The organism is Mesorhizobium sp. M0909 (assembly GCF_040319515.1).
Classification (GTDB): domain Bacteria; phylum Pseudomonadota; class Alphaproteobacteria; order Rhizobiales; family Rhizobiaceae; genus Mesorhizobium.
Map to the genome: position 1 here is coordinate 57,672 of NZ_JAMYOA010000002.1, position 115,343 is coordinate 173,014.

96 protein-coding genes, 1 tRNA gene and 1 pseudogene (1 of these 98 only partly in view) are annotated in these 115,343 nt (G+C 63.2%); 43 read left to right on the top strand and 55 right to left on the bottom strand.

The annotated features are described in order from the left end of the window. From apnL to NKH83_RS02915, 7 genes are all read right to left on the bottom strand, one after another. Nucleotides 1–117: the 5' end (the start) of a D-apionate lactonase gene (gene apnL / locus NKH83_RS02885; RefSeq protein ID WP_352802028.1), read on the bottom strand. It extends 1,791 nt beyond the left edge of the window; 117 of the gene's 1,908 nt are visible here — the first part of the coding sequence; it begins with the start codon at nucleotides 115–117; its stop codon lies beyond the left edge, outside the window. Next, nucleotides 114–1,148, bottom strand: coding sequence for a Gfo/Idh/MocA family protein (locus NKH83_RS02890; protein WP_352802029.1), 1,035 nt, complete (start codon nucleotides 1,146–1,148; stop codon nucleotides 114–116). Before NKH83_RS02890 ends, apnL begins: the two co-directional genes overlap by 4 nt. 1 nt (nucleotide 1,149) lies before the next feature. Then, entirely contained in the window at nucleotides 1,150–2,214 is a 1,065-nt protein-coding gene (locus NKH83_RS02895) for an ABC transporter permease (protein ID WP_352802032.1), read from the bottom strand. Continuing rightward, nucleotides 2,211–3,755 (bottom strand): sugar ABC transporter ATP-binding protein, encoded by a 1,545-nt coding sequence (locus NKH83_RS02900; protein ID WP_352802034.1) that lies wholly within the window; start codon nucleotides 3,753–3,755, stop codon nucleotides 2,211–2,213. Before NKH83_RS02900 ends, NKH83_RS02895 begins: the two co-directional genes overlap by 4 nt. Continuing rightward, nucleotides 3,752–4,402 carry a DUF2291 family protein gene (locus NKH83_RS02905; protein WP_352802036.1) on the bottom strand — a complete coding sequence of 217 codons (651 nt, stop codon included), beginning with the start codon at nucleotides 4,400–4,402 and terminating at the stop codon, nucleotides 3,752–3,754. The genes NKH83_RS02900 and NKH83_RS02905 overlap by 4 nt, the downstream gene beginning before the upstream one ends. A gap of 111 nt (nucleotides 4,403–4,513) precedes the next feature. Next, entirely contained in the window at nucleotides 4,514–5,455 is a 942-nt protein-coding gene (locus NKH83_RS02910) for a D-ribose ABC transporter substrate-binding protein (protein ID WP_023675475.1), read from the bottom strand. A gap of 264 nt (nucleotides 5,456–5,719) precedes the next feature. Next, a complete protein-coding gene (locus NKH83_RS02915; protein WP_352736957.1) occupies nucleotides 5,720–6,547 on the bottom strand; it encodes a phosphogluconate dehydrogenase C-terminal domain-containing protein in 828 nt (275 codons plus the stop codon). A 335-nt stretch (nucleotides 6,548–6,882) separates the two neighbouring features. Here NKH83_RS02915 and NKH83_RS02920 point away from each other — a divergent pair, with 335 nt between their 5' ends. The 3 genes from NKH83_RS02920 to NKH83_RS02930 all read left to right on the top strand — a co-directional run bounded on the left by NKH83_RS02920 (nucleotide 6,883) and on the right by NKH83_RS02930 (nucleotide 9,405). Continuing rightward, nucleotides 6,883–7,557, top strand: a complete 675-nt coding sequence (locus tag NKH83_RS02920) for a DUF2161 domain-containing phosphodiesterase (protein ID WP_352478434.1) — start codon at nucleotides 6,883–6,885, stop codon at nucleotides 7,555–7,557. A 165-nt stretch (nucleotides 7,558–7,722) separates the two neighbouring features. After that, nucleotides 7,723–8,148, top strand: a complete 426-nt coding sequence (locus NKH83_RS02925) for a hypothetical protein (RefSeq protein ID WP_254817016.1) — start codon at nucleotides 7,723–7,725, stop codon at nucleotides 8,146–8,148. A gap of 66 nt (nucleotides 8,149–8,214) precedes the next feature. Beyond that, on the top strand, nucleotides 8,215–9,405 hold the full coding sequence (locus NKH83_RS02930) for an NADH-quinone oxidoreductase subunit D (RefSeq protein ID WP_352800050.1): 1,191 nt from the start codon (nucleotides 8,215–8,217) through the stop codon (nucleotides 9,403–9,405). Between the two features lie 263 nt (nucleotides 9,406–9,668). Here NKH83_RS02930 and NKH83_RS02935 read toward each other — a convergent pair whose 3' ends face one another. Beyond that, nucleotides 9,669–10,100 (bottom strand): hypothetical protein, encoded by a 432-nt coding sequence (locus NKH83_RS02935; protein ID WP_254817079.1) that lies wholly within the window; start codon nucleotides 10,098–10,100, stop codon nucleotides 9,669–9,671. Nucleotides 10,101–10,450: 350 nt separating this feature from the next. On the opposite strand from NKH83_RS02935, the gene NKH83_RS02940 reads away from it, so the two are divergent. The 3 genes from NKH83_RS02940 to NKH83_RS02950 all read left to right on the top strand — a co-directional run bounded on the left by NKH83_RS02940 (nucleotide 10,451) and on the right by NKH83_RS02950 (nucleotide 13,437). Continuing rightward, nucleotides 10,451–11,554: an HlyD family secretion protein gene (locus tag NKH83_RS02940; protein ID WP_352802039.1), complete on the top strand. Its 1,104-nt coding sequence runs from the start codon at nucleotides 10,451–10,453 to the stop codon at nucleotides 11,552–11,554. Continuing rightward, a complete protein-coding gene (locus NKH83_RS02945; protein WP_352802041.1) occupies nucleotides 11,551–13,164 on the top strand; it encodes a DHA2 family efflux MFS transporter permease subunit in 1,614 nt (537 codons plus the stop codon). Before NKH83_RS02940 ends, NKH83_RS02945 begins: the two co-directional genes overlap by 4 nt. Before the next feature lie 93 nt (nucleotides 13,165–13,257). Continuing rightward, nucleotides 13,258–13,437, top strand: coding sequence for a hypothetical protein (locus tag NKH83_RS02950; RefSeq protein WP_352802043.1), 180 nt, complete (start codon nucleotides 13,258–13,260; stop codon nucleotides 13,435–13,437). 46 nt (nucleotides 13,438–13,483) lie between these two features. On the opposite strand, the gene NKH83_RS02955 is transcribed toward NKH83_RS02950, so the two are convergent. Beyond that, nucleotides 13,484–14,236, bottom strand: coding sequence for a metallophosphoesterase family protein (locus tag NKH83_RS02955; protein WP_352478321.1), 753 nt, complete (start codon nucleotides 14,234–14,236; stop codon nucleotides 13,484–13,486). Then, a complete protein-coding gene (locus NKH83_RS02960; RefSeq protein ID WP_254817010.1) occupies nucleotides 14,229–15,041 on the bottom strand; it encodes a nucleotidyltransferase family protein in 813 nt (270 codons plus the stop codon). The genes NKH83_RS02955 and NKH83_RS02960 overlap by 8 nt, the downstream gene beginning before the upstream one ends. Before the next feature lie 55 nt (nucleotides 15,042–15,096). Here NKH83_RS02960 and NKH83_RS02965 point away from each other — a divergent pair, with 55 nt between their 5' ends. Both NKH83_RS02965 and NKH83_RS02970 read left to right on the top strand, forming a co-directional pair. Next, on the top strand, nucleotides 15,097–15,459 hold the full coding sequence (locus NKH83_RS02965; RefSeq protein WP_352802045.1) for a hypothetical protein: 363 nt from the start codon (nucleotides 15,097–15,099) through the stop codon (nucleotides 15,457–15,459). A gap of 296 nt (nucleotides 15,460–15,755) precedes the next feature. Then, nucleotides 15,756–16,619 carry a hypothetical protein gene (locus NKH83_RS02970; RefSeq protein WP_352802047.1) on the top strand — a complete coding sequence of 288 codons (864 nt, stop codon included), beginning with the start codon at nucleotides 15,756–15,758 and terminating at the stop codon, nucleotides 16,617–16,619. A gap of 59 nt (nucleotides 16,620–16,678) precedes the next feature. Here the strand turns inward: NKH83_RS02970 and amaB are convergent, their stop codons facing one another. From amaB to NKH83_RS03050, 16 genes are all read right to left on the bottom strand, one after another. Beyond that, nucleotides 16,679–18,190: an L-piperidine-6-carboxylate dehydrogenase gene (gene amaB / locus NKH83_RS02975; protein WP_352800179.1), complete on the bottom strand. Its 1,512-nt coding sequence runs from the start codon at nucleotides 18,188–18,190 to the stop codon at nucleotides 16,679–16,681. Between the two features lie 182 nt (nucleotides 18,191–18,372). Continuing rightward, nucleotides 18,373–19,635 carry an RNA polymerase sigma factor gene (locus NKH83_RS02980; RefSeq protein ID WP_352800041.1) on the bottom strand — a complete coding sequence of 421 codons (1,263 nt, stop codon included), beginning with the start codon at nucleotides 19,633–19,635 and terminating at the stop codon, nucleotides 18,373–18,375. Continuing rightward, nucleotides 19,632–20,006, bottom strand: coding sequence for a YciI family protein (locus NKH83_RS02985; RefSeq protein ID WP_254817007.1), 375 nt, complete (start codon nucleotides 20,004–20,006; stop codon nucleotides 19,632–19,634). Before NKH83_RS02985 ends, NKH83_RS02980 begins: the two co-directional genes overlap by 4 nt. Nucleotides 20,007–20,091: 85 nt before the next feature. Further along, nucleotides 20,092–21,213: a DNA topoisomerase IB gene (locus NKH83_RS02990; protein WP_254817006.1), complete on the bottom strand. Its 1,122-nt coding sequence runs from the start codon at nucleotides 21,211–21,213 to the stop codon at nucleotides 20,092–20,094. A 113-nt stretch (nucleotides 21,214–21,326) separates the two neighbouring features. Then, nucleotides 21,327–22,211, bottom strand: a complete 885-nt coding sequence (locus tag NKH83_RS02995) for a transglutaminase family protein (RefSeq protein ID WP_352802049.1) — start codon at nucleotides 22,209–22,211, stop codon at nucleotides 21,327–21,329. Between the two features lie 7 nt (nucleotides 22,212–22,218). Then, nucleotides 22,219–24,630: a circularly permuted type 2 ATP-grasp protein gene (locus NKH83_RS03000; protein WP_352802051.1), complete on the bottom strand. Its 2,412-nt coding sequence runs from the start codon at nucleotides 24,628–24,630 to the stop codon at nucleotides 22,219–22,221. Nucleotides 24,631–24,636: 6 nt separating this feature from the next. Continuing rightward, nucleotides 24,637–28,008, bottom strand: coding sequence for a transglutaminase family protein (locus NKH83_RS03005; protein ID WP_352802053.1), 3,372 nt, complete (start codon nucleotides 28,006–28,008; stop codon nucleotides 24,637–24,639). A 448-nt stretch (nucleotides 28,009–28,456) separates the two neighbouring features. Beyond that, on the bottom strand, nucleotides 28,457–29,662 hold the full coding sequence (locus NKH83_RS03010) for an acyl-CoA dehydrogenase (protein WP_352802054.1): 1,206 nt from the start codon (nucleotides 29,660–29,662) through the stop codon (nucleotides 28,457–28,459). 239 nt (nucleotides 29,663–29,901) lie between these two features. Then, the gene (locus NKH83_RS03015; protein WP_352802056.1) at nucleotides 29,902–32,214 is read right to left on the bottom strand and encodes a Tex family protein; all 2,313 of its coding nucleotides are present in this window, start codon (nucleotides 32,212–32,214) and stop codon (nucleotides 29,902–29,904) included. 123 nt (nucleotides 32,215–32,337) lie between these two features. Then, nucleotides 32,338–33,519 carry a serine hydrolase domain-containing protein gene (locus NKH83_RS03020; RefSeq protein WP_352802058.1) on the bottom strand — a complete coding sequence of 394 codons (1,182 nt, stop codon included), beginning with the start codon at nucleotides 33,517–33,519 and terminating at the stop codon, nucleotides 32,338–32,340. 31 nt (nucleotides 33,520–33,550) lie between these two features. After that, complete coding sequence (locus tag NKH83_RS03025; protein WP_352800031.1) at nucleotides 33,551–34,747, bottom strand: serine hydrolase domain-containing protein; 1,197 nt, start codon at nucleotides 34,745–34,747, stop codon at nucleotides 33,551–33,553. Nucleotides 34,748–34,811: 64 nt separating this feature from the next. Then, nucleotides 34,812–35,846, bottom strand: a complete 1,035-nt coding sequence (locus tag NKH83_RS03030; RefSeq protein ID WP_352802262.1) for an ABC transporter substrate-binding protein — start codon at nucleotides 35,844–35,846, stop codon at nucleotides 34,812–34,814. A 23-nt stretch (nucleotides 35,847–35,869) separates the two neighbouring features. Beyond that, nucleotides 35,870–36,670 carry an ABC transporter permease gene (locus NKH83_RS03035; protein WP_352478301.1) on the bottom strand — a complete coding sequence of 267 codons (801 nt, stop codon included), beginning with the start codon at nucleotides 36,668–36,670 and terminating at the stop codon, nucleotides 35,870–35,872. After that, complete coding sequence (locus NKH83_RS03040; RefSeq protein WP_352802061.1) at nucleotides 36,663–37,583, bottom strand: ABC transporter permease; 921 nt, start codon at nucleotides 37,581–37,583, stop codon at nucleotides 36,663–36,665. The genes NKH83_RS03035 and NKH83_RS03040 overlap by 8 nt, the downstream gene beginning before the upstream one ends. Next, nucleotides 37,583–38,677, bottom strand: coding sequence for an ABC transporter ATP-binding protein (locus tag NKH83_RS03045; protein WP_352802063.1), 1,095 nt, complete (start codon nucleotides 38,675–38,677; stop codon nucleotides 37,583–37,585). Before NKH83_RS03045 ends, NKH83_RS03040 begins: the two co-directional genes overlap by 1 nt. Before the next feature lie 139 nt (nucleotides 38,678–38,816). Then, nucleotides 38,817–40,484, bottom strand: coding sequence for an amidohydrolase (locus tag NKH83_RS03050; RefSeq protein WP_352802065.1), 1,668 nt, complete (start codon nucleotides 40,482–40,484; stop codon nucleotides 38,817–38,819). Between the two features lie 141 nt (nucleotides 40,485–40,625). On the opposite strand from NKH83_RS03050, the gene NKH83_RS03055 reads away from it, so the two are divergent. The 6 genes from NKH83_RS03055 (at nucleotide 40,626) to NKH83_RS03080 (ending at nucleotide 47,505) form a co-directional block, all read left to right on the top strand. Then, nucleotides 40,626–41,657: a histone deacetylase family protein gene (locus tag NKH83_RS03055; protein ID WP_254816993.1), complete on the top strand. Its 1,032-nt coding sequence runs from the start codon at nucleotides 40,626–40,628 to the stop codon at nucleotides 41,655–41,657. A gap of 204 nt (nucleotides 41,658–41,861) precedes the next feature. Then, nucleotides 41,862–43,505 carry an MFS transporter gene (locus tag NKH83_RS03060; RefSeq protein ID WP_352802067.1) on the top strand — a complete coding sequence of 548 codons (1,644 nt, stop codon included), beginning with the start codon at nucleotides 41,862–41,864 and terminating at the stop codon, nucleotides 43,503–43,505. A 137-nt stretch (nucleotides 43,506–43,642) separates the two neighbouring features. Then, nucleotides 43,643–44,503 (top strand): FAD binding domain-containing protein, encoded by an 861-nt coding sequence (locus NKH83_RS03065; protein ID WP_352689977.1) that lies wholly within the window; start codon nucleotides 43,643–43,645, stop codon nucleotides 44,501–44,503. Further along, nucleotides 44,503–44,979, top strand: coding sequence for a (2Fe-2S)-binding protein (locus tag NKH83_RS03070; RefSeq protein ID WP_352802070.1), 477 nt, complete (start codon nucleotides 44,503–44,505; stop codon nucleotides 44,977–44,979). Before NKH83_RS03065 ends, NKH83_RS03070 begins: the two co-directional genes overlap by 1 nt. Nucleotides 44,980–44,995: 16 nt before the next feature. Next, nucleotides 44,996–47,260 (top strand): xanthine dehydrogenase family protein molybdopterin-binding subunit, encoded by a 2,265-nt coding sequence (locus NKH83_RS03075; RefSeq protein WP_352802263.1) that lies wholly within the window; start codon nucleotides 44,996–44,998, stop codon nucleotides 47,258–47,260. Then, nucleotides 47,260–47,505, top strand: coding sequence for a MoaD/ThiS family protein (locus tag NKH83_RS03080; RefSeq protein WP_023675441.1), 246 nt, complete (start codon nucleotides 47,260–47,262; stop codon nucleotides 47,503–47,505). Before NKH83_RS03075 ends, NKH83_RS03080 begins: the two co-directional genes overlap by 1 nt. 193 nt (nucleotides 47,506–47,698) lie before the next feature. Here the strand turns inward: NKH83_RS03080 and NKH83_RS03085 are convergent, their stop codons facing one another. The 7 genes from NKH83_RS03085 to NKH83_RS03115 all read right to left on the bottom strand — a co-directional run bounded on the left by NKH83_RS03085 (nucleotide 47,699) and on the right by NKH83_RS03115 (nucleotide 54,283). Then, nucleotides 47,699–48,118, bottom strand: coding sequence for an Ohr family peroxiredoxin (locus tag NKH83_RS03085; protein WP_352478285.1), 420 nt, complete (start codon nucleotides 48,116–48,118; stop codon nucleotides 47,699–47,701). A 56-nt stretch (nucleotides 48,119–48,174) separates the two neighbouring features. Next, nucleotides 48,175–49,194, bottom strand: coding sequence for an alpha/beta fold hydrolase (locus NKH83_RS03090; RefSeq protein ID WP_352802265.1), 1,020 nt, complete (start codon nucleotides 49,192–49,194; stop codon nucleotides 48,175–48,177). 43 nt (nucleotides 49,195–49,237) lie between these two features. Further along, complete coding sequence (locus tag NKH83_RS03095; protein ID WP_352802072.1) at nucleotides 49,238–50,356, bottom strand: redoxin domain-containing protein; 1,119 nt, start codon at nucleotides 50,354–50,356, stop codon at nucleotides 49,238–49,240. A 72-nt stretch (nucleotides 50,357–50,428) separates the two neighbouring features. After that, complete coding sequence (locus tag NKH83_RS03100; RefSeq protein WP_352478279.1) at nucleotides 50,429–51,025, bottom strand: VOC family protein; 597 nt, start codon at nucleotides 51,023–51,025, stop codon at nucleotides 50,429–50,431. A gap of 49 nt (nucleotides 51,026–51,074) precedes the next feature. Then, nucleotides 51,075–52,409 (bottom strand): epoxide hydrolase family protein, encoded by a 1,335-nt coding sequence (locus tag NKH83_RS03105; RefSeq protein WP_352802074.1) that lies wholly within the window; start codon nucleotides 52,407–52,409, stop codon nucleotides 51,075–51,077. After that, a complete protein-coding gene (locus NKH83_RS03110; RefSeq protein WP_352478276.1) occupies nucleotides 52,406–52,834 on the bottom strand; it encodes a DUF6130 family protein in 429 nt (142 codons plus the stop codon). Before NKH83_RS03110 ends, NKH83_RS03105 begins: the two co-directional genes overlap by 4 nt. A gap of 87 nt (nucleotides 52,835–52,921) precedes the next feature. Beyond that, on the bottom strand, nucleotides 52,922–54,283 hold the full coding sequence (locus NKH83_RS03115; RefSeq protein WP_352478274.1) for an epoxide hydrolase family protein: 1,362 nt from the start codon (nucleotides 54,281–54,283) through the stop codon (nucleotides 52,922–52,924). 224 nt (nucleotides 54,284–54,507) lie between these two features. On the opposite strand from NKH83_RS03115, the gene NKH83_RS03120 reads away from it, so the two are divergent. After that, nucleotides 54,508–57,360, top strand: coding sequence for an ATP-binding protein (locus tag NKH83_RS03120; protein ID WP_352478272.1), 2,853 nt, complete (start codon nucleotides 54,508–54,510; stop codon nucleotides 57,358–57,360). A 395-nt stretch (nucleotides 57,361–57,755) separates the two neighbouring features. Here NKH83_RS03120 and NKH83_RS03125 read toward each other — a convergent pair whose 3' ends face one another. The 3 genes from NKH83_RS03125 to NKH83_RS03135 all read right to left on the bottom strand — a co-directional run bounded on the left by NKH83_RS03125 (nucleotide 57,756) and on the right by NKH83_RS03135 (nucleotide 61,441). Then, a complete protein-coding gene (locus NKH83_RS03125; protein WP_502895535.1) occupies nucleotides 57,756–58,772 on the bottom strand; it encodes an aminopeptidase in 1,017 nt (338 codons plus the stop codon). Nucleotides 58,773–59,156: 384 nt separating this feature from the next. Continuing rightward, nucleotides 59,157–59,558: a DOPA 4,5-dioxygenase family protein gene (locus NKH83_RS03130; RefSeq protein WP_352478271.1), complete on the bottom strand. Its 402-nt coding sequence runs from the start codon at nucleotides 59,556–59,558 to the stop codon at nucleotides 59,157–59,159. Nucleotides 59,559–59,707: 149 nt separating this feature from the next. Continuing rightward, nucleotides 59,708–61,441 (bottom strand): chloride channel protein, encoded by a 1,734-nt coding sequence (locus NKH83_RS03135; protein WP_502895536.1) that lies wholly within the window; start codon nucleotides 61,439–61,441, stop codon nucleotides 59,708–59,710. Between the two features lie 342 nt (nucleotides 61,442–61,783). Between NKH83_RS03135 and NKH83_RS03140 the strand changes: the two genes are divergently transcribed. Further along, the gene (locus tag NKH83_RS03140; RefSeq protein ID WP_352478267.1) at nucleotides 61,784–62,068 is read left to right on the top strand and encodes an SCP2 sterol-binding domain-containing protein; all 285 of its coding nucleotides are present in this window, start codon (nucleotides 61,784–61,786) and stop codon (nucleotides 62,066–62,068) included. A 60-nt stretch (nucleotides 62,069–62,128) separates the two neighbouring features. Here NKH83_RS03140 and NKH83_RS03145 read toward each other — a convergent pair whose 3' ends face one another. Both NKH83_RS03145 and odc2 read right to left on the bottom strand, forming a co-directional pair. Beyond that, nucleotides 62,129–62,692 carry a GNAT family N-acetyltransferase gene (locus tag NKH83_RS03145; RefSeq protein ID WP_352478428.1) on the bottom strand — a complete coding sequence of 188 codons (564 nt, stop codon included), beginning with the start codon at nucleotides 62,690–62,692 and terminating at the stop codon, nucleotides 62,129–62,131. A gap of 264 nt (nucleotides 62,693–62,956) precedes the next feature. Then, a complete protein-coding gene (odc2, locus tag NKH83_RS03150) occupies nucleotides 62,957–64,090 on the bottom strand; it encodes an ornithine/lysine decarboxylase (protein WP_352478266.1) in 1,134 nt (377 codons plus the stop codon). 563 nt (nucleotides 64,091–64,653) lie between these two features. On the opposite strand from odc2, the gene NKH83_RS03155 reads away from it, so the two are divergent. The 4 genes from NKH83_RS03155 (at nucleotide 64,654) to NKH83_RS03170 (ending at nucleotide 68,660) form a co-directional block, all read left to right on the top strand. Continuing rightward, nucleotides 64,654–65,853 carry an amidase gene (locus NKH83_RS03155; RefSeq protein WP_352478265.1) on the top strand — a complete coding sequence of 400 codons (1,200 nt, stop codon included), beginning with the start codon at nucleotides 64,654–64,656 and terminating at the stop codon, nucleotides 65,851–65,853. A gap of 1 nt (nucleotide 65,854) precedes the next feature. Further along, nucleotides 65,855–66,754 (top strand): LysR family transcriptional regulator, encoded by a 900-nt coding sequence (locus NKH83_RS03160; RefSeq protein ID WP_352478264.1) that lies wholly within the window; start codon nucleotides 65,855–65,857, stop codon nucleotides 66,752–66,754. Between the two features lie 86 nt (nucleotides 66,755–66,840). Then, the gene (locus NKH83_RS03165; RefSeq protein WP_352478263.1) at nucleotides 66,841–67,509 is read left to right on the top strand and encodes a DUF1007 family protein; all 669 of its coding nucleotides are present in this window, start codon (nucleotides 66,841–66,843) and stop codon (nucleotides 67,507–67,509) included. Continuing rightward, nucleotides 67,506–68,660, top strand: a complete 1,155-nt coding sequence (locus NKH83_RS03170; protein ID WP_352478427.1) for a nickel/cobalt transporter — start codon at nucleotides 67,506–67,508, stop codon at nucleotides 68,658–68,660. The genes NKH83_RS03165 and NKH83_RS03170 overlap by 4 nt, the downstream gene beginning before the upstream one ends. A gap of 25 nt (nucleotides 68,661–68,685) precedes the next feature. On the opposite strand, the gene denD is transcribed toward NKH83_RS03170, so the two are convergent. The 4 genes from denD to NKH83_RS03190 form a co-directional block, all read right to left on the bottom strand. Continuing rightward, entirely contained in the window at nucleotides 68,686–69,663 is a 978-nt protein-coding gene (gene denD, locus NKH83_RS03175; RefSeq protein ID WP_352478262.1) for a D-erythronate dehydrogenase, read from the bottom strand. A gap of 1 nt (nucleotide 69,664) precedes the next feature. Next, nucleotides 69,665–69,871: a hypothetical protein gene (locus NKH83_RS03180; RefSeq protein ID WP_352478261.1), complete on the bottom strand. Its 207-nt coding sequence runs from the start codon at nucleotides 69,869–69,871 to the stop codon at nucleotides 69,665–69,667. A 62-nt stretch (nucleotides 69,872–69,933) separates the two neighbouring features. Next, nucleotides 69,934–70,917 (bottom strand): cation diffusion facilitator family transporter, encoded by a 984-nt coding sequence (locus NKH83_RS03185; protein WP_352802083.1) that lies wholly within the window; start codon nucleotides 70,915–70,917, stop codon nucleotides 69,934–69,936. Between the two features lie 115 nt (nucleotides 70,918–71,032). Further along, nucleotides 71,033–71,719, bottom strand: a complete 687-nt coding sequence (locus tag NKH83_RS03190; protein WP_352478258.1) for a GNAT family N-acetyltransferase — start codon at nucleotides 71,717–71,719, stop codon at nucleotides 71,033–71,035. An 82-nt stretch (nucleotides 71,720–71,801) separates the two neighbouring features. Between NKH83_RS03190 and NKH83_RS03195 the strand changes: the two genes are divergently transcribed. Next, nucleotides 71,802–72,986, top strand: coding sequence for a pyridoxal phosphate-dependent aminotransferase (locus tag NKH83_RS03195; protein ID WP_352802086.1), 1,185 nt, complete (start codon nucleotides 71,802–71,804; stop codon nucleotides 72,984–72,986). A gap of 22 nt (nucleotides 72,987–73,008) precedes the next feature. Next, nucleotides 73,009–73,389 carry a YciI family protein gene (locus NKH83_RS03200; RefSeq protein ID WP_254816974.1) on the top strand — a complete coding sequence of 127 codons (381 nt, stop codon included), beginning with the start codon at nucleotides 73,009–73,011 and terminating at the stop codon, nucleotides 73,387–73,389. 23 nt (nucleotides 73,390–73,412) lie between these two features. Here the strand turns inward: NKH83_RS03200 and NKH83_RS03205 are convergent, their stop codons facing one another. Both NKH83_RS03205 and NKH83_RS03210 read right to left on the bottom strand, forming a co-directional pair. Further along, nucleotides 73,413–74,168, bottom strand: coding sequence for an SDR family oxidoreductase (locus NKH83_RS03205; RefSeq protein WP_352478254.1), 756 nt, complete (start codon nucleotides 74,166–74,168; stop codon nucleotides 73,413–73,415). A 222-nt stretch (nucleotides 74,169–74,390) separates the two neighbouring features. Further along, a complete protein-coding gene (locus NKH83_RS03210) occupies nucleotides 74,391–75,137 on the bottom strand; it encodes a tellurite resistance TerB family protein (RefSeq protein WP_352478252.1) in 747 nt (248 codons plus the stop codon). 276 nt (nucleotides 75,138–75,413) lie between these two features. On the opposite strand from NKH83_RS03210, the gene NKH83_RS03215 reads away from it, so the two are divergent. Beyond that, nucleotides 75,414–75,773 carry a YybH family protein gene (locus NKH83_RS03215; RefSeq protein ID WP_352478251.1) on the top strand — a complete coding sequence of 120 codons (360 nt, stop codon included), beginning with the start codon at nucleotides 75,414–75,416 and terminating at the stop codon, nucleotides 75,771–75,773. A gap of 21 nt (nucleotides 75,774–75,794) precedes the next feature. Here NKH83_RS03215 and trhO read toward each other — a convergent pair whose 3' ends face one another. Then, the gene (gene trhO, locus NKH83_RS03220) at nucleotides 75,795–76,712 is read right to left on the bottom strand and encodes an oxygen-dependent tRNA uridine(34) hydroxylase TrhO (protein ID WP_502895524.1); all 918 of its coding nucleotides are present in this window, start codon (nucleotides 76,710–76,712) and stop codon (nucleotides 75,795–75,797) included. Nucleotides 76,713–76,882: 170 nt separating this feature from the next. Here trhO and NKH83_RS03225 point away from each other — a divergent pair, with 170 nt between their 5' ends. Further along, nucleotides 76,883–77,521 carry a 2-dehydro-3-deoxy-phosphogluconate aldolase gene (locus NKH83_RS03225; protein WP_352469543.1) on the top strand — a complete coding sequence of 213 codons (639 nt, stop codon included), beginning with the start codon at nucleotides 76,883–76,885 and terminating at the stop codon, nucleotides 77,519–77,521. Between the two features lie 52 nt (nucleotides 77,522–77,573). On the opposite strand, the gene NKH83_RS03230 is transcribed toward NKH83_RS03225, so the two are convergent. From NKH83_RS03230 to NKH83_RS03240, 3 genes are all read right to left on the bottom strand, one after another. Further along, a tRNA-Gln gene (locus NKH83_RS03230) sits at nucleotides 77,574–77,647 on the bottom strand. Between the two features lie 81 nt (nucleotides 77,648–77,728). After that, nucleotides 77,729–79,573: a peptidoglycan L,D-endopeptidase MepK gene (gene mepK, locus NKH83_RS03235; RefSeq protein WP_352802091.1), complete on the bottom strand. Its 1,845-nt coding sequence runs from the start codon at nucleotides 79,571–79,573 to the stop codon at nucleotides 77,729–77,731. 359 nt (nucleotides 79,574–79,932) lie between these two features. Then, nucleotides 79,933–81,495, bottom strand: coding sequence for a sigma-54-dependent transcriptional regulator (locus tag NKH83_RS03240; protein ID WP_352802093.1), 1,563 nt, complete (start codon nucleotides 81,493–81,495; stop codon nucleotides 79,933–79,935). Between the two features lie 152 nt (nucleotides 81,496–81,647). Here NKH83_RS03240 and NKH83_RS03245 point away from each other — a divergent pair, with 152 nt between their 5' ends. The 6 genes and pseudogenes from NKH83_RS03245 (at nucleotide 81,648) to NKH83_RS03270 (ending at nucleotide 87,819) form a co-directional block, all read left to right on the top strand. Then, on the top strand, nucleotides 81,648–83,483 hold the full coding sequence (locus NKH83_RS03245; protein WP_352802095.1) for a M3 family oligoendopeptidase: 1,836 nt from the start codon (nucleotides 81,648–81,650) through the stop codon (nucleotides 83,481–83,483). Nucleotides 83,484–83,873: 390 nt separating this feature from the next. Beyond that, a complete protein-coding gene (locus NKH83_RS03250) occupies nucleotides 83,874–84,668 on the top strand; it encodes a helix-hairpin-helix domain-containing protein (RefSeq protein WP_352802097.1) in 795 nt (264 codons plus the stop codon). 156 nt (nucleotides 84,669–84,824) lie between these two features. Further along, nucleotides 84,825–85,970: an aminodeoxychorismate synthase component I gene (locus tag NKH83_RS03255; protein WP_352647591.1), complete on the top strand. Its 1,146-nt coding sequence runs from the start codon at nucleotides 84,825–84,827 to the stop codon at nucleotides 85,968–85,970. After that, the gene (locus tag NKH83_RS03260) at nucleotides 85,919–86,581 is read left to right on the top strand and encodes an aminotransferase class IV family protein (RefSeq protein ID WP_352802099.1); all 663 of its coding nucleotides are present in this window, start codon (nucleotides 85,919–85,921) and stop codon (nucleotides 86,579–86,581) included. The genes NKH83_RS03255 and NKH83_RS03260 overlap by 52 nt, the downstream gene beginning before the upstream one ends. 17 nt (nucleotides 86,582–86,598) lie before the next feature. After that, entirely contained in the window at nucleotides 86,599–86,886 is a 288-nt protein-coding gene (locus NKH83_RS03265) for a YciI family protein (RefSeq protein WP_352448216.1), read from the top strand. After that, a pseudogene (locus NKH83_RS03270) lies at nucleotides 86,883–87,819 on the top strand (heme-dependent oxidative N-demethylase family protein). Before NKH83_RS03265 ends, NKH83_RS03270 begins: the two are co-directional and overlap by 4 nt. Nucleotides 87,820–87,931: 112 nt before the next feature. Here the strand turns inward: NKH83_RS03270 and NKH83_RS03275 are convergent. Both NKH83_RS03275 and NKH83_RS03280 read right to left on the bottom strand, forming a co-directional pair. Further along, complete coding sequence (locus tag NKH83_RS03275; RefSeq protein WP_352802101.1) at nucleotides 87,932–88,375, bottom strand: DUF6640 family protein; 444 nt, start codon at nucleotides 88,373–88,375, stop codon at nucleotides 87,932–87,934. A 14-nt stretch (nucleotides 88,376–88,389) separates the two neighbouring features. Next, nucleotides 88,390–88,716, bottom strand: a complete 327-nt coding sequence (locus NKH83_RS03280) for a MoaF-related domain-containing protein (RefSeq protein WP_352802103.1) — start codon at nucleotides 88,714–88,716, stop codon at nucleotides 88,390–88,392. Nucleotides 88,717–88,909: 193 nt separating this feature from the next. On the opposite strand from NKH83_RS03280, the gene NKH83_RS03285 reads away from it, so the two are divergent. The 8 genes from NKH83_RS03285 (at nucleotide 88,910) to NKH83_RS03320 (ending at nucleotide 98,669) form a co-directional block, all read left to right on the top strand. Continuing rightward, complete coding sequence (locus NKH83_RS03285; protein ID WP_352802105.1) at nucleotides 88,910–89,959, top strand: LacI family DNA-binding transcriptional regulator; 1,050 nt, start codon at nucleotides 88,910–88,912, stop codon at nucleotides 89,957–89,959. Nucleotides 89,960–90,117: 158 nt separating this feature from the next. Then, entirely contained in the window at nucleotides 90,118–91,356 is a 1,239-nt protein-coding gene (locus NKH83_RS03290; protein ID WP_352802107.1) for a hypothetical protein, read from the top strand. 122 nt (nucleotides 91,357–91,478) lie between these two features. Next, nucleotides 91,479–92,924, top strand: a complete 1,446-nt coding sequence (locus NKH83_RS03295) for a homospermidine synthase (protein WP_352802109.1) — start codon at nucleotides 91,479–91,481, stop codon at nucleotides 92,922–92,924. A gap of 187 nt (nucleotides 92,925–93,111) precedes the next feature. Continuing rightward, nucleotides 93,112–93,486: an outer membrane lipoprotein Omp10 gene (gene omp10 / locus NKH83_RS03300; RefSeq protein ID WP_254817073.1), complete on the top strand. Its 375-nt coding sequence runs from the start codon at nucleotides 93,112–93,114 to the stop codon at nucleotides 93,484–93,486. Nucleotides 93,487–93,778: 292 nt separating this feature from the next. Continuing rightward, nucleotides 93,779–95,905: a 5'-nucleotidase C-terminal domain-containing protein gene (locus tag NKH83_RS03305; RefSeq protein WP_352802111.1), complete on the top strand. Its 2,127-nt coding sequence runs from the start codon at nucleotides 93,779–93,781 to the stop codon at nucleotides 95,903–95,905. A 151-nt stretch (nucleotides 95,906–96,056) separates the two neighbouring features. Beyond that, the gene (gene hemH, locus NKH83_RS03310; protein WP_352802113.1) at nucleotides 96,057–97,121 is read left to right on the top strand and encodes a ferrochelatase; all 1,065 of its coding nucleotides are present in this window, start codon (nucleotides 96,057–96,059) and stop codon (nucleotides 97,119–97,121) included. 131 nt (nucleotides 97,122–97,252) lie between these two features. Next, complete coding sequence (locus NKH83_RS03315) at nucleotides 97,253–98,200, top strand: SPFH domain-containing protein (RefSeq protein WP_254816928.1); 948 nt, start codon at nucleotides 97,253–97,255, stop codon at nucleotides 98,198–98,200. A 4-nt stretch (nucleotides 98,201–98,204) separates the two neighbouring features. Then, nucleotides 98,205–98,669 carry an NfeD family protein gene (locus tag NKH83_RS03320; RefSeq protein ID WP_254816927.1) on the top strand — a complete coding sequence of 155 codons (465 nt, stop codon included), beginning with the start codon at nucleotides 98,205–98,207 and terminating at the stop codon, nucleotides 98,667–98,669. A gap of 13 nt (nucleotides 98,670–98,682) precedes the next feature. On the opposite strand, the gene NKH83_RS03325 is transcribed toward NKH83_RS03320, so the two are convergent. Next, a complete protein-coding gene (locus NKH83_RS03325) occupies nucleotides 98,683–99,684 on the bottom strand; it encodes a KpsF/GutQ family sugar-phosphate isomerase (protein WP_254817072.1) in 1,002 nt (333 codons plus the stop codon). Between the two features lie 150 nt (nucleotides 99,685–99,834). On the opposite strand from NKH83_RS03325, the gene NKH83_RS03330 reads away from it, so the two are divergent. Next, nucleotides 99,835–101,592 carry an outer membrane beta-barrel protein gene (locus tag NKH83_RS03330; RefSeq protein WP_352802114.1) on the top strand — a complete coding sequence of 586 codons (1,758 nt, stop codon included), beginning with the start codon at nucleotides 99,835–99,837 and terminating at the stop codon, nucleotides 101,590–101,592. A 157-nt stretch (nucleotides 101,593–101,749) separates the two neighbouring features. Here NKH83_RS03330 and galU read toward each other — a convergent pair whose 3' ends face one another. After that, nucleotides 101,750–102,655: a UTP--glucose-1-phosphate uridylyltransferase GalU gene (gene galU, locus NKH83_RS03335; protein WP_352802116.1), complete on the bottom strand. Its 906-nt coding sequence runs from the start codon at nucleotides 102,653–102,655 to the stop codon at nucleotides 101,750–101,752. Nucleotides 102,656–102,862: 207 nt separating this feature from the next. On the opposite strand from galU, the gene NKH83_RS03340 reads away from it, so the two are divergent. Both NKH83_RS03340 and NKH83_RS03345 read left to right on the top strand, forming a co-directional pair. After that, a complete protein-coding gene (locus tag NKH83_RS03340) occupies nucleotides 102,863–104,089 on the top strand; it encodes a lytic murein transglycosylase (protein WP_352478215.1) in 1,227 nt (408 codons plus the stop codon). Between the two features lie 26 nt (nucleotides 104,090–104,115). Further along, nucleotides 104,116–105,360 carry an SGNH/GDSL hydrolase family protein gene (locus tag NKH83_RS03345; protein ID WP_352802118.1) on the top strand — a complete coding sequence of 415 codons (1,245 nt, stop codon included), beginning with the start codon at nucleotides 104,116–104,118 and terminating at the stop codon, nucleotides 105,358–105,360. Nucleotides 105,361–105,397: 37 nt separating this feature from the next. On the opposite strand, the gene NKH83_RS03350 is transcribed toward NKH83_RS03345, so the two are convergent. Both NKH83_RS03350 and gltB read right to left on the bottom strand, forming a co-directional pair. Then, on the bottom strand, nucleotides 105,398–106,852 hold the full coding sequence (locus NKH83_RS03350) for a glutamate synthase subunit beta (protein ID WP_254816922.1): 1,455 nt from the start codon (nucleotides 106,850–106,852) through the stop codon (nucleotides 105,398–105,400). A gap of 143 nt (nucleotides 106,853–106,995) precedes the next feature. Then, the gene (gene gltB / locus NKH83_RS03355; RefSeq protein ID WP_352802120.1) at nucleotides 106,996–111,726 is read right to left on the bottom strand and encodes a glutamate synthase large subunit; all 4,731 of its coding nucleotides are present in this window, start codon (nucleotides 111,724–111,726) and stop codon (nucleotides 106,996–106,998) included. 427 nt (nucleotides 111,727–112,153) lie between these two features. Here gltB and NKH83_RS03360 point away from each other — a divergent pair, with 427 nt between their 5' ends. Continuing rightward, nucleotides 112,154–113,254: a threonine aldolase family protein gene (locus NKH83_RS03360; RefSeq protein ID WP_352802122.1), complete on the top strand. Its 1,101-nt coding sequence runs from the start codon at nucleotides 112,154–112,156 to the stop codon at nucleotides 113,252–113,254. Nucleotides 113,255–113,349: 95 nt separating this feature from the next. Here NKH83_RS03360 and NKH83_RS03365 read toward each other — a convergent pair whose 3' ends face one another. Continuing rightward, the gene (locus NKH83_RS03365) at nucleotides 113,350–113,814 is read right to left on the bottom strand and encodes an Hsp20 family protein (protein WP_352478207.1); all 465 of its coding nucleotides are present in this window, start codon (nucleotides 113,812–113,814) and stop codon (nucleotides 113,350–113,352) included. 470 nt (nucleotides 113,815–114,284) lie between these two features. Here NKH83_RS03365 and NKH83_RS03370 point away from each other — a divergent pair, with 470 nt between their 5' ends. Then, entirely contained in the window at nucleotides 114,285–115,259 is a 975-nt protein-coding gene (locus NKH83_RS03370) for an alpha/beta fold hydrolase (protein ID WP_352478206.1), read from the top strand. The last annotated feature ends 84 nt before the right edge of the window (nucleotides 115,260–115,343 follow it).

Consider the following 115,343-nt stretch of genomic DNA (forward strand, 5'->3'; position numbering starts at 1 on the left):
CCGAATGGTGCGCAGATTGCCGTTGACGAAGTCCGCCGTCAGCGCGCCGGCTTGCAGCCTGACCGGTTCGGCTTCAACGGCACGTGTGCCGTAGAGGAGGAAGGCGTCGGCTGTCATTTCAGCAAGGCGTCGAGTTGCACCGGCTCCCGGCTTGCGGCGCCGGCGTACGCTGCCTCGACCAGCGCTAATGTCTTGAGGTTGTCCGCGCCCGAGGTCGCGGGCTCGGTTCCGTTGGTCAGGCAATCGACCCAATGTTTTTGAATGGCGACGACGCTTTCCTGGATGTTGTGCCACGGCCGCGATGCCCAGGCCAGCAGCGGCGGCGAGACGTCGCTAACGACCGTCCCGCTCCTGCCGGTGACGGTGAGGCGGTAGCCCTGCGCCAGCCGGATCGTGCCATCCTTGCCGTCGATCTCGATCAGCGTCTCGGGGAACGGCTCTGTCGCGAGCTTGCTGGCGTAGCTGCAGTCGACCACGGAAGTGGCGCCGCCCGTGTGGTCCATCAGCATCGTCGCAACGTCCTCGCCGGTTATGCCGGGATTGACGCGCGCCGTTCGCGCGGTGACCGTCGAGACGTCGCCCAGCAGAAAGCGGGCGATGTCGAGGATATGAATGCCTAGATCCTCGATAATGAAGCGCCTTCCGGTCGCCAGATAGGGCTGGCCGGAAAACACGTCATAAGCCGATCGGAACGAGATCCGTCCGAAGAAGGGGGTGCCGATTTCGCCGCTGTCGAGCACCGCACGCACCGCCTGGATCGGCGACTGCCAGCGAAAATTCTCATGCACCATCAACGCCACGCCGGCGTCGGCGCAGGCTTTCACCATGGCCTTGGCGTCGGCAAGCGACGGCGCGAACGGCTTTTGGCAGATTACCGGAACGCCATACTGCGCCGCCATCTCCACCAGCGTTCTGTGGCTTGGTACGGTGGTAGCGATGTCGACGAAATCCAACCTTTCGCCGGCAAACAGCGCAGCAGCGTCGGTATAGCGCCGCGCGATGCCGAACTGGTCGCCGACCACCCTTAACCGGTCCGGATCGCGGTCGCAGATGACGGCAATCGAAGCGCTCTCTATGTCGCGCCAGGCATGCATCTGGTTGACGGCAAAGAAGCCGCAGCCGATCAGCGCGCCACGCAGCTCCGCCATGTCAGCCGGCCTTTGCCATCTGCATCAGCGTGACACGGCTCTGCAGCCGGCGCTGGGCTTGGTCGACGACAACGGCTACGATGATGACGAGGCCCTTGATTACCATTTGCCAGAACGAGCTCACCCCCATCATCACCAGCCCGTCCGAAAGGATGCCGATTACGAAGGCGCCGACAATGGTGCCGCCGATGGTGCCGCGTCCGCCCGACATCGAGGTGCCGCCGAGCACTGCCGCGGCAATGGCGTTGAGTTCGAAGCTCTCTCCGGTCGCCGGATGCGAGGCCATCAGTTCGGACGAGATGATCAGCCCGACGATCGCCGCGCAGAACCCGGAAAACATGTAGACGAACATCTTCACCATGTTGACGCGGACGCCCGAAATGCGCGCCGCCCGCTCATTGCCGCCAACCGCGAAGATATGGCGGCCGAGCGGAGTGTATCTGGCGAGATAGGCCGCCCCCAGTGCCACGACGACCAAGATCCATATCGAAACCGGCAAGCCGAGCAGCCGGCCGGCGCCGAGGAAGCCGAACCCGGTGGTGCCGAGCTCCGGCTTGCCGACGAGATTGGGGAAGGTGCGCCCGTCGGACGACAGCAGTGCCAGGCCGCGTGCGACATAGAGCACGCCGAGCGTGGCTATGAACGGCGCAACGTTAAGCCTGGTGATCAGCAAGCCGTTGACGGCGCCGATCAATATGCCGACGGCAAGCGTGATCAGCGCGACCTCGAAGACGTTGAAATAGATGGTGTAGCCGACCTGAAGGTCGACGCCGTTCAGCACGAGATAGCCGGCCACCATGCCGCACAGGCCGACGATCGAGCCGACCGACAGGTCGATGCCGCCGGTGATGATGACGAAGGTCATGCCCATTGCGAGGAATGCGTTCAACGCCACGTGCTTCGACATCAGGATAAGATTGGCGGCCGATAGGAAATTGGGCGCAGCTATCGAGAAGAATAACAGCACGGCGATCAGCGCGATGAACGTCCTCGCCTTCATCAGCGTCAGCAGGACCGAGCCGCTCGAAATGGAGTTGACCAACGCCTTGGCTGGAATGTCAGTCATGCGCCTTGCTCTCCGTGCGGGACCGGGCCGTGGCCGAGGGCCGAGGCAGCGACGAGCGCGGCCTCAGTCGCCTCCGCGCGATCGAAGATACCGGTCAATTTTCCATTGCTCATCACTGCGATACGGTCGGACAACGCCATCACTTCGTCGAGATCGGAGGTGGCAAACAGGATCCCCAGACCGTCGCGCGACAGCTTGCGCATGGTGCGGAAAACGTCGGCCTTGGCGCCGACGTCGATGCCGCGGCTCGGCTCGTCCATCAGCAGCACCTTCGGTCCGGTGAGCAGCGCCTTGCCGATCACCACCTTCTGCTGGTTGCCGCCCGACAGCGACGAGACTTCCTGCGTCGGATCAGCGACCTTGATGGCCAGTTCGCGCACCGTCTGGGTCACCGCCTGTCGTTCGGCGGCATCACGAATGTGGAACAGGCGCACGAACCGCGACAGGCTGGCCAGAGTCAGATTGCTGGCGACGGAGAGGATCGACACCAGCCCTTCGCGTTGGCGGTCTTCGGGGATCAGCGCCAGCCCGCGCCGGATTCGCCGCGTCGTGTCGCGCTCGTGCACCTTTTTGCCGGCAATGAATATCGCGCCGGTCGAATGGCCGTGGCGGCCCATGATGCAATCGAACAGCTCACTGCGTCCGGCGCCCATCAGGCCGTAGATTCCGAGGATCTCGCCGGCGCGCAGCGACAGCGAGACGTGGTCGACCGCAAGCCCGCCGGTGACGCGCGGTAGGCAAATGTCTTCGGCGCGGAATATCTCTTCGCCCGGCACATGGCCGTCGGCCTTGGCGAAGTCCTTGGCGTCCGAGCCGATCATCTGCCGCACGATCCACTGGGTGTCGACGTCTTTCATCTCCGCCTGGCCGGTGATGCGCCCGTCGCGCAGCACCGTGATGGTGTCGCCGATGCGGATCAATTCCTCGAGCCGATGCGAGATGTAGACGATTGCCACGCCGCCCGCCTTGAGGTCGGCAATCACCTTGAACAGGATCTCGACTTCCGCCGCGCTGAGCGCCGAGGTCGGCTCGTCCATGATCAGGATGCGCGCATCGAGCGAAACCGCCTTGGCGATCTCGACCAGCTGCTGCTGGCCGATGCGCAGATCCTCGACCAGCATGTCCGGCCGGATGCCAGCCTCCAGGCGTTCAAGAAATTCCGCCGCGCGGCGCTCCTGCTCTTTGCGGTCGATTTTGCGGAAGCGGTTGGTGATCTCGCGGGTGGCAAAAATATTTTCGGCGACGGTCAGGTTGCCGAACAGGTTGAGCTCCTGGAACACCATGCCGATGCCGCGATTTACCGCGTCCCCGGATGACGAGAAGGAGACCTCCTCGCCGTCCAGCAGAATGCGCCCGAGGGTCGGCTGCTCGACGCCGGCAATGATCTTCATCAGCGTCGATTTGCCGGCCCCGTTTTCGCCGACCAGCACGGTGACCGCACCCTTGCGCACCTCGAAATTCGCACGTTTGACGGCGACGGTGCCGGAATAGACTTTCGAGACATCCTCCAGCTTCAGGATGACGTCTTGATCGCCGGTCATGGCTTCGGCCCGATCTCTGCCTCCGCCGGCGTCACCAGCGGCAGGTCCTGGCCACTGCCTGGCGTATAGGCGCCGAGGATCTTGACGCTTCGGCCCTCGAGTGCCTCGCGCGGCAGCTTGGAAAGCACGGTCTTGTCGGCGTAGGCGTTGAAGGCCTTGCCGAACTGGGCGAAGTCGATCTGATTGGTGAAATCGTTGAATTGAATGAAGTCAAGGCTGTCGCGCAGCGCTGTACCGCGCAGGGCGGGTCCGATCTGCACCCGCGCATCCGCCTTGCCGTCGCCGTCGGCATCGACGTCCATTGTCGCCGCGCGTGACTGTGTATTGGCTGCAACGACCTTGCCCCCGAGCCGGACGGCGAAGGTCCATGGCGAATTCGCCTGCTTTTTCGGATTGCCATATTTGGCGCCGGCAGCGGCGGGATCGGTCTTCGCCAAAGCATGAACCTCGGGAAACGGGCCGGCCTTCTGCTGCAGGTAGGGTATCGCTTTCGCCGCCCAGATGTCCTCGACCTTCTTGTCGGGATTGAAGGCCGAGCCAGTGCCGCCATTTTCCGCTGACGGCGTCGGCAGGATCTTGCAGGCGGTCAGGCTGACTATAGCTGCAAGGAACGACACGAGGATCGGCCGGGTCAGCGTGTTGAACATGTCGGCTCGTTCGGCATGGCGGTCAGGAGCACCCAGAGAAATGGAAGCAAGGGCGAAATGGAAGCAAGGGACGAACCGGAGCTCGTCCCTTGCGCTTGATATTACGCCGGCTCAGTTGGTCAGCGCGAACGTCTCCAGCTTGGCGGCATTGTCGCCATTGACCAGGACGCAATCCATCAATTGCTTTTCCTCGGCCGGAGACTTCTTGTTCTTGATGAAGTCGTTGGCCTGCTCGACCGCCATCTGTGCCTGCGCGAAGGCCGGCTGCAGGACCGTCGCCTTGATGCCGCCGGAGGTTATCGAGTCGCGCACGTCGTTCGACCCGTCGAAGCCGACGACGATCACGTCCTTGCGGCCGGCAGCGGCAAGTGCCGCGTAGGCGCCCATCGCCATCGTGTCGTTGCCGGAGATCACGCCCTTGATGTCCGGATTGGCCTGGAGGATCGATTCCATCTTGGAGTAGGCCTCGGTCTGGCTCCAGTTGGCCGACTGCTGCGCCACCATCTTCAGGTCCGGATAGTCGTCGATGACGTCGTGGTAACCCTTGGAGCGGATGCCGGCATTGGTGTCGGATTCCTTGCCGACGAGCTCGACGAAATTACCCTTCTCGCCCATCAGCTTGACGAATTCCTGCGCGCCGAGCTGGGCGCCCTGATAATTGTTGGAGACGATCTGCGCGACGGCAACGCCGGTGGCATTGATCTCGCGATCGATCAGGAAGGAAGGAACGCCTGCGTCCTTGGCCTTCTGCACCGCAGCGACTGTGGCGTCGGCGCCGGCATTGTCGAGGATGATCGCCTTGGCGCCGCGGCCGATCGCCGTATCGATCAATTCGGACTGCTTGTTGGCGTCGTCGTCATGGACGAGCACCAACGCCTCGTAGCCGAGTTCCTTGGCCTTGGCCTCCGCGCCGACAGCTTCCGCCTTGAAGAACGGATTGTCATGCGAGGGCGTAATGATGGCGATCAAATCCGCCGCATAGGCGGGTGCGGCGGTGCCAAGCGCCAGCATGCCGGCGAAAGCCGCAAGCGTCATTCTGCGTGTCAGTTTCATGTATACCTCCCGTTGAAAATCCGCGCCTTGTCCCAAGGCTATATGCATTCGATTTCGCTAGCCGGCCGTAGGTGGCGGGTCGCGTCAGATTCACAAGCCTTTGCCGGCTTCACTTCGACGGATCGCTTCCCACTACCCTCCACTCATCCAACCCTGAGCCTGCTGCGAAGCTTGACGGTTCGATCTATCGAACAGCTAAGGCAACTGGTATAATGAGTCAATGACAATTTCAGGTAACATGTTCCGAAAGACGCGTCGCTGCCCTCAAGTGATGCGCTGGATGCTCGCGGCAATCTCCTCCGGCTCGAACACCCGTTTCCAGTCGTCGCGCATCAGAACCGGCTTGCCGAACTCTATCGCCTTGTTGCATGCGTCGGAGAACACGCCTTTGGTCTCGCCGAAGATGACGGCGCCAAGCACGTTCATATGACCAAGCAGGAAGTCGAGCGCCGCCTGCTTGTCGACCCCGCGCGCCACCACCTCGTCGACCGCCTCTTTCATGACGACGAGCAGCGAAGCGCATACCGTTTCCGAAAGGCCGGGCTCGAGCAGGGCCATCTGATCGACAGTGACGCGATGGGAGCGCATGACCGGCGCCCAGATGATCTTTGCGATCGCCTCACCCTTGGCGAAATCCTCCTCCGGTCCCTGCATCAAGGCGCTGACCATATGCTGCTTGGCCTTGACGCCGCCGAAATAGTCCTTCTTGGCCGCCATGTCGGTCTCGTCGTTGAAGATCGGCGGATGGCAGGGGTGGGTGACGAAATAGGTCAGATCCGGCCGGTTCGGCAAATGCCCGGCGAAAGGTGCCGCGGCGTCGAGCACGACGACCATCGTGCCTGACGCAAGCTTGCTCTCGATACTCGCCGCAACCTTGCCGATGTGCGTGTCCGGCACAGCCAGGATCACCACATCGGCGCCATCAAGCGCCTCATCGGCGCTGACGGCATCGATGCCGAGGCCCGACTTCAGCCGCTCGCGGCCGGCGTCGCTGACCTCGACATGGCGTATCGTATACGAAGATCCGCGAAAATTGGTTGCCAGACGGTAACCCATTTTGCCGCCTGCACCAAACAGCGCAATCGTTGTCATATGTCCGTTACTCCTGAATTCCAACGACGGCCCTACCGATCGTCATCTCATTGACTTGTATGCACATTGCCGCCGGCTGGCGGATTAAAAAACGCGGGGAAGCCGCCGCTCAAATGACGATGCCTGGACGATGTCTCGGGCGCCCGGATGTCCAGCGCAGCCACGCGGAGCATGCTACCTCAGGTACACATTATACCAGCATACCAAATTCGCAAGCGGCCGCGGCACTGCTCTGACCATTTGTTTGGCCGTCGTTTACCTCCTGTTCAACGGCAAAGAGCGATCATCGCGCTGAACCGCCGATCGGCGGGATGATTCGCAGCCAACAAAGGCCCATGCTCGAAACTTCACTCTACAGCCCGGTCAAGGCCTTCCTCGAAGGCCTGGGATTTATGGTCAAGGGCGAGATCGGCGGCTGCGATCTGCTGGCGCTGAGTGCCGACTCTCCACCGATCGTCGTCATCTGCGAGCTGAAGCTGAAGTTCAATCTCGAGCTCATCCTCCAGGGCGTCGACCGTATGGCGGCGAGCGACGAGGTCTGGCTCGCGGCATGCATGTCGGCCCGCGGCAAGGGCCGCGAGAGTGACGTGAGATACCGCAATCTCTGCCGTCGGCTCGGCTTTGGCCTGCTTGGCGTGCGACCGAACGGCGAGGTTCAGGTGCTGCTCAGCCCGACGGCATTGGCCCCGCGTCGGGATCCCCGGCGCCGCTCGAAACTAATCGACGAACATCGGCGTCGGCAGGGCGATCCTGTCGCCGGCGGCGGCTCACGTGCGCCGATCATGACCGCTTATCGCCAGCAGGCACTGGCATGCGCCGCAGCACTCGCCGACGGCCCAAAACGGCCGCGTGACTTGAAGCCCAACCTGCCGAACGCACCTAAGATTCTGCTGCACAACGTGTATCGCTGGTTCGCGCGCACCGATCGCGGGATCTACGAACTGACCGCCCAGGGCCGTGAAGCCTTGCAGCGCTGGCCGCAGCCCGATCGCAGCCACGCCGCTGCCTGAGACAGGCAACGCCGGATTTCGCGCCCTGCTCTCCGCGACAATCACGGCTTTCGGCCAGACAGCACTCAGTACAAGACAGCACCTCAGTCACGGAACCATATTTCGACACGATGGTTTTGTCGTCACCGAATTGATCGTCCGCTGAGCAAACGGAAGGAAACGGCCATGCGCCTATCGACGACAATTGCCACACTTTCGGCACTGGCCCTTGCCTCGCCGGTCTATGCGCAATCCGTGGGACCAGAGCTTGCCCCTGTGCCGCCGACGGCGCCGCAAACCTTGCCGGAGCAAGCCACGCCCCAAGGGACCACTCCCGACCAGGCTACACCGGACGATGCCTTCTCCGCCCAGAATTTCACCGCAGTGACAATCGTGGCGATGGAGGATCTGCCTCCTGACATCAAGGCACAGGCGGAGGCCGTCGTCACCCAGACCAGCGCCGAGGATTTGCGCATCCTGCAAAGTTCGATCGACGCATCGCCGCAGGCGGCATCGGCACTGGCGGCGAACGGGCTCAATTCCACGCAGGTCGTGGCGGCCAATATCGACGGCGACGGCACGCTGACGCTGATCATCCAGACGACGACGTGAGCGGCTGAAAGCGGACAAGCCGGCTCCGGCACGGAACCAAAGCCCGCCTGATCGCGGAGGACTGTCATGGTCGAGGCTGCAGTTCGCAACTTCACCATCAATTTCGGGCCACAACATCCCTCCGCTCACGGCGTCCTGCGGCTGGTGCTCGAACTCGACGGCGAGATCGTGGAACGCGCCGATCCCCATATCGGCCTGCTGCATCGCGGCACCGAAAAGCTCATCGAATACAAGAACTACCTGCAGGCCTTGCCCTATTTCGACCGGCTCGACTACGTCGCGCCGATGAACCAGGAGCATGCATTCTGTCTCGCCGCCGAGAAGCTCCTCGAAATATCGGTTCCGAAACGCGGACAGCTCATTCGCGTGCTTTTCTGCGAAATTGGCCGGCTGCTATCGCACCTCCTCAACGTCACCACGCAAGCCATGGACATCGGCGCGCTGACGCCGCCGCTCTGGGGTTTCGCCGAGCGCGAGAAGCTGATGGTCTTTTATGAGCGCGCGTCCGGCGCCCGCATGCACGCGAATTATTTCAGGGTCGGCGGCGTGCATCAGGATCTGCCGCCGGAACTCCTCGACGACATCTGGAAGTTCTGCGATCCGTTCCTCAAGGTCTGCGACAATCTCGACGAGCTGTTGACCGAGAACCGCATCTTCAAGCAGCGCAATGTCGATGTCGGCGTGATCGGCCTCGATGATGCCTGGGCCTGGGGCTTTTCCGGCGTGATGGTGCGCGGATCGGGGGCATCCTGGGATTTGCGCAAGGCGCAGCCATACGAATGCTATTCGGAGATGGATTTCGATATTCCGGTCGGCAAGCATGGCGACTGCTACGACCGCTATCTCGTACGCATGGAGGAAATGCGCCAGTCGGTGCGGATCATGCGGCAATGCCTGGAAAAGTTGCGCTCACCCGAAGGCCAGGGACCGGTCGCGATCCCGAACCACAAGATCACGCCGCCGCCGCGTGCCACGATGAAGCGCTCGATGGAAGCGACGATCCACCATTTCAAACTCTACACCGAAGGCATTCGCGTGCCGAGCGGTGAAGTCTATGCCGCCGTCGAGGCGCCGAAGGGCGAGTTCGGCGTCTACCTCGTGTCGGACGGAGGCAATGTTCCCTACCGATGCAAGATCCGCGCACCTTCGTTCGCTCACCTGCAGGCGATGGATTTCCTGTCCCGAGGCCATATGATCGCCGATGTTGCCGCGATCATCGGCTCGCTCGACATCGTGTTCGGAGAAATCGATCGTTAGCCACGTCGAAGGGTCGCGGGTCCATCCTAGCCAGATCGCACCTGCCTCGACTGCGCTCGAACGCCGGTCGGACGACGGCTCTCACTTGCGGCGGGCCAACTCAAATTCTCGCATCAAAACGGACGCATGGCCGCGACTAGGCGCAGCCAAGCGTCGAGGACTTTCACAATCTGCGCGGCCCGACGTGGCACGTGCCCTTCCAAGTTCGGAAGCGCTCTCCACGGCGCGGAAAGAACGCGTGTTCCGCCGTCCCTCGTACCGCGTCAATGCGCGATCAATCCCTTCAACCAGGCAACAAATCTGTTGCCGCGGACTATCCCGCGCACCCTGGCAGCGGCCCATCGCGCTTGCATCGTAGCACCGACATGGCAATGGCAAACGATTTGGTGCAACTGCCGATCGCTCAGTTCGAAGAAGCGCTTTGCCTCACCGTAGGTATCGTCCTTCAGCCCCATGGCACGCAGAACCGGATCCTCGAAGGCGACGGTGAGCGGCGTTCCAGCACCACGCGATCTGTCGCGCGCTTCCCTGTTCATATATTCGGTGCCTGGAAGCGCCCCAAGGCATCGCGTCGGATTTTGTTCGAGAAGTTCCGCCCAACGTTCAATCCGCTGGTTTCGAGTCATCGCCGGATACGCCGCGAAGGACTCAACTTCCGCGACGGCTTGCAGTTGGTCGAGTGTTTGATGTTTCATGGTCGGCTCCTGTCGACAGGTGAATTTGCCCACGCCTTTATGAGCAATTATCGCGCCGTGGAGCGCTGACAAGGCCGGACCGCCGCAACATGAAGCATATGAATCACCTACCCGGGTGAAACGGCGCTCTAGTTCGAACGCGCCGGCACCGCTCGGTGGGTTCGATGTCGACCCGTTAACCCGACTACCGCATTCCGGACAGGAACTTTTGCGGAAGCTTGCCGTTTGGCTTTGCGTTCGCTTCGGCGGCTGCAATATCAGTCTTGAAAGCAATTCCGTTGGACACGAAGCCTCAAAGCGTCGAACGAGACGTCGAGCCTGTAAATGAAACTCGGGAGCAACCGGCCCGGGTGCGAGAATCTCGTGGGCGATCGGCACAGCCCCGGCAGGAAAAGCCCGACGGGAATGCCTCGCAGCGAAAGGCCGGTCTGCTCGGCTTTCCCAGGCGCCATCCCTATGCGGCCGCAGCGATAGCACTTGCGCTGTTGCTGGGCGCGGCAGGCATCGCGATCTGGTGGCTGAACGCTCGCCAGTACGAATCGACCGACGACGCCTTCATAGACGCGCGCACGGTGACGATCGGCGCGCAAATAGCCGGTCGCGTTACCGAGCTGGCGGTTACCGACAATCAGCATGTGCAGGCCGGCGATGTCCTCCTGCGTATCGATGACAGCGACTATCAGGCAAACCTGAAGCAGGCCAATGCCGGCGTCGCTGCGGCCGAGGCCGCAATCGTCAATGTCACCGCCCAGATCGAGGCTCAAAACGCAAAGGTGAACGCTGCCCAGAGGCAGGTTGCCCAGGCCAAGGCAGCGCTGGATTTCGCCAAGGCCGAGGATCAACGCAACCGCGAACTCCTGGCAAGGGGCACGGCAACGCAGCAGCAGGCGCAGCAGGCGGCATCGACGTTGCGTCAGGACCAGGCCGCGCTGGACAGCGCCGAGGCCAATGTCGCCTCGGCAAAAAGCCAGGTTTCGGTCTTGCAGGCACAGGCCAGGAGCGCCGAGGCGCAGCTCAAGCAGGCCAAGGCCAGCCAGGAGCAAGCCCGCACGACGCTGTCGCGCACGACTATCACAGCACCCGCAGCCGGGCGCGCAACGAGCATTTCCGCCGCGAACGGCACCTACGCCCAACCCGGCCAGGTATTGATGATGTTCGTTCCCGACGAGGTCTGGGTGAAGGCCAACTTCAAGGAGACGCAGCTCGATCTGATGCGGCAGGGACAGCCGGTCGACATCGACATCGACGCTTACCCGGACAAGTCCTTCCATGGCCGCGTCGACAGCATCCAGGCCGGCAGCGGCACCGCCTTCAGCCTCCTGCCGGCTGAAAATGCCACCGGCAATTACGTCAAGGTGGTGCAGCGCGTGCCGGTCAAGATCGTCTTCGACAAGCCGCCGGATGTGCTTCTCGGTCCAGGTCTGTCGGTGGTGCCGACGGTCAAGGTGCGATGAACGGCGAAACCGCCAGAAATCAGGGCGAAAGCCGATCCGCCGCCGGGACGCACAATCCCTGGCTTATCGCCGTCGTTGTCTCCATCGCCACTTTCATGCTGGTGCTGGACACCTCGATCGCCAATGTCGCCCTGCGCAATATCGCCGGCAGCCTGGCGGCCGGAATGGACGAAAGCACCTGGGTGATTACCACCTATCTCGTTGCCAACTCGGTGATCATCCCGGTCAGCGGCTGGCTGGCAAACGTCATCGGCCGCAAGCGCTACTACATGCTCTGCGTTGCGACCTTCACCGTCGCGTCGCTGCTGTGCGGACTGGCGCCCAACCTGGAACTGCTCATCCTGTTCAGGGTCCTTCAGGGACTCGGCGGCGGCGGCATGGCGCCAAGCGAGCAATCGATCCTTGCCGATACCTTCCCGCCAGAAAAGCGCTCGCAGGCCTTCGCGCTTTACGGCATTGCGGTCATCGTCGCGCCGACGGTCGGGCCGACGATCGGCGGCTGGCTGACGGACCATTTCTCCTGGCACTGGATCTTCTTCATCAACGTGCCGTTCGGCATCCTGTCGCTGGCGCTGGTGCAGTGGTTGTTGGTCGAACCGGAGGTACTCGAACGCGAACGCAAGGAACGGCTGAAAGGCGGCCTTAAGATCGATGGGGTCGGTTTCGTCCTGGTGGTGATAGCCTTGGGGTGCATGGAGATCTTTCTCGACCGGGGCCAGCGCTACGATTGGTTCGCCTCGAATTTCATCACCACTTTCGCAGTGATTTCCGCGATCGCGTTCCTGCTGCTTATTCCATGGGAAATCAGTCGCAGCGATCCGGTCGTCGACATGCGCCTATTGTTCACGCGCCAGTTCGGCACGGCGTTCCTGGTCATGATGGCAGTCGGTGCTATCCTGTTCAGCACCACCCAGATCGTGCCGCAGCTGCAGCAGACGACATTTGCCTACACCGCGACGCTCTCGGGCCTTTCGATGATGCCGGGCGGCATCGCCATGCTGATCTTGATGCCGGTGTCCGGATTTGTAGGCAGCATCGTGCAGCCCAAATATCTGATCATGATGGGCATGTCGGTGGTCGCAGTGGCACTTTGGCATATGACCTCGCTTACTCCGGACGCCAGCTTCCGCTTCTTTGCCTTTGCCCGTGTTTTCCTGATGGTCGGGCTGCCGTTCCTGTTCATTCCCATTTCGACCGCAGCCTATGTCGGTCTGCCCCCGCAGAAGACCAACCAGGCATCGGCGCTGATCAACGTTGCACGCAATATCGGCGGCAGCATCGGCGTCTCGCTGTCCAACACCGTCATTGCGCAAAGCTCCCAGATCCATCAATCGAATCTGGTCGGCCACACCGTGCAATCGTCGCCCGCCTATCAGCAGGCGCTTCGGCAGGCGACTGAGCATTTCGTCGCCCAGGGTTCGCCGATGGTCGAGGCGAAGCAGCAGGCGATCGGCTGGCTTGGTCAGTTGATCGCCCGCCAGGCCACGCTGCTCGCCTATATCGATGTCTTCCGCTACTGCGCGGTGGCAACCGCCCTGCTGGTTCCGCTGGCGCTGCTGCTGCGGTCAAGCAAGTCGGGTGGCAGCCAGCCGAATCCCGAAATGGGCTGACCGGCAAGTGCGACGGTGTGGTTTTCCAAAAACGGGCAAGCCGGGAACCTGCCGACCTGTTGCGTTGTTCTGCGCCAAGAGGAGATGATTACGATGGCCACTATTCCCACACCCGAGCCGACACCGACGCCGGTGCCACCGCCTCCCATTCCCGATCCCAAGCCCGTGCGTGAGCCGGACCCCGACAGGCTCCCCGACGAGGACCCCGTTCCCAACCCGGATGAAAACGACATTCCACCGAAGCGGACGGCTTTTAACCGGCAATTGCCGTGATCGTTCTGCAGTGTACTGCGATTGCCTGCGCCAGTGGCGCCGCCTGTCAGATTTCGAGCATGGCGTAGGGGCGGCCGGTCGGCTTGGCGACATGCATGGCAACGTTATAGACCGACGCCCCGCCCGGCGTGCGGCCCTCGTAAGCGCCGCGATGCGCATGACCATGCACAACCGCGCTGACCTGGAACCGGTCTATCGTCTCGGCCAGACGTGACGAACCGAGAAACGGGAAGATCTCCAGCGGCTCGCCTTCGACCGTCTCGACGACAGGCGCGTAGTGCAGAACGACAAGCGTGCGTTTGGCGCGGACCTGCCGCATCGCGTTTTCAAGCCGCATCGCTTCGTTCACGCTTTCCGCCACCATCGACTTGATGGCCGGTTCGCCGAAGGAGCCGAGCATGCGCGACCCGAAACCGCCAACGAAACCCTTGACCCCCACGAACCCGACCTCGTGAATCTCCGTCGCCTCGCCATCGAGGAGGTGAACGCCCGCCTGGCGCAGAATATCGGTAACCTGCTCGACGGCGCCCGACTCATAGTCGTGGTTGCCAAGCACGGCGACGACCGGGATCGTGCAGGCACGCAGTTCCTCGGCAAGGATTTCGGCCTCCCTAGGCTTGCCGAGATTGGTAAGGTCGCCCGTCAGCACGAGAACCTGGGCTTCACGCGACATCTCGCCGAAAAGGTCGCGGTACGAGGCCTGGTCCTCCTTGCCGACATGCAGATCGCCGATGGCGGCGACCTTGAGAGTGCCGCCATTTTCCGCCTTTGCCGAAGCAGATTCGAGCCCGTCAGCCATCGCTATATTCTCCTTCACCGCCAACGTCGGCAAAGCCCCATTGCTTGACGTCGATCTCATAGTCGGTTCGTGAAAGCATGCGCCCGCGGCAGATCCGCATCCGGGAAGGCGGCAATTCGCGCTGCTTGGCCAGCCGGTCAAGCAGTTCGTCGAGCAGCCACGCGGGCACCCGGTCGCGCTCCGTCGGATAGATCCATCGGAAGTTCAAGAGATGCATCAGCAGAACTTCCCAATGGACTTCCATGTAGGAAAGCAGCCTTTGCCAGTCGATCTGGTCGTGCGCCTTGAGGATGGTATGCGCGACGTCGGCCCCATCGTGGCGGCCGCGGTCCTGGATGAAGCATTTGGACCAGATAAGCTCGGTTGGGCCGATGATCCGCACCTGGCTGCCCAGCAATTCGGCCTGGCGAGCATGCTCCAGCCACTGGTCGTCGACTGGCATTGTGCCGTTCATCGAGGTGAAGATGACGTCGAAAAAATGCGTGCCCTTGAACACTTTGCCCAGCCACCGGTCGTCCTCGACCACGACGGCGTAGCCGATCTGCTTGAAATGGGCGAGGATGCGCGCGCAGTCGCCGGCCTTGCAGAAAATGTCCAGATCCTTGGTCGGGCGGGTGATCCCGGTATAGGCGCTTACGGCATAGGTGCCGGCGACGAGAAAGGGGATGCCGGTCGCGACAAGCTCGCGGATCGCTTCGATATAAAAGACCTCCGCTTCGGCATTGCGAGGCGTCGGGGCGGCTTTTGGATCGACCGACGGAACTGATGCCGGGATGGCGCTTTTCGGTGGGGGATCGATGATCATAAGCAATGGCTCCTGGCTCGGCAGACCAGCAGCCGCCTGTATCTAATAGCCAAGCATGCCCGATGGTTCCCGCCTGCTGCATCAGGCCGACACGCCGCCGTGGCCGGCCTTCGAAGCGGCTATGGGCGTCGGTTGCGGCGGCGGCCATAAAAAGAAAAAATATGTGAGCGGCTATTTTTGGAGTCAAAATCGCAGCGCGGTCGGCTCAAACGCGTCGGGATCGGCTCAAACGCGTCGAGGCGGAGTGGACCCGCCATCATCCTCCGGTCCAGCAAGGATTGGCTTCAACATGGTTCCGGAGCTGTCGGAGGCGCTGCGCACCCGGCTTAACAGCCACTTGAGCGCCCGTAGCCAAACCGACTCTGTTTTTCGGAACGCTGCAGGCGGCGTGGCGAAAAGCCCATTCTCCATTTTGTAGTTCCTCACTGTCTCAGTCCAATCGGCGTTCTTCAACGAGCAAAACCGGTGTTGGTTCCGCCTCGCCGTCGGGGAATGCGGGCTGGCCAGGCGAAGCCACCATTATGGGTTCAAGCAGGTTAGTCTCGCGCGGCAAGATCAGCGCCTCGCGAGATCGCATCCTCGGCGACCAACTCGCGTAATTGCTAGCCGGCGAGATTCAGCTCGTATCCTGGTGAGCCGGCTCTGGACACGGTCCGCGAAGGCTGAAATTGTGACCGGTATTTCCAGTTGCAAATTTGGTTGGGCTCGGCGGGGATGGCGCTGGTTTCTGAAGACATTGCCAGCCATCCGGCATTGCGTCGGCACGTCCAGGCTCAGTCGCGGACGCTGCTCCAGACCTATGAAGCAACCCCGCGGCTGGCTTCGGTGTTCGCCACGCAGCAACGCTGGCTGATGGCCCATATCGGCCTTGCCTTGTATTTCGATCGAGAGCCGGACGACCATCGCAAGGGACTTACGTCCGCACGGTTCATGGACGGCATCCGCCGGCATTCGGTGGCCAGCCGCAACACCGCCGATGCCTTCCTGAAGGAGATGCTGCATTACGGTTTCATCCGGCATCTGCCGATTAAATACGGGCGCATCCGTCCCTTTGAGCCGATCGCGGGCACTCTGGAGACGGTTGCCGGCTGGGTCATGGCTCATCTGAAAACGCTGGACAGCCTGGACGGTGGATCTCGACTGGCAGCATTCGTCGCACAACCGGACGTGCTCGCCAAACTGCAGCCGCTGGTGGCTGACGGCCTGCTTTCGTCGCATGCCGTGCGGGAGCCGAGACAGACCTTTTCCTTGTTCACCTGGCTCGACAATGGCGGCATTGTCATGGATTGGCTGATGTCCGGCATCGATCCCGATCATGCCGACCTGGACCGAATTCCGACTGGTGTCGTCTCAATCGGGGATTTCGCGAACTGGCTCAAGCTTTCCCGGACCCACCTGTCACGCAAATTGCGCGCTGCCGAGGAACTTGGCAGCATTGGCTGGCTGGGCCAGCGCGGTCATTCGGTCATGTGGGTGTCGAGCGAGTTCTATCAGGAATACATGACCGCCCAGGCGGTCAAGCTCGCCATCATCGATGCAGCCTTCGACAGTTGTGTTGTAACTCCCGACGCCAGCTGAACCGCGAGCCGAACGCCGTCGTGGCGGCGTTGGAGCCGCCGCGACGAAGGTCTGGCATTTCAATCGATATCGAACGACACGCCCTGCGCAAGCGGCAGCGCCTTGGAATAATTCACCGTATTGGTAGCGCGCCGCATATAGGCCTTCCAGGCATCGGAGCCGCTCTCGCGGCCGCCGCCGGTTTCCTTCTCGCCACCGAAGGCGCCGCCGATCTCGGCCCCTGACGTGCCTATATTGACGTTGGCGATGCCGCAGTCCGATCCGTCGACGCCAAGAAAGCGCTCGGATTCCTGCAGGTCGCGGGTAAAGATCGACGATGACAGCCCCGCTCCCACCGCATTGTGTTCTTCTAGCACGGCGTCGAAGTCCGAATATTTCATCACGTAGAGGATGGGCGCGAAGGTCTCGTCCGTTACTGGCGAAACCTGCCGCGGCATTTCGACCAGCGCCGGACGCACATAGTAGGCCTCGGGATGGCCGTTCTCGACCCGCATTCCGCCGGTTATCTTACCGCCATGCGAAGCCGCCTCCTCCAGCGCCTTCTGCATATTCTCGTAGGCAGCCTTGTCGATCAGCGGGCCGACCAGAGCGCTTGTCTCCAGCGGATTGCCGACCGAGACGCTTTCATAAGCCTTCTTCAGGCGAGGAACGAGCTGGTCGTAGACGCTCTCATGCACGAACAGGCGCCTGAGCGTCGTGCACCGCTGACCGGCCGTGCCCATGGCGCCGAAGGCGATGGCGCGGAGCGCCATGTCGAGATCGGCCGTCGGGCAGACGATGCCGGCATTGTTGCCGCCGAGCTCCAGCACGGCACGGGCAAAGCGCTTCGCCAGCCGTGGTCCGACGTCCCTGCCCATGCGCGTCGAGCCGGTGGCCGAGACCAGCGGCACCTTGGGATGATCGACCAGGATCTCGCCGACGGCGCGGTCGCCGATCAGAACCGGCGCCAGTCCCTTCGGCGCATCGCCGAAACGTTCTGCTGCACGCTTGAAGATCGCTTCGCAGGCGAGCGCCGTCAGCGGTGTCTTCTCGGACGGCTTCCACACCACCGCGTCGCCGCAGACCAGCGCAAGTGCTGCGTTCCACGACCATACCGCCACCGGAAAGTTGAAGGCCGAGATGACCCCGACGACGCCGAGCGGATGCCAGGTTTCCATCATGCGATGGCCGGGACGCTCGGTGGCGATGGTCAGGCCGTACAGTTGCCGGGAAAGACCGACGGCGAAATCGCAGATATCGATCATCTCCTGCACTTCGCCAAGACCCTCGGATGGGATCTTGCCGACTTCGATCGATACCAACCGGCCAAGCTCGGTCTTGTGTGTGCGCAATTCCTCGCCGAGCAGCCGCACCAGTTCTCCACGCTTGGGAGCTGGTACCTGCCGCCACGCCAGGAAAGCTTTGTAGGCATTGTCGATGGTCGTCGTCGCATCGGCCGGCGAGATGGTCTTCAGCGCGGCGATCTGCTCGCCGGTCACCGGGCTGCGGACGATGAGGTCGCCGCCCGTGAGCGCGCCTTCGGCAACGCCCAGTTTCGCCAGAAGCCCGGCCGTTTCCTTCGCAATCGTCATTTTCATCCCTTTCAGATCCCGTCGCTCATATGGCGTCGGGCCAAGCCTTGCGCCATACCCGCCCCTGCCGGTCGGCACACCAGGCGCTGTCATGGCGTGGCATTACTCGCTTCAAGGAAAAATCGCCACCCCGGCATGGTCTAAGCAAAGGTCAGACCGTTGAACCAGGCGAAGGCGTCGGATCAATGCGCCGTTTGCTTGGCGCCTTCTTTCATCAGCCGGTCGATATGCATGCGGATATGCGCGGCCTCGGCGGCCGTATTGGCAAGCGCGATGGCGCGGTCGAAAGCGACGCGCGCCTCCTCGCCGCGGTCAAGCTGCATCAGCAGTCCGCCCTTGAGGCCGAAGAAATGGAAATAGCCGGAAAGCCTTCCCTCCAGCGGCTCGATCATGGCGAGTGCGGCTTCCGGTCCACGCACCTTGGAGACCGCGACGGCGCGGTTGAGCGTCACCACCGGCGACGGCTGCATCTGCTCGAGCAGACCGTAGAGCAGGTCGATCTCGTTCCAGTCCGTATCCTCGGGTTTTTCCGCCCGCGCATGCAGTGCGGCGATCGCCGCTTGCACCTGGTAGGGACCGGGCTTGCGATGGCGCAACGCCTTGTCGACCAGCGCCAGCCCTTCATCGATCATCTTGCGGCTCCACAGGCTGCGGTCCTGGTCTTCGAGCAGCACGATCTCGCCGTTCTCGTCGAAGCGGGCAGGCGAGCGTGCATGCTGCAGCAGCAACAGCGCCGTAAGTCCCATGATCTCCGGCTCGGTCTGGAACAGCCTGAGCAGCAGCCGGGCCAGCCGGATCGCCTCTTCGCAAAGCGGCGCACGCGCCGATGCCTCGCCGCTATTGCTGGAATAGCCTTCGTTGAAGATCAGGTAGACCATGGCAGCGACGGCGGCGAGCCGTTCGGAGCGCTCGACCGCTCCCGGCGTCTCGAACGGCACCCCGGCGTCGGCGATACGCGCCTTGGCGCGCGTGATACGCTGCTCCATCGCGCTTTCACCGACGAGGAAGGCGCGGGCGATCTGCTTGACCGTCAGGCCGGAGACGATGCGCAACGCCACGGCGATCTGCTGTGTGGCCGGCAGGTCTGGATGGCAGCAGATGAACAGCAGCCGCAAAATATCGTCACGGTAATGCGCCCCGTCCAGCCGCTCGGCGACGTCGCTCTCGGCATCTTCCAGGTCGGAGATCTGGTCCTCCTCCGGCAGCGGCGCCTGCTTGGCGCGCTTGCGCACCGCATCGATGCCGCTGTTACGGCCGACGAAGATCAGCCAGGCTGCCGGATCGCGCGGCGGGCCGTTTTTCGGCCAGTTGTTCAGTGCCCTGAGGCAGGCGTCCTGGAATGCTTCCTCCGCCGCGTCGAGGTCGCGGAAGTAGCGCAGCAATGCCCCCATCACCTGCGGGCGAGCGGTGCTGATTGCCGTGCTGATCCAGGCGAGTTCGGTCATGCGGAAACCTTGGCGGGATTGAAGAGCGAGACCGGCCGGATTTCATAGGAGCCGCCGCTCGGGTTGACCTCGGAAAGCTCACGCGCGAAGTCGACAGCCTCATCGAGGTCGGCGCATTCGAGCGTGTAGAAGCCGAGGAACTGTTCCTTGGTTTCGGCAAACGGGCCGTCGATGACGATCGATTCGCCCTTGACCTTCCTCAGCGTCGTCGCCGCGGTCGTCGGCAAGAGCCGCGCCACCGGGCCAAGGCGGCCCGCCTGGGCATATTTTTCCTGCACACCCAGAAGTTTTTCCATGACGGCATCGTCCTGCTCCTTGCTCCAGGAGCAGACGACGTCTTCAGAGGCATAGCAGAGGATCGCGTAGAGCATGGTTCGTCCTTTTCTCTGTCAAAGGACGAAACACTAGGACCGATGCCGACATGGCGTCGACAAAAAAATACGCCGCGGTCCGACGTCAGCTTTCTCTCGCCTTCAGCCATCTCAAGACCAGGGCCTCCTCGTCGTCGAGGCCGGCGATCGAGCGCTTGCCTTTGTTGGCATCCGCCATTTCGTCGAGCAGCCGTCCTTCGGACCAGGCGCGGAACACTTCCGGATGGATGTAGCATTGGCGACAAACCGCGCGTGTGTTGCCGAGCCGCTCGGCAACCTTGTCGATGACATTGTTCATCACCCGCTTTTGCTGCGCCTGGCTTTCGGGACGTTCGGTTTGGGCAAACAGCGACGCGGCATGAATGGTGCCGCCCCAGGTTCTGAAGTGCTTGGAGCTGAACTCCGCTCCGGCATTCTCCCTGATATAGCGGTTGACGTCGTCTGAGCGCACCGGATGCCTGTTTCCGCCCTCGTCGAGATACTGAAACAACTTCTGCCCCGGCAAGTCCTGCGCTCCGCGCACGACCTTGGCAATCCGGCGATCGACAAGCTTCAATCTCCATTCCTTGCCGGATTTGCCGACGAAGGCAAAACGCAGGCTCGAGCCCCTGATGTCGACATGGCGGTCCCGCAGCGTGGTCAGCCCAAAACTCTTGTTGTCGCGTGCATAGGCGGCATTGCCGACACGGATCATCGTGTTGTCGAGCAACCAGACTATAGCCGCCACGACGCGTTCCAGCGGCAGGCCGTGACGGCGCAAATCGACGTCGATCTGCCGCCGCAGTTCGGGCAGGCCTTCGGCGAAGGCGACCAGGCTCGAATATTTGACGCCGTCGCGCTCCTCGGCCCAGTGCGGATGATAGCGGTATTGCTTGCGCCCGCGCTGGTCCCGACCGGTCGCCTGGATGTGACCGTCGGCATCCGGCGAGATCCAGACATCCGTCCAGGCCGGGGGGATGGCGAGCGCCTTGATGCGTGCCAGCGCCTCCCCGTCGACAATCCGCCCGTCGGGTCCTTTGTACGAGAACCCCTTGCCCGAACGCAGCCGGCGAATACCGGGTTCAGTGTCGATGACATAATTGAGCGAGGCCCGAACGGCCGAGGCTTGCGCGCCGTTCTCCGGCGCTCCATTCTGCCGCACCCCGTTCTTTGGTGCAGCTTTCCTCACAGCCGATTGGCCAGACGACGATCCGGATTTGTCCAGCATGTCCTCTCCACGGAATTTCCGTAGATAAGCCGCTTGCCGGCTGCGGGTTCCACCGCCTCTTGATCTCTTGGTTCCAGCCTATCGCCGCCGCCGTGCAACGAAGACGTGCGTCATCACGCCTTTTCTAGGACGACCGGTATGACGTCGACCGCCTGTTCGCCGACCTGCCCGCCCGTGGTTTTCAACACGCCGACGATCGGCGCCACATCGGAGTAGTCGCGGCCATAGCCGACCGTGATATGGTCGTTGCTTGCCCGCATGCCATTGGTCGGATCGAATTCCTGCCAGCCGGCATCGCGCCCGCACCACACTTTGACCCAGGCATGCATGGCGTCGGCGCCTTCGAGCCGCGGCTTTCCGCGCGGCGGGATGGTGCGGAGGAACCCGCTGACATAGCCGGCAGGAATGCCGAGGCCGCGCAGGCCGGCGATCATGATGTGGGAAAAATCCTGGCAGACGCCGCGCTTCAGGCCGAAGGCGTCGCTGGCCCGCGTCTGCACGGTGGTCGCCTCGCCGTCATAGGTGAAATCGCGGTGAATACGGTTGCACAGAGCCATGGCCGTGCCGACTGTCGAACTGCCGGCACTGTCTTTCGCATAGGCAGTGATTGCCGGGTCGATGCCGGCATGATCGCTGGCGGCCAGAAAGTGATACGGCGACGCCGGCGCCAGCGAGTGCACGGCGCCGAGTTCTTCCCTCAGCCGGCGTATGTCCGGCGATACGTCGAGCCCGGGCTCCTGCCGCGATACTGAAACACGCGCGCTCATCCTGATGTCGAGCGCATCATGCGCGTCACGAAAGGCGATCGAGGTGACACTGTTGCCGAAAAAGTCGGAAAAGTCGGAGCGTTCGCTGGGCGCCGGCACAAAAGACAGTGAAGCGGCGACGACGCGCTGCACGCCAGGGATGGTCGGCGGCAGCACGCGCACCTGATGGCGGCCGCCGCCGGCCGCCGCATCATAGTCGTAACGCAGGTGAAGCCTGATGTCGTAGAGCATGCTGTCTCTACCCGAAATAGGCTTTGGCGAGGCTGTTGTAGAGCCCGCCGATTTCATTGGCGAGATCGCCGAGGGCCTCGGCCGTCATGTCCGAGGGCTCCTTGATGGCGATCGACGTGTTGAGCTGCAGAATTTCCTTGGCCGCCGGCGACATATGGCCTTCAGCGCCGACGGAGGGCAGCAGCGCGATTTCGGCCTTCAGCCGTTCGAGCTGGAAAAGGATCGAGCGCGGGTTGAGCGGATCGAGCGCCAGAAGGTCGACCACCGTGCGCCGCCCCGCCTGCACCGGATATTGCCGACGGTGCGTCATGACGCTGTCGCCGATCTCCAGCATCATGTCGAGTGCGCCTTCAGGCGCCTGGGCTCTGGTCAGCCGGGCGAGCGTGCGGGCGATCTGGATGCCGCGTTCGAGCCTGCGGCCGATTTCGAGGAAACGCCAGCCGGCAAAGCGGTACATGTTCTCGTGCAGCAGGCCGGAAAACCCGGCCAGCTTGCGCAGGATCACCGTCATTGCCCTTGTCGCGTCATCGCCCGGCGCCACCGTCGCGGCAAATTGATGGATGGTCTTCGACAGATCCTTCAATGCCAGCCAGCCATCCGGCGAGAAACGGTCTCGGATCTGTCCGGCACTGTAGACGGCGCTGTCCAGGGTGCTGATGAGCCCCAATGGGATTGCCGTCTCGACATCGATGCCGAACGGCGCGAGATAGTCCCTGATGTCGGCAAGCAGCGGCATCTCGGGATCGGATGTCTCGGCCAGCCGCACATGGTAGGCGCGCAGGATGCGCACCGTGTCTTCCGACCGCTCGATATAGCGCCCAAGCCATGTCAGGTTTTCCGCCGCGCGGCTGGGCAGGCTGCCTGGCAAGGTTCGGGTAAAGCTGTCGTGCTCCTGCGGCAGCAGCGTCTCGCGCTCCACCGGCCTGTCGCTGACCACCCAGACATCCGCCGCCTGGCCGCCGCGCTGCATGGCGATGGCCGTCGGGTCGAGCGAAAAGCCGACACGGGCAAAACCGCCCGGCATCACGGTCCAGCCTTCGGGCGTCCGCGCCAGATAGACGCGCAGGCTTGCCGGCCGCGGCTCCAGCCAGCCGCCGACATAGACCGGGGTGGTCGATAGCGTCACCGCTTCCTGGCCGACGAAGTCGCCGCCGTCCCGTTCGATCCGGGCGACGAGTTCGGCCCGCTCCTCGACCGACAGCGCTGACCCGAGCTTGGTCGAGCCGTCATCCTCGAAGGCAAGCCGCGTCGACAGCGCCGGGCCGATCACCATGCTATCGATATTGGCGAGCACATGCTCGCGCTCCGCCTCCTGCCCGCACCACCACGTCGCGACGGTCGGCAGCAGCAGCTCCTCATTGCGCAGTGCGCGCGAAATCTTCGGCAGGAAGGCGAGCAGCGCGCGTGTCTCCATCAGGCCGGAGCCCAGCGCGTTGACGGCCGAAACCGCCCCCTGCCGGACCGCTTCGACCAGCCCCGGCGTGCCGATCTGCGAGTCCGGCCGCAGTTCGAGCGGATCGGCGAAGGCGGCGTCGAGCCGCCGCCACAAGACGCTCACCGGCATCAGCCCCGAAACCGTGCGCACCATCAGCCTGCCGCTCGAGACAGTCAGGTCCTCGCCCTCGAGCAACATGATGCCGAGATAGCGGGCGATATAGGCATGTTCGTAATAGGTTTCGTTCAGCGGTCCCGGCGTCAGGATGGCGACACGGCCGCCGGCTTGCTTGGCCATGCCGATCAGCGCATCGCGAAAACGGCGGAAGAAGCCGGCCAGGCGGTGCACATGCATCTCGCCGTAAATGTCGGACAGCGCCCTTGTGGTGGCGACGCGGTTTTCCAGTGCAAAGCCGGCGCCCGATGGCGCCTGTGTGCGGTCGCCAAGCACCCACCAGCGGCCATCCGGGCCACGGCCGAGCTCGAAGGCGCAGAAATGCAGGAAATGGCCGCTGGCCGGCCTGGTGCCGACGACCGGCCTCAAATATTCCGGGCTGGCCGCGATCAATCCGGCCGGCAGAATGCCTTTCTCGACCAGCCGGTTCGGCCCGTAGATGTCGGCGATGGTCTCCTCGAACAGATCGGCGCGCTGGACCAGGCCGGCGCTGATGTCAGCCCATTCCTGCTCCTCGATCAGCAGCGGCACATGCGCCAGCGGCCATTCCCGCTCATTGGCGCCGGCCTTGTCATAGACGCGGTAATAGACGCCGGCATCGCGGAGGTATTGGTCGGCGCGGGCGAAGCGCTGGGCAAGCTTTTCCGGCCCCAGGTCCTCCAGCGCCTCGATGAAGTGCCGCCAGGCCGGCCGCGGATTGCCCGACGCATCGACCATTTCGTCGACGACGCCGTCGATCGGCTGGTAGTGCTCCAGCAGACTGTGGGTCTGCGGCTTGCTGCGCAGCCTTTTGTGATTCCCCTTCGCCATGGCTGATCAGAGTCTTTGCGGTCGCCGAAGGTCAAGGGTCATCGGGAAATCTTCAGAGGCTTCTTCGTTGCGCAGTACATAGCTGGACGGCGTATGGCCACGCGGCTCGAAGCGGGCGAGCCGCCGCGCCTCCGCTTCGTTGCCGTTGACGGGGAACGTGTCGTAGCTGCGCCCGCCGGGATGCGCGACGTGGTAGACGCAGCCGCCGACCGCGCGGCCCGACCAGCGGTCATAGATGTCGAAGACCAGCGGCGTGTTGACCGGCAGCGCCGGATGCAGGCCCGACGCCGGCTGCCAGGCCTTGAAGCGCACGCCGGCCACCGCGATCTCGCGGTTGTCGGTCACCTTCATCGGCACCAGGCGGCCGTTGCAGACGACCGCGTGACGCTCCGGGTTGAGCCCCTCGGTCTTCACCTGCAGCCGCTCGACGGAGGAATCGACAAAGCGCACGGTGCCGCCGATGGCGCCTTGCTCGCCCATGACATGCCACGGCTCCAGCGCTTGCCGCAGTTCCAGCTTGATACCGGCATGCTGGACCTCGCCGCAGAACGGGAAGCGGAATTCGAGCTGGGCGTCGAACCATTCCGGACGGAACGCAAAGCCGTTCAGCTTGAGGTCGTCCAGCACATCGAGAAAGTCAGCCCAGACATAATGCGGCAGCATGAAACGGTCGTGCAGCGAGGTGCCCCAGCGCACGAAGCGGCCGTCGAGCGGGTTCTTCCATGCCCGAGCGATGATGGCGCGCACCAGCAATTGCTGCGCCAGGCTCATGCGCGCGTTGGGTGGCATCTCGAAGCCGCGGAATTCGACCAGCCCGAGCCGGCCGGTCGGCCCGTCCGGCGAAAACAGCTTGTCGATGCAGATTTCCGAGCGATGGGTATTGCCGGTCACGTCGGTCAGAAGGTTGCGGAACAGCCGGTCGACCAGCCACGGCAGGGGTGCCGCGCCCTTGTCCGGATGCGGCACCTGCGCCATCGCGATTTCGAGTTCGTAGAGCGAATCGTGGCGTGCCTCGTCGAAGCGCGGCGCCTGGCTGGTCGGGCCGATGAACAGGCCGGAGAACAGATAGGACAGCGACGGATGCCGCTGCCACTGCAGCACCAGGCTTTTCAACAGGTCGGGGCGGCGCAGGAACGGACTGTCATTGGGCGTTGCGCCGCCGACGACGACGTGGTTGCCGCCGCCGGTGCCGGTATGGCGGCCGTCGATCATGAACTTGTCGGCGCCAAGCCGCGTCTGCCGCGCCTCCTCGTAGATCGCCGTGGTCGTCGCCACGCAATCCTGCCAATTCGCGGCGGGGTGGATATTGACTTCGATGACGCCGGGATCGGGTGCCACACGGATGACGTTGAGGCGCGGATCGTGCGGCGGGCCGTAACCCTCGATATGCACAGGCACGCCAATAGCCTTTGCCGCGTTCTCCGCCGCCGCGACCAGTTCGAGATAGTCCTCCAGCGCCTCGACAGGCGGCATGAACACACAAAGCCGTCCGTCGCGCGGCTCGACCGAAAGTGCCGTGCGCACGGCGCCGCCGATCTCGGTGATCTCCTGTTCGACGCGGTCCTGCTGGCCGGTAACGGCCGTGAAGGAAACGGCCTGCTGGCGTCGCGCCATTTCGTCGGCGCCTTCAAGTTCGGCCGACGCAGGCGAAGAAGCAGAATCGGGCAAGATCGCCTCACGCGCCGGCAATGGTCCGCGCGGCAGCGATGGGTCGACCGGCACGATGTAGGGGAACTGCGCCGGCGGCACGTAAGGCAGCGTGCCGAGCGGCAGGCGGTAACCTACCGGTGAATCTCCCGGCACCAGGAACAGCCTGCCGCGCCGCGTCTTCCACTTCTCCGAGCGCCAGCGCGGTCCTGACGCCTGGCTGTTCCAGCGCTGGACAGGCAGCACATAGCCCGACGGCTTGGTCAGCCCGCGTTCGAACACCCGCGCCATGCGGCTGCGCTCCTCCGGGTCCTCCAGCTTCGAATTGGAAGGATCGACGTTGTCAGGCAGCTTGCCTTCCTTGAGCAGCCATTCGGCGGGATCCTCATAAGCTTCGCTGACCATGGTCTTGTCGATGCCGAGTTCGTCGGCAATCGCGGTCAGCAGGCTCTCGGCCTGCATCGGTCCGACATCCGCCTCGCTCTTTTCATGCGCGATCAGCGACGGGTCGCTCCACACCGGCTCGCCGTCGGTGCGCCAGTAGAGCGAGAAGATCCAGCGCGGCAGGCTTTCGCCGGGATACCACTTGCCTTGCCCGTAATGCAGGAAGCCGCCCGGCGCGAAGCGCTCGCGCAGCCGGCGGATCAGCGCATCGGCCTTTTCGCGTTTGGTTGGCCCGACGGCGGCGGTGTTCCACTCTGCAGCCTCGAAATCGTCGATCGAGACGAAGGTCGGCTCGCCGCCCATGGTCAGCCGCACGTCGCCGGCATCAAGCGCGGCGTCAACCTGGTTGCCCAGCGCATCGAGCGCCTGCCAGCTTTCGTCGGAAAACGGCTTGGTAATGCGCGGATGCTCGGCGATGCGGTCGACCCGCATGTCGAAGCCGAACTCGACATTGGCGAAGCTCGCCATGCCGGAGATCGGCGCGGCATTGCGGAAATGCGGCGTTGCCGCGAGCGGCACATGGCTTTCGCCGGTGAGCAGGCCGGAGGTCGGGTCGAAGCCGATCCAGCCGGCGCCCGGCAGATACACCTCGCACCAGGCATGAAGATCGGTGAAATCGGTCGCCGTGCCGGGCGGCCCGTCAAGCGCGACGAGGTCGGGCTTCAGCTGGATCAGATAGCCGGAGACGAAGCGCGCGGCGATGCCGAGGTTCCTCAGTATCTGCACCAGGAGCCAGCTGGAATCCCGGCACGATCCCTTGCCGGCGGCCAGTGTTTCCTCGGGCGAGAAGACGCCGGTTTCCATGCGCACGATATAGGCGATCTCGCGCTGCAGCCGCGCATTGAGGTCGACGACAAAATTGACGGTGTTGGTCGGGCCGCGGTCGAGGGTTTTGAGGAATGCCCCCAACAGCGGCCCCGCCGGTTCCGGCGTCCGGTAGATGGTCAGATCGTCCCTGATCTCTTCGGGGTATTCGAACGGAAACGTCTCGGCCGAGGGCTCGACGAAGAAATCGAACGGATTGTAGACCGTCATGTCGGCAACGAGATCGACCTCGATCTTCAGTTCCGTCACCGGCTCGGGGAAGACGAAGCGGGCAAGGAAATTGCCGTAGGGGTCCTGCTGCAAATTGACGAAGTGATTTGCCGGCCCGACCTTCAGCGAATGGCTGAGCACTTTCGTGCGGGAATGCGGCGCAGGCTGCAACCTTATGACTTGCGGGCCCAAGACAACGGGCCTGTCGTATTTGTAGTGGGTCAGGTGATAGACGGCTGCCAGAATTGCCATGGTGCCCCTGAGGTCGGTGTTTCAAAAGGAGTTCGCTGAACCCTGACACGAATGCTGAGCATTCTCCAAGCAGAGATGTTGCGCTGCACCTAAATTAAGCAGCTTTCATAGCTCACGAAACGGAGCGCCGACCCCGGGATTCCGCAGTGTGGCGGCAAGACGTTACAACGCTGCAGAGCCGAAGTGCGGCGGGTCAGCACCGGGCGCTTCCCGCCGATATCGATGATCGGCAGCACACGCGATGCTTGGTCGAAAAGAAGCTGAAAGAAAAACCCGCCTCGGTGGGCGGGTCGTCGGCGCCGATTGGCACCATAGCGAAATTAATAGCATAGCTGCCGGCACAAAGCAAGAACAAAATGTGGCACCGTCGACGAAAATTGCCGATCTCCCGCCTTGCGGGGGAGATGCCAGGCAGTGGCGCCCTGGAAGCGGAGGACACCTGCCAATGCTAAAAGAACGCCTGCAAACCGGTCTGCGCCCGCCCGAGGATCAGCGCATGCACGTCATGCGTGCCCTCATAGGTGTTGACCGTCTCCAGGTTCTGCGCGTGGCGCATGACGTGGTAGCCGATCTGGATGCCGTTGCCGCCATGCATGTCCCGGGCCTGGCGGGCGATGTCGAGCGCCTTGCCGCAATTGTTGCGCTTGACCAGCGAGATCATCTCCGGCGCCATTTTGCCTTCATCCATCAACCGCCCGACGCGCAGGCTGCCCTGCAGGCCGAGCGCGATTTCGGTCTGCATGTCGGCGAGCTTCTTCTGGAAAAGCTGCGTGCCGGCCAGCGGCTTGCCGAACTGTTTGCGGTCGAGGCCATACTGGCGGGCGCGGTGCCAGCAATCTTCCGCCGCGCCCATGGCGCCCCAGGAGATGCCGTAGCGCGCCCGGTTGAGGCAGCCGAACGGTCCTTTGAGACCCGAGACATTGGGCAGCAGCGCGTCCTCGTCGACCTCGACGCCTTCCATCACCACTTCGCCGGTGATCGAGGCGCGCAGCGACAGCTTGCCGCCGATCTTCGGCGCCGACAGCCCGTTCATGCCCTTTTCCAGGATAAAGCCGCGAATCTGGTTGTCATGCGCGCCCCCACTTTCGTCGGACAACTTTGCCCAGACGACGAAAACGTCGGCGATCGGCGCGTTGGAAATCCACATTTTCGAGCCGGAGATCCTGTAGCCGTTCGCGGTCTTCTCGGCCCGCGTCTTCATGCCGCCCGGGTCGGAACCGGCATCAGGTTCGGTCAAGCCAAAGCAGCCGATCCATTCGCCCGACGCCAGCTTCGGCAGGTATTTCCTGCGCTGTTCTTCCGAGCCATAGGCATGGATCGGATACATCACCAGCGACGACTGCACGCTCATCATCGAGCGATAGCCGGAATCGATCCGCTCCACTTCCCGCGCGACCAGCCCGTAGGTGACGTAGTTGGCGCCGAGCCCGCCATATTCCTCGGGGATGGTAATGCCGAGCAGACCCGCCTCGCCCATTTCGCGAAAGATCCCGGCGTCGGTCTTTTCCTCAAGGTAGGCTTCCTCGATCTTCGGAGCGAGCTTGTCGGCGGCAAACGCCGCGGCGCCATCGCGCACCATGCGCTCGTCCTCCGAAAGCTGGTCCTCGATCAGGAAAGGATCATCCCAGACGAATGCGTTCTTGTCGGTGGCCATGGCTCTCGGTCTCCCAAACTCATGCATGTCGCCCAAAGCTTGCCCGCGGGCCCGACCCGAGGGTGTTCGGCAGCTTGGAGATAACGACATGCATCGAAACAGAAATCTTGAAACGCGCGGCTTATCGGCTCCCGTCCTGAAAAAATCAAACGAAATAGCTTCGCCGATCCATGAGCATTGGTGATGGATCATCAATGTCGAGCGCCGCCGGCTGACCTACCACAGCCCGGCTCGCGAAATTATTTCCGCTTCAACGCATCAGCCAACGCGGCGCCGAACGCGCCCTGCTGCGCCGGCCGCTCCGGCTGGCGTTGGGGCGCCGGCGCACGCGGCACCGGCCTGCTGCCATTGTCGCGTGGCTTCGGTGCGCCACCGTCGCCGGCCTTGCGCATCGACAGGCCGATGCGCTTGCGCTTGATATCGACGTCGACGACACGCACCTTGACCACGTCGCCGGCCTTGACCACCTCATGCGCGTCCTTGATGAACCGATGAGCCAGTTGCGAGACGTGCACCAATCCGTCCTGATGCACGCCGATATCGACGAAGGCACCGAAGGCCGCGACATTGGTGACTGTGCCTTCAAGCTGCATGCCGGGCTTCAGATCCTTGATGTCGTCGATGCCATCGGCAAAGGTCGCGGTCTTGAAGCCGGGGCGCGGATCGCGGCCGGGCTTTTCCAGCTCCGCCAGGATGTCGCGCACCGTCGGCAGGCCGAAGCGCTCATCGACGAAGACGCGCGGATCGAGCGCCTTGAGTGCGGCGCTGTCGCCCATCAGAGAGCGAACGTCGCGCCCGCAGGCCGCAACGATCTTCTTGGCCACGCCATAGGCTTCCGGATGCACGGCAGAGGCATCGAGCGGCTCGCTGCCGTCGGGAATGCGCAGGAAGCCGGCGCATTGCTCGAACGCGCGGGGTCCAAGGCGGGAGACCTTCAACAGTTCTCGGCGGCTGGCGAACGGGCCGCTCGCGTCCCGGTGCGCAACGATCGCCTCGGCCAGCGATGCGCCGAGACCCGAAACCCGCGCCAGAAGCGGCGCCGACGCCGTGTTGAGGTCGACGCCGACGGCGTTGACCGCATCCTCGACCACCGCTTCCAGCGAGCGGCCGAGGCGGTACTGATCGACGTCGTGCTGATACTGGCCGACGCCGATCGACTTCGGCTCGATCTTGACCAGTTCGGCGAGCGGATCCTGCAGGCGCCGGGCGATCGACACCGCCCCGCGCAGCGACACGTCGAGGCCGGGAAATTCCGCCGCCGCCGTTGCCGAGGCGGAATAGACCGAGGCACCGGCTTCGCTGACGATCACCTTGAGCGGCTTCGGCCCGGACCCGGCAGGCATGTCAGCCAGCATGTCGGCCACCAGCCTTTCGGTCTCGCGGCTGCCGGTGCCGTTGCCGATCGAGATCAGCTCGACCTTATGCAGCCGGATGAGCTTGGCCAGTTCGGCCTGCGTGCCGCGGACATCGTTCTTCGGCGGGAATGGATAGACCGTCGTCGTCGCCAGCAGCTTGCCGGTGCCGTCCACCACCGCCACCTTGACGCCGGTGCGAATGCCCGGATCGAGGCCCATCGTCGGCCGTGAGCCGGCAGGGGCGGCAAGCAGCAAATCCTTGAGATTGCGGGCGAAGACATGGATCGCTTCTTCCTCGGCCCGTTCACGCAAGTCCCGCATCAGATCGAGCGTCAGGTGCAGCGACAACTTGATGCGCCAGGTCCAGCTGGCTACTTCCATCAGCCAGCGGTCTCCCGGCAACTGGCGGCCGATGGCATAAGCATCGGCAATCATCCGCTCGACCGGCTTCACCGGCGAGGCATCGTCGGCATCGACCTCGATGTCGAGCGACAGAACCTCCTCGTTGCGGCCGCGCAGCATGGCCAGCGCGCGATGGCTCGGCACGTTGGCCCAGCGCTCGACATGGTCGAAATAGTCCGAAAATTTGGCGCCGGCCTCCTGCTTGCCGTCGACGACGCGCGACCGCAGGAATGCGCGTTCCTTCATATAAGTCCGCAATCTGCCGACCAGGTCGGCATTCTCGGCGAACTGCTCGGACAGGATGTCGCGCGCACCCTCGAGCGCTGCCTTGGCGTCTGCCACGTCTTCGCTGATGTGGGCCAGCGCCAGCTCGGCGGGCATGGCCGTACGGTCGGCGAGAATAGCTTCCGCCAGCGGGCTCAGCCCACGCTCGCGCGCGATCTCCGCCTTGGTCCGGCGCTTCGGCTTGTAAGGCAGGTAGATGTCTTCGAGTTCCGCCTTGGTCACGGCAGCAGCGATTTTCGCTTCAAGCTCCTCGGTCAGCTTGCCCTGCTCGCTGATCGAACCAAGGATGGTGTCGCGGCGCGCGTCGAGTTCGCGCAGATAGGCGAGCCGCTCGGCAAGATCGCGCAGCTGCGTGTCGTCGAGGCCGCCGGTGACCTCCTTGCGGTAGCGCGCCACGAACGGCACTGTCGCGCCGTCGTCCAGCAAACCGATCGCCGCCGCAGCCTGTTCGGGCCGCGCGCGGATTTCGGCTGCTATGATGGTTGCGATGCGCTTGATGTCGGATGCCATGTCCTACCTGTCGTTGGTCGAAAAGAGCAGCGACCATAGGCGGAGACGCCCGCTGCGCCAACCGCAGCGTTTTCAACCCGCTGAAAGGTCCACAGGAAAGCTGCATGAGCGGTACAGATCGGATCAGACCATCCGGCTCAGCGCCTCGAAGAAAGAAATCAAATCCAGATCGAGCGGATCGTCGACCGGTACCGGCTGCGACGACATCTTTGCGATGACAATTTCAGCCATCGGATTGACGTAAAGCCACTGGCCGTGGATGCCGATGCCGCAGAAGGCGCCGCTTGCCGCGCCCGTCTGGTACCATTTGTTGCGATACCGGCCACGCGGAAACAGGGACGCCATCGTGCCGCGCCGCCATGCCTCGGCGTCACCGCCGGTTTCGGTCGTGTCGCGCATCCAGGCTTCCGGCACGACGCGGCGGCCATTGGCCACGCCACCTTGCCGCATCATCTCGCCGACGCGCGCAAGGTCGCGCGGTGTCACCGAAATGCCGCCGGCGGTACGCGCCGTGCCTTCCATGTCGACAGTCACCGAGGCGTCGCCGAGGGCGCCGAGCGGCTCCCATAATTTCTCGCGCATCAGATCGGCGAAACGCTGGCCAGACGCGCGTTCGAGCAGGATGCCGAGCAGGTCGGAATTGGGCGAAAGGTAGCGGAACGTCCGGCCATGCGGCTCGGTCAGGCCCTGCAGCGTCGTGAGGAAAGTGGCCAGGCTCTCGCTGCCCCCGCCTGGATTCCACAGCATTGCACGGCGATAGCGGGCGAAGGCGCTTTCCGGATCGAGATAGGCCTCTTCGAAATCGAGGCTGACACTCATGTCGAGCACGTGCCGCACACGCGCATCGCCATAGGCCGAGCCGGCGGCTTCGGGCAGATAGCGGCTTACCGGAGCCTGCGGATCGAAAATCCCCTCGCCTTCCAATATGCCGGCAACAATAGCGGTCAGCGACTTGCTGATCGAAAAGACGATGTGGCGTGAACCGAACTCCATATGCGGTGCGAACCAGTCGCCGACGAATTTGCCGGCTTTCATGATCGTCAAAGCGTCGGTGTCGGAGCGCGCGAGAAACGCCGCGACAGTCTCCGCGCCGCCTGCAAGAGCGACCTTTTCGCCAAGTAGCCCGCCGAAATCCTGCGCCGGCGCCTCGCTGCTGCCCCGCTTTGCCGTCACGGCAGCGCTCGGCACCAGCTCGCCGACATTCTGGAACGACCACCGGCTGAACGGGCTTTCCCGCCAATTGCCGAGCAGCACTTGGTTTCGGGCAAAGCCATACCTGGTCTCAAACGCGGTCTTGCCGGTCATAGCGTTTCCTTCAGTATCTTTTGGCCGAGTTTCAGGCGAGCGCCGCGGCGATGGCGTGCACCGCTTTCAGTGTCGCCACAGAATAGGCGACGTTGGTGAAATCCGGATAGCTCGAAAGCTTGACCACGACCATTTTCGTATCCCAGTCGATGTGGATCAGCTGCCCGAACACGCCACGGCACATCAGCGCCCGCGAGCGCGGATCCTCGATCCAGAACTGGTTGCGATAGCTGCCTTCCGGCAGGCTGGGGCTGAAATCCGGCCCATGCCTGCCATTGCGCGTCGCCTCGATCCAGTCGGCCGGCACGACGCCGCCGCCATTGCCGAGGATCAGCTGGCCGAAGCGGCCATAGTCGCGCAGCGTGGCGTTGAAGCCGCCATCGGCAACCGCATAGCCGGCGCTATCGACGGTAAAGCAGGCACTTTCATCCGCGCCGAGCTTTTGCCAGAGCTCTTCCGAGACCAGCTGCGCCAGGCGCTTGCCGCTCACCCGTTCCATGATGAAGGCAAGCACGTCGGTCTCGATCGAGCGGTATTCGAAGGCAGCGCCGTGCGGCCGGCTCTTTTCCTTGAGCCCCAGGATCAGTTCGAACATATGCGATGGCCAGCGCAATTCCGGATCGCTGTCCGGCGGCACCGGCTTCCAGCCGGTGGCGACATCGACCTGGCCGATGTCGGAATAGGGGTCGGTGTATTCCTCGGAAAAGCGCAGCCCGCTCGTCATGTCGAGCACATGCTGCACGCTGGCGCCCTCCCAGCCGGTCGCTTCCAACTCCGGCAGATAGGTGGTCACCGGCAAACCCGGATCGATCAGTCCGCGTCCGACCAGAATGCCGAAGACCGATGCGGTGACCGACTTCGCCATCGACTGCGACAGATGCAGCGTGCGCTCGGTCATGCCGTTGAAGTAGCGCTCATAGGCGACCTTGCCGCCCTTCAGCACCAGGAAGCCGTCGGTGTAAGTCTCGTCAAGCAGTCCAGCCAGCGTCGTCGGCTGCCCCATGCTGTCGCCCACCGGCAGCACGTCGAGATCGACCTCGGCTCGCTCCAGCCTGTGGCGATGGCCATTGCCGCGCCAGACCTCGACGGTCGGCAGGATTTCGCGAATATGCTGGAACGCCCAGCGGTTCCATGGCGGCCGGTCCCAGTCGAGCTTCGGCGGCACCATCCGCGGCGGCGAACCCTGCATGATCGGCGGCGCCGGTTCGCTGTTGCGATAAGAAATCATAGGCAGTCCGATCGCCGGGAAAAGGCCCGGCGGCAATTGCCGCCGGGATTCGTCCGGATGTGGATTACTTCTGCAGTTCGGTCCAGATCTTGCTGTAGATGGCCTGCACTTCCTCTGAACACAATTTTTGCAGCTCGCCATGCGCCCTGACGTCTTCCGGGATGATGACTTCCGGCGCATCCTTCATATCGGCTGGCATGTACTTGTCGGAACCGGCAATGCCGTTGGCGTAGCGGTGGAAGGCGGACAGGCCGGCGGCGTTTTCCGGATCCATGATGAAGTTCTGGAACAGCTTGGCGTTCTCGACATTCTTTGCGTCCTTCAGGACCATGACATTGTCGCTCCAGAGGCCAAAACCTTCCTTGGGATAGAAATAGTGGATCTTGGGATTCGCCAGCCGCTGGCGCAGGGCTGAGCCGTTCCAGTCGCTGGTTGCCTTGAAATCGCCGGCGCCCATTTTCTCGATGGTATTGTATTCCATCGCGATCCAGTTCGGCTTGGCGGCAACCAGTGTGTCACGCACCTTTTTCAGCGTTTCCTTGTCGCTGGCGCATTGCGCGCCGCCGACATATTTGGTCGCCGCGAACATGACGTCGTTCATTTCCGGCACGACGTTGACCTTGCCCTTCAATTCGTCGGGTGTGTTGAAGATGATGCCCCAACTGTCCGACGGCCCCTTGTAGACATCGGTGTTCACCACGATGCCCACCGTGCCCCAGGCCCACGGCACGGAATATTTGCGGCCGGGATCGAAATCGGGATTGGCCCATTCTGGCGCCACGTTCTTGAAGTTCTCCATCTTGCCGGGATCGGTCTCCTGCACGAGGCCTTCCTTGATCCAGATCGGCACGAAGGTTTGCGAAGGCACCGCGATGTCGAAGCCGGTGCCGCCCTGGCGAACTTTGGCCAGCGCCGTATCGTTCGAATCGTAATCGGTGATGGTCACCTTGACGTTGTATTTCTGCTCGAACTTCTTGATCACGTCGGGGCTGGTGTAGTTGCCCCAATTGTAGATGTTGAGCTCACCGTCGGCGCGAGCAAGGCTCGTCGAGGCGAGCAGCGCCAGCCCGATGGCGGTCGCCGTGGTCTTCCAGTTCATGGTCTTAGCTCCCATTTTCATGTCTAGTCCCGTTTCCTGCTGATGAAGAAAAACAACGTCACGATGGCGACCGACAAGAGCAGGAACACGGTCGATATCGCGTTGATCTCCGGCGTTATCCCTCGACGTATCTGGCCAAGCATGTAGGTCGGCAGCGTGTCCTGGCCGCCCGATTTCACGAACTCGGTGATGACAACATCGTCGAGCGAGATGACGAAGGCCAACATCAGTCCCGCCAGAATGCCGGGCCACAGCAGCGGCAACGTGATGCGCCTGAACGTCTGCCACGGCGTCGCATAGAGATCGGCGGCGGCGCGCTCCAGCGTCAGGTCCATGTTCTCCAGCCGCGCCCGGATCGGCAGATAGGCAAAGGGAATGCAAAACGCCGTATGCGCGGCGATCAGATAGCCGAGCCCCGAATAGCCGGTGAATATCTTTATGCGCGAAAAAAAGATCAGCAACGCCACGCCAGTGACGATCTCGGGCACCATCAAAGGCTGGTTGATGGCGGCATATTTGAAGGTCAGGCCGGGATAGGGTGGCGTGCGCGTGGTAGCGAGCGCCGCCATGGTGGCGAAGACGGTGGCCAGGATCGCCGCCGTGGCGCCGATCTGAAAGGAGCGCAAGGTGGCGTCTATGACTTGCGTGTTCTGCCACGCCGACTGAAACCATTTGAGCGAAAAGCCGCCCCATTCCGACGTCGAGGTCGCGGCGTTGAAGGCATAGACGACGAGCACGACGATCGGCAGATAAAGCACGACGAAGCAGGTGGCGGCGATCGCGGTGAAGCCGGACTGATGCTTGATGGAGAAGCTGCTAGCCATGACGCATCTCCGATTGTCCGGCATTGCGCACATAGGCAAGCAGCGCCACCATGACGATGACCATCACGGCGATCGACAGCGCCGAGCCGAGCGGCCAGTTGCGGCCTTGCCCGAACTGCAATTCAATCAGGTTGGAAAGCATCATGTTCTTGCCGCCGCCCAATAGGCTCGGCGTGACATAGGCGCCCAGCGCCGGGATGAAGACGAGGATCGAGCCAGCGACGACGCCGGGCTTGGCCAGCGGGAAAATGATGCGCCTGAGCACCTGGAAGCGCGTCGCATAAAGATCGTATCCCGCTTCGACCAGCCGGAAATCGAGCTTCTCCATGCTGGCATAAATCGGCAGCACCATTAGCGGCAGATAGACATAGGCCATGCCGATAAGGATCGCTGTGTCGGTGAAGAGTATCTGAACCGGAGAGGAAATGATGCCGAGCTTGAGCAGCACCGTGTTGATCAAACCCTCGTTGCGGATGATCTGCAGCACGGCGAAAGTGCGGATCAGCAAGTTGGTCCAGAACGGTATGGTGATCAGGAACAGCCAGAGATCGCGCGTCTTCTCGCTGCGCGTTGCCATGAAATAGGCGGTAGGAAAACCAAGGACCAGGGTGGCGAGCGTGGTCACGATGGCAAGCTTGATCGAGCGCCAAAAGATGGTGACATGGGCAGCGGCGAGCGACAGCGTGTCGTCGAAGATGTCGCGTTCCATGAACACCGAAATCCACGCCTCCGGCGAGAATTGCCACTTCACGTCGCCATAAGGGCCGGGCGTCAGGAACGAATAGACCAACACGATCAGCAATGGGCCGGTCGCTGCCAGGAAGATGATCAGCAGGGCTGGCGCCGACAGCAGCCAGCGGTCGCGGATGTCGCGCCGTTCGGCCGCCTTGGCGACTTCTTCCGCGCTCACCATCAATCCCTCAGCACTTGCGCGGCGTCGTTGCCGATCGAGACGCCGACCTTGTCGCCCCGCTCGAAACCGCAGCCTGCGCTGCGCGTGTTCTGCTGGCGCACGGTGAAGGCTTCGCCGCTATCCAGTTGGACATGAATATGGGTATCGGTACCGAAATAGACGATGTTTTCGACGGTTCCGGAAAGATCGCCCTTGCCGCCGGTCAGCTTTGCGTGTTCCGGCCTGACCACCAGGGTGGCATTCGCCTTCGGCTGGAAGCCCTCGGCCACCGTCGCGTCGATCGTCGCGCCGGACTTTAGTGTCGCGCGCGCCTTGCCGTTGCCGATGCCGGTGATGGCCGCGGTCAGGAAATTGGTTTCGCCGATAAAGTCGGCGACGAATCGCTCGGCTGGCTTGTCATAGATGTCCCAAGGTGTGCCGACTTGCAGGATCTTGCCGGCCGACATCACCGCGATGCGGTCCGACATGGTCAGCGCTTCTTCCTGGTCATGGGTAACGAAGATGAAGGTGATGCCGGTCTGGTGCTGCAGCCGTTTCAGTTCGATCTGCATTTCCTTGCGCAGCTTGTAGTCGAGCGCCGACAATGGCTCGTCGAGCAACAGCACTTTTGGCTGCGGCGCCAGCGCGCGCGCCAGTGCGACACGCTGCTGCTGGCCGCCGGAGATCTGGCTGGTGCGGCGGGCACTCAGCGCCTCCATCTTGACCAGCTTCAGCATCTCGGCGACGCGCGCCTTGATTTCGGTCTTCGGCTTGCCCAGCATCTCCAGGCCGAAGCCGATATTCTCGGCCACCGTCATGTGCGGGAACAGCGCATAAGACTGGAAGACGGTGTTGACCGGCCGCTTGAACGGCGGCAGCGGCGCGATGTCCTGGCCGTGCAGCAGGATTTCGCCTTCGCTGGGGAAGTCGAAGCCAGCGATCAGCCGCAGCAGCGTCGTCTTTCCGCAGCCCGACGGCCCTAGCAGCGTGAAGAACTCGTTCTCGCGGATAGAAACAGAAACCGTGTCGAGAGCGGCGACTTGTGCGTCTCCGTTGCCGAACACCTTGCGGACGCCGCGAACCTCGATTGCACTCTTACCCGGTTGATCCGGCACGCATTACCCCATTTTCATGTCCGCTCTTGATGGCGGATCCAGTTCCCATTCGATTGTCAGCATATGCCGGTCGGCTTGGCAACCGTGCATCTGAATCTCGGTTCAGGACGCAAGCCCCGTGCCATCGTCAGTGTCATCATCAAACCTGATAAGTGATCTTGCCGCCGCAGATGGTGCTGACCGGATGCACCTTGTGCAACGAAGCCGGTTCAGTCGCCTCGATATCGGCCGACAGCACCACCAGATCCGCCAGATAGCCTGGTTTCAGCCGGCCCTTACGGTGCTCCATGAATTCGGCATAGGCGCCTTCGACCGTGTAGCCGGCAAGCGCCTCGATCAGCGAGAAGCTCTGGTCGGGGTCGCCTTCTGCCCACGGTTTGCGCAGCATCGCCGCCTGAATGCCCAAGATCGGGTCGACCCGCGACACCGGCCAGTCGGAAGCGAAAACGACATGCGCGCCCGCCTGCTTCAGCGTCCGCCAGGCATAGCTGAGCGGCCATCTTTCGCGGCCGATGCGCGAAAGCGTCGGTTCCAGCGGGAAGTCCATGGCGCCGGGCGGGTGCGGCGGCTGCATCGAGGCGATGACGCCGAGTTCGGCGAAGCGTGGCACGTCGGCGCCGGTGATGACCTCGATGTGCTCGACGCGGTGCCGGCTGTCGCGCCTGCCGTTCTTCCGCCGCGCCGCCTCGTAGCCGTCCAGAACCGCGCGCACCGCGCCGTCGCCTATCGAATGCACGGCGATCTGCAGGCCGCGTCGGTCGGCCTCCAGCGCCACCTCGGCGAAATGCTCCGGCGTGAACAGCGGCTCACCGCGCCAGCCCGGCCGGTCGGCATAGTCATCGACCATGACCGCGGTCCAGCCTTCCAGCACGCCGTCGTAAAACATCTTGACCATGCCGGACGACAGCCATTCCGATCGGTAGGCGGAGGCCATCCTCGACGCTTTTTCCAGCCTGTCGAGCGTCATGAAGTTCTTGAAATGAAAAGGTATCTTGGTCCGGCAGAGCAGCCGCCCTTCCTGCTCCAAACCGGCAATCAGCTCGAGCTGGTAGAGGTTGCCGTCCATGTTCTGGATCGAGGTGATGCCGTGGCGGGCGCACCATTCCAGCCCGCGATACATCAGGTCGCGATCGGCCGCGACTTCGGCGGCGGAAGGATAAGGGTCGGGCTCGCCGCCTGTCGCAAGGCCGAGCCGCACCCGGTTCTGCCCGGAAAGCTCGAGGATCGGCCCGAACGCCTCGCCCTCGCGCAATTCGCCGGCCGCAAGGCCGTCGGCGCCCATGACGATCTCGTTGCCGGGCCCGAGTTGCCTGCCGTGCAGGATGCCGGCCAGCTCCAGCGCCTTGGTATTGGCCCACATCGTGTGGTGATCGGAAGCCGACATCGCGAACGGCCGATCGGCGATGATGCGGTCGAGATGGTGGCGGGTGACCGGCTCTTCCCTGGACAGGATGGTGTAGTCGACGCCGGCCCCAAGCAGCAGCTTGGCGTACGGTCGTGCCGCCGCGTAGGCGCGGATCGCTTCGCTCAGCGCATCGAAGCCATGCACGCCCTGAAGGTGCAGATTGTCGAGTTCGGCCGCGCCGCCGAAAAGATGCATATGCGCTTCGATGAAGCCCGGCACCACCGACCCGCCTTGCGCATCGATGACCTTCGTGGCCGGCCCTTTCAGCGCCTCGACCGTCCGGCGATCGCCGACCGCCAGGATGTTGCCGTCCTTTATCGCCACCGCCTCGGCCGTCGGATTGCCTTCGTCCATGGTCAGCACACGGGCATTGGTGACGATCAGGTCGGCATTTGAACTCATGATTACCCGCGGTTCGGTTGCGCTGCCGGCAGGCTAGACGACCGGCTGCCGGGCCAGCAAGCCATGGCTGGTTGGCCCAGCGCCTTGTGAAGGGCCATGCGGGACGGTTAGGGTCGCCGCGTCTCACCACGGAATAATTTCATGAAGACTGTTTTTTCGCCTCTCCATGCCGGCCATTCCGGCAATGTCGAATTGATCGCTGGCGCCATCGTGCCCGCATTTGAAAAGCCTTCGCGCGCCGAGTTCATCAGGGCGCGGGTGGAGAGCGAAAAACTCGGTCCGATCCTGCCGCCGGAAATCCACGACCTCGCCGCCGCCAGGAAGGTGCATGCCAGCGACTACATCGATTTCCTGCCGACCGTGTGGCCGCTCTGGGAAGCATCGGGCCGCAGCGGTTCGGCGATTCCCTTCACCTGGCCGACGCGCGGCCTGCGCGGCGACGTGCGCCCGAAAGGCATCGATGCGCTGCTCGGCTTCTACTCCTTCGACGGCGGCGCGACGTTCGTCAAAGGCACATGGGACGCGATCAAGTCGTCCTATGACGTCGCGCTGACCGCCGCCGCGCTGGTCAAGGCCGGCGAGCCTTCGGCCTTCGCGCTCTGCCGCCCGCCGGGGCACCATGCCGGCGCGGCCTTCATGGGCGGCTACTGTTTCATCAACAACGCCGCCGTCGCCGCGCAGTGGTTTCGCGACCATGGCGCCGCGCGCGTGTCGATCCTCGACGTCGATTATCACCACGGCAACGGCACCCAGGAGATCTTCTATCGCCGCGGTGACGTGCAGGTGCTGAACCTGCATGGCGATCCGATGACCGAATATCCCTTCTTCCTCGGCCATGCCGACGAACGCGGCGAGGGCGACGGCGAAGGCTTCAACGACAATTACCCGATGCCCTTCGGCACCGGCTGGGAGGTGTGGAACGCCTCACTCGAGGATGCCTGCACGAGGCTTTCGGCTTATGCTCCTGACGTCGTCGTGGTTTCACTCGGCGTCGACACCTTCGAGAAGGACCCGATCAGCCAGTTCAAGCTGAAAACGGGCGACTATCCCAGGATCGGCCGCCGCATCGCCAGGCTCGGCCTGCCGACGCTGTTCGTCATGGAAGGCGGCTACGCCGTCGAGGAGATCGGCATCAACGCCGTCGGCGTGCTGACCGGCTTCGAGGACCGCTAGAGGCGCTGCCGGTGCCCGCAACTCATATGGCGCACTCGGCGCGGCGAGCGCCACGGCGGGCCGGCGCTATCGTGTTGTTGGACCATGATGTTTTTCCAGAATGCGTTCGCCCTTTGCGAAATGATGTTCTATTTTTTGAATCCATGGCTTTGAGGGGCCGAATTCATCGGAAGAACAAACGCATTTGAGCCCGGGAAAGCATTTATGAGGGACGACACACCGGAAAGCGAAAGCGCCTCGGCGCTGGCGCCGTTCCGGCACGGCATCTTCCGGGCGGTGTGGTCCGCCAGCCTCGTCTCCAATTTCGGCGGCCTCATCCAGGGCGTCGGCGCCGCCTGGATGATGACGACGATCGCCACCTCGTCCTACCAGGTGGCATTGGTCCAGGCCTCGACCACCTTGCCGATCATGCTGTTTGCGCTGCTGGCCGGCGCTATCGCCGACAGCTTCAACCGGCGCAAAATCATGCTGATCGCGCAGATCTTCATGCTCGTCGTCTCGGCTCTTCTGACCGTCTTCACCTATCTCGACCTGATGACGCCGTGGACGCTGCTCGCCTTCACCTTCCTGATCGACAGCGGCACCGCGCTCAACAGCCCGTCCTGGCAGGCTTCGGTCGGCGACATGGTGCCTCGCGCCAAGGTGCCGGCGGCGATCGCGCTCAACTCGATGGGCTTCAACCTGACGCGCAGCGTCGGCCCGGCGATCGGTGGTATCATCGTTGCCGCGGCAGGTGCCGCCGCGGCCTTCGCCGTCAACACGCTGAGCTATGTCGGCCTCATCGTCGTGCTGGCCCGCTGGAAGCCGGAACTGCCGGCATCGACCTTGCCGCGCGAGACGCTGGGCGCCGCAATGGGCGCCGGCCTGCGCTACGTCGCCATGTCGCCTAACATCGGCAAGGTGCTGGTCAGGAGCTCCGCTTTCGGCTTCAGCGCCGGCGCGGTCCTGGCATTGCTGCCGCTGGTCGCACGTGACGTCGTCAAGGGTGATGCCCTGAGCTACGGCATCATGCTCGGCGCCTTCGGCATCGGCGCCGTCGGCGGCGCGCTGATCAGCGTCAGGCTACGGCAGCTGCTGTCCAGCGAAACCATGGTGCGCACGGCATTCGCCGGTTTCGCCGTCTGCGCCTTCAACGCCGCCGTCAGCAATCATGCCTGGCAGACGTCGCTCGGCCTGCTGGTCGGCGGCGCCTGCTGGGTGACGGCGCTGTCGCACTTCAACGTCACCGTACAGATGTCGACGCCGCGCTGGGTGGTCGGCCGCGTGCTTTCGGTCTACCAGACCGCGACCTTCGGCGGTATCGCGCTCGGCAGCTGGGTCTGGGGCGTCGTCGCCGACGCGCATGGCGCCGAAGTCGCCCTGATGGCGGCCAGCGTCGCCATGCTGGCCGGAGGTGCCATCGGCCTGCTCCTGCCGCTGCCGCAGCAGGCGGTGCTCAACCTCGATCCGCTCAACCGCTTCCAGGAGCCGCATCTGGCGCTTGATCTCAAGCCGCGCAGCGGTCCAATCGCCATCATGATCGAATATGTCATCCGTAACGAGGACGTGCCGGAATTCCTCGCCACCATGGCCGAGCGCGGCCGCATCCGCCGCCGTGACGGCGCCCGCAACTGGACATTGGCGCGCGATCTTGAAAATCCGTCGATATGGATCGAGCACTACCACACGCCGACCTGGGTCGAATATATCCGCCACAACAGGCGCGCCACCTACGCGGACGCCGTCATCGGCGAGCGTATAAGGGCGCTGCACAGCGGCAACGAGCCACCGCGCGTCCGCCGCATGATCGAGCGCCCGACGACAGCCGGCACGGCGCTGGTCATGCCGAAGGGGCCGATCGAGCATTAGTGGCTGGCGGTGCGTCCAGTTGGACGAGCAAAATGAAATTGCGGCGCCTGGCCCAATCCGCGAATGCAAGAACAGGATGGCCATTGTGGAGAGACGGTTATATCAGTTGATGTGACTATGACCACTAAGGGGAGACGATGCGTTACATACGTCCGCTTTCAATTGAAGACGCCGCCGGCCTGTTGGCCAGTTCGGCCGGCACGGCCGCCATCCTCGCCGGAGGCAGCGACCTCTTGGTAAGAATGAAGGGCGGCTTTATCGAACCCGACCTGATCGTCGACATCAAGGCAATCGACGGGCTTGGCGAGATCAGGGAAACAGCCGAGGGCTTTAGCATCGGCGCGGCGGTCCCCTGCGCCGTGCTGGGCGAGAACACGGCCCTGCAGAAGGCATGGCCCGGCGTCGTCGAAGCGGCCAAGCTGATCGGCTCGAAGCAGGTGCAGGGACGCTGCACCATTGTCGGCAATCTCTGCAACGCCTCGCCGGCCGCCGACAGCGTGCCGGCGCTGGTGGCCGCTGGCGCCAAGGCGGTGGTCGTCGGCCCGGGAACCAGGCGCACGATTGCCGTGGAAGCGGTGCCGACTGGGCCGGGCAAGACGTCGCTGGCAAAGGGCGAGATCATCGAGGCAATCCTGCTCGACAAACGTCTGCCGCGTTCGGGCGATGCCTATCTGCGTTTCATTCCGCGCACCGAGATGGACATCGCGGTGGTAAGCGCCGGCGTGAACCTGACGCTCGATGAGCAAGGTCGCGTCAAATCCGCCCGCCTGGCGCTGGGCGCCGTGGCGCCGACGGTGGTTCTGGTCGAGGAGGCCGCCGAGGTTCTCATCGGCTCCAAGCTGGACGAAGCCACGCTGGAGAGGCTCGCCAAGGTCTGCTCGGGCGCCTGCCGTCCGATTGACGACAAGCGAGGCACTATCGAATTCAGACGGAAAGTTGCGGGTGTGCTGGCCAAGCGGGCCGCCACGACCGCCTATGCACGTGCAGGAGGCAAGTGATGGCCGGTGTAGCAGTCTCAACCACAATCAACGGCGACAATGTCGAGTACCTTTGCCAGCCGGACGAGACGCTGCTTGATGTCCTGCGCGATCGCCTGGGACTGACGGGCGCCAAGGAAGGCTGCGGCACCGGCGACTGCGGGGCCTGCAGCATTATCCTCGACGATCGGCTGGTGTGCTCGTGTCTGGTGCTCGGCGCTGAGGCCGAGGGCCGCCACCTCGAGACCATCGAGGGCATGGCGCATGGCGACAGGCTGCATCCGCTGCAGCAGAAATTCCTGGAGCATGCCGCACTGCAATGCGGCGTCTGCACGCCGGGCTTCCTCATGGCGGCCAAGGACCTTTTGGCCAAGAACCCCGATCCGACCGAGGAGGAGATCCGCTTCGGCCTCGCCGGGAACCTCTGCCGCTGCACCGGCTATGACAAGATCGTGCGTGCCGTTCAGGACGCCGCCATCGTAATGAAACAAGCGTGATGAAGGGAGCATGACGATGAATTTCGATCCGCGTTACTCCGGACGCAATTTCACCTCTGTCGGCACGCGTCCCATTCGTCCCGATGGTGTCGACAAGGTGACGGGCCGCGCACGCTATGGCGCCGACTTCAACATGGCCGGGCAACTGGTCGGGCGCGTTCTCAGAAGCCCTCATGCTCATGCCACGATCAGGAAGATCGACACGTCGAAGGCGGAGAAGCTCGCCGGCGTCAAGGCGGTGATCACCGCGGCCGACCTGCCCGACCTGACCGACGGCGATGCCGCCATGTACGACATCCTCGACAACTGCATGGCGCGCAAGAAAGCGCTCTATGACGGCCATGCCGTGGCCGCGGTCGCTGCGGTCGATGCCCGCACGGCGAGGCAGGCACTGAAGCTGATCGAGGTCGACTACGAGGTGCTGCCGCATGTCACCGACGTCGACGAGGCGATGAAGCACTCCGCACCCCTGATCAACGACGCCATCTTCACCGAGGGCCTCGAGGAAAAGCCCGTCAAACCTTCAAACGTCACCAAGCGCACCCAGTACGGCCATGGCGACATCCATGAAGGCTTCGGCCAGGCCGATTTCGTCGTCGAACGCTCCTTCAAGACCGAGCAGACGCACCAGGGTTATATCGAGCCGCATGCCTGCGTGGCCAATGTCAGCTCCGACGGTACCGCCGACCTCTGGGTCTGTACGCAAGGCCATTTTGTCTACCGCCAGCACTGTGCCCAGCTGCTTGGCATGGAAGCCTCGAAGCTGCGCGTCACCTCGTCGGAGATCGGCGGCGGTTTCGGCGGCAAGACCCATGTCTGGGCCGAGCCGGTGGCGCTGGCGCTGTCGCGCAAGGCCGGGCGGCCGGTCAAGCTGGTCATGACGCGCGACGAAGTGTTCCGCGCCTCCGGCCCGACCAGCGCCACCTCGATCGATGTTCGGATCGGCGCCCGCAAGGACGGCACGATCACGGCGGCCGAGGCGACGCTGCGCTATTCCTGCGGCCCCTATGCCGGCATGTGGGCCGAGATCGGCGCCATGACCGCCTTTGCCTGCTACAAGCTCGAGAACGTCAAGACGGTCGGCTACGAAGTGCTGGTCAACCGGCCCAAGACCGCGGCCTATCGCGCGCCGTCGGCGCCGATGGCAGCGTTTGCGGTGGAAAGCGCGGTCGACGAGCTGGCCAAGGAGATCGGCATGGACCCGGTCGAGTTTCGGATCAGGAACGCGGCGCAGGAAGGCACCAGATCGTCCTACGGCCCGGTATATGGGCCGATCGGCATCGGGCCGACGTTGGAGGCGGCGAAGAACCATCCGCACATGAAGGCTCCGCTCGGAAAGAACCAGGGCCGCGGCATGGCCTGCGGCTTCTGGTTCAACTTCGGTGGCCAGACCTGCACCGACCTCAACATCGGCATGGATGGCTCGGTCTCGCTTGCCGTCGGCACGGTCGATGTGGGTGGTTCCCGCGCGTCGCTGTCGCTGGTGGCGGCGGAGGAGCTTGGTATCCCCTATGAGCAGATCAAGACGGTGGTCGCCGATACCTCCAGCCTCGGCTACAACGATATGACGGACGGCAGCCGCGGCACCTTCTCGTCTTCGATGGCGACGATCTCCGCCGCTCGCAACGCCATCAAGATCCTGCGAGAACGCGCCGCGCAGATGTGGGACATACCCGTCGACGACGTGGTCTGGGAAGAGGGTCATGCGATTGCCAAGGGCGCGACGCACGGCAACCTTTCGCCGCTGTCGATGAAGGAGATCGCGGCCGCTTCCGGAAAGACGGGCGGACCCATCGCAGGCCATAGCGAGCTCGTCGCCGACGGCGCCGGCGTCTCCTTCGCCACCCATATCTGCGATATCGAGGTGGATCCCGAGACAGGCTCGACCAGGGTGCTGCGCTACACCGTCGTTCAGGACGCCGGCAAGGCGGTGCATCCGACCTATGTGGAGGGGCAGTACCAGGGCGGTGCCGCGCAAGGCATCGGCTGGGCGCTCAACGAGGAGTATATCTACGGCAAGGACGGGCGGCTGCAGAACCCCGGCTTCCTGGATTACCGCATCCCGGTCTGCTCGGACCTGCCGATGATCGACACGCAGATCCTCGAGATCCCCAATCCTAACCATCCTTACGGGGTGCGCGGCGTCGGCGAGACCTCGATCGTGCCGCCGCTGGCGGCGATCGCCAATGCGGTGTCGAACGCCGCGGGCGTGCGGATGACGCATATCCCGATGTCGCCGCCGCGCATCCTGGCGGCGCTCGAGGCTGAACGGGGAGGCTGATGGTCGAAGTAACGCTCTGGGGGTCGCTCGGCGCGATCGCGGGAGGCAAGAGCAAGGTCGAAATCGAGGCCAAGGATATTCGGGAGCTGTTCAGGAAACTGGCTGAACAGTATCCCGGCCTCGAGCCATACATCGATCGCGGCATCGCGGTGGCCATCGACGGGACGATCTATCGCGACACCTGGTCGAAGGAACTGCCGGAAGGGGCGGAGATTTTTTTGTTGCCGCGGTTGGCTGGGGGGTAGGTGAGGTCGTCGGCATTGCCTAGCATCAAGGTCTCAAACGTCGTTGATGGGGCCGACAACGGACCGGCAGCTTCGAGCCCGCGGATATCGAAAGCGGACATTCACGTCGAGTGGGCATGATCATGATCTGACCCCGAACAGACTGGGAGCGAGGTGCCAAAAGCTTCAACGCCGAAGAGCGATGTAGGTCAAATCAGACGATCCTCATTATGACATCGATATTGCCCCGTGTCGCTTTGGAGTAAGGACAAATCTCGTGCGCTTCATCCACCAGAATTTGTACCATATCGCGCTCCAGACTCGGCACGGCAATATCCAGTTGGACGCTAAGAAAGTGGCCGTTTTCTCCGTAGTTCAGATTCACCTCGGCCTCGATGCTCATCCCTGCAGGCAGCGCGATTTTTCGTTCGTGGGCCGCAGATGCGATTGCGCTTGCGAAGCTGGCCGACCAGCCGGCCGCGAGCAACTGCTCCGGATTGGTGCCGATGCGCGCCGATCCAGGCGTCGATAGCCAGATGTCCAGAAGGCCGTCGGAACTGCGCGAGGCGCCATTTTCGCGGCTGCCCGTGGTTGCGGTCCTGGCCGTATAGACAACCCTTGCGATGTGGCTCATTGGCATTCTTTTGCTGGTAGCGGTAACCGCCGCTTGGGCGGTTGCCGCGAACTCCATCAGGCGTCGGCTTCGACAACTGCATCGGCAAAGGCCTGCGGCGCTTCCTGGGGCAGGTTGTGCCCGATGCCGCCGGTGACGACCCGATGCGCGTATCTGGCCGGGAACATCGTGGCGTACACGCTGGCGTCCGGATGCGGCGCGCCATTGGCGTCACCTTCGAGGGTGATCGTCGGCACGCCGATGACCGGTGCCTGCGCGAGTCGCTCCTCGAACGCGTCGTATTGCTGCTCGCCGGCGGCGAGTCCGAGCCGCCAGCGATAATTGTGGATCACAATGGCCACGTGATCGGGATTGTCGAAGGCTGCGGCGCTGCGCTCGAATGTGGCATCGTCGAAATTCCACTGCGGCGACGCGAGTTGCCAGATCAGCTTGGCGAAATCCCGTGTGTATTTCTCGTAGCCGGCGCGGCCGCGATCGGTGGCGAAGTAATATTGATACCACCATTGCAGCTCAGCCTTGGGTGGCAGCGGCAGCTTGCCGGCTTGCTGGTTGCCGATGAGGTACCCGCTCACCGAGACCATCGCCTTGCAGCGTTCAGGCCATAGTGCGGCAATGATGTTCGCGGTGCGGGCGCCCCAGTCGCAGCCGCCAATCGTCGCCTTTTCGATGCCCAGCGCGTCCATCAGGGCGACAATGTCCGCGGCAATCGCAGACTGCTGACCGTTGCGCATCGTGTCATCCGACAGGAATCGGGTCGTGCCGTATCCGCGCAGGTAGGGCACAATCACGCGGTACCCCTTTGCGGCAAGCAGGGGAGCGACATCGGCATAGGTGTGGATGTCATACGGCCAGCCATGTAGCAGGATAACGGGCGGGCCGTCGGTCGGTCCAAGTTCCGCATAGCCGACGCTCAGCACGCCGGCCTCGATCCGCTTCAAGGGCCCAAAGGACGTCGCAGGCTCGCCAGTCGTCTGTTGCGCTTGTGCCGGGCCGATCAGGCCGAACTGAGTGGCGGCGACAGCCATCGCGGCGGCGCCAAAGAACCGACGGCGATCTTGGTCGATCTCATCCGGGATATTGAGTGAATGCATTTGGGAACCTCTATCCTTGCGCGGGCGATCAGCCGAACGTGAATGCAAAGACCTCCACGCCTGAGTCGAGAAACTCGATCTCGAACTGCCGATCGATGATGGGTTTCGATTGTCGGATCAGTTGGTACAGGCGCTGCTCTGTCACTGCGCCTTCGCCCTTTTCATTGACGTCGATGCCGTGAGCCGTGCCTGGCGGCTGTCCGTCGATCAGCACGCGAAATCTCACAGACGTTCCCGGCGCTGCCGGACCCATGACCAGATGAAGGTCGCGCGCGTGAAAACGGTACGCGATGCGGCCATCGGACTTGTTCAGTACGGCGGTTTCTTTCCTTACCGTCCAACTGCCAGACAGCCCCCACTCATTCAGGGGTAGTCGCGCCGGCACGTCGTAGATGTGCGGCGCGTCCAAGACCGCTTCATCGCCGGAGGCAAAATTCTGGGTGCGTTCGTAGCCGAGATAATTTTCCAGAGACTTGAGGGTCTCCCAATCGGCCGCGGCTTCGATGCCGCGGGCATCCACCGACACAGGCTCACGGTCGAATCCGCCGGCGCCAGCCTCAGTCAGCAATTCCTGGATGACCATTTCCGACTGTTGGTATGAGCCCTCGCCAAAGTGGTGATACCGGACGCGTCCTCGCGAATCGACGAAATAGAGTGCCGGCCAGTACTGGTTGCTGAAAGCCCGCCATATGAGATGGTCATTGTCGACGGCGATCGGGTAATCGATCCCCAGGTCTTTCACCGCCCGGTGCACGTTGTTCAGGTCTTTTTCGAACGCGAACTCCGGCGCGTGGATTCCGATCACCACCAAACCATGCTTCCGGTATTTCTCGTCCCAGGTCTGAACGTAGGGAAGCGTGCGCAGCCAGTTGATGCAGGTGTAGGTCCAGAAATCGATGAGGACGACCTTGCCATGCAAAGCCGACGCCGTCAGCGGCGGCGAATTTATCCACTCGTTCGCCACGCCAAGCGAAGCAAGCTCGGATTGACCCTCAAACTGGAGGGAGAAAAGTCCGTGAAGAAACGGAACCCTCATCGGTGCGGAGGCTATCGGCTGAGCCACATTCGTGTCTCCCAGAAAACTGGCAATCGGAGCCCCGATTGCCAGTGCGAGCGCCACGGCGACGAGCAGCTTGGTTGCTTTCATCGACGACGCCTTTTCAGTTTCGATCGATATCGCCGCGCAGACGATTCGGCGGCGCGCTGCGCGCTGAATCCTTCAAAGCGGAAGCTCTTTGCCGGCCTGCTCAGCCACCATGTATTCCGCGTACCAGTCCGGCCAGTTCTCATCGCGCTGGCCGCCGTTGCGCTTCTCGTGCTCGCCGTGGGCCTCCGACGCGCGTCGCAGCGCGGCAGCAAGATCCGCTCCGGAAGCGTAGGTCGTGACATTGGAGTCGATCCGGCCGGGAAAGCGGGTGGTGATTTCCTGCAGCAGCCATTCGTTGCCGTCCGGGTCCTTGAACGTAGCGAACGAGGAGTAGCTGCGCCGCTCGGGATCGCGCCCCTTGACCGCCGGCCTGCCGGGACCTGTGCGGTGAAACGCCTCGCTGACCTCGGCGCCGTGGCCAATGAGCTCGACGCGCGCCGCCTCGATGTCCGACACGACAAGATAAAGTCCGCTTGCCGAGCCGGGCGCCGCCGTCGTGATCCCCGTGCCGAAGTGGATCGAGGCAGGCGAGCCCGGAGGTGTGAACTGCACACCCCGGAACGTATCGCCGACGACGAAATCGCCGTCGAGCCGCCAGCCCAGGCCGCTATAAAAGCTCTTGGCGCGATCGACGTCCGAGACGGGGATGACCACGACCTCGAGCTTCATGTCGAGCGCCTGCTTTTTGAGGGTCCCGGTCGCAGTTTCGCGCTTTTCGTCATGGGGCGTTTTCATGGTTTGAGACATTTGTCGTTCCTTTCGAGTGAGGTGGTTGTTTGGTTTGCCGCAGCGGCCTGAACGCGGCGCGCAACTCGGCAGAAAAGAGCTCCGGCTGCTCCCACGCGGCGAAGTGGCCGCCTTTGTCGACCTCATGGAAGTAGATCAGGTTGGGGTAGGCGCGCCGGGCCCAGGTCTCGGGGGCCCGATAGCCTTCGCCCGGAAAGACCGTGATGGCCACCGGCAGCGAGACTTCGCTGGTCTTTTCAGCGCCGGCAAAAACGGGACTGCGCCCGCCGCCGTACTCCCAGTAAATTCGCCCGGACGAGGTGGCGGTGTTCGTCAGCCAGTACAGCGTGATATCGTCCAGCACTTCGTCAGGCGACTTTTCAGGGTCGCTTTTGTCGTAGGTCCAGCCCGAAAAGCCCGGATGTCCGAGCATCCAAGCGGCGAGCCCTGCGGGGGAGTCATTGATGGCGTAACCGATCGTCTGGGGCCGGGTGCCCATCATCGTGGCGTAGGATCTGTTCCCCATCTTGGCGGCCATGCTGAGCGCATCGAACGCCGCGCGCTCCTTGTCCGTGAGCCCCGACGGCGCCGGTCCGCCGGCGGCGAGCACCGCGGCAATCTCTGGCGGTACGACAGCCGGCAGGTTGACATGAATGCCGAGCAGGCCTGCCGGGGCCAGACGTCCCATTGCATTCGAAACGGGAGAGCCCCAGTCGCCGCCCTGGGCGACGTAATCTGTGTAGCCAAGGCGCTTCATCAGCTCTGCCCAGGCTCGTGCAATGCGGTCAGTACCCCAGCCAGTATCTGTGGGTTTGCCGGAGAAGCCGAAACCCGGCAACGACGGCAGTACGAGGTCGAACGCGTCTTCCGGGCTACCGCCATGCGCCGTGGGATCGGTGAGCGGGCCGACGGTCTTGAGCAGTTCGAGCACCGAGCCGGGCCAGCCATGCGTCATGATCAGCGGCAGGGCATTGGGATGTTTCGAGCGAACGTGAATGAAGTGGATTTCCACGCCGTCGATCGTGGTCATGAACTGGGGCAGGGAATTCAGCTTCGCTTCCGCTGTCCGCCAGTCGTAGGCCGTGCCCCAATACTCGACGAGCGTCCTGATCTTCGCGAGCTGTATGCCCTGCGACTGGTCATCGACCGTCTCCCGGTCGGGCCACCGTGTCTGCGCAATGCGACTGCGAAGATCATCGAGCGGCGCTTGCGGCACATAGACTTTGAAGGGCCGGATCGAGCGATCCTCAACTGGGTTGGCGGAGGCGGGCGCGGAAAGGACGCAAAGCCCGAATGCCAGCACGGCCGCCAGTTGGTCGAGCCTCATGGCTGCACCGTCTTGTCCGGAGTGTGGAACGTCACCGTTTGTTTGGTGAAGACTTTGCCTTCTGGATCCACCACCTCGATCAGCACTATGTGCTGGCCGCTTGGCATTCCCACCAAGATGATGGTGTTGCTTTGACCGTAGTCCGCCCACGCCCAAGGCAGGTCGTCGACGGTGACGTGCAGATGCCCGACCCGCGGAGACACGTTGCGCGCGGCCGCCCCGCCCACAGGCAGGATGCGCAAGTTCTCCACCCGGTACGGGATGAACACGACGCCGCCGGCCAGCGGACCCGGAAGCGGCGGCTCCACGATCAGCTTGGGTGCGGGCTCGTTGTCGATGGGAACGACTGTGCTCTGGGCAAACGCGCCCGTGGCGAGCACAGTGCAAGCCGCGAGTGCGGCGAGCGTCTTGATGAGGGGGTTCATTGCAGTCGCTCCCTTCGGAGGTTCGCTACGCAGCTATCGCTGGGCGGAAGATGACGCGCGTCCGGCGCGCCATCCCCCGCCAACACGTCATGTCTGCAACGTCTTGAATGTTGCGCGCACCTCATCGGTGAAACTCTTCGGCTGCTCCCAGGCGGCGAAATGGCAGCCCTTGTCCGTGCGGCCATAGTGCAGAAGCTTCGGGAACGCGCGTTCGGTCCAACTCTTCGGTGCGGTGTAGATTTCGCTGGGGTTCGCAGTCGCACCGACGGGAATTGTGATGCCCTTGGCGTCGAAGAAGCCAGCCTTCGCCGTTTGCGTATGTTCCCAATAGAGACGCGCCGACGAGATCGCCGTGTTCGTCAGCCAGTAGAACGTGATGTTGTCGAGGATGTCGTCGCGGGTAAGGCCCTCCGGCTCTCCATCGAAGGAACGGGCGATCAGCGCATAACTGTCCGCATCGTGGTCGAGGATCCACGCCGCCAGGCCGGCCGGTGAATCGACGATCCCGTAGAGAGTTTGCGGACGAAGAGCCATCTCGTTGGCGTAGCCCAGGCCGTTTTTGTAGAAGAACGCTACCTGCTCGTAGGCACGCTTCTCGTCGGGGCCAAGATCGGCGGGGGGCGGACCGCCGGAGGCTAGCGCCTTCACGATCTCCGGCGGAATGGTCCCCGGCATATTCGTGTGGATGGCGACCAGCTCGGGAGGTGCGATCAGGGCCATCTGTTCCGTGATGAGTGCTCCCCAATCGCCGCCCTGCGCGACGTAGCGGTCGTAGCCGAGGCGTTTCATCAGCACGATCCACGCCCGCGCGATGCGCCCCGGATCCCAACCGGTTTCGGTGGGCTTGTCGGAAAAGCCGTAGCCCGGCATCGACGGGATCACCACGTCGAACGCGTCGGCCGCGGTACCGCCGTGCGCAGTGGGATTGGTGAACGGATCGATGATCTTCAGGAGTTCGATGACCGAACCGGGCCAGCCATGCGTGATGATGACAGGCAGTGCGCCCCGATGTTTGGATTTCACGTGGATGAAGTGGATGTCGAGGCCGTCGATCTCGGTGACGAAATTCGGCAGCGCCTTCAACCGCGCCTCGCATTTGCTCCAATCATATTCCGTTCCCCAATACTGCATGAGCTTCTGCATCGTGGCGAGTTGCACGCCCTGCGTTGGCCCTACCGTCGCAGGGGTCGACCAGATCCGCCGGGAGGCCTCGTCGGATACGAGCTCGCCCTCGGGCCAGCGCGTAGCGACGATGCGCCGGCGAAGCTCGGTGAGCTCCTCCTGCGGGAAGCTAACGGTGAAGGGACGGATGTCATCGCTGGTTGATGCGGCGGCCTTGTGTGACGGGAGCAGGCTCGCGGCGCCTGCGGCGGCGATGCCGACCGCGGCAGTGCCCAAGAGTCGCCGGCGATCCTGGTCGATTGTTTCGGAGGTTCTGGTCGTGTCCATGGGACTCTCCTGGGGTTGATGGATGCGATCTGCACTGCTTGACGTACCCCCGGGAGATGGGATTAGCCCGTTATGCGTCGTGAGCTCTTGTTAGTCGCTGCCCGCCAGCCGCTTTTTTGAGCAGGTAGGAGGGGCCAGACAGTGGAGACTCCCTATGGTGCGGGAGCGTTCCTTGACTTAAACTGAGGCGCTGGGTGCAGGCGGCTCCCAAAAGAAGAGACGCCATGACGAGAAGGGCAAGTCAGGCCAAAGACAGATTGTCGTTTGGCCCTTTCTGCTTGGCTGCGGGTGAAAGGCTCCTGACAAGAGAGGGCGCTCCCGTAGAGTTGGGCTCGCGCGCCCTTGAAATTCTCATCGTCCTGACTTCCGCGCCGAATGAAGTCGTCAGCAAGAAGGATCTGATGTCGCGGGTCTGGCCCGATGTGGTTGTCGAGGAAGGCAGCCTGCGGTTCCACATGACCGGGCTGCGCAAGGCGCTGGGCGATGGAAAGGATGGCGCGCGTTACATCGCGACGCTTCCGGGGCGCGGCTATTGCTTCGTTGCACCGGTCTCGCGATCAAGCACACACGACGAAGCCCCATTCATCGCCGCTGGGTTTCCGCATGCGAATCTTCCAAACCGCTTGAGCAGAATGGTCGGGCGGGATGAGGACGTTCTCAAGCTGTCGGCGCAGCTGAATGCTTCGCGGTTCGTCACCATCGTTGGCGCCGGCGGTGTCGGTAAAACCACCGTCGCGATCGCAGTCGGGCATCATCTGATCGACGCATTTTATGGGGCAGTTCTGTTCGTCGATCTGGGAATGATCGGTGATCCCGGTCTGGTGACGACAGCCGTCGCCTCGATGCTTGGGCTGTCCGTTCAAACAGAAGATGCCACGCCCAACCTAATCGCTTACTTGCGCAACAAGCGGATTCTCTTGATCCTCGATACCTGTGAGCATCTCTTGGATGCGGTGGCGCCTTTGGCAGCAAGCATCGTCGATGCGACGTCACAGGTCCACATTCTGGCAACGAGCCGCGAGGTGCTTCGGGTTGAGGGCGAGCATATCTATCGATTGGATGCGCTTGCCTATCCGCCCGACGAACCTGGACTAACGGCGGCCATTGTCCAGACCTTCCCGGCCACCCAACTGTTCGTCGAACGAGCGGTGGCAGGCGGCGCTCGTTTGGACGTCAGCGATGCGGAAGCCCTGCTCATCGCAAGCATCTGTCGAAAGCTCGACGGCGTGGCGCTCTCGATCGAACTGGCGGCCAGGCGCGTCGAATCCTATGGGCTGCAACAGACCGCCGCGCTTCTCGATCAACGCCTGACACTGCTGTGGCTCGGTTCGCGGACCGCGCCGCCGCGTCAGCAAACCCTGCAGGCGACACTAGACTGGAGCTTGGGGCTCCTGACCGACCTTGAGCGCGTGGTGCTTCGCAGGCTCGCTGTATTCGTCGGTCATTTCACGCTCGATGCCGCACTGGAGGTGGTGACGAGCGCGACCCTCGACCGATCGACCGTCCTTGGCGCCATGGACAGTCTTGTCGCCAAATCGATCGTGGCGACGCGTCCGGTCGGAGCAATGATGCGCTACAGGCTCCTCGATACGACGCGCGCCTACGTTCTCGACATCCCGATCGATGACGCCGAGGCTGCCGATCTGGCAGTGCGCCACGCCGCCTACTATCGGAGATGGCTGGAGCAGACCGGGATCGAGTGGCCAAGCCTGGCGACCGGTGAGGAGCGGGCGCCTCACTTCGCCGCCATCAACAATGTCCGGGCTGCCTTGGAATGGTGCTTCGGCGACAGCGGAAACGCCGACATCGGCGTCGGACTCGCCACCGCTGTCGCGCCGGTTTTCCTGGCAATGTCCTTGTTACCGGAGTGTCATCGCTGGTCTGAAAGAGCAATATTCGCTTTCGACGATGCCGCCCGCGGCGGACTTGACGAGATGCATCTTCAGGCAGCCCTCGGCGTGTCCTTCATGTTCATGCGGGGAGGACGCGACAGGGCGCGCGTAGCTCTGGAGAGGAGCCTGGCGATCGCCGAGGAGCGCGGCAATCCGCTGGACCGGGTGCGTCTGTTGGGGCCGCTCAACATGTTCCATCTGCGGACGGGCAATTTCGCAACCGCCCTTGAGTTTGCAAGGCGTTGTTCAGCCACAGCCGCGACCTTGGACGACTCGGTCGCCAGCGCGCTGGCACACTCGATCCTGGGCATCTCGCTCCACCTGCGAGGCGACCTCGCGCAGGCCCGCGCAGAGCTGGAGGCGGCGCTCGACCGTGGGCCGCGCTCCCAGCGGACCACGACGATCTATCTGGGCTTCGAAGGCAAAATCCTGGCCAGGGCCATCCTGGCGAGGAACCTTTGGCTACAAGGCCATCCGGATCAAGCCATGGCACACGCCCGACAGGCCGTCGAAGAGGCTGCCGCCATGGATCATTCTCTAACGTTGGCGATCGCGTTGATCTGGGCGATATCGGTCTTCCTTTGGACCGGCGACCTGAAGAGCGCCGAGGCGTACATAGATATGCTCATCGCTCGCGCGGAATCCCATTCCATGACTCCTTACCTGCTGGTCGGTCGGGGCTTCAAAAGCGAAGTCGCGATCCGTCACGGCGATGCAAAAAGCGGCGTCGAGGGCCTGCAGACATCTCTTCAGAAGCTCCACGCGGCGCCTTATGAATTGCTCACGACGCCGCTCAATCTCTCGCTAGTTAGGGGACTGTCCGCGACCGGTCAGGTTGATGAAGCCATTGCGTTGATCGACGAGTCGCTTGGTCAAGTCGAACAGAACGGCGATCAATTGTACCTCCCGGAGTTGCTCCGGATGAAGGGAAGCCTCATTCTCCAGTCGGAGCGCAACCGTGATGAAGCTGCCGCCTACCTCATGCAGGCACTGGAGTTGAGCCGAAGTCAGCGCGCACGGGCATGGGAGTTGCGAACCGCAACCGACATGGCGACGCTGATGGCCGGGCGAAGGGAGGCGGATAGCGCTCGCGAGCTCTTGCAACCAGTCGTGGAGCATTTCGTTGAGGGCCAGGACACTGCGGATGTTAAGGCTGCCGAGCACCTTCTAGCTACGCTGAAGTAGCAATCGTCAACGAAACTTCTTTCACTGATGATGACCTCTGCTTTGGGAGTAAAGTTGCTTGGCCTGTGAATTTCGTGATGGCCGCTTTTGGCGAAGGAACGGCGCTGTCGTAGTGACTGGTATTGGGCGCAAAGCGGCCGGTCATGCCAGCCTGAACTGCACTGCAGGCACACGCGATTTCCGACGCCGAACCTCACATACCGAAGGGCTACCCCGCCCCCCCTACGCCCCCAGCGTCGGCTCCGTATTCACCTCCAGCGCCTCTTCCGCCTCGTCGTCCTCGCCGAGAATCTCCCTGTGTGCACCCCCGCGCCCGGCCTATCCAGATCGGGTCGATCAGATGGTCGCGGCGGGTAGTGTTGGGGTGGATACCCAGCCCGCCGCGCCTGTTCAACTCAATCACAGCTTTTCACCGCCTTCAGCGCTTCGGCGCGGGACGGTTTGTCCGCGATCCGTCGAACAGACGCGTAGAACCTTGGATAGTCGCCGGAACACAGGTCGAACAGGCGGAGAAATGCCGGAACCTGTTCGCCGTAGACGGAAGTCGCGGCGAGCTTGGCGTTGTTGATCGGCGTATCGAACCAGCGGTCGTATCCCCGGTATCCGGCCCAGCGCCGGTCGCGCATGTGCCGGTAGCGCATCCGCAGCCTGTCGATCGCCGCTGCCTTGGCGGCCGCCATCTGCTGCGGGGTACGGGGACCTCCATAGATCTGGGCCAGCTCGTCGCGCGTTTTCGCCACCAGTTTGAGAAAATCGGCGTTGCGCTTGCGAGCGACTTCGTAGCGGCGCAATCCTGCCCGATCGCCGGCGGCGCGGAGCCATTTCCTTGTGCCGGTGGTTTCGACGGCAACCGCTAAAGCCTCGTTGAACGCGGAATCGCCCTCCACATAGAGGCGCTGATGCGCCAGTTCATGGAAGACAAGGCTTGCGAGATAGGTGTCGTCCTGACCAAGCATGGTGCTGAGCAGCGGGTCGCTGGACCAGCCCAGCGTGGAATAGGCGGTGATGCCTGTGACGTAGACGTCCAGCCCCTGTCTCTGAAGCGCGACAGCGCTGTCCGTCGCGGATTTCCGGGAGAAGTAACCCCGGTACGGAACGCAGCCAAAAACCGGAAAGCACCATGTTTTCGGCGCGAGCGAGAATTGCGGCGCGGCAAAAACGGCCCAGGTCACAGCGTCCCGGTGGATGTCGACGTAGCTGCGGTAGCTGCTGTTATCAGGCAGAGCCAGTTCATCTGTCGCGAATTGTCTTATGGCGCTCGCCGACGTCAGCTTGCTGCGCAATGCCCTGGGCGTCGAAGGATCACGGATCAGTCTTCCAATATTCTTGCGCGCCGCCATGATCCGTACATGACCCTCCAGCGACTGCGCGTAGTAGGAAATGCTTGTGCAGCCGGCCACCCCGAACGCCATGGTCAGCGCGGCCAGTATTCGAAGAACGCGCCTCACAGTCGCCCCACCGCTTGCTTGTCTGCCCATGCAGCTCCCGTTCTCAAACAGAGCACCGATCTTCGTCAAGCAGACACCGGCCCAAAGTTACCGCACTCTTCGCCCGCCCCGACAACCGCATATGAGATTCTTGCGAGGAGGCCCCCACCCTAACCTTCCCCACAAGGGGGGGAACGCTGCCGCGCACCTTTACGTCCTCCTTGGCATTGGAAGGGCATGCAATTTGCCGAGGTCAGCGCCAACAGAAGTTTCCCTCCCCCTTGTGGGGAGGGGTTAGGGGTGGGGGTACTCGTAGAGCGAAGACCTTGGTTGCCCTATGCGATTGCCCTGCTACACCCCCACCGTCGGCTACGTATTCACCTCCAGCGCCTCCTCCGCCTCATCGTCCTCGCCGAGAACCTCGCCGTTCACCCCCAACGGCCGCCCGATCCAGATCGGGTCGACCAGATGGTCGCGCTTGGGGTTGGTGGTGTTGGGGTGGATGAGGATGCTCAGGCCGCCGTGGTTCAGCATCAGCCATGGAACCAGCGTAGCGAAAATCCCGGTGGCGAAGGAGACCTGGTACATGGCCTGCTGATGCGGGCCGACCGGCTCGTCGCGCCAATTGCCCAGGCGCACGCGGAAACGCTCGCCGATGCGCAGGCGCAGCCATTCGGCATGCTGCCGCTCGGCCTGCCCGTCATAGTAGATGTGCGCGTGATAGCTGGCAATTTCCGAAAGCGGCCTTGGACTGGCGGCGTCTTCGTTCACCTTGATGCTCTCCTTCGATGATTACCGGCAGACCCGAAGCATGGCAGGTCGACCTTGTCGAGGCTGCGTTGATGCCGCCTCTTGCATGGGGATAACCGGGACAACCGTCTCACTACCATTGATGACCAAGACGTAGCCGATTACGTGCGCTAGCCCTCGCCCGACAGATCGCGCCGCGCCTTGTCGAGTTCTTCGGCATAGCGGCGCATCAGATGGCCTTCGGTCAGCAGCCCGACCACCTTGCGATCGGTGAAATCCTCGACCACCACCAACTCCTCGGCACCGGCGCGCTGAAAAGTCTCGGCCGCCGATTGCACGTTCATGCTCGGCACCAGCACCGCGTCCTTGAACTTGACGAAAGACAGCACGGGCCTCTCGTCGTCCGACAAATGGCTGTGCAGTTCGGCGACGATCAGCACGCCGACATAATGCAGGTCGGCGTCGACGGCGATGACGCGCTGCGAGGCACCGAGCGGCACCTGCTTGCGGAATTCCGCAAGCGTCGTCGAGGCGTCGATGGTGCGGACATCCTTTCGCATCATCGAGCCGACAGTCAGGCTGCGCATCCAGCCGACATCATGCGCGCTGCGGATGGTTTCGCCGCGCAGGTGAAAACGCCATGTCGAGAAGGAATAGCCGAAAGTTTCGCGCACCAGGATCGCCGCCATCAGCGAGGACGCCAGCACCACGCCGGTCAGCGTCAGGTCACGGGTCGATTCCAGCGCCAGGAAGGTCATCGTCAACGGGCCGCCGACGACGCCTACGGCGAGCGAGGTCATGCCGACGACGGCGGCGACGGCCGGGTCGATGCCGGTCGCCGGCGAGACGAATGCCATAGCGCCGGCAAACATCTTGCCGAGCAGCGCGCCGAGGAACAGCGAGGCAAAGAACAGGCCGCCACGGAAGCCGGAGCCGAGCGAGATCGCCGACGCCGCCAGCTTCAGCACGAAGACGCTGGCCACCACGGCCAGCCCGTAATTCATCGCGAATTCGCGGTGCAGCGCGCCATGGCCGCTGGACAGGACCTGTGGCGTGACCAGGCCCATCAGCCCGACCATGACGCCGCCGATAGCTGGGCGCAGCGAGGCGTCGATCGACAGCCGCGCAAAGACGCGCTCGATCATGCTCACCAGATGCATGATGGCGATGGAAGCGCCGCCGCCCAGAAGCCCGAGCAGCATGAACGGCAAATACTGGCTGACGGTGAGCGCCGGCAGGCCGGCGAGCTCCAGCGGAAACGGCACGCCGCCGAACACCTCGGCGGTCAGCGAGGCTGAGATCGCGGCGGCCATCACCGGCGCGACATTGGCGACCGAGTAGATGCCGATGACCAGCTCGAACCCGTAGAAGGCGCCGGTCAGCGGCGCGTCGAAAGCGGCGGCGATCGCGCCGGCGGCACCGCAGCCGACCAGGATGCGAACATCGTTGCGGCGCAGCCTGAAGAAGCGCGCCAGCCGCGACGCCAGGCCCGAACCCACCTGCGTATAGCCGGCCTCGAGCCCGACCGAAGCGCCGAAGCCGCTCGAGATCATCGTCTGCCCGGCGATGATGAAGGTGTCGGTCAGCGACATGCGGCCGCCGTAAAGTGCATTGGCTTCGATCGGATCGACCGGCGTGCGGAACTTCCGCTTTCTCAGCCAGATCACCGTCAGCCCGAGCAGGATGCCGCCGATCGCCGGTATCAGCGCCTGCTCCGGCCTTTGCAGCGAAAACATCGCCGAAAGCCGACCGCCGGGCTGAACGCCGAACATGAGCCGATGCAGGACCTGCACCAGTCCGCTCATGCCGGTGACCAGCGCACCCGCCATCATCCCGACCAGGGCCGCCAGAATGACCACGGCAATGCCGCGTGCCTCAAGCAGCGGGATAGATCTGATCAGCACCGCGCGCAACCGGCGGGCATAGACTTGCGGTTCGTTTCTGGGCGGTTCTTTTCTGGAAAGCACCGGGCGGCTCGCCGATATACAAGGGGGAGTGGTGCCTGATACGCCCGGCGGCATCGCATGGCAACATGCCGGCCGCCAAGGTGTCATGCCCGCGTGATGCTGCGGCGATAAAGCCCATCTTCATCTCGGGGAGCCGCGTTGACGTAAACGTCAACCCGAAGCTATATGCGTCGGCGACCGTGATCGCGAAATGCGCAAGACGGCGACTTCGGCCAGATCGAAGAGTCCCGGGTCGAAGTGCCAACGTGCGACAAACGCAATGAGACGAGGAGAACCGCCATGGGCGTTCAGGAAATTGCCGACAAGATCAGCGCGCGCGTGGCGAGCGCCGGGTTCGACCGTTCCGTGAAATTCGACACCGGCAGCGACGGCGTCATCGTCATCGACGGCGCCGATGTCTCGACCACCGATGCGCCGGCCGATTGCACGATAAAGCTGTCGCTCGACGATTTGGACTCGCTGATCTCAGGCGATCTCAACCCGACCATGGCCTTCATGTCCGGCAAGATAAAGGTCGAAGGCGACATGAGCGTCGCCATGGCGCTCAGCCAGCTGATCGGCTGATCCACTCCGGTCCGGGATGAAAACAAGCCGCCGTGCAATGGGCGGCTTGTTTCTGATCCGTCACGCAGCGAGCGGCAGCCGCTGTGCCTTCAGCTTGCGCCCGGCCGCGTTCAGCGTGCCTTGCGCGCCGTCGAGCGCGCCGACAACCAGTTCCCGCGCCAGCAGGCGGTGCCGCTCGTAAGGCCCCGGCATGGCCAGCGAGCCGGTCTTTTCGGCCGAGAACCCGAAGCGCTCGTAGTAGGGCGCGTCGCCGACCAACAGGATCGCCGCATGGCCAAGGCGCTCGGCCTCAGTGACGGCATGGCGCATCAGCGCCGAGCCGATGCCGGCATTTTTCAGCGCCGGATCGACCGCAAGCGGACCGAGCAGCAGCGCTGCCTTGCCGCCCTCGCCCAGCACCACGTCCCACAGCCGCACGGTGCCGGCAACAGTGCCCGACGCGTCGCGCGCGACAAAGGCCAGGCCCTCCGACGGCCGGCGGCCGCGCCGCAGCTTTTCCGACGACTTCTTCCGGCGCTTCGGCCCCATGGCGCGATCGAGCAAAGCCTCGCGCGATGCAATATCTGCCGCAGTTTCGGCGACGATCGCAAAAGCGCCGGTTATCTCCCCCCTTGAGGGGGAGATGTCGCCGCAGGCGACAGAGGGGGTCGGCCCGTCCTGACGCGACACCCTATCGTGGACGAAGAACGTCGGCGCTTCACGCGCGGCGACCCCCTCTGGCCGCTTCGCGGCCATCTCCCCCTCAAGGGGGGAGATTCCCGCGGCGCCTTCAACAACGAAATCTACAATGTCCATTTCCGCGATCCTTCACGAGCGGAGATCTGTTCCACAGGCGAACCCGGGCGGGCGACAGGCGCCCACCTCGGGGTGATCTGAGGGCCGAAGCCTTCAGATCACGTAGGATCGGAGAGGCTCGAAGCCGTTGAAGGCGACCGAGGCGTAGGTCGTGGTGTAAGCGCCGGTGCCCTCGATCAGCACCTCGTCGCCGATGGTCAGCGACAAGGGCAGCGGATACGGCGTCTTTTCATACATCACGTCGGCCGAATCGCAGGTCGGGCCGGCGAGCACGCAAGGCGCGGTCTCGCTGCCGTCATGCGCGGTGACGATCGGATAGCGGATCGCCTCGTCCATCGTCTCGGCGAGACCGCCGAACTTGCCGATGTCGAGGAACACCCAGCGCACATTGTCGTTGTCGGCCTTCTTCGAGATCAGCACGACCTCCGATTTGATCACTCCGGCATTGCCGACCATACCGCGGCCCGGCTCGATGATCGTCTCGGGGATGGCGTTGCCGAAATGCTTCCTGAGCGCCGAGAAGATCGCCTGGCCATAGGCCTGCGCCACCGGCACATCCCTGAGATAGCGGGTCGGGAAGCCGCCGCCCATATTGACCATCTTCAGCACGATGCCTTCGTCGGCCAGCGTCGCGAATACCTTCTTGGCGTCGGCGAGCGCGCGGTCCCAGGCGGTCAGGTCGGTCTGCTGCGAGCCGACATGGAACGACACGCCATGGGCGTCGAGGCCGAGCGCCTTGGCATGGCGCAGCACGTCGACCGCCATCGCCGGCACACAGCCGAACTTGCGCGACAGCGGCCATTCGGCGCCCTCACCGTCGGTCAGGACGCGGCAGAACACACGGGCGCCGGGAGCAGCGCGTGCGATCTTCTCGACTTCCTCGACGCAGTCCACCGCAAACAGCCGGATGCCGAGCTGGTAGGCGCGCTGGATGTCGCGCTCCTTCTTGATGGTGTTGCCGAAGGAGATGCGGTCCGCCGGCGCACCGGCGTCCATCGCCATCTCGACTTCGGCAACGGAAGCGGTGTCGAAGGACGAGCCCATCGCAGCAAGCAGGCGCAGGATTTCCGGCGCCGGATTTGCTTTCACCGCATAGTAGACCTTGGAATCGGGAAGCGCCTTCTCAAAGGCGCGGAAATTGTCGCGCACGACATCGAGGTCGACGACGAGGCACGGGCCGTTCGGACGTCGGGTGGCGAGAAAGTCAAGGATGCGCTGGGTAGCCATCAGGTCTCTCCATCAGCGCCTTTCGGCGCGCACAAAGGCTTGCGGACGCGGGCTCTCGGCCCCGCGAACACGCGGTGGACAAAGGCGGGACGTCAATTCCATGGAACCAGCCGGTGGAGACCCCGGAACCATGAAGCGCCGTCTCGCGGCGGTGAACCTTGGCCTTGCCCGGCCTCGGTTCGCTTTGTCTGCCTTGGCTTGGATGGGAGACCCGTCCGCACTGCCGGCAATGAAGGTGTGCCTCTTCAGTAACCCCGGTCTTTGGACGACCGGCAGAACACCAGAAAGGCCCGCACCGTCGTTGCTTCAAGGTGTCCTCGGTTGGCGGTTGGCCGCTAAACCGACTGGAGGGGTTGGCTCCAGTTACCTTACCGATTGCCCTCACCATTCGAGGATCGGCGGACACCCACAGGCACGTGCGACTTTGGGCAAGCGCGATATAAGATCGAAAGATTTCACAATCAATAAAAATCGTATGGCAGGTTGTAAAATTTGTGGCATCGAACAATGCTGCGGCAACCAGAAGAAAAATGCTGCGGCAAGCACATCCGGATATCGAACGCATGACAGGCACTCGCGGCCCGCTGAACGCTTTTCTCGACCTTGATCCAATCCCTGTAGCCAATGCGCAATCCGGCCCGCTTGCCGGCTTGCGGCTGGCCGTCAAGGACATCTTCGATGTCGCCGGCTACCGCACCGGCTGCGGCAATCCGCAGAAATACCGGGACGCTTCACCGGCGATGGCGACCGCGCCGGCCGTCCAGGCGCTGCTTGATTCGGGTGCGCGTTTCGTCGGCAAGACGCAGACCGACGAACTCGCATTTTCCCTGCTGGGGTTGAACGCGCATTTCCCGTCGCCGGTCAACCCGGCAGCACCCGACCGCGTCACCGGCGGCTCGTCCTCCGGTTCTGCCGCGGCAGTCGCCGGCAGGCTGGCCGACATCGCCACCGGATCGGACACCGGCGGCTCGATCCGTGCGCCGGCAAGCTTCTGCGGCCTGATCGGCCTGAGGACGACGCATGGCCGCATCTCGCTCGACGGCGCCATGCCGCTGGCGCCTTCGCTGGACACGTTCGGCTGGTTCGCAAGCGACATCGTCATCTACGAAAAGGTCGGCACGCTGCTGCTCGGCGACGATCCGCATCGCCACGAACTGAGGCGCCCCATCGCTCTCGATGCACTGGACGGCCTCGTGCTCGGCACGCTGGAGGCCGCGGAATATCGCTCGATGATCCGCAGTGTCGCGTCCGTGCTGGGCGCTCCGCGCACCGTCGGCCCGCTGTCGCATTCCACCGACGATCTCTATTGGTGCTTCCGCAAACTGCAAGGCTATGAAGCCTGGCAAAGTCACGGCGCCTGGATCGCCGGCGGCGACCGCATGCTCGGACCCGGGGTCAAGGAGCGTTTCGAGCACGGCGCGACCATCGACGCGGCAACCGCACAGCGTGAAACGGAACGTCGCGTTTCGTTTCGCCTCGAGGTTGCCGGCCTGCTTGGCGATGACGGCGTTCTTGTGCTGCCGACCGCTCCGGGTGCCGCGCCTCTCAAGGCCGCGTCATTCGACGATTTGCAGGCCTATCGCGAGCGCGCGCTGAGATTGCTGTGTCTTTCCGGCCTGTCCGGCTTTCCGCAGATCACGCTGCCGCTCGGCAAGGTCGACGGGGCGCCGTTCGGGCTTTCGCTGCTCGGTCCGAAGAACAGCGACCGGCAGTTGATTGCGCTGGCCGCCCGCATCCTTTCAGCTTACCAGGGAGGCGCATGACATGGATACGCTGACCCGCATGCGCGCCTTCATCGACGTGGTCGAGGCCGAAGGCTTTTCGGCGGCGGCGCGCAAGATCGGCCGCTCGAAGGCGCTGCTGTCAAAATATGTGCGCGAACTGGAGGACGAACTCGGCGCGCTGCTGCTCAATCGGACCACCAGGCAATTCTCGCTGACCGAGGCGGGCCACACCTATTACCGGCGCGCCTCGGAGATCGTGCGCGAGGTCGACAGCCTTGCCGATGCGGTGCGCGAATCCTCCGGCGACGTGCGCGGCAGGATCAAGCTGTCGGCGCCGCGCACTTTCGCCGACGCGCCGATCGGCCAGTCGCTGATCGACTTCGCCAAGCAGCATCCCGATATCGTACTCGACGTTCAACTCGACGACCGTTTCGTCGATCTGGTCGAGGAGGGCTTCGATCTGGCGGTGCGCATTTCGCGGCTGGAAAATTCCTCGTTGATCGCCAGGCGCCTGGCGCCGTTTTCGGTGCGGCTTTGCGCGTCTCCCGAGCTGATCGCCAAGCACGGCATGCCGGTCAGGCCGCAGGATCTGGCCCGTGTGCCCTGCATTATCGACACCAATGGCCGCTGGCTGACCAACTGGCCTTTCAAGGGCGACAGCGGCGATACGGTGAGCGTTTCGGTCTCCGGCCCGATGGAGGTCAACAGCCCGATGACGGCAAGGGCGGCGGCCGTGGCGGGCTTGGGGTTTTCCATCCTGCCGGATTTCATCGCCGCGCCCGACATCGAAAACGGCAAGCTGGTGACTGCGCTGGATGACCGCATCCTGCCTGGCGGCGGCATTTTCGCCGTCTATCCGCACCGGCGCTATCTGCCTGCGAAAGTTCGCGTTTTCGTCGACTTCCTGGTGCAGTGGTTCAAGGCGCTGGACAACGCATGAGCTTTCAGCCGCCTTGCGGTCCCATTTTCGCCCCCTTTCTGGTAACTGTCGGCAATTCACCGAAGCCGATTGAATCGCGACCGAGAATGCACCTGAAACAGCAAGCCACCATGCTGGCTTCGGCCTTGACCGCGACGTTTGCCGCCGTCGGACCGGCTGAGGTGCATCCCCACGTCTTCGCCGAAGCCCGCCTCGAAGTGGTCCTGGGCCCGGATCACCAAACTGTGAAGGCATTGCGCCATGTCTGGCGGTTCGACGATTTGTTTTCGAGCACGGTGATGATGGAGTTCGACAAGAATTCCGACCTGAAGCTCGACGACAAGGAGCTGAAGGATGTTGCCGACACCGTCCATGCCTCGCTTGCCGAATTCAACTACTTCCAGCTCGTCACCGTCGACGGCAAGGACGTGGCAATGACCCCGCCGCCGCATCTGATGGCCAATTTCGATAATGACCAGCTGATCATCCTGTTTGAATCCGAACCGAAGGTGCCGATCAAACTTAGCGGCAAGATCGATATCGGCGTCTACGATCCGACCTTCTACACCGCGATCGATTTCACCGAGGATGCCAATCTGCAGGTCGATGGCTTGCCGCCGGCCTGCACCAGCAAGGTTGTCCGCCCCAACCCGGACGAGGCGATCGCCGAGAACCAGAAGACCCTGACCGAGGCCTTCTTCAACGATCCGACAGGCACCGACATGAGCAAGATCTTTGCCACCAAGCTTGAACTGACCTGTCAGCCGGAAGGATAGATCCAGTGGCGAAACCGTCCCTGCGTTTGGCATTCGGTCTTCTGGCCGCCACCTTGGTGATGACGCACTTTCTCGGCTCGGCCCACGCCCAGAGTTCGCTGGGCATCGGCACCAATGACGGCATGGCTCCAACCGCCACCGGCCCGTTCGCGCACATCCTGATGTGGATCAATCTGCGCCAGCAGGAATTCTATCATGCGCTTGCCGGCGCGATGAAGGCGATGCGCCAGGATGGCAGCAAGCTGTGGCTGCTCATCGGCCTGTCCTTTGCCTATGGCATTTTCCACGCCGCCGGCCCCGGTCACGGCAAGGCGGTGATCTCGTCCTACATGGTGGCCAATGAGGTGGCGCTCAAGCGCGGCATCATGCTGTCCTTCGTCTCGGCCCTGCTGCAGGCGCTGACCGCGATCGTGGTGATGCTGCTCGCCTATTTCGTGTTGCGCGGCACCGCTGTCTCGATGACCGACGCCGCATGGTTCCTCGAAATCATGAGCTATGTCTTCGTCACCCTGTTCGGCGCCTGGCTGCTGTGGCGCAAGGCCGGCCCGGCCATCCTTCGCCTGTTCGGCGCAAGCCCTGGCTACAGCCTCTCGGCTGCCCATGCCGGCCATTCACATGCCAGCCACTCACATTCCGCGCACGCCCATGCGGCACATTCCCACGCGCTTCATGCGCATGACGATCACGACCATGCGCATGACCATCATGACCACGGCGCACACGGCCACGCCCATGCTGCGCACGATCACCACAGCCATGCGGCTGGCGAGGTCTGCGAGACCTGCGGCCACTCGCATGCGCCCGACCCGGCGCTGCTTTCGGGCGATCGCTTCGATTGGCGCACGGCCTGGTCGGCTGTCGCTGCCGTCGGCATCCGCCCCTGCTCCGGCGCGCTGATCGTGCTGAGCTTCGCCTTGCTGAACGGGCTATGGTTCGGCGGCATCCTGTCGGTGCTGGCCATGGCCCTCGGCACCGCAATCACCGTCTCGGCCCTGGCAACGCTTGCGGTGACCGCCAAGAACTGGGCGGTGTATTTCGCCGGCGACGGCCGCATGGGCAACCGCATCCATTCCTTCGTCGAGATCGGCGGCGCCGCCTTCGTCTTCCTGTTCGGCCTGCTGCTGCTCTCGGCCAGCCTGACCGGCGCCTGACCTCGTTGCGTCCGATCGGAGCGCTTTAACTAGGGATATTGCCGCCCAACTCGTCCTCGATATGGACGCGTATGATCTCGTCGAAGCTCGTCTCGGCGGCAAAGCCAAGGTCCCTCGAGCGCTGCGCCTCGAAGCGTGTCGGCCAGCCCTTGACGATAGCCCAGATCGTCTCGTCGGGCTCCTCGCGGATCAGTTTCACCGCCTTGGCGCCGGCGACACGCTCCAGCGCTTCGATCTGCTCGCCGACGCTGACGGCGACGCCCGGCATCGTCAGGTTGCGGCGCGGTCCGACGGCGGCACCGTCGATCTGAGCCGCATGGATCAGGAAATTCACCGCCGAACGCGGGCTGGCGTGTGTGTGGACGACGGAGCGCGGCACCGGCAGGATCGCTTCATGGCCGCTCAGCGGTTCGCGGATGATTCCGGAGAAGAAGCCCGAGGCCGCCTTGTTCGGCTTTCCCGGCCTGACGCAGATGGTCGGCAGCCTGATGCCGATGCCGTCGAAGAAACCGCGCCGCGTATAGTCTGCAAGCAGCGCCTCGCCGATCAGCTTCTGCGTGCCGTAGGAGGTCAGCGGCGTCGGGTGGAACTCGTCCGGAATGACGTCGGGAAACGGTGCGCCGAACACGGCGATCGACGAGGTGAAGACAACACGCGGCGCAAACTCCGCCAGCCTTATGGCATCGAACAGCGCCCTTGTGCCGTCGAGATTGACGCGGTAGCCGAGATCGAAATTGGCCTCCGCCTCGCCCGACACCACGCCGGCGAGATGAAAGATCACGTCGGGGCGCAGCGCGACCAGATTTGTGGTCGCTTCCGGTGCGGCAAGGTCGCCGGTGTGGAGGGTAATGCCGACACCTTCGAGCACCGGCGCTTGCGGCGGCACGATATCGTGAAGATCGAGCGCGGCGATCCTGCGGCCGCCGAGCGCCCCGTCCTTGGCCAACCTGGCGATGAGTTTGCGGCCGACCATGCCTGCCGCGCCGGTAATCAGAATGCGCATGTCACTTTCCCTTTTTGCGCTGGCTGCGGCTACGCAGCCAGAACACGACGAAGATTGCCACCATGAAGATCGCCGCGACGACGCCGGCAAGAACCGTCGAGATCTTGCCGACCGCCAGCATCACTGTTGGAAGATAATAGGCTGCGATGCCGAACAGCAGCAAAACCCAGCCGGCGCCGATCGCCGCATTGCGAGTGTCGCGGTCCATCACGCGGCGCCAGGGCGGCGAGAGTTCATGTCGATCGTTGCCAATGCCCAGAACTCCCGAAGTCAGTGATAATGGCCGCGGTGCGCTGCCGTGTCATGCGCATGCTCGTGCTCGTCATCATGCTCATGTCTGTCTGCACATTGACCGAATTCCGGTTCGACCGTGGCATGGGCTATGCCATGTTCCGCCGCAAGCCGCTTCTTGATCGCGCTTACCGCCATATGCGCGTCGACGCCGTCGTTGAGGCAGGCATGCAACGTCGCCATGTTGCTGGAGCCGTCGAGCGACCAGACATGCATGTGATGCACCTCGCGCACGCCCTTGATCGAGCCTTCGATGTCCCTCGCGATCAGGTCGCGGTCGAGGCTTGCAGGCACGCCTTCGAGCAGGACGTGGGCAGCCTCGCGCATCAGCGACCAGGCCGTGGACAGGATCAGCAGCGAGACCAGGATCGACAGGATCGGATCGATGGGTGTCCAGCCCGTCGCCAGGATCACCAGCGCCGCGACCATCGCCGCCGCCGAGCCAAGCAGATCGCCGAGCACGTGCAGGATGGCGCCGCGCATATTCAGGCTGCCGCGGTCGCCGCCGTGCAGCACGTAGAACGAGCCGAGATTGACCAGCAGGCCGGCGATCGCGACGACCAGCATCGGCCCGCCGAGCACCGGAACCGGCGCTTGCAAGCGGCCCCAAGCCTCGTAGACGATCCACAGCGCAATGGCGAAGATGGCGATGCCGTTGGTGTAGGCGACCAGCGTCTTGACCCGGCCGAAGCCATAGGTGAGGCGCACGGTGGCCGGCCGGCTTGCAAGATGAAAGGCATACCAGGCAAGGCCGAGCGCGACGCAATCGGCAAGCATATGGCCGGCATCCGCCAGCAGCGCCAATGAGCCGGTGAAGATGGCGCCCAGCGTCTCCGCAACCATGAAGCCGGCGGTCAAGCAAGCAGCGATCAGCACGCGCTTCTTGTCGGTCGAGCCGTGCACATGACCTGCGCCATGGCTGTGGTCGTGGCCCTGCGCAGCATGGTCGTGGGTATGCGCCATCTATGAGCTCCTGCTAGAGCCTGATCCATCCCGGCAGACTCGGAACGGAGGCTCTGTCTTCATGTTTGACCATGATCTTATCCGAAAACCGGCGTTCACTTTTCGGGGATCATGGTCAGGCGCCGAACTCAGCGCGAAAATCCTCGAGCCGCCGCTTCTGCTGGCCATCGCTGTCGAAATTAGCCGGATCGAGCCATGCCTCATAGGCTCTGCGCAATGCCGGCCACTCCTTGTCGATGATCGAGTACCACGCGGTATCGCGGTTTTCGCCCTTGACCACAAGATGCTGGCGGAAAATGCCCTCGAACTTGAAGCCGAAACGTTCCGCCGCGCGCTTCGACGGCTCGTTGCGGTTGTTGCATTTCCATTCGTAGCGGCGATAGCCAAGCTCATCGAAGATGTATTTCATGAATAGGAACTGCGCTTCCGTCGCCGCCGGCTTACGCGAGATCAGCGGACCCCAATAGATGTTGCCGATCTCGATCACGCCATAGGCGGCGTCGATGCGCATCAGCGTCTGGCGTCCGGCAATTTTTCCGCTGGCCTTGTCGATCACGGTGAAGAACAGCGGGTCCTCGCTGGCTTCGGCCTTGTCCAGCCAAGGCTGGAAGGCGGCACGGGTCTGCGGTGGGTAGTCGGGCAGCCAGGCGAAGCGATCGCCGGCATCGGCCACCGACGAGGCCTCGAACAGGCCGTCGCCGTGCTTTTCGGCGTTGAGCGGCTCCAGCCTGACGGTGCGGCCCTCCAGCACCTTGCGTTCGGGCCGCGGGCGCGGTTGCCAATTCTTGAGATTTTCCGACACGCGAAGCTCCGATCCGTTGACTTTTTCGGGCGGACGCTCACAAAAACGCACGCTCGCTGAAAGAACCACACGGACGGGAAAAATGCTCCACACGATTTCGGCCTTCGACCGCCTCGGCGAGGAAAATGCATTCGCGGTGCTCGCGCGGGCGACATTATTGGCCCATCAAGGCCGCGACATCGTCAATCTCGGCATCGGCCAGCCCGACTTCAAGACGCCGCAGCATATCGTCGAGGCGGCGATCAAGGCGCTGCGCGACGGCCATCACGGCTATACGCCGGCCAACGGCCTGCTGGCGACGCGCGAAGCGGTGGTACGCCGCACACTGGCCACCACCGGCGTCGAAGTCTCGCCGGAAGCGGTGATGATCCTGCCCGGCGGCAAGCCGACAATGTTCGCGGCGATCCTGATGTTCGGCGAGCCGGGCGCCGAAATTCTCTATCCTGATCCCGGCTTTCCGATCTACCGCTCGATGATCGAGTTCACTGGCGCTGCCCCCATCCCGGTGCCGATGCGCGAGGAGAACGGCTTTGCCTTTTCGGCTGCGGAGACACTGGCGCTGATCACCCCGAAGACCAGGCTGTTGATCCTCAACTCGCCTGCCAACCCGACCGGCGGCGTCACCCCCCGAGCCGAGATCGAGAAGCTGGTCAGGGGCCTGGAAGCACACCCGGACGTCGCCATCCTCTCCGACGAGATCTACGACGTGATGACCTATGACGGCGAGACGCACTGTTCGCTGCTCACCTTCCCCGAAATCCGTAATCGGCTGATCGTCCTCAACGGCTGGTCGAAGACCTGGGCGATGACCGGCTGGCGCATGGGCTGGTCGATCTGGCCGAACGGCGACAAGGGCGCGCATCTCTATGACAAGGTGCGCAAGCTGGCGGTCAATTGCTGGTCCTGCGTCAACGCGCCGAGCCAGTATGCCGGCATAGCCGCCATTGACGGCCCGCAGGACGACGTCGACAAGATGATGCGCGCCTTCGACCGCCGCAGGAAGGTCGTGGTTGAGGGGTTGAATGCCTTGCCGGGCGTTTCATGCATCACGCCGAAAGGCGCCTTCTATGCCTTCCCTAATGTTTCCAAGACCGGCTGGAAGGCCAAGAAGCTCGCCTCGGCGCTGCTCGAGGATGCCGGCGTGGCGCTGATCGGCGGCCCCGATTTCGGCATTCTCGGCGAAGGCTATGTCAGGCTGTCCTACGCGAATTCCGAAGAGAACATCCTGCGCGCGCTGGAGCGGATCGAGCCGTTCCTGGCGAAGTGAGGACGACGAAAGGAGACGCCAGATGTTCTATGCCATTCTTGCCTATCACGAGGAAGAAGCGATCACGGCGCTGACGCCTGAGCAGGATGCGGCGCTGATGACCGATCTTCTCCAGATCAACGATCGGCTCTACCGTCAAGGCACCCTTGGGCCTGCGGCCCGGCTCGGCGCGACACAAGACGCCTGCACCTTGCGCGGGCCAGGCACCGGAATGGTTATCGACGGCCCCTTCGCCGAGACCAAGGAACAATTGCTGGGGCTCTATGTCGTCGACTGCGCCAACCGTGACGCCGCTATCGATATTGCGCGCGACCTTCGCCGCGTCAATCCGACCGCCGTCTACGAAATCCGCCCGATTTCGCTATATTTACCCGGCGTGCCGCTTCCGGTCACCCGGCCCTGATTTAGGACCGGGTTGAGACTGATTTAGCCTCGCCCGACAAATGGCATCTTCGTCGCCATCACGGTCATGAACAGCACGTTGGCGTCGAGCGGCAGGCTGGCCATATGGAGGACCGCATCGGCGACGCGCTCGACATCCATCACCGCTTCGGCGGCAATGGTGCCGTTGGCTTGCGGCACGCCGACCGTCATCGCTTGCGCCATGTCGGTCAGCGCGTTGCCGATGTCGATCTGACCGCAAGCAATGTCGAAGGGCCTGCCGTCCAGCGCCAGCGTCTTGGTCAGCCCGGTGATGGCGTGCTTGGTCGCCGTATAGGGCACCGAGCCCGGCCGTGGCGCATAGGCCGATACCGAGCCGTTGTTGATGATGCGGCCGCCCATCGGCTGCTGCCTGCGCATGGCGCCGAACGCGGCGCGAGCACACAGGAACGAGCCGGTGAGATTGACCCCGACGATGTCGTTCCACACTTCGACCGGGATGTCGTCGATCAATGTCGATTTGTAGCTCGTGCCGGCATTGTTGAAGAGCAGGTCGACGCGCCCGAAAGCCGCAGCCACCGTCTCGAACAGATCGTCGACCTGATCGGCCTTGCTGATGTCGCAGGCAAAGGCCAATGCCTTGGCCTGCGTCGGCCCGGCCGCGGCGATCGCATCCTCCAGCACCGGCTTGCGACGACCGCAGAAGACCGTATTCCAGCCGGCCTTGAGCAGCGCTGTGGCGACGCTCTTGCCGATGCCCGTGCCGGCGCCGGTGACGATGGCGGTTTTATAGTCGGTCATGGCTGTACTCCCTGAAAGGAATGAGGCATCGCAAATGGCGGGAACCATGGCAAGCCGGCCCAAAGCCTGTGCTCACAAAAAGGGCGGCCGTTGGCGACCGCCCCTGATCCGAACCGGGCACGGGAGGAGGAAAGCCGATCCGACTGCCTGAAATCATGCGCTTCCGCGGTTAACGAGAAGCTAACGCCAACGGCGCCGAGTTCCCAGGCTTCCTCTTTCGAGCTACCAGCGCGAGCCTGCGACCGGCTTGGCTGTGCTGCCCGCTGCCGGCACCTTCGCCGCCGTCACCGTCGCCTCGACATGGTCGACCAGTGCATCCGGCAGGCCGAGACGGCCGGCAAGCAGGTCGAGATAGCCGCGTTCGGCCCGCGTGTCCGGATCGATGGCAAGACGCGAGGCGGTGTAGAGTTCCAGCTTTTGCGCATCGGTCTTGCCCCCTGCGATCAGCACATCCAGATCGAGCGGCGCCTCCAGTTCCGACATCAGGAATTTCTCCGCTTCGGCGCCGACGCCGGCGAGGCTGAGCTTGCCGGCGATCTTCTGCCGCTCTTCGTCATCGACGTGACCGTCAGCCTTCGCCGCCGAGATCATCGCCCTGACCAGCGTCAGCGTGAATTCGTCTTCGCCCTGCGGCGCTTGCGACGGATGGAAGGCGGTATCGGCCGGCGGCGGCAGCAATTCCGGTTCGCCTGCAGCTTGCGTCTCGGCCGGCGCGTTGCCGTTCTTGTAGTTCTGGTAGGCCTTGTAGGCGAGGCCACCGATCGCAGCCAACCCACCAAGCTTCACCGCCGCACCGGTGACCTGACGGCCTGGGCCGGTTCCGAGCAGCACCGCGGCCAGCGCACCGGCTGCAAGCGGATTGTCCTTGGCCATCTGCACCGCCTGCCCGGCCTTGTCGCGGACGGTCGATCCGGTGCCAGGAATTTGCGAGCCGAGCAGATCGTCGAGGAGCTTCTTGGGATCGAACATCTATGCCTCCAGAATTGGCCCGGCCGAAGGTGCGCGGGCAGGTTTGGACGTCGAAGACCTAGGTCCCGCAGTTTGACATTACAATGACGGGTGCATCCTTTTGCCCGTCGCCACGCATGACCTCGCACCGACATCTGCTGGGATTTCACGCGGAACTCAAAGTGCTGCAGCCTCCTTCCGTGCTCAAAAAACAGGCGGCGCTTTGGACATTGGACGTGTCGAAACCGCCCTCGACTTCGACTAATGTCGCGGCATGTCGCTTGAGAGGAGCCTGGCATGACCGATGAGACTGACCGCGAACCGGCACGCGACCCCCAGGAACTGGAGCGCCTGCTGATTTCACGGCAATGGATCGGAGACATTGACGGCATGGCCGCGCTTTTTGAGCCGCATGCAGTCATCGACAGCGGTGGCGGACAGCTGACGTTCGGCCGCGAAGCCATCCGGGCGCTGTTCGCGGAGATCACCGCAACCGGCCGAAAATTTCAATCCGGAGATCAGCGTCCGGCTGTCATCAATGGCGACCTGGCGCTCACCTCGACCCGGCTTCCCGACGGCACGATCACCACCGAGGTGGCGCGCCGGCAGAACGACGGGACATGGCTGTGGGTCATCGATCGCTTCTCTGTTGCTTGACGTGAAGTTGCTTCACGTGAGCTAACTTCCGATGTGGCGGTAGCCGCGTGCTTGCGCCAGCTCGACCTGGCGCTGGCGCTCGGCGTAACGGGCGCGATCTTCGTCCGAGCGGGCATCGAAGCAATGCGGGCATGAAACGCCGGTAGCATATCTCGGCGACAGCCGGTCTTCTGCGGCTAGCGGATGCCGACAGGCGCGGCAGAGTTCGGCCTCGCCTTCGACCAGCCCGTGCGATACCGAAACGCGCTCGTCGAAGACGAAGCATTCGCCTTGCCAGAGGCTCTGTTCGGCGGGCACGTCCTCGAGATATTTCAGAATGCCGCCCTTGAGGTGGAACACATGCTCCAAACCGAGCGACTTCACATAGGCCGTCGCCTTCTCGCAGCGTATGCCGCCGGTGCAGAACATGGCGACCTTGCGCCCGTCGAGCTCGTGCCGATGCTGCTCGACCCAGGCCGGGAATTCGCGGAAGCTGTTGGTGGCGGGATCGACAGCGCCCTTGAAGGTGCCGAGCGACACCTCGTAGGCGTTGCGCGTGTCGATGACGATGGTACCCGTATCCGAGATCAGTGCATTCCAGTCGGCCGGCGCGACATAGGTTCCTGCAGCTGCCGGATCGATATTGTCCACGCCCATGGTGACGATCTCGCGCTTCAACCGCACCTTCATGCGGTGGAACGGCATCGTTGCGGCGCTGCTGAATTTGATCTCGAGGCCGGCGAGACCGTCGATGCATTCGAGATGATCGATGAGCGCGGCGATTGCCGTTTCACTGCCGGCGACCGTGCCGTTGATGCCCTCACGCGCCAACCGCAGCGTGCCTTTGATGCCGCGCGCGCAGCAGAAGGCAGCAAGCGGCGCGCGCAGCGCCTCGAAGGTGTCGAGCCGGGCGAAGCGGTAAAGCGCGGCAACGCGGAAGGCTTGGCTGGGCAGTGTCATCGCCAAGCCACTAAACGCTCACGGCAGCCGGATCAAGGCAGAGCCGGGAGCGGTCTGACCGCGGGTGCGTTTCGAACATCACGCGTGACATCGCGACACGCCGCGTTTCGTGGACAGAAAAACCGCCTTCTGCTAACCGGTCGACTTGATCAACATAGGAGAGACGACGAATGCCCAGCACGACCGAAAAGCTCCTGTCGCTCCTCAACGGCCAGCCGGTCATACCGGTGCTGAAGATCGCCAATCCCGCCGACGCGGTGCCGCTGGCCCGGGCGCTCGCCCGCGGCGGCCTGCCGGCGATCGAGATTACGCTGCGCACCGCCGACGCGCTGGAGGCGATCCGCCGGGTGGCGGGCGAGGTCGAAGACGCCGTCGTCGGCGCCGGCACCATCCTGGACGCCCGCCAGTTCGGCGAGGCGGCGGCCGCCGGTTCGAAATTCATCGTCAGCCCCGGCATCACCCGCGAGCTTCTCGCGGCAGCCAAGGACAGCGATGTGCCGTTGCTGCCCGGCGCCATCACGCCGGGAGAGGTCATGGCCGCGCGCGAAGCCGGCCTGCGCTTTCTGAAATTCTTCCCGGCCGAACAGTCGGGCGGCATTGCCTCGCTCAAGGCTTTCGCCTCGCCGCTTGCCGACGTGAAATTCTGCCCGACCGGCGGTATCACCGGCAAGAACGCCGCCGACTATCTCAGCCTGCCCAACGTCATCTGCGTCGGCGGTTCCTGGGTGGCGCCGGACGATCTGGTCAAGGCCGGCAAATGGGACGAGATCGAAGCCTTGGCACGCGCGGCAAGCAAGCTCGGGCGCTAGCATCTTCTGCATCAAAGTCGCCGCCGATTTTTGGCCGATCTGGTTCCCCGGCTGGTTCCCGCTCATGGACTCGAACCACGATTCACGCCTTCAAAGGGCGCTGTCCTACCATTAGACGAAGCGGGAGAATGCTGACCGCTGGTTAGCATCCCGGGATGAAGGAAGCCAGTGTCGGCGTGGAGGCAGCCGCGAGGTGCCGAGCGCGGCCTACTCGGTCTTGAAGCGTGCCACCGACATGAACTTGACGGCCTTGCCGGTGAACCGGTTGGCGTCGGCCATCTCGTTGCCCGGCTGGAAGCCTACCGTATAGACCTCGCTCGGCGCCGTACGGACGAAGTCGTAGGCGTAGCGCGGCGCCGTTGTCGCATCTGAAACGGTTGCTACATACTCACCGCTGTGCAGCGCCCAACGGGCGGCCTGCGGCGCGGCGGCGACCACCACCGGCTTGGGGCCAGGTTTCAGGTCGCGGGCGGTTGCCCTGGGTTCCTTGCGTGTGGTCTTCACGCCTGCACCGATGACGGCAGCGGGATCGGAGCCGGCCGGACGGGCAACGATCGCCTCGCGCGGCGATGCCCCGTCGCTCGATGCCCCGTCGTCGTTCGCCGGTTCCTCGAACACCGATGCTTGCTCGGAAAGCGACGCGACCTTGTATTCGTCGGTCGCGCTGACCCTTTCCAGAACGGCCTTGACCTCGTCCGGCTGGGAAGTATCGGGCCGCGCCGACGGCAATACCGAGAATGCGTCGGTGGCGGTGTTGCTCCGCTCGGCCGCACTCGCCAGCGCCAGCAACACTTGCTTGTCCTGCGGCGCAAGACCCGCCGGCGACAGGTCGGCCGGCAGCGAATGATCGGGCCGCCAGCTCGGCACGGGAATGTTGTTTGCCGCGACCTGCACCGGGCCGGCAGCGGCAGCCGGGTCTGCCATGCCGAACGGAACACTTGCCGGCGCCACGCTTGCCGGCGCTTGCGCGGTCGCCACGGCCTGTTCAGTCGATCCAGCCGCATCCGCCACGCCGAACGGAACGTTTTCAGGCGGCTGAGCGCCGACGTCGGTCTTCGGACGCGGAGCAAAATCCGGCAGCGGAATGCTGCGCGCCGGCAATGCCGCGATGATCGTCTCCGGCGTGTCGTTCTCCGGTTCAGGCGCCGGAGCATCGGCGACTTCCGGAATCTCGGCGCGCTTAGCATCCTGAGGCGCCACGATGGCAATACCAGGCAGGTTGCTGCTCTTGGCGGACGGCGCCGGCCTCACGTTACGGGCCCTTGGTGCCGGCTCGGCCATCGCCACATCGGCGCTGTCGTCCGCCTCGTCGTCGCCACCGCCGAACAAGGCTGCCAGGAACCCGTGGGATTTTTTGCCGCCGCTTGCGCTGGCCAGTTCAATGGCCGGCGCGCCGGCGCCCTTGCGGGCTTTGTAGGAGGCGAGCGCCTGTTGATAACCAGGCAGCGGCTTGCCGTCGCTCGGCACATGCAGCGTCTTGCCGTTGGGGAACACGCGCGCCAGTTCCTGGCGGCTGATGCCGGGCCAGTGGCGCACATTGCCGACATCCATATGCACGAAGGGCGAGCCGGAGCTGGGATAGTAGCCGACGCCGCCGCCCTGCATCCTGAGGCCGATATCACGCAGCTTCTTCAATGGGACACCGGGAATGTAGAAATCCATCGCCCTGCCGAGCATGTGCTGGCTCTTCTCGGCGACGCCCCTGCTGCGGCTGCGCAGCATCGAATTCGTGGCCGGCGAACGATAGCCGCAGACGACCTGGATGTAATCGGTGGCGCCGCTCTCCCGATACGCCTCCCAGACCAGGTCCAGCAGGCGCGGATCCATCTTGGTCGGCTCGTTGCGGCGCCAGTCGCGCAGGATGATGTTGATCTTTCGCAAGCCCGCCTGGTCGTAGCGGCCGTTGCGCTTGTAGACGATCTCCGCCTTTTCATGCGTGTGGAGATGATAGAGCTTCAGCGAACGTGTCTCGGCGCTGGCGCCGGTTGCCGCCGCTGCAAGGAACCCGACGGCAACAATCACCGCTGCCAGCCATCTCGGCCAGACGCTCATGTGATAATGCCGCCCGTTTTTGTGTCGTTCGATTCTGTTCAAATCAAAAGGCCTTGCAGGCTGCCGTTTTGTCCCCGGATTTGACCAAACGGATGCGTGGTGTATGCATCCGAATATCGATCCTAATGGTTAATCATCGCTTATTGAAGCCGAAATGCGGTAACACGGTGGCGATATCCCGCCAAAAATATTGCGCAGGATATCGTGGTAAACCGCTGGTTTAGATCATGTTTTGCCGCCAGCTCGAAACACGATCTGTTACCGTCCGCCTTAATACGTGAACACTGTGGCGAACACATCATGTCGAGGCGCAGGTGCGTGGAACGATGTCCGGATGCGAACCGGCTTGGCCCCGTGGCTCAGGAAGCGAGCCGTTCGACGCGGCCGGTTTCCGGGTCGATGCCGTATTCCTTGAGCTTGCGGTAGAGCGTCGACCGACCGATGCCGAGGCGGCGGGCGACTTCGCTCATCTGGCCGTTGTAGTGATCGATGGCGAGCTTGATCATTTCGAGTTCGACGTCGGCCAGCGCACGCACATTGCCGCGCTCGTCGAGCGCCCGCAGCGTGCCGAAACGAGGCTTGGCCGGTGCATCGGCGTCGGCGGCTGCGATGCCGCCAGCGGCCGATATGTTATCACGCGGCAGGCTCCCCGAAGCCAACCCGGAAGCTGGCCACCCTGGAGCTGGCCCCACTGAATTGGGCAAGGCGATACCCGAATCGAGATTGACGGTGCCCTCGACCTGCGCCCGGATCTGCGGGAATTCTTCTTCGGTCAGCATGTCGCCGTCGGCGAGCACCGAGGCCCGGAAGACGGCGTTTTCGAGCTGCCTTATGTTGCCCGGCCAGTCATAGGCCTGCAGCATGGCAAGCGCCGCAGCCGAGATGCCTCGCAGGCGGCGGCGCGGATCGGCGGGCGCCACCTTCTCCATGAAGTGCTCCACCAGATAGGGGATGTCGTCGCGACGGTCGCGCAATGGCGGCACGAAGATTGGATAGACGTTCAGCCGATAGAATAGGTCCTCGCGGAACTTGCCGTCCTTGACCTGCTGCAGCAGGTTGCGATGGGTTGCCGAGATCAGCCTGATGTCGACCCTGACGGTCGAGCGCCCGCCAACCGGATCGACCTCGCCGTCCTGTACCGCGCGCAACAGCTTGACCTGCACGTCGAGCGGCAGGTCGCCGATTTCGTCAAGGAACAGCGTGCCGGTGTGCGCTTCGACGAACTTGCCGGTATGTTTTTCGGTGGCGCCGGTGAACGAACCCTTCTCGTGCCCGAACAGAATCGATTCGACCAGATTGTCGGGGATGGCGCCGCAATTGACGGTGACGAAAGGTTTCGAGCGGCGGTCGCCGCTGCCCTGGATGGCGCGCGCCACCAGTTCCTTGCCGACGCCGGATTCACCTTCGATCAGGATCGGGATGTTGGACGCCGCCGCCTTGCGGCCGAGCCGAATCACCCGATCCATCGCCGGACTGTGGGTGATCATGTCCTTGAACGTCAGATGGCCGCCGCGCTGCCTTGACGAGCGCTTCACCTCGCCTTCGAGCGCTTCGACCTTGAGGGCGTTGCCGATCGACGCCTGCAGCCTGTCGGGGGAGGCCGGCTTGACGACGAAGTCGAAGGCGCCGTGACGCATTGCCGAAACGACGGTTTCGATGCCGCCCTGCGCGGTCTGCACGATGACGGGGATGTGGATGCCGCGCTCGCGCATCGCCTTCAGCACGCCGATGCCGTCGAGCCCGGGCATCATCAGGTCGAGGATGACCACCGACACGTCGCGCGCATTGGGTCCGTCGACAAACTCGAGACCCGCCTCGCCGCCATCGGCGACGATCGCGGTGTGGCCGAATTTCGTCACCGCCGCCTCGAGCAGCCTGCGCTGCACGGGATCGTCATCGACTATGAGTATGGAAGCTGCCATGACTGATCCGACCGTGCCCGCCCGAGAATGCGCCCTATGGATCATCTTGGCACAGGGTTCTAAATAAGCTTTCAAAAAACCCGGTGAATGAATTCCTTAGGATTTGACCGGCTTCTCGTTTCCTCGAATTTTTGTGTCTGGAAGGATCGGCAATGCGCATGGTTTTTGCTCGAAAGCTGGCGGCGGCGCCCGGTCAGGGCGTGGCGGAGCTTGGCGATCTGCCGGAATGGAATCTGGCCGATCTCTATTCGGGCATGGAAGCGCCCGAGTTGAAGCGCGACATCGCCAAGGCCGCCGCCGATGCCGTCGCCTTCGAGAGTCGTTGGAAAGGCACGCTCGCCGCCGAGGCCGGGCGTGGCAGCGCCGGCAGGCTTGGCGCGGCGCTTCAGGCCTATGAAGCGCTGGAGGAGCTGATCGGCCGCATCGTCTCCTATGCCGGGCTTGTCTATGCCGGCGACACGTCGGATCCGCAGCGCGCTAAGCTCTATGGCGACATCCAGGAAAAGATGACCGATGCCAGCGCCCACCTGCTGTTTTTCGCGCTCGAGCTGAACCTCATCGACGATGGCGCGATCGAAAACGCCCTCGCCACCGATCCGGCCTTCGCCCATTACCGGCCCTGGGTGGTCGATCTGCGCAAGGACAAGCCCTATCAGCTCGAAGACCGCATCGAGCAGCTCTTCCACGAAAAGTCGATCACCGGGCGCGGCGCCTGGAACCGCCTGTTCGACGAGACGATGACTGATTTGCGCTTCGACGTCGACGGCGAGGAGCTGACGCTGGAGCCGGCGCTCAATCGCCTGCAGGACGCAGACGGCGAGGTGCGCCGCCGGGCGTCCGAGGCGCTGGCCACGACCTTCCGCAAGAATTTGCGCGTCTTTACGCTGGTCACCAACACGCTGGCCAAGGACAAGGAGATTTCTGACCGCTGGCGCGGCTTCGAGGATATTGCCGATTCCCGCCATCTCGCCAATCGTGTCGAACGCAGCGTGGTGGATGCACTCGCCGCCGCGGTTCGCGACGCCTATCCGCGCCTGTCGCATCGCTATTATGCGATGAAGGCGCGCTGGCTCGGCATGGAGGTGATGAACCACTGGGACCGCAATGCGCCCCTGCCGGAGACCCCGCAGGCGGTCATCGGCTGGGACGAGGCCAAGAACACCGTGCTTTCCGCCTACCAGCGCTTTTCGCCCGACATGGCGGAGATCGCCAGAACTTTCTTCGACCGCAACTGGATCGATGCACCGGTGAGACCCGGCAAGTCGCCTGGCGCCTTCGCGCATCCGACCGTGCCTTCGGCGCATCCCTATGTGCTGCTCAACTACATGGGCAAGCCGCGCGACGTGATGACGCTGGCGCACGAGCTCGGCCACGGCGTGCACCAGGTGCTGGCCGGCGGCCAGGGCGCCTTGATGGCGTCGACGCCGCTGACGCTGGCCGAAACGGCATCGGTGTTCGGCGAGATGCTGACCTTCCGCTCGCTGCTCGAGCAGACCACCGACAAGCGCGAACGCAAGGCCATGCTCGCCCAGAAGGTCGAGGACATGATCAACACCGTCGTGCGCCAGATCGCCTTCTACGAGTTCGAGCGCAAGGTGCATGCCGAGCGCAAGAGCGGCGAATTGACCTCCGACAAGCTCGGCCAGTTCTGGCTGGAAGTGCAGGCGGAAAGCCTCGGGCCGGCGATCAAGCTGCGCGAGGGGTACGAGGTTTTCTGGACCTATATTCCGCATTTCATCCACTCGCCTTTCTACGTCTATGCCTATGCATTCGGCGATTGCCTGGTGAACTCGCTCTACGCGGTCTACCAGAACGCCGAGCGCGGTTTTCAGGAGAAATATTTTGCCATGCTGCGCGCCGGCGGCACCAAGCATCATTCCGAGCTTCTGGCGCCGTTCGGCCTCGACGCGGCCGACCCTGCCTTCTGGCAAATCGGGCTTGGCGTGATCAGCGGACTGATCGACGAGCTGGAAGCACTGGACAAGTGATGCGCAACACTGGGTGATGCGCAACACCGTGTGACCGGGTTTCCAGAACAGTTTAGCTGCAATGCATATTGGCGGTGGTTCTATTCTTGTCTTGGTTATTTGTTCTTAAATAACTTTCCATGGAAGTTTTCCGTTAGATTCCCGTAAGCTGTATGATAGCGTCCGCCCTCAAGCTCAGCCGGGCACGAATGGGTCTGGTCGGAAAGTCCCGACCGGTCATGGCGTGTCGGCGGATGCGACAATGGCTGTTGGCCAGGGGCAAACCGGTCGCCGACAGCTCGATCGAAGCCGGCTGTTCTGCAAATTGCGGAACCACCATCGAATGGTCCTTCGCCGAGGTCATGGCTCTACAGGCCAGGGCGGACGGATCGGACTGGAGAGAGAAAGACAATGGGCACTTTTTTCTACATGCTCCTGGCGTTCCTGGTAGGTGTGTTGGTTGGCTGGTTCATTTGGGGACGCCTGCGTGGCGAGCTCGACAGTTTGCGCGGCGATCTCGATCGCACGCGCAGCGAACGTGACAGATTGCGGGCCGATAGCGACCGTCTGACCGGCGAGTTGGATGCATGCGGCCGCGCCCGCGCCGATCTCGAACGCCGGCTGGGCGAGCAGGCGCCAACCGGAAAGGCGGCAACAGCCAAGGCGCCAGCCGCCAAGACCGGCGCGACCAAGGCGGCGATGCAGGCGCCGTCAACGCTGATGTCGACATCCGCACCAGCCAAACCGGCGCCGAAGAAATCTGCAACGGCCAGGGCTGCGACCGCGCCACGCGCAAGTGCCGCGAAAACGGCAACGCCGAAACCGCCTGCATCGAAAGCGAGCGCGCCCAGGACCGCGCCGGCGGCAAGCAAGGCTGCGCCGGCTGCAAGCAAGGCCGCACCAGCTGCAAAGAAAGCCGCGACCGGCAAGGCAACAGCCACCGCGGCAGGCAAAGCCAACGATCTGCGTCGCCTGATCGGCATCGGCCCCACCAACGAGCGGCTGCTCAAAGGGCTTGGGGTCACGACCTATGCCCAGATCGCCGCCTGGACGCCCGACGATGTCAAGCGGATCGAGGCGACGCTGAATTTCGACGGCCGCATCGAACGTGAACGCTGGATCGAGCAGGCGAAACTGCTTGCCGCCGGTGACGAGAAGGAATTTGCGCGTCGCTTCCCGACCGCGGGGGAAGCCAGCAACACCTGATCCATCGCAAGGTGGCATTTTGGAACAAGGCGGCGCCCACTGGCGCCGCATTTGTTTTTGCCCCGCGCCTTTGCGTCTTGAGACGCCGCTCCCTCGATTGCACACGGTCGAGCCCCCATATAGATCGATCGCTGGTGACCGCAGCATTCGAGCCTTATGCCCCTGCCCTTTGCAATTTTCCGGAACGACGAGACCGCGCGTCAGCTCGTTTTCGACCGGCCGGCCGAGATAATCGCAGCGCATGGCGAGGCGGACTTTTTGCCGGCCCTGGAAGCCGCGCAGGCAGCACATGACGGCGGCAAATGGCTGGCCGGCTATTTCTCCTATGAGGCCGGTTACCTGCTCGAACCCAAGCTCGTTCCGCTGCTGCCGGCCAGCCGCCGCGCCCCGCTTTTCTGCCTCGGCGTGTTCGACGCGCCAGTCGAAGAGACGATCGCGCCAGGCGATCTGCCGGCTAGCAACGGCCCAATCTTCGACCCCAAGGCAGCCTGGTCTTCGGACGACTACGCCAAACGCTTTGCCAGGCTGCATGACCATATCCGCAAGGGCGACTGCTACCAGGGCAATCTGACCTTTCCGGTCCACGCACAATGGTCGGGCGATTCACTGGTCGCCTTCAACGCGCTGACTGAACGCCAGCCGGTGAAGTATGGGGCGCTGGTCGCGCTCGGCGATCCGATCGTCTTGTCGCGTTCGCCCGAACTGTTCTTCGAGGTGGACGCGGAAGGCATGATCGAGACGCATCCGATGAAGGGCACCGCGCCGCGCGGCGCAACAAAAGCCGAGGACGATCGCCTGAAAGCATTCTTGCGCAACGACGAGAAGAACCAGGCCGAGAACCGGATGATTGTCGATCTCCTGCGCAACGACATCTCACTGATCAGCGAGGTTGGCACGCTCGATGTGCCGGAGCTTTTCCGCATCGAGAGCTACCCGACCGTCCACCAGATGGTGAGCCGCGTGCGGGCGAAACTCTTGCCCGGCCTCACCATCCGCCAGATTTTCGCCGCGCTGTTCCCCTGCGGCTCGATTACCGGCGCACCGAAGATCCGCGCCATGGAGATCCTGCGCGAGCTGGAAGGTGGCCCGCGCGATGTCTACTGCGGCGCCATAGGCTGGATCGCGCCCGGCGGCCGGATGCGCTTTTCGGTGGCGATCCGCACCATCTCGCTCTTTGCCAATGGCGAGGCGGTCTACAATGTCGGCGGTGGCGTCGTCTTCGATTCGACAGCCGAAGAGGAGTACCAGGAGTGTCTGCTGAAAGCCCGTTTCGCGACGGGAACACTGCCGATTTCGAACTGATCGAAACAATGCGCTGGGAACCCGGCTCGGGTTTCCTCCGTTTCGACCGCCATCTCGCGCGGCTTTACGGCTCGGCAAACGAACTGGGCTTCGCCTGCGATCCGCAACGGGTCGGCGAAGCGCTGATGAATGCGGTCGGCCGCCAGCACATCGCGTTGCGCACCCGCCTCGTCCTGTCGCGCAATGGCGAAGCAGCGGTTTCGGTGCAGCCCTACGAGCCGCTCGCCGCAGACAAGGTCTGGACCCTGCAGCTGGCACGGGTGCGGCTTGATTCGAGCGACACGCTGCTGCGTCACAAGACCAGCCGCCGACAAACCTATACGCGCGCCCGCGCCGAATATCTGGCCGGCCGGGCCGACGAGGTGCTGCTCGCCAATGAGCGCGGCGAAATCTGCGAGGGCACGATCACCAACGTCTTTGCCGATTTCGGCGACGGCGTGCTGGCCACGCCGCGGCTCGATTGCGGCCTGCTGGCTGGCGTCCTGCGCGGCGAACTGCTGGATCAAGGCCGCGCCGGTGAAGCGGTCTACACGTGGAACGAACTGAAATCGGCCAAGGCGCTGTTCGTCGGCAACTCGCTGCGCGGATTGATCCCGGCGCGGCTGGGCTGAAGCATCGGGAGACAACAATGTTCGTGGTTTCGCTGAACTACAAGGTGCCGCTGACCGAGATCGACCGCCTGCAGCAAGCGCATGTCGAGTGGCTGAAGGCCTGCTATGCGCAAGGTATCTTTGTCGCCTCCGGGCCAAAGCGGCCAAGGACCGGCGGCATCATCATCGCGCGCGGTCCACGCGAAGTGCTCGATGCCAGACTGGCGGACGATCCCTTCGCCAAGGCAGGTGCCGCCGACTACGAAATCACCGAATTCACGGCGAGAATGGCCGCCGCCGCACTGGAAGCCTACAAAGAAGCATGAGTTTCCGCCCACCGACCCACACACCCTATGACGGCTCGTCGAAACTGTTCACCATCGGGCTGAAGCCGCTCAATCTCGATAGCTGGATCGAGGTCGATGAATATCTGCTGCCCTATCTTGCCGAGAAACGCCGGCTTTACACGGAAATTCCCGACAAGGTTTTTGTCGAGGAGCAAGCAACGCGCGACGCCCAGCGCGAAGTGCTCGATCTGCTCGGTGTGCATCTGGCGGCGAACTTTCCTGAGACCCACAGGCGTGCCGACAATGCGATCGAGGTGATCGGCAGCACCGACAATCTCGAGGGTTCAGGCACCTCAGCTTCTTTCAGCGATGCGCCGCTTGTCGCGGCCTCGTTGCTCGTCCAGGAGGATTTGATCCTGATGCCGTGACGAGAGCGGCTGGCGTCTGGCGGCCGGCTCGCTCTGCTTCCCGTCGTCATGGTCGCTGATCGAAAAATTCGGCAAGCCGCTGCAGCAGATCCACGCGCCGGTACCGGGTTTCGGTCCAGGCACACGCCCGGCCGATCTCATCAACCGCATGTTCGATGGCCTCCAGGGCCAAGCCGTCGAGCGCTACAACTGGTCGATCCAGGCGGGCGACGCACTCTACCATCCGCTCTCCAACATCGAACGCATCGACCGCGCCAGCAATCGCCCGTCGAGATTCCCGGACGGCGACATCGACGCTCATGCTTTCATCCGCGTCGAGCGTCAGACGCTGAGAAAGCTCCCGGTCTCGGGCGACATACTCTTCACCATCCGCATTCATCTCGACCCGCTCGCCGTGCTGGAGCGCCACCGCGACCGCGCGGCGCTCGCAGCGTCCTTTGCCGAACAACTTCTGGCGCTGGACGAGGCACAGCTCGACTACAAGGGGATGACCGCCGACCGTGACAGGTTGGTCGAGCGGCTCGGGGCGCTGGCGCTGTCCTAGTACTACAGTTGCTAGAGCAGTTCGTCGTTTCACGGAAACGCCGAACCGCTCTATCTCTTTGTTCTTGCGCAATTCCGGACGGAAAACCGTTTCACACTTTTCCTGGGATTCCCTAAATCGCAGCCACGCCCAGCAGCAGGATCGCGGACATCGCGGTAAAGACGGTGACGTTGACATCCCACCGCCAGCCCGCCGGTCCAAACGGCGGCCGGAACGGCAGATAGCCGTTCTCGTCATACAGCACGCCGCCGTAGATCGGCCGCGAGAGCATGGCCGCGAAGAATGCTCCATACATGGCCGCGGCCAATCCGCCCGCGAGATAGAGCCGCTCGGCTTCGAGTTGCCCCTTGATCCAGATAAGTCCGAGCGCAATCAGCGCCACTCCGGTGTAGCTCAACACCTGCCAGACGACGTGAAACCGGGCGTGGGGAGTCCAGAGCGGATTGGTGGCGTGGGTGGCGTTGAAGTCGGCTTTGATCGTCACCACACCGTAGCCCACGGTCGCGACGCTCAGCAGAATTCGGGCAAGCAGATGACTGTCGTAAGCGAGTTCCATCGCATTTTCCTCCCTTATGCAGGAACGACTTGAATGGCGCCCTGGGCACAGAAGAGCTGCCCATCGGCCAGCCGCGCGTAATTATGGACGATCCCCTTCTCGTGGTCCTGCAACTGCACAATGAAGTTGCCGCTTTTCTCCGTCCAGCTCGCGAGCACGAGATTCTGGCGTACGCTGGTCAGGCCGACATTGACCACCTCGTCGATTTCGGTGGTCCCGATCGACGCCTGGATATGCAATTCCTGAGACGAGAGAAACGTCAACCGCGGTACGAAGGGGCCGAAAACGCAGTCGAAAGTCTTGCCGACGAGCGAGGCTGGAAAAACATCGGTTTCTGCCATCATCCTCTCCTTGGGCATGGCCGCTGCGGCCACGCCATTTGACGATCTTCAATGTCTAGTCGCAAAAATCCTCAGAATAAATGTTCTTGGAGCGCTCCAAGAGACACGATCCGCCAATTTCGATTTTGAGTCAATAAAATTCTTGGAGCGCTCCAAAAAATGGTCTACCTCAGGGAAAACGAGTGAATCGCCAATGCCCACCCTAGCCGATGTCGGCAAGGCTGCCGGAGTTTCCCGGGGGACTGTCTCCAACGTCTTCAACCGGCCGGAGCTGGTCAGGCCTGAATTGCGCGAGCGCGTCGAAGCGGCCGCGCGAGCGCTCGGGTTTGGCGGCCCCGATCCGAAAGGACGATTGCTGCGGGACGGCAAGTTCAATGCCATCGGGTTCATGCCGCCTGGCGCCTACGCCATCTCCGAAGTGATGAGAAGCCCCTACGGCCGCGAGCTGGTGCTCGGCGTTTCGCTCGCCTGCGACGAGGCTGGTACGACGCTCAGCCTTGTAAACGGCACCGATGACACGCGTTTCGCTAGCATCCGCGATGCCCTGGTTGACGGCTTTATCCTTGGTCACAGCGCCGACATTGGTCTCATAGTTTCGGTCCAGAGACGCCGTCTGCCCTTCGTCATTCTCGAAAGCGACGCAGGTCCCGACATCAATTCGATAAAGATCGACGGCCGGAGCGGCGCGGTTGCTGCAGTCCGGCATTTGACCGGGCTGGGGCACCGGCATTTTGCCATCCTTTCGGTGCGCCGGACTCCCGGCCCGCCGATTGTCCACATGCCAGGCCACGCAACGCGCCGGCTTCTGGCCGGCTTTCCGCTCGACGATGAAAGGCTCGACGGTTTCAAACAGGGTTTGGCGGAGGCGAATTTGTCAATCGATAATGTCCCGATCATCGAGACGATCCCAGGCGAGCCATCTGCCGGAGCAGTGGTGTTCGACAGGGTGCCTGAAGCAACCGCGATCCTGACCATGTCGGACTGGCAGGCGATCACGATATTGGACGAGGCGGTTCGCCGCGGCATAGACGTGCCGGGCCACGTATCGGTCGTCGGCTTCGATGGCACCGCCGAATCCGCACGCACCACGCCTCCGATGACCACCGTCGCACAAGACGTGATCGGAAAAGGCAGGCTTGCCGCCCGAATGGTTCTTGACAATGAAGCCCCCCGCCAGGTCGTTCTGCCGGTAGAACTGGTGGTTCGAGCCTCCACAGCCGCGCCGAGGACAAAAATCCGCTGAAACGGGCGGACGTGCCATCCGCACCAAGGGGCGGCGCTCGCAGCGTCTTTTCGCTGAGCAGCGTCTGGCACTGAACGAGGCACAACTTGACTAAAAGTGCCTGACAGCCGACCGTGACTGCCGGCGGTAGACAACTGTAACTTGTGGCTTGGGGAACAATGATCCAGCATCTTGGCAGGCCGGTCACGTTCGTGGCCGCGATCCTGGTACTGTCGACAGCAGCCGAGGCAGAGCCGGTGACTTATGCCGGCAAGCTTGGAAAGAGCGATATCGTCGTCGAATTCACCGACGACCCCGCGGCGCCCGGCAGCCCGCTGGCCGGCCGCTATTTCTACCGCTCGAAGGGCGTCGACATCCCGCTGCAGGCCCGGTCCCAAAAGGGCAGCAGGTTCGAACTGGCCGAGGAGGAGGCATGCGGCGCCGACAATTGCGATGACGGAAAGGCCGCGCCGATTGCCGCCGTGTGGCGCCTGGCCTCATCCAGTAACGGCAAGACCCTTGAAGGCAGTTGGAACGGAAAGAGGGCGCTGCCGCTCAGATTGGAGCGGGTCGCAAGTCGGCAGGTGACCGGGAACGAGCCCGGCAGCCCGCTCGATCTCTACGATTTCAGCTTCATGAAGTTCTTCGCCAATGACACGCCGATCACCATGGAGACGTCCCCGTATGACTATCTGCGGCTGAACACTCAGCTTGATAACGGCAAGACGACTGGCTGGCCGGACGCGACCTACCGCTATGTCGTCGACCCCCGCACCAAATTCGCCACGCCGCGCATTGTCGAACTGTCCGGCAACGTTCCGATCGAGGCCGCGAATGCTCTGCTGCAAGACAGGCACTGGCGCGCAAACATCGGCGCACTGGGCTGCGTGGCGGCGCAATATGCCGGTTTCAACGAAGGCGGGCCGATTGACGGCGTGAACGACGGCACGCTCGGAGGCTATGCGGACAGCACATTCGAAGTGAGCTCGCTGACGCCGCTGCTGATGAGCTGGCGGGAGTCCGGCAGCATCTTCTGCGGCGGAGCGCATCCGACCAACTATTCGGACGCCTACATCATGGATGTGCGGCGCGGCGTCCTGCTTGGCCTTCAGGACATTTTCTCGGATACGGTCGATGGCAAGCCCAGTCCTTCCCTCGTCTCCTTGGTCAAGCAGCGGCGCAAGAAACCGACCGATCAGACCGATATTGATCACGAAGCCGAATGCGGTATGGACGATCTCATCGGCGAATATCTGGCGGTCAGCCTCTGGCGTGAGGGCGACAAGCAGGTTCTGGTGTTCGGGCTCCAGACCCTACCGCATGCCATCCAGGCCTGCGCCGACGATCTGCTGGAACTGCCGGTCTCCGAGGCACATGCCCTCTTCAAGCCTGAATTCGCAAGACTGGTCGAGCCGTAGCCGGGATGGCGCGGCGTGAGGCCGGCCGTCCGCTTTTCGCTTTATTGTGACAATGATCTATGGTTTGTCGCGCCGCGGCCAAGCCGCTGTTCCGAAGCGTTTTTTGAGGGAGTAATCGATAAATGGCGAATGAAAACTGGCCCGTTTACGGTGAGATCACCGGCCCTGTCGTGATGATCGGCTTCGGCTCGATCGGACGGGGAACGCTGCCGCTGATCGAGCGCCATTTTAAATTCGACAAGTCGCGCATGACCGTCATCGACCCGCGCGACGCCGACCGCAAATTGCTCGACGAGCGCGGCATCACTTTCATGCAGGATGCAGTGACCAAGAAGAACTACAAGAAGCTGCTGACGCCGCTTTTGACCAATGGCGGCGGCCAGGGCTTCTGTGTCAACCTGTCGGTCGACACTTCCTCGCTCGAGTTGATGAAGCTCTGCCGCAAGCTTGGCGTCCTCTATATCGACACGGTGGTCGAGCCCTGGCTCGGCTTTTATTTCGACGAAAAGGCCGACAACGCCTCACGCACCAATTATGCGCTGCGCGAAACGGTGCGTACCGAAATCGCGAAGAACCCGGGCGGCACCACGGCGATCTCATGCTGCGGCGCCAATCCCGGCATGGTCTCGTGGTTCGTCAAGCAGGCACTGGTCAACCTCGCCACAGATCTTGGCCTCGACTTCGCGGAACCCGCGCAGCACGATCGCGAAGGCTGGGCCAAGCTGATGAAGAAGGCCGGCGTCAAGGGCATCCATATCGCCGAGCGCGACACCCAGCGCACCAAGAAACCCAAGCCGATGAACGTGTTCTGGAACACCTGGTCGGTCGAAGGCTTCATTTCGGAAGGCTTGCAGCCGGCCGAGCTCGGTTGGGGCACGCACGAGGCGTGGATGCCGAAGAACGCCAAAAAGCACAAGAACGGCTCGAAGGCCGCTATCTTTCTGGAGCAGCCCGGCGCCAACACGCGCGTGCGCACATGGTGCCCGACGGCCGGTCCGCAATACGGCTTCCTGGTGACGCATAATGAGGCGATTTCGATTGCCGATTTCTTCACCTTGCATGGCAAGAAGGGCAAGGTGCAGTACCGGCCGACCTGCCATTACGCCTATCATCCCTGCAATGACGCCGTGCTGTCGCTGCACGAGATGTTCGGTGCCGCCGGCAAGGCTCAGCCCGTGCATCACGTGCTCGACGAAAACGAATTGGTCGATGGCATCGACGAACTCGGCGTGCTGCTCTACGGCCACGCCAAGAACGCCTACTGGTACGGCTCGCAGCTGTCGCTGGCGGAGGCGCGCAAGCTGGCCCCCTACCAGAACGCCACCGGCATGCAGGTCACGTCGGCGGTGCTGGCGGGCATGGTCTGGGCGTTGGAAAATCCGGAGGCCGGCATCGTCGAAGCCGACGAGATGGATTACAAGCGCTGCCTCGACGTGCAGAACCCCTATCTGGGGCCGGTCAGGAGCTATTATACGGACTGGACACCGCTCGACAATCGGCCTGGTCTGTTTCCCGAGGACCTCGACACCAAAGACCCGTGGCAATTCCGCAACATCCTCGTTCGATAGCAGCGTTGCCTCGACACTCCGCCAGCTTGCAATCGCCCGGAAATCGGGCGATTGAAGAGGGGCGGCCTAGAGCGACGTGCGTCCATTTGGACGCACAAAGTACGCTCCAGCACTTTGAATGTGCGCATCGTGCTTTCCGAAAATCGGATCGATTTTCGAGCCGATGCGAGAGGAGAGGATCTTGATGATGACGATTGCGCAAAGACTGCTTTCGGCTGGCATTGCAGCGGCCGCTGCCGTCACGTTGGCGGCCTGCACCACCACCGGCCCGGGCGAGCCACCGGTGATCACCGCCAAAGGGGTCGAAGGCTCCTGGATCGACGCGCAGGGCACCGGCTTATCCACCTTCAAGGGCGGCAGCTTCGCGACCGTCGCCACCGACACCGGCCAGAAGCTTGCCGATGGCAGCTACACCATGACCGGCGGCACCTCGGTCGAGATCCATGGCACTTCGCTGATCCGCCAGACGCCGATCAGCTTCAACTGCTTGATGGTCTCCACCAGCCAGCTCAATTGCACCAGCGCGAGCGGACAAAATTTTGTGCTGACCAGGCGCACCTGAAGTTCGATTCCGAATTGACTTTGCACAAGGGCGGCGGCTTCAAGCCGCCGTCTTCTTGCGCCGGCAAAGCTGATGCCGATTTCCGCTTGCATCGACTGAAACGCGATGTGAACATGGCCCGAGAGGGCTGTTACATCCAAGTCAAACAAGAGCGTTAAACGCGTCTGCGCATGACCCCGAAAATCGGAGTCGATTTTCGGAAAGGATCATGCGCAAAATAAAAATGGTACAGCGTCCTTTGCGCGTCCCAAATGACGCGCGGCGCTGTACTCGAGTCATCCGGGAGACGAGAATGAAGAAGATCGCTGCCATCGCCGCGCTGTCGGCATCGGCACTTGGCCTGTCGGCAGGGGTATCCTTTGCCGACTACACGCTGAACATCCTGCACATCAACGACTGGCACAGCCGCATCGAGAGCAACAACAAGTACGAATCGACCTGCTCGGCCGAGGAAGAGACCAAGGGTGAATGCGTCGGCGGCGCCGCCCGCCTCGTCACAGCGATCGCGCAGGAGCGCAAGAAGCTGGAAGGCCAGAACGTGCTGCTGCTCAGCGCTGGCGACAATTTCCAGGGCTCGCTCTTCTACACGACCTACAAGGGCAAGACAGAAGGCGAATTCCTCAACCAGATGAAGTTCGATGCCGAGGCTCTCGGCAACCATGAGTTCGACGATGGCGAGTCGGCGCTGGCGCCGTTTCTCGACATGATCCAGTTTCCGGTGCTCGGCGCCAACGTGAAGGCCAATGCGCAATCCAAGCTCGGCGACCGCGTCAAGCCATCGATCGTGGTCGAGGTCGGCGGCCAGAAGATCGGCATCGTCGGTGCGGTCACCAACGACACGCCGGAGCTTGCCTCGCCTGGCCCGAACATCGCCATCGAAGACGACGTCAAGTCGATCACCGCCGAGGTCGAGAAACTGAAGGGAGAGGGCGTCAACAAAATCATCGCGGTCACCCATATCGGCTACAAGCGCGAGCGCGACGTGATCGCCAAGATCCCGGGCGTCGACGTGGTGGTCGGCGGCCACAGCCATTCGCTGCTCTCCAACACCGACCCCAAGGCGGAAGGCCCTTATCCGACGATGGTCGACAATCCGGACGGCTACAAAGTGCCGGTCGTCCAGGCGGCGTCCTATTCGAAATATCTCGGCGAGCTCAAGGTCGTGTTCGACGACAACGGCGTTGTCAAAGAGGCGAGCGGCGATCCCATACATCTCGACAAATCGGTCACGCCCGACCCCGCCGTGCTTGCCCGCATCAAGGAACTCGGCGCGCCGATCGAGGCTTTGAAGAACAAGGAAGTCGCCGAGACCACCAAGGCGATCGACGGCAGTCGGGAAAACTGCCGCGCCCGCGAATGCGAGATGGGCAATCTGGTCTCCGACGCCGTCCTCGACCGGGTCAAGGGCCAGGGTGTCGAGATCGTCATCTCAAATGGCGGCGGCTTGCGCGCCTCGATCGACCAGGGCACCGTCACCATGGGTGAGATTCTCACCGTTCTGCCGTTTCAGAACACGCTGGCGACCTTCCAGATCTCCGGCAAGGATCTGGTTGCCGGCCTCGAAAGCGGGCTCAGCCAGGTCGAGGACGGCGCCGGGCGCTTCCCGCAGGTTGCCGGCATGAAATATGCGTTCGACAAATCGGCGCCGCCTAACGGACGCGTCAAATCGGTCGAGGTCATGGAAGGCGGCGTCTGGACGCCGATCAAGCCGGACAAGGATTACCTGGTCGCCACCAACAACTATGTCCGCCAGGGCGGCGACGGCTACAAGGTGTTCGCCGAGAAGGCCAAGAACGCTTATGATTACGGCCCGGGGCTGGAACAAGTCGTCGCCGATTACCTCGGCGCGCACCGGCCCTATACGCCCAAGCTCGACGGCCGCATCACCGAGATCGCCGCGACCGTGGCCCCGGCCGCGGAACCGGCCAAGCCTGCCGAACCGCCAAAACCTGCTGAGGCTGCGCCGGCAAAGCCTGCTGAACCGGCAATGCCCGAAATGCCGGCCGGCTCAGGCGACATTTCCAAGACGCCGCCGGCCGTCCCGGCGGAAACCGCGCCTGCGGCACCCGCACCCGCCGAGCCGGCCCAGCCGGCGGCACCTGCGGCTCCCGTCACACCGGCTCCGGCGACCCCTGCTCCGGCCAAGCCCGCCGAGACAGCGCCTGCCCCGAGTCAGCCGGCCCCAAGTGAACCGGCGCCAACCGAGCCGGCAAAACCTGCCGAGCCCGCCAAGCCGGCTGAGCCGGCACCGGCCGAAGGCAGCCATGTAATCGTCGCCGGCGATACCTACTGGGATCTCGCGGTGAAGGCCTATGGCGACGGCACCAAATGGAAAATGATTTCCGATGCCAACAAAGCCTACGAGCCACGCCGGCTGCCGGTCGGCGCAACTTTGACGATCCCGGCGGCGTCGAAGTAATCCGGCCGCAGGAACGCAATGCACCCGCCCGGCAGACCGGGCGGGTGTTGCATTTCTGGGGACAAGGTGCGGCCAGACGCGGCATTTGAAAACCGGCGCGGCATCGCTACTTTCGCCGCGGCACCGTTGGTTCGCGGTGTTGGAGAACCTCATGACGCTCGCCAACCCTGCTGAAATCAAAGCCGAGAAGACCGCCGCCTCGCCGTCGGCAGGGCGCCCTCCGGTCAGGACCGGCAAGGTCGGTGTCATGCTGATCAATCTCGGCACCCCCGACGGCACCGGCTTCAAGCCGATGTGGCGCTACCTCCGGGAGTTCCTGTCCGATCCACGCGTCATCGAGCTAAACAAGGCGATCTGGTATCCGATCCTCTACGGCCTGGTCCTCACCACGCGGCCGAGGAAGTCGGGCGCCAACTATGCCAGGATATGGAACCGGGAGCGCAACGAGTCGCCGCTGCGCACCTACACCCGCGCCCAGGCCGAGAAGCTCGGGCTCGCGCTCGACGACCTACCCAATGTCGTTGTCGACTGGGCGATGCGCTACGGCAACCCTTCGACCGCGAGCGTGGCCGAGAGGCTGGTCGAGCAAGGCTGCGACCGCATCCTGTCTTTCCCGCTCTATCCGCAATATTCGGCGACGACGACTGCGACTGCCAACGACCAGCTGTTTCGCGCGCTGATGAAGATGCGCCGCGCCCCGGCCATTCGCAGCGTGCCGCCCTATTACAACGAGCCGGCCTATATTGAGGCGCTCGCCCGTTCGATCGAAAAGCATCTGGCGAACCTCGACTTCGAACCGGAAATTGTCATCGCTTCCTATCACGGCATTCCGAAACCCTATTCCGACAAGGGCGATCCCTACCAAGCCCATTGCCTCGAGACGACGCGGCTGCTGCGCGAAAAGCTCGGCTGGGATGAAAACAAGCTGATCACCACCTTTCAGTCGCGCTTCGGCGCGCAGGAATGGCTGCAGCCCTACACCGACAAGACGGTCGAAAGACTAGGGCGCGAAGGCGTAAAATCGATCGCCATCGTTAACCCCGGCTTTTCCGTCGACTGCATCGAGACGCTGGACGAGATCGGCAGGGAAGCGGCCGAGACCTTCCATCATGCCGGCGGCGAAAAGTTCGCACACATCCCTTGCCTCAACGACAGTACCGAGGGCATGGCGGTGATCGAGGCAATGGTGCGGCGCGAGCTGTCCGGCTGGGCCTGAACAGATCACCCGTCTATTCACCGGCAATCCATGATCACCTGATTGTAACGTTGCTGAAACACACTTAAGTGTTTGATCAAGCCGGCCGCGTGGAACTGTCTGGCATGGCCGGCCTTTGAGGGGAGAGCCAAATGGGTTTCAGTGGTTTCGATATCGCGCTTCTTGTTCTTGTCGCCCTTGTCGTGCTGGTGCTTTTCAAAGGCATCCGGACAATTCCGCAAGGCTATAATTATACCGTCGAACGCTTCGGCCGTTACACCAAGACATTGAGCCCGGGCCTCAACCTCATCATGCCCTTCGTCGATCGTATCGGCGCCAAGATGAACATGATGGAGCAGGTGCTCGACGTCCCGACGCAGGAGATCATCACGCGCGACAACGCCACTGTTGCCGTCGATGGCGTCGCCTTCTATCAGGTGCTCAACGCGGCGCAGGCCGCCTACCAGGTCGCCGGCCTGCAGAACGCTATCCTCAATTTGACGATGACCAACATCCGCACCGTCATGGGCTCGATGGACCTCGACGAGCTGTTGTCGAACCGCGACGCCATCAACGAGCGCCTGCTGCGCGTCGTCGACGAGGCCGCGCATCCCTGGGGCATCAAGATCACCCGTGTCGAGATCAAGGACATCAACCCGCCGGCCAATCTCGTCGAATCGATGGGCCGCCAGATGATGGCCGAGCGCAATAAGCGCGCCCAGATCCTCGCCGCCGAGGGCCTCAAGCAGTCGCAGATTCTGGAGGCCGAGGGGCGCAAGGAAGCCGCCTTCCGCGACGCCGAGGCGCGCGAGCGATCGGCCGAGGCTGAAGCACGCGCCACGCAGGTGGTGTCGGAGGCGATTTCCAAGGGTGACGTGCAGGCGCTCAACTACTTCGTCGCGCTGAAATACACCGAAGCGCTGACCAGGATCGGCTCCGCGACAAACAGTAAACTTGTGCTGATGCCGATAGAGGCTTCCTCACTGATCGGCACGCTTGGCGGCATTGGCGAAATCGCCAGGGAAGTTTTCAAGGGCGAAGGCACCGCCGGTCCAGCACGACAGGCCCGCCCGCCCGTGGTTCGTCCCAGCGAGACCTGAGGCCATGTTCGACCGCATTGTTTCCGAACTCGGCCCGTGGAGCTGGATGGTCCTCGGCCTCATCCTGCTGGTGATGGAGGTCATCGCGCCCGGCATTTTCATGCTGTGGATCGGCATTGCCGCACTGTTGATCGGCGTCGTCTCGCTGCTCATCTGGGACGCCGGTTTCTGGACCTGGCAGGTCCAGGTCGTCGCCTTCCTCGTGCTGTCGCTGGTCTCGGCTTATGTCGGCAAGCGGCTGGTGGGCGGACGCCACGATGAGACCGACCAGCCCCTGCTCAACCGCCGCGGCGCACAGATGGTTGGCCGGACGGCGACCCTTGCCGAGCCGATCAAGGATGGGCGCGGCCGCATCAAGCTGGGCGACACGTTGTGGCGTGTCTCCGGCCCCGACCTCCCGGCCGGCACGCAGGTGCGCGTGACGGGTGCCGCTGATACCGATCTGGAACTGACGGTCGAGGCGGTCTAGAAAACTCGCCAGACTAGGCAGCACCGATACGCAGCAGGTCGTGCAGATGGACGAGCCCGATCGGCCGCCTGCCTTCGACCACCATCAGGCTGGTAATGGCCGAGTCGTTGATCGTCTGCAGCGCCGTCGCCACCAGCGTGTCGGGCGCGGCCATTTTTGGCTCTCTGGTCATCACCTGATCGACGCTCATGGCCAAGAGATCGCTGCCGATATGGCGCCTGATGTCGCCATCGGTGATGATGCCGATCAGCTTGCCGTCCGCCGCAGTCACCGCCACGCAGCCAAACCCCTTGCGCGACAATTCGAGGATTGCCTCGCGCATGCCGGTGCCGGACGACACCAGCGGCAGCCTGTCGCCGACATGCATGATCTCGCGGATCTGCGTCAGGTTGGCTCCGAGCTGGCCGCCGGGATGGAACGTGCGGAAATGGTCCGGGGTGAAGCCGCGTGCCTCGAGCAGCGCGATGGCCAGCGCATCGCCCATCACCATTTGCAGCAGCGTCGAGGTCGTCGGCGCAAGGCCGTGCGGGCAGGCTTCCGGTGCTCGCGGCAGCAGAAGCACCACGTCGGCCGCACGCGCCAGCGCCGATTTTTCGCCCGCGGTGACCGCGACCAGCGGGATCGAGAAGCGCCTCGAATAGGCGATGATGCCCTTGAGCTCGAGGCTTTCCCCCGACCACGACAGCGCGATGATGGCGTCGTTCCTGGCGATCATGCCGAGGTCGCCGTGATTGGCTTCGGCAGGGTGAACGAAGAAGGCCGGCGTGCCGGTCGAGGCGAGCGTTGCGGCAATCTTCGAGCCGATATGGCCGCTTTTGCCGACCCCGGTGACGATGACGCGGCCATCGATCTGCGACACCATGTCGACGGCCCGTGCGAACGGCTCGGCCAGCCCGTTTTCGAGCGCGTCGGCCAATGCCGCGACGCCGGCCTGCTCTGTCGCCACCGTTCTCAGCGCCGAGGCAATCGCGGCCTGCCCGTCGTGCCGCTTCCTGTCTGGGGATTTCACGTCCATGGACGATGCGATTAGCGCTTCGGCACGCGCCTGTCCAACGGAATTGCCGCTCCGAACACCCTGACGGGCCATCCCTCAACGCTCCGTTAACCATCCCCATTTACGGTTTCGTAAGTATGGCGCGCGTGCGCCGCGCAAGCAGTGGTGCCGATGTCCGGGTTTCAGCCTCAAAACAAAACGGGACGAAAGGGCAAGGCGGTTCGCGCATTGCTGCTGGCAACCACTGTCTTTGCGTTGTCGCGTCCGACACTGCTTTGCGCCCAGGAAACCGAGCTGCGCGGCGAGGTTTCGGATTCGCCAAACCTGGACGACCAGCAGTACAAGATCAGGCAAACGAGCATGGCTGGAACCCAAGCCGCCCAGGCGGCTGCAACCCCCAACGACAATACGCCGCTGCCTACCTATCGTCCGACCAGCCAGGGGGCGTTGCCTGACGACGGCACGGGCAAAGCGGCCGCAACCGGCGGCACTTTCGATCCGCCGGCGGCCAGCGGCGACCCATTTCCCGACAACCCTCCTCCGCCGCCGCGACGGCGGCCAAGCGCAACGCGCGCCGCCAACGCGGCCAACGCCGAAGCCGAGACCACGGACAGCCATACGAGCAAGAGAACCGCGACTGCAGCGACGACCAATGACACCGAAACCGCCGCCATAGACGAGCAGGATACGGCCAACCGCCGTGCGGTGACCATCGATTCCGCCGAAAGGCTCAGGCTCGACCCCGGCGCCGAGCGCACCGAAGCCATCGAAGGCCAGAACAAAAAGAACGAGGACGACCCGTTCGCCGCCACCGGCATCAAGCTCGGCTCGTTCGTGATCCGGCCGACGCTCGAGCAAGGCCTGACGTCTTCGACAAACGCTGATTCGAGCAGCCTCGGCAAGCCGGCCCTGCTGTCGGAAACGACGCTGCGCTTCAACGCCGTCTCCGATTGGCGGGAGAATTCGGCGACGGTTGAGGGCTATGGCATCTTCCGCGAGACCTTGTCCGGCTATGACATTCACGAAGCGCAAGGCCGCGTCGACAGCACACTCAACATCGATCTCGACAATGATCTGCGCGCTATCGCCAAGCTGGGCTATGAGGCCGTGCCCGAATCGGCCTCGGCGCCGGACGCAGTCGTCGGCGCCGTTGGCCAGCCGGTGCGCCAGACAGTGAACGGCAGTCTCGCCGTCGAGAAGGATGCCGGCAAGATGCGCTTCGCGCTGACCGGCGCGGTCGAGCACGACATCTTTGGCGACGCTAAGCTTTCGTCGGGCGGATCACTGTCGCAGAAGGGCCGCGACTCGACGCTCTACACGGCCATTTTGCGCACCGGTTACGAGATCTCGCCTGCCATCACGCCGTTCACCGAAATCGAGATCGGCCGGCGCGCTTATGATTTGCGCGTCGATCCAAACGGCTTCCAGCGCTCCTCGACCAGGCTTGGCGCACGGGCCGGCGTCGAGCTCGATCTCCGCGAGAAGCTTACCGGCGAGTTCTCGGTCGGCTGGCTGCGCGAAGCTATCGACGACGACGCCCTGCCGGCGATTTCGGGCGCGACGGTCAATGCCGATCTCAAATGGTCGCCGGAACGCGGCACCACGATCGGGCTCACCGCACAGACGACCGCCGAGAACACGACGAATGCGGGCGAAAGCGGCTCCATGCTCTATTCCGGCAGCCTCACGGGCGAGCGGCAGATCCGCGCCAACCTGACCGGAAATGCCGCGCTCGGCCTTGAATGGCGCGACTATACCGGCTCCGACGATCATGATTTGACGCTGAGCGCCGAGGCTGGGCTGACGTGGTGGCTGAACCGCTACACCGGGCTCACCACCCGCGCCAGGACCGAAAAACTGACCAGCAACCTGGTTGGGCGCGACTACACGGCCAACAGTATCTTCGTTGGCGTGAAGTTGCAGCGCTAAATGCATATCGCGCAAAAGCATGCCCTCGGGCTTGACCCGAGGGTGTGCAGCGGTTTTGCGATAACGACTTGCATAAAAACAAGAACCTAGGTGCGTCGCACGAGGCCCGTCGAACGTGGCGCGCTTTCGCCGACCAGCGCGGCAACCGGTGCTGACACTACAAGGCTAGGCCGCGGCGCTCTGACGGCGCGAGTTCGTCGAGAAGCGTGCGAATGACGCCGGCCATGCTTCCATTCATGTCGCTGCGCCACAGCGCGAAGGCAACGTTGGCCTCGACGAAGCCTTCGGGCGAGCCACAGTCGAACGTGCGCCCGCGATAATGATAGCCGTAGAAGGGCTGTTGTTTCTGCAGCTTCAGCATTGCATCGGTGAGCTGGATCTCGTTGCCGGCGCCTTTTTCCTGGCCTTCGAGTATCTTGAATATCTCAGCCTGCAGGATGTAGCGTCCGTTGATGTAGAGGTTCGACGGCGCCGTGCCGGTCTTCGGCTTTTCCACCATGCCGGTGATGCGGAAACCGTGATGTGCGTCATCGCCGCGGCCGACAATGCCGTATTTGTGCGCCTCGGCCGGATCGCATTCCTGCACGGCGACGATGTTGTTGCCGGTCTCGGCGTAAAGCTCGACCATATCCTTCATGCAGCTTTTTTCCGACTGCATGATCATGTCGGGTAACAGCAGCGCAAAGGGCTCGTCGCCGACAAGCTCGCGCGCGCACCAGACGGCGTGACCAAGGCCGAGTGGTACCTGCTGGCGGGTGAAGCTGGTCTGCCCCGGCGCCGGCTGCAGCCGCTGCAGGCGGGCGAGCTGGTCGTCCTTGCCGCGCTGCGCAAGCGTGTCGTAGAGCTCGAACTGGACATCGAAGTGATCCTCGATGACCGCCTTGTTCCGGCCGGTCACGAAGATGAAATGCTCGATCCCGGCATCGCGCGCCTCATCGACCACATACTGGATGACCGGCCTGTCGACGACCGTCAGCATTTCCTTGGGAATGGCCTTGGTAGCAGGGAGAAAGCGCGTGCCGAGACCGGCAACCGGGAACACTGCCTTGCGAACTCTCTTCATGTGCCAATTATCCATTTGCATGCCTGTTCGGCAATCCCGATTCGAGACATTTTCATGCCGAAATCGAGGATTACTGAACAGCGGGTCATAAATCTCAGCTGGTAAAGCATTGACGCATCTTTTCACCCCGCACGGCACCTATGGTAAACCAAATGCTAACCGGGTTCGGCGATGAATAGTCTTCCTGAGATGAAGAAGGAGGAAAAGATGTCCGTTCGCAACGCCGCAAGGCGCTTCACCAGCGTCCTGACGGCCGCCAGCCTCTCGCTTGCTTTGCTCGTGCCCAGCGGGCCGGCTTTTGCCGATGCCGGCTTCCGCCAATGGGTCGCCAGCTTCCGTGCTACCGCCGTGGCGAGCGGCGTTTCCGGCTCCGTCTACGACCAGGCATTCAAGGGCATCAACGATGCTGACCCGGTGGTGTTGGAAAAGGCTCGTACTCAGCCCGAATTCACCGCACCCGCCTGGGATTATTTCGACAACCGCGTCCATGACCAGTCGGTCGCCGTCGGCCAGCAAATGGCAAGGAAATGGAAGCCTTGGCTGGACAGGATCGAGGCAAGATACGGCGTCGACCGCTACATCCTGCTGGCCATCTGGTCGATGGAATCGAACTACGGCGAAACCCTCAAGCGCGATGATATCATGCGCAATGTCGTGCGCTCGCTGGCGACGCTTGGTTATGCCGACCCCAAGCGAGCGAAATTTGCCCGCACCCAGCTGATCGCGGCGCTGAAGATCCTGCAGACCGGCGACATCGACGAAAGCCATCTCAGCGGCTCATGGGCCGGCGCGATGGGTCATACCCAGTTCATCCCTACCAGCTACCTGTCCTATGCGGTCGATATGGACGGCAACGGCAAGCGCGACATCTGGAATTCGATTCCCGACGCACTGGCGACAGCCGCCAATTTGCTGCGGAAGAACGGCTGGCAGGCAGGCAAGACCTGGGGCTATGAAGTCAGCCTTCCGGACGGCAAGAAGCTGCCCGGAGGCTCGAAGTCGCTGTCGCAATGGCAGGCGCTGGGCGTCACCCGTGCCAACGGCAAGCCGTTCAAGAACGGTGCCGACAAGGCGACGTTGAAGCTGCCCGGCGGCCGCGGCGGGCCGGCTTTCCTGATGATCACGAATTTCTCGGTCATCAAGCGTTACAACAATGCCGACAAATATGCGCTCGCCGTGGGCCTTCTTGCCGACGAAATCGCCGGCTATGGCGGGCTTGTGCAGGACTGGAAGCGACCGTTTACCAAGCTCTCTTTCGAGGAAAGGCAGGAGCTTCAGAAGCGACTTTCCGAGCACGGCTTTTACGACGGCAAGTTCGACGGCAAGATCGGTGACGGATCGAAAACCGCCATCATGGCCTTCCAGGCAAAGGCCGGCTTGACCCAGGACGGGTATCCGAGCAAGGAAGTGCTCAAATGGCTCAGGCAGAACTAGAGCCGGTTACGGGATGGAGAGGGTGATTGGTTTCGGCTGCGCGCATCCGGTTAATCGTTCGTCGCGTGCCGATTCTGGTTCTGGCGATCGCCGTTCTGGCAGTCGGTGCCGCCAGTGCCTTTCATACCTCGGCCATGGCGCAGGAGCCGGAAAGTCGTGGCTGGTCGCTGCGCGACCTGTTGTTTCCGCGCAGAAGCGAGCGGTTTGAGCAGCCCCCGCCCGAATTCCAGAGAGAATTCCAGAGAACAAAGCCTAGGCCCAAGCTGAGAAAGCCCCGGTCAGTTCGCCGGCCGCCGCCGGCCGAGCCGACAACCCCAGTGGCCGAGAAGGCGCCGGATGCACGCGTCGTTCTGGTGGTCGGCGATTTCATGGCGTCTGGGCTGGCTGAGGGGCTCGACGCCGCCTTTGCCGAAAACACCAGCGTCAGGATCGTCGTCCGTGCCAACGGATCGTCCGGCTTCGTGCGTGACGATGTCTACAACTGGCCAGAACAGGTCAAGTCGCTGATCGCGGCCGAAAAACCGGCAGCCGTCGTCGTCATGCTCGGATCCAACGACCGGCAGCAGATGCGCGTCGGCGATGTGCGCGAGCAGCCGCGATCCGAGAACTGGACCAAGGAATACGAGCGCCGGGCCGATGCGTTCGGCAAGGCCATCGCCGCAACCAAGGTGCCGTATTTGTGGGTTGGCATGCCGGCCTTCCGGGTCTCGAAAATGACCTCCGACATGCTGGCCTTCAACGATATCTTCCGCTCGTCCGCCGAAAGCCACGGCGGCGAATTCGTCGACGTCTGGGACGGGTTTGTCGACGAGAACGGCGCCTTCATCACCAGCGGACCGGACATCAACGGCCAATCGGTGCGCCTGCGCTCCGACGACGGCATCAACATGTCGAAGGCCGGCAAGCGCAAGCTCGCCTTCTATACCGAAAAGCCGCTGATGAAGATCCTGGGGCTGGCCGCGCCGGGAAGCGTGGTGACGGCTTCTGCCCCGGCCGGCGCTCCCGTCGAGGCGCCGGCACCTGCTGCCGCGCCGATAGCTGTCGATCGCACTGTGCCGATGCTGCTCAGCGACCCGGCGCTGGACGGCGGTTCGGAACTTCTCGGCGCCGCCCCGCCGGCAAAAGCTGACAAGAATTTGCCGGGCGAAAGGCTGGTCGTCGAGGGCAAGGCGCCCGACGCCTCACCGGGCCGCGCTGACGATTTCTCCTGGCCGCCCAAGACACAGCCTGCGACGGCGGCCGCATCCGATACGACGGCGGTCCGGCAGTAAAGGCTGGCGCCTGTTTCTGTAGAGTTTCGGAACGGACTCAGCGCGGCAGCACGCTCGATCCCATCAGCGCCTCGTCGATGGCACGCGCCGCCTGGCGGCCCTCGCGGATCGCCCAGACGACCAGCGACTGGCCGCGCCGCACGTCGCCCGCCGCATAGAGCTTTTCGACGCTGGTCCTGTAGTCCCGGTCATTGGCCTCGACATTCTTCGAGCGGCGGCTGTCGGTGACGATCTTCATCTGCCCGTCGAGTTCCGAGACCGGCCCGCGAGCGGCTGGCCCGGCAAAGCCGATGGCGATGAACGCGAGATCGGCGCGGATAACGAATTCCGTGCCCGCGATCGGCTTGCGCTTTTCGTCGACTTCGCAGCATTTTACCCCGGTCAGCTGGCCGTCTTCGCCAATGAATTCAAGCGTCGCCACCTGGAATTCGCGCTCGGCGCCTTCGGCCTGCGAGGATGACGTGCGCATCTTGGTCGCCCAGTAGGGCCACACCGACAGCTTGTCCTCCTTTTCCGGCGGCTGCGGCCGGATGTCGAGCTGGGTGACGCGCACCGCGCCCTGGCGGAAGGCGGTACCGACGCAGTCGGAGGCAGTGTCGCCGCCGCCGACGACGACGACGTGCTGGCCGCCGGCGACGATCGGGCGCGACGGCCATGCCACCGACTGGATCGGCTCGCCGCCGATACGCTTGTTCTGCTGAACCAGATACGGCATCGCGTCGTGCACGCCGTCGAGATCGTCGCCAGGGATGTTGGCCGGACGCGGTGTTTCGGAACCGCCGCAATAGAGGACCGCGTCATATTCGGCGAGCAGTTCGGCGACCGGCTTGTCGACGCCGACATTGACGCCACAATGGAAGCTGACACCTTCGCCCTGCATCTGCTCGATGCGCCGGTCGATATAATGCTTCTCGATCTTGAAGTCGGGGATACCGTAGCGCATCAGCCCGCCCGGCCGGCTCTCGCGCTCATAGACATGAACATCATGGCCGGCGCGTCCGAGTTGCTGGGCAGCCGCCATTCCCGCCGGCCCCGAGCCGATGATCGCGACGCGCTTGCCGGTCTTCCGTTCCGGCGGATAGGGCCGGATATGGCCGGTCTCATAGGCTTTGTCGGCAATCGCCTGCTCGATCGTCTTGATGGCGACCGGAATATCCTCGAGGTTCAGCGTGCAGGCTTCCTCGCAAGGTGCGGGGCAGATGCGACCGGTAAATTCCGGAAAATTGTTGGTCGAATGCAGGTTGCGGATCGCGTTTTCCCAGTCGCCATTGTAGACGAGGTCGTTCCAGTCGGGGATCTGGTTGTGGATCGGGCAGCCGGTCGGTCCATGGCAATACGGAATGCCGCAATCCATGCAGCGCGCGGCCTGTTTCTCGACCTCCTTGTCCGACATCGGCAGCGTGAACTCGCGGAAATGCCGGATGCGGTCGGAAGCCGGCTGGTACTTGTGCACCTGCCGGTCGATCTCGAGAAACCCTGTTACCTTGCCCATAGTCCAGTCCCTGCTGTCCGGAAGGCACGCCTGGCGACGCACCCGTTAACCTCATAAGGCAGCCGTGGCAACCTTCAGTCCGAGGTCAGGATTGTTGATGAAGATGGTTGCCAGGACGCATGGCCTCCCGGCAATTTCCAAATCTATTCCGCCGCCACGTTCATGCGCATCCGCTCCATCTCGATCAGCGCGCGGCGGTATTCGACCGGCATGATCTTCCGGAATTTCGGCCGGAAAGTCGCCCAATCGTCGAGGATTTCGCGACCTCGTACCGAGCCCGTGTAGTGGACGTGGTTGGAGATCAGCTGGTAGAGCCGCTCCTCGTCGTGGCTGGTCATATCGCCCGATACGTCGACACGGCCCTTATGGTCGAGATCGCCGCCATGGTGGAGCAGCTTTTCCATAAGGTCGTCCTCTTCCGGAACCGGCTCCAGCTCGACCATCGCCATGTTGCAGCGTTCGGCGAAATCGCCCGCCTCGTCGAGCACATAGGCGACGCCGCCCGACATGCCGGCGGCGAAGTTGCGGCCGGTCTGGCCGATGACGACGACGATACCGCCAGTCATGTATTCGCAACCATGGTCGCCGACCCCTTCAACGACCGCGGCGACACCCGAATTGCGCACGGCAAAGCGCTCGCCGGCAACGCCGCTGAAATAGGCCTCGCCCTCGGTTGCGCCGTAGAGCACGGTATTGCCGACAATAATGGACTCGGCAGCAACGATTTTCGTGTTCTCCGGCGGGCGGATGACGATGCGGCCGCCCGACAGACCCTTGCCGACATAGTCATTGGCAGCGCCCACCAGTTCGAACGAAATCCCGCGCGCCAGAAAGGCGCCAAAGGATTGGCCGGCCGTGCCGGTGAGCTTCACCGAGATTGTGTCCTCGCGCAGGCCCTTGTGCTTGAAGCGCTTGGCCACTTCACCCGACAGCATGGCGCCCGTCGAACGGTCGACGTTGCGGATCGGCAGTTCGATGCTGACCGGCTGCCTGGCTTCGAGCGCCGGCTTTGCCAGTTCTATCAGCTTGCGGTCGAGCACGTCGTCGATCGGATGCTTCTGCCGCTCGGTCCAGTGCACCGCCGGGTGTGGCGCATCGGGCTTGTAGAACATCTTGCTGAAGTCGAGTCCGCGCGCCTTCCAGTGCTGGATCAGCTCGCGCTTTTCCAGAAGGTCGGTGTCGCCGATGATCTGGTCGAGATGGGTGTAGCCCATCTCGGCAAGCAGCGCCCGCACCTCTTCCGCCACATAGAAGAAGAAGTTGATGACGTGCTCGGGCGTGCCCTTGAAGCGCTTGCGCAGCACCGGGTCCTGCGTCGCGACGCCGACCGGGCAGGTGTTGAGATGGCACTTGCGCATCATGATGCAGCCGGCCGCGATCAGTGGCGCGGTCGAGAAGCCGAACTCGTCGGCGCCGAGCAGCGCGCCGATGATGACGTCACGCCCTGTGCGCAGGCCGCCATCGACCTGCAGCGCGACGCGCGACCTGAGGCCGTTGAGCACCAGCGTCTGGTGCGTCTCGGCAAGGCCCATCTCCCACGGGCTGCCGGCATGCTTGAGCGAGGTCAGCGGCGAAGCGCCGGTGCCGCCGTCATAGCCTGATATGGTGATGTGGTCGGCACGCGCCTTGGCGACGCCGGCCGCAACCGTGCCGACGCCGACTTCCGAGACCAGCTTGACCGATACGTCGGCCGCCGGATTGACGTTCTTCAGGTCGTAGATGAGCTGCGCCAGATCCTCGATCGAATAGATGTCATGATGCGGCGGCGGCGAGATCAGGCCGACGCCCGGCGTCGAATGCCTGACCTTGGCTATGGTTGCGTCGACCTTGTGGCCCGGCAGCTGGCCGCCCTCGCCGGGCTTTGCCCCTTGCGCGACCTTGATCTGCATCATGTCGGAATTGACCAGATATTCGGCAGTGACGCCAAAGCGTCCCGAAGCGACCTGCTTGATCGCCGAGCGTTCGGGGTTCTTGCCGCCGCCCGGCAGTGGCAGATAGCGGTCGGCCTCTTCGCCGCCCTCGCCGGTATTCGACTTGCCGCCGATGGCGTTCATGGCGCGCGCCAGCGTCGTATGCGCTTCCCTGGAGATCGAGCCGAAGGACATCGCCCCGGTCGAGAAGCGCTTGACGATTTCGGCCGCCGGCATCACCTCGTCGAGTTCGACCTTCTTGCGCCCGGTCTCTTGCGCAAGCTTGATCTTGAACATGCCGCGAATGGTCTGCGCCTGCGCCGTCTCGCTGTCGATCTGGGCGGAATAGTCCTTGAACGTCTCCCACGAGCCCTGGCGCACAGCGTGCTGCAAGGTCGCCACTGCGTCGGGCGACCAGATATGGGCCTCGCCGCGCATGCGGAACATGTATTCGCCGCCGACCTCGAGGCTGTTGCGCAGCACCGGGTCGTTGCCGAAGCCGTCGGTGTGGCGGCTGACCGTTTCGGCGGCGATCTCGTCCAGCCCGACGCCTTCGATCAGCGTCGCCGTACCGGTGAAGTACTTGTGCACGAACTCCGACTTCAGCCCGATGGCATCGAAGATCTGCGCGCCGCAATAGGACTGATAAGTCGAGATGCCCATCTTGGACATCACCTTCAGGATGCCCTTGCCGATCGACTTGATGTAGCGGGAGACGACCTCGTAGGCATCGACCTCCGCTGGCAATTCGCCACGCTTGTGCATGTCGAGCAGCGTGTCGAAAGCGAGATAGGGGTTGATCGCCTCGGCGCCGTAGCCGGCGAGACAGCAGAAATGATGCACCTCGCGCGGCTCGCCGGATTCCACGACGAGCCCGACCGAGGTGCGCAATCCCTTGCGGATCAAATGATGATGCACGGCCGCCGTTGCCAGCAGCGCCGGAATGGCGATGCGGTCCGGGCCGAGCTGACGGTCCGACAGTATGATGATGTTGTAGCCGCCGGCGACCGCCGCCTCGGCGCGCTCGCATAGCCGGTCTATAGCGCCCTGCATGCCGGCCGCGCCTTCATTCGAAGCATAGGTGATGTCGATCGTCTTGGTGTCGAAACGGTCCTCGGTGTGGCCGATGGAGCGGATCTTTTCGAGATCGCCATTGGTCAGGATTGGCTGGCGTACTTCGAGCCGCTTGCGGCGCGAATTGCCGACCAGGTCGAAGATGTTGGGCCGCGGCCCGATGAAGGACACCAGGCTCATCACCAGTTCCTCGCGGATCGGGTCGATCGGCGGGTTGGTGACCTGGGCGAAATTCTGCTTGAAATAGGTGTAGAGCAGCTTCGATCTGTCCGACATCGCCGAAATCGGCGTGTCGGTGCCCATCGAGCCGACTGCTTCCTGGCCGGTGGTCGCCATCGGCGACATCAGCAGCTTGGTGTCTTCCTGGGTGTAGCCGAACGCCTGCTGGCGGTCGAGCAGGCTGACGTCCCTGCGCAGGGCGCGCGGCTCGACCGGCTTCAAATCTTCGAGGATGAGCTGGGTGTTGGCGAGCCAGCTCTTGTAGGGGTGCCTGGTCGCGATCTCCGACTTGATCTCCTCGTCGGAAACGATGCGGCCCTTGTCCAGGTCGATCAGCAGCATGCGGCCGGGCTGCAGCCGCCACTTCTTGACGATCCTTTCCTCCGGCACCGGCAGCACGCCGGCTTCCGAGGCCATGATGACGCGGTCGTCATCGGTAACGATGTAGCGCGCCGGCCGCAGCCCGTTGCGGTCGAGCGTGGCACCGATCTGGCGGCCGTCGGTGAAGGCAACCGCCGCCGGCCCGTCCCACGGCTCCATCAGGGCTGCGTGATACTCATAGAAGGCTTTGCGGTCCTGACCCATCAGCTTGTTGCCGGCCCAGGCTTCCGGGATCAGCATCATCATGGCGTGGGCGAGCGAATAGCCGCCCTGCGTCAGGAATTCGAGCGCATTGTCGAAGCAGGCGGTGTCCGACTGCCCTTCGTAGGAGATCGGCCACAGTTTCGAGATGTCGTTGCCGAACAGTTCGGAATCGACCGAAGCTTGGCGCGCCGCCATCCAGTTGACGTTGCCGCGCAACGTGTTGATCTCGCCATTGTGGGCAACCATGCGGTAGGGATGCGCCAGCTTCCACGACGGGAACGTGTTGGTCGAGAAGCGCTGGTGGACCAGGATCAGCGCCGTCTCGAAACGCGGGTCGGTGAGGTCCTTGTAGTAGGCTCCGACCTGATAGGCCAGGAACATGCCCTTGTAGACGATGGTCCGCGACGACATCGAGACGACATAGAAGCCGTTGTCGACGCCTTTGGTCTCCTCGTGGATACGTCCGGAAATGACCTTGCGCAGGATGTAGAGCCGCCGCTCGTAATCGTCGTCGTTCTCGATCTCGGCGCCGCGGCCCAGGAACACCTGCCGGTGCACCGGCTCGGAAGCGGCGATGTCGGGCGCCTTGGACAGCGACGAATTGTCGACCGGCACGTCGCGAAAGCCGAGCAGCGGCTGGCCCTCGAGTTGCGCCACCTCGGCGATGATGCCTTCGATATGCGCCTGCAGCTCCGGGTCGCGCGGCATGAACACCTGGCCGACGGCATAGTGGCCGGGCTTCGGCAGTTCGACCCCTTGCTTGGCCATCTCCTCGCGGAAGAAGCGGTCCGGCAGTTGCACCAGCACGCCGGCGCCGTCGCCCATCAGCGGATCGGCGCCGACCGCGCCGCGATGCGTCAGGTTTTCGAGCACGGCAAGGCCGTCCTCGACGATCTGATGCGACTTCACGCCCTTCATGTTGACGATGAAGCCGACGCCGCATGCATCATGCTCGTTGCGCGGATCATAGAGGCCGTGCGCGGTATAGCCGGTGTTGGTTCGCCGAATATTGGTCAGGGACGGATTTTTGACGGCTGCCGCTTTCTTCTGCGCGGCCTTCGTCGCAGATGGCGTCATGTCCGTCATCGTCCTGTCCTCCGTTCCGTCCCCTTCGGGCGCTGGTTTCCGTCGGGAAGCGCGTGGCTCCCCTTTCAATCTTGCGGCACGTCTTGCGAAATTCTTGCCGACCGTGCGGCTTTCCGCATCGTTCGCATATGGTATTCGTACAGGCCGGAGCCAGGCTGTCTAGCTGTCGCTCGCGGCGATGGCCGCAGAGGCGCAATCATATGCCAATGCGGCCAGTTTTGTGCGACAAAATAAGACAGCACTACTGTCCTAAATTTTTATGACAGAAATTTTGGATGCACACAAGACCGATTCACAAAATTCTTGAAGCTTTCGCGACAGAAAATTGCGTGGAACGCGGTATCAGCGTAACCTTTGGTCACTGCATGTACGCTCATGCATTTCGCTGGCTTTAGCGGATTTTCGGTATCTGCCCCTTGCGGCCGGCATGCGAAAGCGGCCAAGCTCGCCCCGATTTCCCCAGCATAGGCGGACGCATGATTTCGCTTCCGACAATTGGGCAGGCGCCCATCCCCGTATCGCTGCCGGCCTGTCGGCCCATGCCGACGGCTTCTCCACCGCTTATGGCGACGGTGTCCTCGACAAGGCAGTTTACCAGCGCTTCAATGAAATCTTCGAATGCGAAGTCGCGGTGTTTTTCGTCGCCACCGGCACCGCTGCCAATTCGCTGTCGCTGACTACCTATAACAAGCCAGGCGGCATTTCCTTCTGCCATCGCGAATCGCACGTTATCGAGGACGAATGCGGTGCACCGGAATATTTCACCGGCGGTTCGCGGCTTTATACAGTCGAAGGCGCGCTCGGCAAGATCGATGCCGGCAATCTGGAACGGGCGGTGGAGCGTTTCGCACCCGAAAACGTCCATTCCGGGCGGCCGGTTGCCGTTTCGATCACTCAGTCGACCGAGGTCGGTACCGTCTACACGCTGAACGAAATCGCCAGGATTTCGGCGATCGCAAAGCAGCACGGACTGCCGCTGCACATGGACGGGGCCCGCTTTGCCAATGCGCTCGTCGCGCTGGAAACGACGCCGGCCGAAATGACCTGGAAGCACGGTGTCGACATCCTCTCCTTCGGCGGCACCAAGAATGGCTGTTGGTGCGCCGAGGCGATCGTGCTGTTCGACCTCGAGCGAGCCAAGGAATTGGCCTTTTTGCGCAAGCGCGCGGCCCAGCTGTTCTCGAAATCGCGCTTCATCGCCGCGCAATTCGATGCTTATTTCCGGGGTGGGCTATGGCTCGATACGGCACGGCACGCCAATGCGATGGCGGCACGGCTTGCCGCGGCGATAGAAGATTCGCCTTCCGCCCGGCTGGCCTGGCTGCCGCAGGCGAACGAGGTCTTCGCGGTCATGAAAAAGGCCGAGGCCGAAAACATGCAAGCGGCAGGCGCGGCCTTCCATGACTGGCACAGGCCGCTCGGCTACGATGGCCACATCGGCGAGGACGAAGCGCTCTACCGCTTCGTCACCAGCTTCGCGACCACGCCCGACGAGGTCGACCGTTTCGGCTACCTGCTTGCCGGTTAGGAAGCCTTACCCCCACCAGCAAAAAGAGCGGCGCATTGCTGCACCGCCCTTTCTTCCCGGGGAGTTGGCGTCCCCAGAGAACTTAGCTGCCTGGCTTAGGCGGCAGTCTTGGCCTCGATCTGCTTGGCCTTGGCCGGAGCCGAGGTGATCGCGATCTTGCGCGGCTTCAGCTCTTCGGGGATGTTGCGCTTGAGGTCGACGGAGAGCAGCCCGTTCTTCAGCGCGGCGCCGACAACCTCGACGTGATCGGCAAGCTGGAAGCGGCGCTCGAAGGCTCGGCTGGCGATACCGCGATAGAGCAGTTCGGAGCCTTCGCCATTGCCTTCCTCCTTGCGCTCACCCTTGACGGTCAGCACATTGCGGTGAGCTTCGATCGAAATCTCATCTTCCGAGAAGCCGGCCACAGCCATCGAGATGCGATAGGCATCCTCGCCCGTGCGCTCGATGTTGTAAGGCGGATACGTCTGGCCTTCTGGCTGCGCAAGCGAATCGAGCATGGTGAACAACCGGTCGAAACCGACGGTCGAACGGTAGAGCGGGGAAAAATCAACGTGACGCATGATGTGTTCTCCTGTTGAGCAACAAGGTTGCGTATGGCCGGTGCGAAACCCGTAACAGCGTTCCGGATGGGCCAGCGGCCCCGACATTGGCGACCGCATGACAGATTTGGGAAGCGGACGACGGCATTTCAAGATTTTCCCGCGTCCAAACGGGACCGGTCTCGGCCGACGTCCCGATCCCGATGAACGGCAGATGAACCGTGGCTTCGGCGAGCGTTCAGCCAGACGGCATTAAAACTGTTCTCGAGATAACGAACAGGTCGCGAAAAAGGCGACACGACGAGGCCGAACCGGGTGCAACGTCCCTTCCTCCCGGGTCGACAGAGGCCGGAAGTACGCCCAAGGCTGCTTCCGGCCTTATTTCTTCGCTGCCTGTCGACTTCCCCGGCGTCTCGAATTCCTTTGCTTTTGGCGCATGGGCGTTTATGCCTGACTTGCGCCCGTCGGCACCGACACCAGCCAAACACCGTATGACCGATCTTTTCCACCAGACCCCCGTCTTCCACGAAACTCCGGACAATCCGCTGCCGGAAAACGCAGCCGGTGGCTTCTTCACCACGCGCGACGGCAAGAAGATCCGCTATGGGCTGTTTGCCGCTGTTGCCCGCCCCATGAAGGGCACCGTGGTCGTCCTGACCGGCCGCAACGAGTGCATCGAGAAGTATTTCGAGACCATTCGCAACCTTGCCGACCGGGGCTTTGGCGTGGCAACCCTCGACTGGCGTGGCCAGGGCGCTTCCGATCGGATGATCGGCGACCGACAGCGCGGCCACGTCCAGAGCTTCTTCGACTATACCGGTGATCTGGAGCAGTTCTTCGAAGAGATCGTGCTGCCCGATTGCCGAGGACCCTACTACATACTGGCCCATTCGGCTGGCGCGGTGATTGCGCTGCTTGCCGCGCCCTCAATGGCGAACCGCGTGCGCCGCATGGTGCTGATCGCACCGTTCTTCACGGTGCCCGACCTGCCGGTTTCGGTAAAAACCGTTCGCCGCATCTGTTCGCTGTTCTGCCTTCTCGGCCTCGGCCGGCTCTATGCCGCATGGGGGCCGCGGCCGAAGGAATCGGTGCCCTTCGCCATGAACAAGCTGACCAGCGACCCGGCGCGCTATCGGCGCAATACGCTGATCTACGAAACCTATCCCCAGTTGGCGCTCGGCGGACCGACGATCCGCTGGCTGAAGGCGGCCACGGAAGCATCCTTGATCGTCAGCGACCCGGATTTCATGGCCAAGATCCAGGTGCCCTTGCTGATGATTGCCGCCGGCGCCGACCAGGTCGTCTCGACCAGGGCAGTCGAAGCCTATGCGAGACGTCTGCGCGTCGGCTCGCTAGTGATGATCGACGGCGCCCGCCATGAGATCCTCCAGGAAGCCGACCTCTATCGCGAGCAGTTGCTTGCGGCATTCGATGCCTTCATCCCCGGAACCGGCGACGCTGTTTGACCGCTTCGCCGGCGCCCGCCGACAAGGCCCGCACGGGTCGCTTGTCCGGCGCAGCGTGCCCCCTTATTCCCGTTCAGGCATCGA

Coding starts and splice junctions, on each gene's coding strand:
- NKH83_RS02890 (WP_352802029.1), bottom strand. CDS start 1,148: ATGGCGGAGCTGCGTGGCGCGCTGATCGGCTGCGGCTTCTTTGCCGTC.
- NKH83_RS02895 (WP_352802032.1), bottom strand. CDS start 2,214: ATGACTGACATTCCAGCCAAGGCGTTGGTCAACTCCATTTCGAGCGGC.
- NKH83_RS02900 (WP_352802034.1), bottom strand. CDS start 3,755: ATGACCGGCGATCAAGACGTCATCCTGAAGCTGGAGGATGTCTCGAAA.
- NKH83_RS02905 (WP_352802036.1), bottom strand. CDS start 4,402: ATGTTCAACACGCTGACCCGGCCGATCCTCGTGTCGTTCCTTGCAGCT.
- NKH83_RS02910 (WP_023675475.1), bottom strand. CDS start 5,455: ATGAAACTGACACGCAGAATGACGCTTGCGGCTTTCGCCGGCATGCTG.
- NKH83_RS02915 (WP_352736957.1), bottom strand. CDS start 6,547: ATGACAACGATTGCGCTGTTTGGTGCAGGCGGCAAAATGGGTTACCGT.
- NKH83_RS02920 (WP_352478434.1), top strand. CDS start 6,883: ATGCTCGAAACTTCACTCTACAGCCCGGTCAAGGCCTTCCTCGAAGGC.
- NKH83_RS02925 (WP_254817016.1), top strand. CDS start 7,723: ATGCGCCTATCGACGACAATTGCCACACTTTCGGCACTGGCCCTTGCC.
- NKH83_RS02930 (WP_352800050.1), top strand. CDS start 8,215: ATGGTCGAGGCTGCAGTTCGCAACTTCACCATCAATTTCGGGCCACAA.
- NKH83_RS02935 (WP_254817079.1), bottom strand. CDS start 10,100: ATGAAACATCAAACACTCGACCAACTGCAAGCCGTCGCGGAAGTTGAG.
- NKH83_RS02945 (WP_352802041.1), top strand. CDS start 11,551: ATGAACGGCGAAACCGCCAGAAATCAGGGCGAAAGCCGATCCGCCGCC.
- NKH83_RS02950 (WP_352802043.1), top strand. CDS start 13,258: ATGGCCACTATTCCCACACCCGAGCCGACACCGACGCCGGTGCCACCG.
- NKH83_RS02955 (WP_352478321.1), bottom strand. CDS start 14,236: ATGGCTGACGGGCTCGAATCTGCTTCGGCAAAGGCGGAAAATGGCGGC.
- NKH83_RS02960 (WP_254817010.1), bottom strand. CDS start 15,041: ATGATCATCGATCCCCCACCGAAAAGCGCCATCCCGGCATCAGTTCCG.
- NKH83_RS02965 (WP_352802045.1), top strand. CDS start 15,097: ATGCCCGATGGTTCCCGCCTGCTGCATCAGGCCGACACGCCGCCGTGG.
- NKH83_RS02970 (WP_352802047.1), top strand. CDS start 15,756: ATGGCGCTGGTTTCTGAAGACATTGCCAGCCATCCGGCATTGCGTCGG.
- amaB (WP_352800179.1), bottom strand. CDS start 18,190: ATGACGATTGCGAAGGAAACGGCCGGGCTTCTGGCGAAACTGGGCGTT.
- NKH83_RS02980 (WP_352800041.1), bottom strand. CDS start 19,635: ATGACCGAACTCGCCTGGATCAGCACGGCAATCAGCACCGCTCGCCCG.
- NKH83_RS02985 (WP_254817007.1), bottom strand. CDS start 20,006: ATGCTCTACGCGATCCTCTGCTATGCCTCTGAAGACGTCGTCTGCTCC.
- NKH83_RS02990 (WP_254817006.1), bottom strand. CDS start 21,213: ATGCTGGACAAATCCGGATCGTCGTCTGGCCAATCGGCTGTGAGGAAA.
- NKH83_RS02995 (WP_352802049.1), bottom strand. CDS start 22,211: ATGCTCTACGACATCAGGCTTCACCTGCGTTACGACTATGATGCGGCG.
- NKH83_RS03000 (WP_352802051.1), bottom strand. CDS start 24,630: ATGGCGAAGGGGAATCACAAAAGGCTGCGCAGCAAGCCGCAGACCCAC.
- NKH83_RS03005 (WP_352802053.1), bottom strand. CDS start 28,008: ATGGCAATTCTGGCAGCCGTCTATCACCTGACCCACTACAAATACGAC.
- NKH83_RS03010 (WP_352802054.1), bottom strand. CDS start 29,662: ATGGCCACCGACAAGAACGCATTCGTCTGGGATGATCCTTTCCTGATC.
- NKH83_RS03015 (WP_352802056.1), bottom strand. CDS start 32,214: ATGGCATCCGACATCAAGCGCATCGCAACCATCATAGCAGCCGAAATC.
- NKH83_RS03020 (WP_352802058.1), bottom strand. CDS start 33,519: ATGACCGGCAAGACCGCGTTTGAGACCAGGTATGGCTTTGCCCGAAAC.
- NKH83_RS03025 (WP_352800031.1), bottom strand. CDS start 34,747: ATGATTTCTTATCGCAACAGCGAACCGGCGCCGCCGATCATGCAGGGT.
- NKH83_RS03030 (WP_352802262.1), bottom strand. CDS start 35,846: ATGAACTGGAAGACCACGGCGACCGCCATCGGGCTGGCGCTGCTCGCC.
- NKH83_RS03035 (WP_352478301.1), bottom strand. CDS start 36,670: ATGGCTAGCAGCTTCTCCATCAAGCATCAGTCCGGCTTCACCGCGATC.
- NKH83_RS03040 (WP_352802061.1), bottom strand. CDS start 37,583: ATGGTGAGCGCGGAAGAAGTCGCCAAGGCGGCCGAACGGCGCGACATC.
- NKH83_RS03050 (WP_352802065.1), bottom strand. CDS start 40,484: ATGAGTTCAAATGCCGACCTGATCGTCACCAATGCCCGTGTGCTGACC.
- NKH83_RS03055 (WP_254816993.1), top strand. CDS start 40,626: ATGAAGACTGTTTTTTCGCCTCTCCATGCCGGCCATTCCGGCAATGTC.
- NKH83_RS03060 (WP_352802067.1), top strand. CDS start 41,862: ATGAGGGACGACACACCGGAAAGCGAAAGCGCCTCGGCGCTGGCGCCG.
- NKH83_RS03065 (WP_352689977.1), top strand. CDS start 43,643: ATGCGTTACATACGTCCGCTTTCAATTGAAGACGCCGCCGGCCTGTTG.
- NKH83_RS03070 (WP_352802070.1), top strand. CDS start 44,503: ATGGCCGGTGTAGCAGTCTCAACCACAATCAACGGCGACAATGTCGAG.
- NKH83_RS03075 (WP_352802263.1), top strand. CDS start 44,996: ATGAATTTCGATCCGCGTTACTCCGGACGCAATTTCACCTCTGTCGGC.
- NKH83_RS03080 (WP_023675441.1), top strand. CDS start 47,260: ATGGTCGAAGTAACGCTCTGGGGGTCGCTCGGCGCGATCGCGGGAGGC.
- NKH83_RS03085 (WP_352478285.1), bottom strand. CDS start 48,118: ATGAGCCACATCGCAAGGGTTGTCTATACGGCCAGGACCGCAACCACG.
- NKH83_RS03095 (WP_352802072.1), bottom strand. CDS start 50,356: ATGAAAGCAACCAAGCTGCTCGTCGCCGTGGCGCTCGCACTGGCAATC.
- NKH83_RS03100 (WP_352478279.1), bottom strand. CDS start 51,025: ATGAAGCTCGAGGTCGTGGTCATCCCCGTCTCGGACGTCGATCGCGCC.
- NKH83_RS03105 (WP_352802074.1), bottom strand. CDS start 52,409: ATGAGGCTCGACCAACTGGCGGCCGTGCTGGCATTCGGGCTTTGCGTC.
- NKH83_RS03110 (WP_352478276.1), bottom strand. CDS start 52,834: ATGAACCCCCTCATCAAGACGCTCGCCGCACTCGCGGCTTGCACTGTG.
- NKH83_RS03115 (WP_352478274.1), bottom strand. CDS start 54,283: ATGGACACGACCAGAACCTCCGAAACAATCGACCAGGATCGCCGGCGA.
- NKH83_RS03120 (WP_352478272.1), top strand. CDS start 54,508: ATGACGAGAAGGGCAAGTCAGGCCAAAGACAGATTGTCGTTTGGCCCT.
- NKH83_RS03125 (WP_502895535.1), bottom strand. CDS start 58,772: ATGGCGTTCGGGGTGGCCGGCTGCACAAGCATTTCCTACTACGCGCAG.
- NKH83_RS03140 (WP_352478267.1), top strand. CDS start 61,784: ATGGGCGTTCAGGAAATTGCCGACAAGATCAGCGCGCGCGTGGCGAGC.
- odc2 (WP_352478266.1), bottom strand. CDS start 64,090: ATGGCTACCCAGCGCATCCTTGACTTTCTCGCCACCCGACGTCCGAAC.
- NKH83_RS03155 (WP_352478265.1), top strand. CDS start 64,654: ATGACAGGCACTCGCGGCCCGCTGAACGCTTTTCTCGACCTTGATCCA.
- NKH83_RS03160 (WP_352478264.1), top strand. CDS start 65,855: ATGGATACGCTGACCCGCATGCGCGCCTTCATCGACGTGGTCGAGGCC.
- NKH83_RS03165 (WP_352478263.1), top strand. CDS start 66,841: ATGCACCTGAAACAGCAAGCCACCATGCTGGCTTCGGCCTTGACCGCG.
- denD (WP_352478262.1), bottom strand. CDS start 69,663: ATGCGCATTCTGATTACCGGCGCGGCAGGCATGGTCGGCCGCAAACTC.
- NKH83_RS03180 (WP_352478261.1), bottom strand. CDS start 69,871: ATGGACCGCGACACTCGCAATGCGGCGATCGGCGCCGGCTGGGTTTTG.
- NKH83_RS03185 (WP_352802083.1), bottom strand. CDS start 70,917: ATGGCGCATACCCACGACCATGCTGCGCAGGGCCACGACCACAGCCAT.
- NKH83_RS03195 (WP_352802086.1), top strand. CDS start 71,802: ATGCTCCACACGATTTCGGCCTTCGACCGCCTCGGCGAGGAAAATGCA.
- NKH83_RS03200 (WP_254816974.1), top strand. CDS start 73,009: ATGTTCTATGCCATTCTTGCCTATCACGAGGAAGAAGCGATCACGGCG.
- NKH83_RS03205 (WP_352478254.1), bottom strand. CDS start 74,168: ATGACCGACTATAAAACCGCCATCGTCACCGGCGCCGGCACGGGCATC.
- NKH83_RS03210 (WP_352478252.1), bottom strand. CDS start 75,137: ATGTTCGATCCCAAGAAGCTCCTCGACGATCTGCTCGGCTCGCAAATT.
- NKH83_RS03215 (WP_352478251.1), top strand. CDS start 75,414: ATGACCGATGAGACTGACCGCGAACCGGCACGCGACCCCCAGGAACTG.
- trhO (WP_502895524.1), bottom strand. CDS start 76,712: ATGACACTGCCCAGCCAAGCCTTCCGCGTTGCCGCGCTTTACCGCTTC.
- NKH83_RS03225 (WP_352469543.1), top strand. CDS start 76,883: ATGCCCAGCACGACCGAAAAGCTCCTGTCGCTCCTCAACGGCCAGCCG.
- mepK (WP_352802091.1), bottom strand. CDS start 79,573: ATGAGCGTCTGGCCGAGATGGCTGGCAGCGGTGATTGTTGCCGTCGGG.
- NKH83_RS03240 (WP_352802093.1), bottom strand. CDS start 81,495: ATGGCAGCTTCCATACTCATAGTCGATGACGATCCCGTGCAGCGCAGG.
- NKH83_RS03245 (WP_352802095.1), top strand. CDS start 81,648: ATGCGCATGGTTTTTGCTCGAAAGCTGGCGGCGGCGCCCGGTCAGGGC.
- NKH83_RS03250 (WP_352802097.1), top strand. CDS start 83,874: ATGGGCACTTTTTTCTACATGCTCCTGGCGTTCCTGGTAGGTGTGTTG.
- NKH83_RS03255 (WP_352647591.1), top strand. CDS start 84,825: ATGCCCCTGCCCTTTGCAATTTTCCGGAACGACGAGACCGCGCGTCAG.
- NKH83_RS03265 (WP_352448216.1), top strand. CDS start 86,599: ATGTTCGTGGTTTCGCTGAACTACAAGGTGCCGCTGACCGAGATCGAC.
- NKH83_RS03275 (WP_352802101.1), bottom strand. CDS start 88,375: ATGGAACTCGCTTACGACAGTCATCTGCTTGCCCGAATTCTGCTGAGC.
- NKH83_RS03280 (WP_352802103.1), bottom strand. CDS start 88,716: ATGGCAGAAACCGATGTTTTTCCAGCCTCGCTCGTCGGCAAGACTTTC.
- NKH83_RS03285 (WP_352802105.1), top strand. CDS start 88,910: ATGCCCACCCTAGCCGATGTCGGCAAGGCTGCCGGAGTTTCCCGGGGG.
- NKH83_RS03290 (WP_352802107.1), top strand. CDS start 90,118: ATGATCCAGCATCTTGGCAGGCCGGTCACGTTCGTGGCCGCGATCCTG.
- NKH83_RS03295 (WP_352802109.1), top strand. CDS start 91,479: ATGGCGAATGAAAACTGGCCCGTTTACGGTGAGATCACCGGCCCTGTC.
- omp10 (WP_254817073.1), top strand. CDS start 93,112: ATGACGATTGCGCAAAGACTGCTTTCGGCTGGCATTGCAGCGGCCGCT.
- NKH83_RS03305 (WP_352802111.1), top strand. CDS start 93,779: ATGAAGAAGATCGCTGCCATCGCCGCGCTGTCGGCATCGGCACTTGGC.
- hemH (WP_352802113.1), top strand. CDS start 96,057: ATGACGCTCGCCAACCCTGCTGAAATCAAAGCCGAGAAGACCGCCGCC.
- NKH83_RS03315 (WP_254816928.1), top strand. CDS start 97,253: ATGGGTTTCAGTGGTTTCGATATCGCGCTTCTTGTTCTTGTCGCCCTT.
- NKH83_RS03320 (WP_254816927.1), top strand. CDS start 98,205: ATGTTCGACCGCATTGTTTCCGAACTCGGCCCGTGGAGCTGGATGGTC.
- NKH83_RS03325 (WP_254817072.1), bottom strand. CDS start 99,684: ATGGACGTGAAATCCCCAGACAGGAAGCGGCACGACGGGCAGGCCGCG.
- NKH83_RS03330 (WP_352802114.1), top strand. CDS start 99,835: ATGTCCGGGTTTCAGCCTCAAAACAAAACGGGACGAAAGGGCAAGGCG.
- galU (WP_352802116.1), bottom strand. CDS start 102,655: ATGAAGAGAGTTCGCAAGGCAGTGTTCCCGGTTGCCGGTCTCGGCACG.
- NKH83_RS03340 (WP_352478215.1), top strand. CDS start 102,863: ATGTCCGTTCGCAACGCCGCAAGGCGCTTCACCAGCGTCCTGACGGCC.
- NKH83_RS03350 (WP_254816922.1), bottom strand. CDS start 106,852: ATGGGCAAGGTAACAGGGTTTCTCGAGATCGACCGGCAGGTGCACAAG.
- gltB (WP_352802120.1), bottom strand. CDS start 111,726: ATGACGGACATGACGCCATCTGCGACGAAGGCCGCGCAGAAGAAAGCG.
- NKH83_RS03360 (WP_352802122.1), top strand. CDS start 112,154: ATGCGAAAGCGGCCAAGCTCGCCCCGATTTCCCCAGCATAGGCGGACG.
- NKH83_RS03365 (WP_352478207.1), bottom strand. CDS start 113,814: ATGCGTCACGTTGATTTTTCCCCGCTCTACCGTTCGACCGTCGGTTTC.
- NKH83_RS03370 (WP_352478206.1), top strand. CDS start 114,285: ATGACCGATCTTTTCCACCAGACCCCCGTCTTCCACGAAACTCCGGAC.